The organism is Shewanella woodyi ATCC 51908 (assembly GCF_000019525.1).
In the GTDB taxonomy this organism is placed as follows: Bacteria; Pseudomonadota; Gammaproteobacteria; order Enterobacterales; family Shewanellaceae; genus Shewanella; species Shewanella woodyi.
Genome location: NC_010506.1, coordinates 5,190,437 through 5,305,779 on the forward strand (window position 1 = coordinate 5,190,437; position 115,343 = coordinate 5,305,779).

The window sequence follows — 115,343 nt, forward strand, 5'->3', positions numbered from 1 at the left end:
ATCCCTTCCCTCCATCTAATCTCTCTAATAGGACAGCTTATTGTGTATAGAGAGATATGAAAAGACTTTAAATATCTAACTTACCAAGGAGCCTGGCAATCGATAAACCATCATAAAGATACAGTCTACCTCCTTAATTCGCCCTCTCATCATATTGCCCCTTTGGATTTTAGCTCTAGATAAAATGAGAAAAACTACGATTAATTTACCAATATTTATATTCCAATTGATAAATAAGCACTATTAACAAGCCAAATGTAAATAACTTTAGATATTATAGGTAACATGCTTTAATGTGTTCTGTTACAAAAAAATATTAACATACCAAAATAGGGATAGTCCTTGTCATTACCTGAATTCAAAATGACCCAACTACGCCACTTTATTTGGGTTGCAGAGTTAAAAGGCTTTCATGCTGCAGCAAAGAAAGCATGCCGAACTCAGCCTGCAATTTCATTATCAATTCGAGAACTGGAAAACAAGTTAGACACAGCCCTTTTTGAAAAGGAGAATACCAAGAGTACAATATTAACTCCTTTCGGAAAATATTTTTTACCTAAAGCAAAAGAGCTTATTTTTCATCATGATAATCTAGCTCTTGATATGGAGTTAATGTGTGAGCATAAAACCGGGCATTTGCGCCTTGCTTCTGTTCCCTCTATTTCCAGTCGAATGTTACCCGACTTACTATCAAAATTTATTAATGATGTTCCAGAACTTCAGATAAGTTTGTACGATGATAATTCGGAGGCCGTGTTGAAAAAAATTGAAAAACAGCAAGTCGATATTGGTATATCTAGCTTACCCTATAAAAATGAGCATACTGATATTAGATTTACGCCAATATGGAAAGATCAACTCGGAGTTGTATGCCATAAAAACAATCCCCTTGTAAAAAAAACTGAGCTGCACTGGAGAGAACTGCGTAAGCTACAGTTGATTAGAAATGGAACTTCACGCCTACTAGAAGACACGGAAGCAAAACCTTTACTAAATGACTCACAGTTATTCATCTCTACTATGATCTCATTAATTGCAATGCTAGAAGCTGGACTTGGGATCACCACATTGCCTTGGTTCGCCTTCCCTGAGAATAACAAAAAACTACGATTTATCCCGCTTAAAACTCCTACTGTGATGCGTCAAACTGGGATCGTTCAGCTCAAAAATAAATCCTTATCTCCTGCAGCATCGGCTCTAAAAAACTTCATTATAAAAAACATAAATTAATAATCTTCCTTGCATAAAATTAATACCTTAAAAATACTAACTTATAATAAAGTATAATATATATTTGATAGTATAATTACGTTCTTACGCCAGTTAAAAACCACATTTATTAAATTCAAACCTCATATTACCCACACTGTTTGATGAGTAAAACTTATTCAACAATAAGTTTATCTTCAACCAGTCACTATTTACCATTAATAACAACCACCTATAACAAAAGTATCTTTATTTAAAAATATAACCACTCTATATCAATAAATAAAATAAGAGAGTAGTGTAATTAACAGCAAGCTTGCATCTTCATCATTATATTTATTTAAAACACTGTTTTCCGGTGGGGTTAATTGTCACATATACCCGTTACCACTCGGTAAAATATCCAGTTTACATTTAGAATAAGGGTTTATAGATGTTTATACTTTCAAAAAAAATGAAACTATCTCTGGTAGCCATATCGATATTAAATATTCAGAGTGCTTGGGCAAATTCCTATATGCCTCTTGATAGTAACCTTCAAGAAAGTGACTTGAAAAATATAATTAAAACACTAAACACAAAAGAAGCAGACTCAAACTACAAACTGCTATCCCTTACACAAGATATAGAGTTTAACTTTGGAGAGATCACCGAAGAGGGATATCAGAATGCTAAGGCTATATATCACGATGGAAAAATCACGATAAATCCTAATAGAATTAATGATAAAACAGATCTACGCTCAGTAATCATTCATGAAAGTGTACATGCTTTACATCCTGAGCTAACAGAAAACGAAGTTGATATTTTTGCGACAAACTACGCGTTACAAAATAATACCATTTATCACCATCAATACTCGGTAGATCCCATCACTGGCGATGCATTTCGACCGAGTATTCCAAATCCATTTCAAAATAACTTAATTAGGGGGCTCTGTCGTGCTGGTGCAGGTACAGCATTAAGCGCCGCAGGATCATTTGGCCTCATCGGCTTGGGGCAGGATGTTTATAACCATGTCATTGGAGGTTCATCATTAAGTCAGGAGCTATTTAATGCCGCTCAGGGAACTGCTGTACCATTAGCTTGGGCCTTTTTCGATTACACTTTACAAAGAGCCCAGTGGACTCATGGATTCCCAGGTAGCCATGCTGGTGATGGTCAAAGAATCAACGATGCTCTTCGAGCGATGCCCAGAGTCGGCAACATACTTGCAGATACACTGAACTTAGGCCACTTAACCCAAAGAACCTTAAGAGAAGAGCTAGGCCTATTGATGTTTGTCGGTGCCATTGGCACCAATGCCATGATTCAAAAAGTAGCAGATGCAAATAACGCCTCAGCAGCGGCTTGGCCATTGAAAGTCGCTGATACCGCTATATGGGGTGGACTAAATGGCATGGTCGGTGAATTTGCTCGCTATGCTGACGGCGGCACTTACATCTCACTGCCGACTTCGCATCCAGGCTCTCTTATGCCCTACTTAGGTGGACAAAAATGGGCGTTACTATCTAGCTCTATTAACTGTGGTTTGGGGGCATATTTAGGCAACCAAGCTTATGGTTCCTATGCTAAATGGCATCCAGTACCTGCAAATGCCACGACTTCCGAATACGCGAGCAGTTCATATGGTGCAGCAGCCGCGTATATGGGGACTTGGATAGCAACAGATGGTTTATTCAAATACTTCCAATATGCCACAGCCGCAGGTGTTGCAGGCTTCAAAGATGTCGATTGGAATCAAGTTAGGTTGGACGGTATTGAAAGAATTACCACAGCCTTCAGCAGCCAATACGCAGCAGAAAATATTCCAGAAGATCTCGAGTTAGGTTCAATACCAGAAGTATCAACACATATGCGTCGCCGTAGAGACGCGACTCTCAATGCACGTACCGCAAGAACAAGAAGAATGTTCGATGAACTAAAGATCACCAAAAGCGAAGCTATTGCCGCATGGGAACGGGTGATTCAACCACCACTGACGCTAAACAACTTCCAGAAAGTCGATATGGTAAGGCTTAAGCAAGATACGGCGTTCAAAAAAGATCTAAATGGTTTCAACCCTTCCGTTATCCTAGGGAGCAACCCTACACTCAACACGCTTAAAAATAAGGAGTTGGCTCATATAACAAAAGAAGTTGCAACGATTTCAAATGTGATCACACGTAATGACTACACCGATTGGAGACAGTGGTGGAACTACAGCTCTTGGGCACATGGTTGCATAAAAGATGGTGTCATTGAATACGGCCAGTGGTTATCGGATGGCGGTAATATTGATGCCCGTGATTGTGGCTTCGCTACCTATGGAAACGGTATCAACCAAGCGATACGCTTCAATGATGGTTCTGTAGCAATAGGGATCAATGGTAGAACGATTAACTCACTCGAAAACTGGACCATTGGGGCTGTTGGCGGCACAGATTGGAGTGGATATAACGGTTATGCCTTCTTCGATCCTCAAGGACGACCTGCAGCAATGGCCATTAGTAATACAAATTGGGCCGCTTACGGTGCTGGTTTCAGTTTCATCTACAAAAATGGCAAGTGGGAATCTAGAGCTCAGGACAATTGGATCGGAGAGTTTTCAAATAGTAACTCACTTGATTCAAATGCATTTCGTTTTAGGTTCCCTCAATAACCTTAAGCTGAATACTTAGTAAAACAATTTATAGAGAGGCTCTACGAGCCTCTCTACTTATCTCTCAATGACCTATCATCTCCAAGCTAGAGAGCACAAAAATTCGATTGAACGCGTTGATAACTCCCACCTGCTAACTTACTAGTTACTGTACCCAGTGGATAATCTCGTTAGCACCTTTTACTGCAAACTGCCTTTTAATTAAACTTCCTGATGAATCGAAAAGTAGCAGCTCGGCGGGGCCCGCTCGATGAGTAGCGATCAACTGCTCTCCTTCTGGAGTGCCCACTCGGGCGAGAAGAAGGTGAACATTTTCACCAAGATGCACTCGAGCTTCATTCATCTGCTCTGTCTGAGTATGGCTCACAGCCAGATTAGGATCATAGACAAACACCAAGGCTGGCTTGCCAGTACCTATCTCTTCGTGGGTGGCTTTAAACCCCTTTGGCATCATCATTAGCAGCCCTAAAAAAAGCACCACTATGGATAGGACGACACCAAAAGCGATCCAAGGCTTTTTACGACTCGAGTTTGAACTAAGGTTATCCATGACGACACAGCCCTTTTTACTGTTAAATGACGTAATCTAGCCAGTAATTATAATCAAGATACCTGAGGCTAATATTAAATCCTTCAACATAAAGCAGCCGATACCAATATTAACGAAGAACAAAAGTGTACATTATGCTTTTTTCTCTTTTGTCATAGCTCTTTAGGCTCTGCTTCGCTACTTCTAAAGTCTAAAAATCTGCTAGATGAAGAAAAAGATAATATTCAGCGCAATAAGCAACGCCTATAACGCGAGCTTGGCAAAACAACTAGATTTGCAACATTGATCACACCAGTAGAAGCGCTATACAATGCAGCAAAATTTATGTGTTGCTAATGATTTAAGGTGGTACTCGCTTTGCTTAACCAACGCTTTCAAGATGTCAGTCTTAAAGGGGATATATTTGGTGGTGTCACTACCGCCATTATTTCATTACCACTGGCGCTCGCCTTTGGTGTGGCATCTGGAGCGGGTGCAGAAGCGGGGTTATGGGGCGCCATTTTAGTTGGTTTTTTCGCCTCATTATTTGGCGGTTCTTCGACACTCATTTCAGAACCGACTGGCCCTATGACTGTGATCATGACGGCCATTTTGACCACCATGGTGGCCAAATATCCAGAATCTGGTGTCGCCATCTCATTCACTATTGTGATGATGGCAGGGGCATTCCAATTTTTACTGGGCATGCTCAAATTAGGTAAATACGTCACACTGATGCCCTATAGTGTGGTATCTGGTTTTATGTCAGGCATTGGCATCATTTTAATCATCTTACAGTTGTCACCGCTTTTAGGTCATGCTGCGCCTGCAGGTGGGGTGATGGGCACACTTAGCGCACTACCAGAAACCTTACTCAACCTTGACTTTAAAGAGCTTTTCTTAGGAATATTAACCTTAGTCACCCTGTTTTTATTTCCGCAAAAATACCGCAAATACGTGCCAGCGCAGCTGGTAGCATTAATAAGTGTGACGTTATTGTCAGTCATCATTTTTGAGAGTGACAGCATCCGCCGAATTGGCGAAATTCCAGCAGGCCTCCCCTCTTTAGTTATCCCACATATTAATAGTGAAATTTTCACAACCATGATTATCGACGCCATAGTGCTCGGCACATTGGGTTGTATTGATACCTTGCTTACTGCCGTGATTGGTGACTCATTAACACGTAAAGAGCACGACTCAGATACCGAGCTACGCGGTCAAGGCTTAGCAAACATGTTAGCAGGTTTGTTTGGCGCGCTACCTGGTGCAGGTGCCACCATGGGAACAGTCACTAACATCCAAGTGGGGGCGCGATCGCCAGTCTCAGGCATCACTCGCGCACTCGTACTGGCCTTAGTGGTATTAGTGGCCGGTGGATTAACCGAACCCATTCCAATGGCAGTTCTGGCTGGTATTGCTATGTATGTAGGCTTTAATATTTTGGATTGGAGTTTTATTCAACGCGCTCATAAAGTCAGTGTTGCTGGCATGGCAATCATGTATGGCGTCATGCTGCTTACGGTATTTGTCGACCTGATTGTCGCAGTGGGTTTAGGGGTGTTTATTTCAAACATCATTATTATTGAACGTCTTAGCCGCGAACAAGCTCGTCAAGTCAAAGCCATCAGCGATGCAGACCAAGACACAGTACCACTGACCCAAAGTGAGAGCGATCTACTGGATCAAGCTAAAGGCAAAGTGCTGTTCTTTTACTTGTCTGGCCCCATGATTTTCAGTGTTTCAAAAGCGATATCTCGTCAGCATAATAGCATCAGTGAATATGAGGCGATGATTTTAGATTTAACAGACGTGCCTATGATAGATGTCACGGTGGGCTTAGCATTAGAAAATGCCATCAAAGATGCACAAGACACAAATTGTGAAGTATTTTTATTGTGTCCAAACCAACAAACGCAAAAGCAGTTAAATAAATTCCATGTGATTGACTCGCTACCACAGCAGAACATCTTCTTATTCCGCTATGAAGCATTACAAGCTGCACTTAACCACGTGGGGCCGAGTCAACAACCTCAGTCCTAAGAAAATAATACAGACCAATTTCGCGATTAAAAAAGCCCCGACACCTTGAGATATCGGGGCTTTATACCAATCACTATAAAGGTAAATGCTGACGGTTAAGCCAAAAGTGCGCATTACTCCAGCGATTTTCAAGGTGATAAACATGGCTGCGATTACGTTGATAATCGCCATACTGGCTCTTTACCTGCTGTGAAAACCTTAACTGGCTATTTTCCCTATTTTCAAACCAGCTCAACACCTTTTCACCTGCCTGCAGCCCGTGACTAAGCCCCTTATATATCCCCTGAGCCGCAATCGGATCAAAACTCGCAACCGCATCACCAATCGCCATCCAATTACAGCCCTCTGCTGCTGGTAGAACACCAGAGCGAATACAATAAGTGTGATAAGTGGATTGCTCTAGATCCAGCTTGGCAAGGCTAGGCCCTATGAGCGTGGTGCTTTGCAGTAGATCATTAAATCCCTGAAACTCAGCTTCTCTAAGAGTGGCGAGATGCTTTTTCTCGGTCACGACCATGCTCACCACTTTTTCCGCTGGCAGGAGTGCGTGATAGCACCAGCCGTGCTCAAAGGCCTCTAACTGGATCTGTTTCGAGCCTCTACCATGGGCTAAAGTAGAAAAACGTACGGTGGCAAAAAGCTCATCATCGACAGATTTATTAATATCCAACTTCCCAGCAAAACTGGCAGTTGACCCAGTGGCATCGATAACAAACCTCGCCTGAACATTACACTCTTTATCTTCCGACTTTTTAACTAAACGTAGAATGAATCCTTCCGACTCATCACTATGTTTTTGCGCATCGATAAAGCGCGTAGACCAAGATATTTGAGCACCACATAACTCAGCCCTATCGGCTAACATTTTATCAAAAGCTTGACGATTGAGGCGCCAAGCCGGTCCCTGAGGATTGACAATAAAATCATTATAGCCAGGTGTATCACGCCCCCAAACCGAGGCGTACCCAGGACAAGTCTGATGGCCACCACGATAAAACTCCTTAGCAACCCCTAGCTGTTTTAATAGCAGCACAGTCTCAGGAGGACAGTTTTCACCGACTCTAACTTCCCCTTTATTCTGCCTATCTACCAGCAGGACCGATGCATTAGTCTTAGTTCGAATAGCGATGGCCGCCGCCAAACCAGCGGGGCCACCTCCCAAGATAACCACATCATATTTTGTATTTATCATGAGGCTACCAGCTCTATTTATGTGAACACTTTCGCTTTGCTTTTGGTTGATTAGCATTAAATGGCCATGCTGGTACCGGATCCGTTGCATCACCAGATCTGCTAAGTTGGCTCTGCACTTCAAGGTAGAGCTCAGAAGAGAACTTTTGTGTACCTATCTCCACGTTAGAGCCCTGAATAATGAAGCCTATCTTATGCCAGTCATTAACTGACTGTAATGGATCTTGAAAGGTGGCTGCCGCGGCAGGGTTTATCGCGTAGGTTCCCGGTCCTCGAATAGACCACTGCTGTTTCGGCAGTACATTATTAAACACCTCCTCTGCAACATAGACCGCATCAGGACGCTGTGCAGGCCATGACCAGTACAAGGTCGATTCTGCGCCGTTGCTTTTATTCACCCCATCGGTATTAATTGCTGTGGCGTGAATAGAGCAAGAGTTGTAATCCGTCTGCCAAGGGGTTGCCATGAACTTAGAGATATCACCTGGTTGCAGCCCATCTCTCATGTCGTGCAGAGGGATCCAGCCACTAGTGAGATAGGGGATATCTTTCTGTAGATTGTTATACCCTAATACTGCAGCATCATGTTTGATTCGAAATGGTCCAGAACCTGACTCTTTCCAATCCTGAATATAGATCTCCCTATCCATAATGGTATAGCTCACCTCAATACCCGGCACGTAGCGACCACCAAGACAGTTTGCCATTGACGCCATATCAATTCGCTCACCGGCAGAGAGCTTACTCTCGTCCCCTTTAGTGAACTGGCCTTTACTCCACTGCTCCAACATAAAGTACTGAGTTTTAGTGACCGTCATAAAGGACGTCCCTGCGGCACCTAAAGATAGAGGCATCAATGGGGCACCTATATTTGTTTCATCCTTATTGGGGTTCCTCACAAAATTGAGCGCCGCCATAATGGTTTCATTTGGGTCGTTCTGCTCTGTAATATTCATGACAGCACTGTGAGCATGCAATGCCATAGGTGGCAAGTTAGCAGTCCAACGCTGCAGATCGCAGGCGATAAAAATAGGTTTAATATCTTCGGCAAAGTTTGGCTTGTAACTCTCTTTATAACTGCCTTCTGACTCACCACTTTTTTTGCAGTAGAGGTTATCTTGTAAGCTTAAATCTCTCACAAACATGTCATAAACATCATCCCACACTGAGACAACATTACGTATCTGCGGCGCATAAGCGGGATCCCCACAGACTACCCAGGCACCGAACGCCTCTTCGGTGCTACCATCATCAAAGACAAGCGTGACATTAACGGGACCGTCGGCGGCAGAATCAAACCAGCCAACATTATTAAGATCGCCAGTCATCTGTATCGGCACACCATACTCATCATATTGGCCCACTGCATTACCTGTACTAGGCAAAACCAGCAAACGCCCCTGATCATCGGTGAGCATCTCACCTAAGGTATTTAATGGACCATTAGGCTCATAAAGCTCATCATTATAATCTTCAGGAAAGCGGATCGGATAATTAGGTAGCGGCTCTATCTGGGCACAGCCTTTGACACACGAAGCTTTTGTGCAGCGACTAAAACTGGCCGTTTCATTGCTTGAGGCACGAATAGCCCTTGGTCCGGCATCAATCATCAAGACATTAAGTCGTGAAGGGTCATCTATCTCCCCATGCACTTCAGGGTTACGCAACTGCGGAACTTTGCCATCGGCATAAGCCTTAATTCCCTTGTTATTAACCACGTTATAGACCGCAGCCTTTTTATTGGCTAGGTGACTTGACCAGACTAGGTCTGTCACTGTGCGGCCATCAGGTAACTTGGTACCGATAGTTACCTCAATATCAGCCCCTTTACTGTCTTTAAGGCCGTTGTTATCGGGGTAAGTGGCCTCACTCTGTTTTTCGTAGGCATAGATACGAAAACGGGCAGCTTGCTTCTTTAAGTTACCGTCTTCATCACGCAGATCTTTACTGGTGATAGGCGTGTTATCAGTTCCCTCTTTAATAGGAAGACCACCGGTTACATTGCTCTCCTTTTGAGGCAGTCCAGCACTGGTTTCGGGCGAAAGAATATACTCCTCACTGGTACCAAAGCGAGCAAAATTAACGGTTGGGTGTACCCTAAATACGATATTGTTCATTGCAGCCTCCCTTAAAGTTGATTAGTTTTGCTGTACTTAGGTGTGACCCCATGTTTCCAGCAGTTAGTAATAGCAGCACCTACGCCAGCCATTACAGGGAAGAAGTTTTGCGGATTATCACCATTAAACAGAGCTTGAAGTAGTTTGGTTAATTCACCAAATTGCTGAATAAGGATCTGCTCTAATTTTTTATCCTCCTCTGTATAGTCACAGGGATCTTTAACAGAATAGGTTTCAGGGAGTTTGCCGCTCTCTTTGATCTGCCTAAACTTTTCAAAGTGATCAATCTCAGGCTCTATGTCGTCGGCTGTATTTTGAAATACTACCGGTACCTCTATGCCATCTTTACACTGTCCCTCCCCTTGGTCGGTAATAAGCTCAATTAACAGATCCACTTGATTAATACCTAACTCTCCAGACTCAGTGATCGTCATATTAGGCATGTTGCGATAAAATGCAGAGAAGGCATCCACCTGCCTTACTCCGCCTTTTATGTCACTCTTTAACGCCTTAGCTCCAAAACTCAGCGCTCGATAAAATGCGCCAATACTGCTGTATTGATCAATTATCGTCTCTAGAATCAGCTCCTCATCTGTTACCCCATAATCTGGCAACTCCACTAGGCACATCCCATTAACGCGCTCAACATCAAGTGGCCCAATATCAAAACTATGGTTCATATATGGCTCAGTAATTGATGAAGGGTTAAAGCTCATGTTGAGGTGTGGAATTTTGTTCTTTTCATAAGTTGGAGGTGTAATTTTTGGTGACAACCCATATGCGTTAGCAATATTAGCTGCACTCTGCAGGTGCAACATCTCTTGATTAATAACAGTTCTAATAAGCTGATATGCGTCCGAGCTACGATCTTTAATCGAGTACATGGCTGACATGTAATAGGGGATAGTCCAAAGCTCTAAATCTACAGCACCTTGTAAGTGAGTATTAAAGTGTGCTGTAGCCCAATCTAAGTGTTCTTGTTTCATGAGACTCCATCTCTATATTTAAGGACACTAAAAAAGCACGACTTATCATTTATAATCCAATACCATTTACAACAAGCTTTAATACTTAAATGAGATCTAAGTTCAAACTCTCTCAGCGCCACTGATAGCGGTGTAAAAATACTAGAGCCCCTAGGATCAAAAAAGTATTACATCGCATTACACCCAAGATCTGTTTATGAACAAAACCACACACTTGTTACTCCTAACACTTACCTGTACGACTTGAATTCAGGTTATCCTCCACTAAAAAACCGACACAGACACAGCCGCATCAGAGTTAAAAACTTGTTAACGGCGAGCCTAAAGGTATAATTCGCTACAAAACAGAACTAATTTAGAATTCATTAAAAAATACAACGATAGAAATGAGGTAGCTTTGAAAACAGAAACTAAAAAAAACATCACTCATTTCTCACTGATATTTATGGCATTTATGTTGTTACAACCGATAATGTCATTGCTGTTTCAACTACCTCAATCTCTTTATGTCTTCAAGGCTATTGGTGAAACATTCGAAATTAACAGCTTAGATAGTTACGGCAGAGAGATCGCAATTATTACCAACCTCAGCGCCATAATCCTTATCTATCCCCTTAAAACTCGAAAGCTAGGTCTCAAGTTAGCAGCCATACTCTTTAGTGTCGCTATCATTGGTCATGGCATAATAGGAGTACAACTGCCGACTTATGGGGAAGCGGTCACCAGTTCAATGGGGATGATTCAGACAGGGGATCATTGGAATGCAATAGGTGAAGCAAGAAGGAACGGTTTTTCAAGATTTGAAGTGTTACTAGAACCATCAGGTTACACCCTATTCGTCCCAAAAGGGTACGACAAGGGCTTATCATTTATCCTCTATCTGCTTGCATTGGGACTAACCGCACTACAGCTAAAGTGGCACTCTAAAGTCACTACCCCAAAACGTGAAAAACCTAGTCCCTTTACTGATTCAAAATCGCAGCCAGATTAAGAAAGTAAAAGCAGCCACCCACAATAAATCAATTGTGGGTGGCCTTATTTATTATTGTGGGTGGCCCTATTTATTTCTATTGGAGCCTCCCTTCTACAATCAATCGAGAATTAGACTGGTTGAGGATATGTCGTAAAAGACAGATGAATCAGGAGCAACACCAGAAAGTTCAGATATGAAATCATTCAAGTCATCATTAGTTTTGAAGCACAATTTGATTTTATTCATTTTTATATGAAAGCTAATATCGTACCTACAACGGTCTAAGAATGACTCATAGCCAATATCATTTCCTACGACTAAATATACAATTCGTTTAGCTTTCAGAACATACAACTCTTGTCTTTCACCAAAAACCAAACCAAAATCTGACTTCCAATAATTACAAAGCAATATCTCTCTATACAGCATGCAGCAAAAAAACAGACATATAATCAAACTACGAATATCGTCATAATAAACCGTGAATACAGAAACAATTAATAGCAAAACGAATGAAAACCATAACAAATAGCGCAGAGACAATCTTCTATAATCCGCCTCTTCGCATCTAACTCGATCTTCGTATAGATAATAACTACGTTTCACTGATCCCAGTGCTGTATACCTAAGAGAAACTACTAAAATAACAAACGAAAAAATAATTGGAGGCAATTCGTATACGGAAGGTGTGTCAAACATCATTAAAGAGAAAAGAATGACAAACAAAAAAGGCCCTATAGCTGACTTCCCCCATAACAAGAGCAGCGATTCGCCATTTCTACCACCTAAGTACTCCCAAGTTTTTACTGGTTTAAATTCTAAATTTTTTTTATACATAAAAACCACTATTTAAAGCTCATCAAAAAAATAAGACATCCACTATCCCCTGAAGTTTCGCTCAATAAGACTCTTTAAAATCACGCCGAACATCAGCAATTACATTAAGTTCAAGAGCCCATGCCACTCTCCACATTAGCTTTGACTACGGTCAGACGGCAAAAAAGGAGTTACGGCACAGGCAAGATAAAAGTCAGTGAACAGATAAGGAATTCGCCACCATCCAATTAGGTGCGAGAAATAAAACAGTGTCATCGACAGGTAAGACACTGACATGTCGCGCACGCTGAAAGTAAACAGGCGCTTATTCTTATTGGCCCGAAAATCACGCCACAGCTTATCCCGCTTTTCCTGAAAGTATGCACTGGTGGCAACTGGTTCATAATTGTTTGCGAAGTTATTGTCATCCCCGTTCATATATCTGAGCATCAGCCTCCACTCATCCGCCACAAACATGCTCAACTTGAACTCTGAGGTATAGAAGGTGTGCAGTGTTTGAGATTCACTGTCGTACCATGCAAGGCAAAAAGACATTCCCGGCATATCAATGCGACTGCTCCCTATCACCCCGCGTATTCTTCGAGGTCGTAAGTAAGGTACTACGTCACCCCAATCAATTTCAACAGGCTCGGCTCGGGAAGAAGCCTTAAACACCAGCTTTTGACGTTTGCGATAAAAAGAGACAGTGGTCCGTCGCCGACGCCTGAAAATGTAATAGCACAAACCACCACAGAGCAATAAAAAAGAGGCACTGCTAAATAAGGTCACCGCCTGCCAAATAAACTCCGGCTCATATGGGTCATACGGATCATAGCTCAGCGCAATCATGCTGATCCATGCCAGCGTCATGAAACATACAATACGAACCCACAAACCGATACTATGGTCGATTTCCGAGGAGCCTATATCCATATATTCGACATTCTGACTGAGCACACACTTAAATGGGAAGTTGCGCTCTTCAGGTGTTAAACCCGCCTCGCCCCGGCGAACAAACCCGATCTCAGTCTTGCCCAATATCGCTTTTTCTCCCTCCCTGGGCGCCTCCGCCAACTTATCAGAGGTCAGCATCCAACACCCCGAGCCTTATATTCCACATACCTATAACCTTTACAATTCCTATGTCAAATACAGTCACACAAACTAGCCTATTCCAGTCCTTGAAGCTATTACTCCCTCGGCTAAAAAACCGACTTCATTGTACAATATTCAGGCTCTATAGCCTTCAGCAATTGAAGTAAAAGAATAAATACACCAGCCATAATTTATCACAGCACAGTTAACCGAAAAATATCGAGTAAAATCAAAGTATCGAGTCATAGATTGAGATAGCATAAACGTCATATAAAAACGAAAAAGGGTATCAGCCATGGAAAGGGGCACACTAGTTCGATGGAACGACGAGAAAGGCTTTGGCTTTATTAAGCCTGAAACAGGTAATGGTAAAGATGTATTTATCCATATCTCAGCTCTAAAGCACATGGCAAGAAAGCCCGTGATCGGGGATGGGATCCTGTTTTTAACTGAACAGCAAACTGATGGAAAAATAAAAGCTATCAAGGCCAACATCGAAGGCGTTGCAGTTATCGCCTCAACGTCCAGACACCAAGCCCGCACTACTCATAACAGTAGAAGTCACAACAGTAAGAGTCACAATAGACACAGCCGCCAATCCAAATCATCCAGTGTCATTCTAATACCACTACTTGCCATACTCGCACTCGGTATCTACGGCTATAAAAGATTTGAAGCGCTAACAGCTCAATCAAATACACAAACACATTCCACCAATGAACCTTCACAACAACCTGCAGCGAAAATAGAATGGATTCAGCCTAAAGAGACCTTCCACTGTGAAGCAGGAAAGCTACACTGCAGCCAAATGCGCTCATGCACCGAAGCAAAGTTCTACAACCGAAACTGCCCTGGCACAAAAATGGACGGTGATGGTGACGGCATCCCCTGCGAAATACAACATTGCGGGTATTAGCGATAAACGAGGTCAGGGGAAAACTTCTCTGACCCTGATGAATCCTGCCAATAACCAAAGCTTAGTAGGAGGATGAAAAACGCACAATTTATTGTGCGTGGCCCTATTTATTTTCTATTTATTTTTTTAAGCCTCCCTGCGGCTAAGGGTTATGGATTACGCTCCCAGTAGCTATATGAAACTGGATCGCTTAAATGGTTAATTCTCTCTGTAAAACGCATTATCCGAGGTACCGAGTTTCAGGCTTTGACCTGAGTCGTCTACCTCGTAACTAAGATGACTAATATCCATTGATTTATCCTGTTTAAACACTATTTCTTTTGTACTTTCATTTTGAACTATCACCTGGCCGACCCAATTGTCGAGATACATGACAGAGTCAGTCTCATTGACCGAAGAAATGACCATAAAAGGTTCGTGGTAAATACGATAGTAACCCGATTCAGCCAGGGTTATATCCATATCCCTTTCTACGAAACCCTTATCGGCAATTTGATAATAAATTAACTGACATCCAGACGTGAATTCATAGAAAATCTTTTGGCCTCCACGATTAAATTCTCGGGCCCAGGTACCAACCAGATGTTTTGGGATCTGCGTACCATCAGAACAGGCGTTGACTGATGAATCTGAACTCCCCCCGCCACAGCCAACCAAAATAAGCAAAGACACTAAGATAATTTGGGAAAGAGCGAGCTTCATTTTACATCTCCTTATGACTTAACTGACCAGCAACTACCGCAATCACAAAAGCCTGACTAAAAAATGCTCTACATAGAGCTTCCGCATCATCCAATACGAAATATTCAACCTCATACGCGGAAGCATTCGATAGCTCCTTTGACACTTGGCATTTGAATAGTTTGAGATCACAAGGTAACCCTGGCGTGTAAGCCTGGTCTACCTTGCAGGAATGAAGGGCTGTCACAGCCAATTGTTATGTGGACACTATTTGCGCCCCATGATTCGGAGTATTCTCAAAAACAGGTTAATGATATCCATGTAAAGCGCTGCCGCGCTATCCACTGCGTTGTCCAGTGTCTTGGGTATCTGATTTGCTCGCCCCCAATCATAGCCAATGTAACCACAGAATATGATAACCACCGCCCAGTCTATCCATCCCTGATGAATACCGAGTACGAAGATTTGAAAGAGCTCAACCACTATTACAGCTATCAATGCAATGGTTAATACACCGACGATTTTTTGAAAGAAAGCCGGGAACAGTGTTCCGAGGAACATCATGATGCCTGTAACCAGACCCGTAACCATAATCGCATCCAGAACTAACGATGGGTCATAGTTGGAGACAACGATATTGATAATCAAGCCAAAAGGAACAACAACAAAGTTGTAACCGATAAAACTTACCAATGGGTTTGATGATTTGCTGAATAAGTAAATCCCAAAGAAACAACTCGCAAAATAGCCAATAAAAAACACCCAGGGGTTGATAGATTGAATTGACTCAACGGAAATATACCCAACCATCAGCCAGTTAACCAAAAAGCCCCAACACAGCACTGCACCTATCGTAAAATTGTACAAGCTTGGGCTGATTTCCTGCTCTCCGTTGCTGGTACGTTCAAAGACATTCGATTCCATCATTTTTAATCTCTCCTTTCCCTATTCTTACAAAGCTGACCACAGGTGCATGAGGTCCGCTATAAACCTATGTTAGCTGCGTTCACTGGTACCACTCTAATATGTCAGTGGCACGCTGTTTAATTTTGGCGACATCTTCGATTTGAGATTCTATGCCCAGTCTTTCAATAGACTCAATTCGCTCTAAGGTGTATTGAGCGACGTCAATCATGACTTCTTCAGCCGAGCCCTGATTTGACACCTTACGGTCAATACTATTGAGCAGCTCGTCTAAAACGCTTAATTCTGCCCTTCCCACTGTGACTGATTGTTCTACGGAGAACTCAGCCAAAGTCAAAAGCGCCTCCCTATATTCCTCGCTAGCCTGGGCTATCTGAGCTTGCATATAGATGACTGAAGACAAAAAGCCGGTGAAAATACCCAAAGCGAGAATACTGAAAGTCTTTAAAATTTTCATTTGATGCATCCATGTAAAAAGAGCCAGTGATCATCTTGTTGGAGTTACCAGTAGGATTGAAACACTCGAACGCCTCTCCCCGTATCAGCCATGTTTGTGGTCTCGCGGCAGAAAGGGCGTAACGGCGAGAACTTTAAAGCCACCCATAATAAATCAATAACATAGCGCTAACTGAACAAGCTTTCAACTTAGCCTGCCATTAAAGTTGTCAACTCGTCGATCTCACTGCCACTTAATCTGCTTTCGGCCAGTTAATGTGGTTATTTATCGGAAAAATAATGAATTTCAGGCAGGGCTAGTTAGCTCAACCTATTGAAGAAAATTGAATTAAATGAGGAGTGATGTATGTGGGGGGAAGTTAAGTTACACCTGACGATTAACCATCTTCAAGATACTTGCAACACTTTGCAAAGTGTCGTCGACGCTTTTGAAGGTGCTCACAAAAAGATGTTAATTCTTGCGTGTTCCCAACAGGGCCGTGAAACAGTTCACCAAACTCTGAGGTGAGCTTTATCCAGTTGTCCGATGAAATATTCAACTGCGTCAGTATCTTTGTGCTGTTAGCAGAGATAGAGCCTCGCTTATCATTACGGATTATTCTACCCGTTTCATCTACCAACTCTAAGTAGTCTTTTAGGGCAAAATTGATGCCTTTAGGTTGATTAAGCCGCTCATCCCCAATAAAGGGCAGTAATTGAGTGGATTGCTCACCCTTCAACGCAGCATTTACTCTAAGTTGTATACTCGTGTGGTCTGAACTCTCAAGCGTATCAGCCATTTGAGCTCGAATAGGGTTGAGCTCAACATAAGCCATACAGGCCAGCACCGCCGCTTCATCAAGCAGAGCCTGACTCTTAAACCTTCCCTCCCAGAATCGGCCTGTACACTTGTCCTCCTTATTTGCCATACGAGCAATTGGCTCATTAAGACACCTCATAAACCAAGATATATCACATAAGCGTGAGCGGTAAATGGCAACAAGGTGTTTTAACTTAGCCACTTGATACTCTTCTATCACTTCACCCTTAGCAAACCTTTGAGTCAACTCGGTACCGTTAAACAGTTGATGCCACTGTTCTACTACTTCTCTATCCGTCCAACGATTCGCTAACTCTATATCTATCTGTAATACCAAATGAAGATGATTAGACATCACCGCATAAGCCGCTACATCAATAGCAAAAATATCACCTAATTTGAGTAGCAGAGACTCAACCCAAGCACGTCTATAATCATAATTCTTTCCCGTAAGCTCATCATTTCCAAATAGAAAGGCACGGCGTGCCACTCTTGAGCAACAATGGTACCAAGACGTGTCTTCAATGCTCATTTGTGTTCTTCTGGGGCGGGGCATATTAACCTCCTACTGCTACCAATAACCAAAGCTTAGTAGGCGGATGAAAAACGCACAATTTATTGTGGGTGGCCCTGTTTATTCTTATATTTTTATTAGCGCTCATCTTTTTCATAGTACATTCTTCTACAAGAAATCCTGCTAAATCCTCAAGTTCTTTTTTGTATTTATGAGTATACGCTTCAACCTTGGCCGTATTATTTTCTATATATTCAGATTCAACAGTTGAGGCGCAACCAGTTAGAAGGCTAGTAATAATGAGTATTTTTAGTAAGTTTTGCATAAGTTCCCTTTAAAATATAACGCCGCAATAAAAGGCAGCGGTACGCTGTCCTATTTGATTGCCTTGTTAGCATTTTTTTATGTTTCAATAACTATTGCCTCGGATAGTTCTTTACCTACTGGCGGCTCATAATAGGATTCTGTATGTTCGTACATTGCCAGAGTTACCTCAAGCGAATAAGTTTCACCTTGTACTATGTTTCGATCAAATACTCTTTTTCTTCGTATATCTTCCGGTGCTGTAATGTAATGCAATTGGAAGTTGACGTTATTGTCAGATGCTTTCTTTCGTATCGCATCTCTTTGCGTTTCATTAGCAGCAGCCCCGTCTAATACTATGCTAATGCCGTTATCAAGTAGTTGCTGGCATACAAGCCAAATTTGGCCACGACATCGTTGATACTTCTCGGTTGCCCATTCACCTACGATTTGCATTGGTTGATTAAGCAAACCCTCTGGTGCGTCGGGGACGAATAATTTACTGAGCCAATCATCTTCAGAGAATAGAATGGAACTCTCTTTTATTGAAAGGTCTTTTGCGTATGTTGTTTTACCGGCACCGATTGGACCGGAAACTAAATGGATCATCTATCCTCCTAGATGCTAACGCCCTGTTAACAGGCAATAAAATAGTTGGTTAAAATAGGCGACGAAGGAGCAAAAATCAACTGTTTTTTGTCCTTGTTTAACAGCTTGTTATGCATTTTTTCTTAAATAGAGCCTAGATGCTATATATGACGCAACTAAAGTCTCAACCAAGGCCATAGGTAAAACTATTACCAGATACGACCAACTCGAAAGATTCATATTTGCCATGCCAACCCAAAATAATACAAAGAAAAAGCACCACGACATGACGCCACTAATAACGATTGATTTAGTATTGTTGCCAAATACCTGAGCGCACAGCCAAAATAAAAATACATATAAAGCCGTAAGTAATGTGTCCCACAAGCCCCAAATAGTAAAAATGCCCCAATTCATATCAGCAACATTTGGAACAACAGATAAATAGCTATGCATTTCCGGTCTTACAAACAGGAAGTATCTAAACACTTCAGAAGCGTTAACCCACAGACTTACAATAACTGTAATTATTATGAAATCTTTTACTAGAAGTTCTTTATTCATTTTTCTTGATTACCTAATAGATGCATAACGCCTGCATAACACGTTTGCTACTATGCAGATCAAGCTCAAATTTACCACTTAACACGGTAAACTCAAAGAAACCTAGAATGCCGAATGTAGCAAATCGTGTTGATGCATTTGTTATATGCGTTCTTAAAGTCAGCTAAGTTACTTATATCAAAGCTGACCTGAAAAGCATCATTTACCCAACTATTTAGAATATTCCATCAACTCAACTGGAGCGCCGTTTACTTCAATAAAGGCAACAATTAAGCCTTCACTTGGTGAATTAGGTTCAATTATGACTTTCTTTCCTTTAATTTCAGCCATTAAGTCATCAACTTCAAAAGCCGCGTGAGGAACAGTTTTCACCAATTCAGGATATGGAGCATCAGCCCAAAAACGCTGCCACTGGATCCCATAAGGATTATTCTGATGGTCAGATACTGTCATTTTCAAATGAGGTAAATCTATTTCACCATCGAACCGTTCTATTGTTGGTATACCTAAATGATTGAACTTCATTGAATATCCTTATTATTTCCACTTCAAGCATATAACGCCCGCCTAACACGCAATGTGTTGGCATGGCTTTTTGCGTTGTTTGCCAAAACCATGACAACTAATCATTGTCGGAGTTTAGGCGCTTGTTAGATAACCAATTTTTGCACCAATGTAGAAAAGGAATCAAACCTAAATAGATACTAAGGCAACCTGTGGAAATGATGAAGATGATGCAAAACCAAAACATAAATGGGTCTTCAGTCTTGGAGAATTCAAAAGCTCTAAAACTTGTAGAGTCTTCATTTGCCTGCCATTTGGCATAAGCTATACAAGCACCACCAAATATTAACTGCATAAAGTTTGAAAATTTAAACCAGTACTCATCTACTTCATATTTAAATTCAGTCTTATCTTGCTTAGTCAATGCAACTCATTTCCTTATGGTTATCTAACGCCGTTTTAAGCGGCGAGTAATTGTTTGCTAAAATGTGAAACGAAGTGGAACCGAGCAAACAGTTACGAGTCCGTTCTTCAAAACCTTGTTATGTTTACCTTACCCAATTTTGAATAATTGAGGCAAATAAGATCACACATATACCCAGTAAGATTGAATAGAAGGGCATTTTGTAACGTCTTGCTGTACGACCATCCCCAGCAAGAGTAAACATATTTACCAGTTTAGATTTGATACTAATTTCTTTGTTTTCAAGAGAATTGTTATTAAAAACTTTATGAACTTTCCAGTTAATAAATTTGCCACCGTAGCATTGCGTATCTTCAACTAACTCTTCAAGCGCTTGGGAAATGGAGTTTTCGTCGAATTTCACTAACTTAGTCACCCTAAGATGAAACCTCCCATTATCCAGTTGTTTTATAGACGGTTCATAATGGGAAATACGCTCATAGTGTTTGCGAAATCCGCCCCTTAAAGATGGAAGAGATTGAAACTCAAAAACAAACATTATAGTTTGTTGAGAACCTACTTTAAATTCCAATATCCTTTCCTTCTGAATACGATTAAGGCATACACCCAGCTAGAGGTAAACATAACGCCACATTAAGCGGCTATTTATAGTTGGCTAAAATAGTGAGGCACGAACAAAAGCCAACTGTAAATTGTCCGTTTGAATGCCTTGTTAGGGATATTACTCCAACAAAGCCTCTTTAGTTTCAATGAGTAAGCGAGCAACTTCAAGTGCCTTTTTGCTATTTGCTGACATTCCCATTGAGCCTGACTCTACTTTAACTAAATAAGCTGACACTTCATGGTCTTTAGAATCGTTCATTAACAGTTTAAAAACCTGAGGCAAATAAGATTGGTATTCATCACGAGCCATTGGTATGTCACAAACACCGATAGGATCCCAAAGATAAAATAGGATTTCATCAACTCGGCGACAAAGTTCTTTTTCCGAAGTGCTGAGTTTATTATTCATATATCCCTAACATTTGTATATACGACTTGCGCGTTTTGCCAAGTCCTCTCGGGAAAGCGTGCACGGGCATCAACACTATATACCTCATGAATACAACGTATTGAGACACGCACAGCTAAATTGTATCCAATACACATTCAGATAAAACTTAGTCGCACACTTTGCATTCCTGTTATCTCAGCAATTCAAGGTCGCACATTTTCATCTTACTGAATTTACATACCTTCTGTTAGTAACTCAATAGTAAAGCGTGAATTGATACTGGCAATAGTAACTTGATTTTCTATAATTATGAATAACACTGTTTTTTTATACAGTACTATTGTAAAGATAGTTTAGGAGAAAAAATGAAAGCTTCGAGTCCATTTTTAGAGTCTGTCAGGCAAGATATTCGGTTGCGAGGTTATAGTCTGCGAACGGAGAAAGCCTATCTATATTGGATCAAGCGTTACATTTTATTTCACAATAAAGCCCATCCAGAAACGCTGTCTGCTGACGATGTTAAAAGCTTTTTGACTTGGTTGGCAACTACCCAAAATGTCGCTGTTAATACCCAGAAGGTTGCGCTTAACTCATTAGTTTTTTTATACCATCAATATCTCAAAATTGAGTTAGGAGATTTAGGTTTCACTTTAGCTACAAAACAGCGCACATTACCGACGGTTTTATCGCCAAAAGAGATTGCTCAAATTTTGTCAAATATGAATGGAACTGCAAAATTTGTTATAGAGATGCTTTATGGTAGCGGAATGAGAGTCAATGAGTGTTTAAGATTGAGAGTGCAAGATATCAATATCGAAAACCTCTCATTAACGATTCGAGATGGGAAGGGAAATAAGGACAGGCAGACCCTACTGAGCCGATCATGTTCTCATTTACTTACCGCCTATATTGATAGTGCTATAGAACTACAAAGTAGTGATAATGAAAATGGATTTGGCCCATCACTCCCATACTCGTTAGGAAAAAAGTACCCCAAGGCTTTCCAACAACCTGCTTGGATGTTTGTGTTTCCCTCAAACAACATCAGTGAACACCCTGTGACAAAAATGCCCTGTAGGCACCACCGCCATGACAGTACCATAAGAAAAGCACTTCAAAATGCAGTCGGAATGACCAACATAATGAAGAAAGTTAACTGTCATACATTTAGGCATTCGTTTGCAACACACCTTTTGCAAACAGGGACTGACATAAGAACCGTACAAGAGTTACTCGGGCATAACGATCTGAATACCACCAAGATATATACTCATGTTTTAGGGCAACACTATGCGGGAACAACTAGCCCGATGGATGATCTGTAACTAAATATGGAGGCCAGATCCCGGCCTTCGCCGGGATGACGGCATACAAAAAAGCCCCGATACCGTTAGGTATCGGGACTTTCATCATTCTTTTTCAAGAAGTGGCTTTAGCTTTTAGGCTTCAAACCAACATAATCATCTAACGCAGGAAAAATGGGCTTAGAGCAAGGCTTTTTGCCGCGACGTGTAGTGTTTTTCTACACGAGCTGCAAAGTAACGCAGCTAAAACCCATTTTAACCAGTTAGATTACATCATGCCGCCCATTCCGCCCATACCACCCATTCCACCCATGCCGCCCATATCAGGCGCACCAGCAGCTTCTTGTGGTACTTCACCAACCATTGCTTCGGTAGTGATCATCAAACCTGCAATAGACGCTGCGAACTGTAGCGCGCTACGGGTTACTTTAGTTGGGTCTAGGATACCCATCTCTAGCATGTCACCATATGTGTCGTTACCAGCGTTATAACCGTAGTTACCAGAGCCGTTCTTGACGTTGTTAGCAACAACTGAACTCTCTTCACCTGCGTTGGTTGCGATTTGACGTAGTGGCGCTTCCATCGCGCGCAGTGCGATAACCACACCGTGCTTTTGATCTTCGTTGATAACTTCAACGTCAGCGATTTTGCTTGCTACGCGTACTAGTGCAACACCACCACCAGCAACTACGCCCTCTTCAACAGCAGCGCGTGTCGCGTGTAGTGCATCTTCTACGCGAGCTTTCTTCTCTTTCATTTCAACTTCAGTCGCTGCGCCAACTTTGATCACGGCTACGCCGCCTGCAAGTTTAGCCATACGCTCTTGAAGCTTCTCTTTGTCATAATCAGAGGTTGATTCTTCAGCTTGTACTTTAATCTGTGCAACACGTGCTTGGATCTGATCTTGCTCACCAGTACCGTCGATGATAGTAGTGTCATCTTTAGTGATGATAACGCGCTTAGCTGTACCTAGGTCTTCTAGGGTCGCTTTTTCAAGCTCTAGGCCAATCTCTTCAGCGATAACAGTACCGCCAGTTAAGATAGCGATATCTTGTAGCATCGCTTTGCGACGATCGCCAAAACCAGGAGCTTTAACAGCGGCAACTTTAACGATACCACGCATGTTGTTCACAACCAGTGTTGCTAGTGCTTCGCCTTCAACGTCTTCAGCAACGATAAGCAGTGGCTTACCTGTTTTAGCTAAACCTTCAAGGATTGGTAGCAATTCACGGATGTTTGATACTTTCTTATCAACAAGTAGGATGAATGGGCTTTCTAGCTCAACACTGCCAGTCTCAGGCTTGTTGATGAAGTATGGAGATAGGTAACCACGATCAAACTGCATACCTTCAACGACGTCTAGCTCGTTCTCTAGTGCTTGACCTTCTTCAACTGTGATAACGCCCTCTTTACCCACTTTCTCCATCGCTGTTGCGATGATTTCGCCGATAGTCTCATCTGAGTTAGCTGAGATAGTACCAACCTGAGCGATAGCATTAGTGTCTGCACACTCTTGAGATAGGTTTTTAAGCTCGGCAACAGCAGCAACAACTGCTTTGTCAATACCGCGCTTAAGATCCATTGGGTTCATGCCAGCTGCAACGGCTTTTAAGCCTTCGGTAACGATTGCTTGAGCAAGTACAGTTGCGGTAGTGGTGCCGTCACCAGCAGCATCGTTGGCTTTAGAAGCAACTTCTTTCACCATCTGTGCACCCATGTTCTCGAACTTGTCTTCAAGTTCGATCTCTTTAGCAACAGAAACACCATCTTTAGTGATTAGTGGAGCACCGAAGCTCTTGTCTAGTACTACGTTACGACCTTTTGGGCCTAGAGTTACTTTAACTGCGTTTGCTAGTACGTTAACGCCTGCAAGCATTTTTACGCGAGCGTCATTACCAAATAATACTTCTTTAGCTGCCATCTTTAATTATCCTTTAAATTCTTTTTTAATTACCGCTGGTTTATCTAAACCTGAGGTTAGAAAAATGTCCAAATGAAGTGATTTAGCTCACTACAGCCATAAGGTCAGATTCTGAAAGGATTAGAACCTCTTCACCATCAATTTTTTCTTTCTTCACACCGTAACCTTCATTGAAGATCACCATGTCGCCAACTTTTACGTCTAGTGGCTGTACACTACCATTTTCAAGAATTCGGCCATTGCCTACTGCAAGTACTTCACCGCGAGTTGATTGCTCAGCCGCACTACCAGTAAGTACGATGCCGCCGGCTGACTTTGATTCAACTTCTGAACGCTTAACTATGACACGGTCATGTAATGGACGAATATTCATCTATGGATGCTCCTAATGATTTTTTAGCCCAACAAAGGTTGGCAATATTTAATAAATGCAGCAATAAATTAGGATAATTTTTGCTACTTGATGTTCGATATATGGGGGTCATGGGATTCAGATCCAAGGCCTTTACAAAAAAAAAGCGATTTTTTTTAACTGCGGTTTATAAATGGTGGCGCAATCCTGCTAGAATTGCCCTCCTTCAGTAATAAGGCAAGACTTCCCCATGAGAGACAGACACGGGCTGCTTACCCAGCCAATTGGTCGTGTACTGCTAAATATGAGCCTCCCGAACCTGATTGGTATCTTAACCATTCTGGGGTTCAGTCTCGTCGACACGTTTTTTATCAGCCAGTTAGGGACAGAATCTCTGGCGGCAATAAGCTTTACTTTCCCAGTAACCTTAGTGATATCCAGTATCGCCATCGGCATAGGGGCTGGGGTATCAACCAATTTAGGCCGGCTGATTGGCAGTGGCCAAGCGCCAAAAGCTAAGGTGTTTCTACACGACTCTCTGCTGCTGACCTTCTTCTTGACCGCGTTTATCTCGCTACTTGGAAGTCTCTGTATCGGACCGCTATTTAGCCTGCTCGGCGCTAACAGTGAGAGTCTGCCGCTCATCTATGACTATATGTTTATCTGGTACTTAGGGGCGCCACTACTGGTGCTGCTTATGGTGGGTAATCAGGGGCTTCGCGCCACAGGCGATACCAAGTCGCCTGCTAAAATTATGATGTTAGCCGCACTGATTAACTTAATTCTAGATCCGCTGCTTATCTTCGGCATTGGGCCATTTCCCCGTTTAGAGATTGAAGGAGCGGCTATTGCAACGGTGATCTCTTGGATAGTGGCACTATCACTTTCAAGCTACCTACTTATCTTTAAACGTCATCTGGTGGAGTTTGCCGAGTTCAATATGACAAGGTTCAGATCTAACTGGAGAAAGCTGGCCCATATTGCTCAGCCTGCCGCCTTGATGAATCTAATGAATCCGCTGGCCAATGCCATCATTATGGCCATGTTAGCCCGTATCGATCATGGCGCAGTAGCCGCCTTTGGTGCGGGAACACGTCTCGAGTCTGTGCTGTTAATTGTGGTGATGGCACTGTCATCGAGCTTAGTGCCTTTTATTGCGCAAAACTTAGGGGCGGGTCAAACCGAACGTGCCCGAGACGCCCTACTGTTTTCACTCAAGTTTGTACTAATATTTCAGACCTTACTCTACCTGCCGCTCTACTTCTTTGCGGGCTCTATTGCCCAGCTCTTTAGTAGCGATCCCCAGGTCATTGAGTGGTTAACCTTCTATATCGTTATGCTCCCGGCGGCTTATGGTCCCTTGGGCATAGTGATTTTACTGGCCACCTCACTGAACGCTTATCACAGGCCGATGTGCTCACTGGTACTGAACGTGTGTCGCCTCTTCCTCATTATGCTGCCACTGGCCGCATTAGGCTCATACCTTGGGGGGGTTAAAGGCTTATTGATGGCACTTCCCATCACTAATACCTGTATTGGTATCGCCTGCTATATCTTGGCGACGAAAATCTCTGAGCCACCAAAAACTGAGCCGTCAACAGCCTAATACCAGTCAGTAGAGAGCGCTTTAAACTAAGGAAGCTAGAGATGCAGATCAGTCACAAGGTTTTCACTGAGACTCGTTTTAATGAAGAAGAATATACCCAAGCTACCTCATGATGCTCGTTTCAGAGCTCCCGTAGGATAGCTGAACAAGGCAGTGATTGAGGATAATGGTTATTCCCTTATCGATATCACTAACGTAGTGCAGGGATTCTACGGAAACTCCCGAAGGGCAAGGCGAGAAGCAACATTTTTCTGCGTTATGAAATATTGAATTAGAGTAACTAGTCCTACTATTTCATGCCTTGAACTCTGTCACTTCTCGACATGCTGAATCCTGCACTTTGAAGTAGTTTGGGTATATAAGATACTATTTTCGAGCATTGTGAGTTTTACCGCTGTGACTTTAGTCGTGCAGATCTAAGTGACTCAAGCTTTATTCACTGCCGATTTATCGAACGGGGCGATAATCAAGGGTGTCAGTTTAACTATGCCACACTCACCAGTGCCAGCTTTAAGCTGTGTGATCTAAGCATGGCCAGTTTTACTGGCGCCCGCTGTTTCGGTATTGAGCTGCGAGAGTGTAACTTGCAAGGCGCCGACTTTGGCCGCGCCAGTTTTGCCAATCACATCACCCATAAAACCTTTTTCTGCTCCGCCTACATAACAGGCTGTAATCTGGCCTACGCCAATTTAGAGAGTGCCTTGCTAGAAAAGTGCGAGCTGATGGAAAATCGTTGGCGTGGTGCTAACCTGCTGGGCGCGTCGATGAAAGGCTCAGATCTCAGTGGCGGTGAGTTCTCTCAATCCCAATGGGGCACTTTCGAGCTTGAAGCTTGTAACTTATGCCGGGTGGAGCTGGAGGGACTCGACCCTCGCAATGTCAAACTTGAAGGGGTGATGATAAATCAATGGCAGCTGGAACAACTACTCGCACCATTGGGGATCATTGTCACCCCGGATTAATGATAAATCCATGGCAGCAGGAGCAACTACTCGCACCATTGGGGATCATTGTCACCCCAGATTAAGACAAAACCGCAGCGCTAATCAGGTACTAGCTTCTATCGCTTATGCCGAGCATCTCTTGTAAGTTAACGAAACGGTAACCTTGGCTACGGTAATAATCGATAATCTTTGGTAGTGAATTAACGGTACTTTGCCTATCGCCGCCCGCATCATGCATCAAGTTAATCACTTCTGGATGATGGTTATTAATCATCACGTCGCTGATATTTTTGGAGGTAACAATGGGCGAGTTCCAATCTCGAGTATCTACCGACCACAAGATAACTTTCATCCCCTTCTCATCAAGAAAGGCTATTTGCTCATCGCTTATTTCACCGTATGGAGGGCGATAAAATCGCGGTGTGATCCCAAGTGAGTCTTGAAACAGCTCATTTGTCTTCAAAACCTGCTCTTGCCAAAGCTGCTGATCACTTAACTCACGCCCATGTGGATGATTCCAGCTATGGTTGGCAAGTGTGTGTCCCTCACTCAATGCCCTTTCCATAATCGATTGATTCGTTTGCATGTTCAATCCCATCCAGAAGAAGCTAGCTTTGACCTTTCTCTGGGAGAGAATATCTAATATTTGAGTCGTATAGCTTGATGGCCCATCATCGAAGGTTAATGCGATAAGCTTCTCTTGATTCCACCCCTCTAAAAAATAGCTGCCTAAGAAATCACTGGCCTGCCTTGTCAACTCACTCACACCCACTTGATCAGCTACATCACTAGTTCTGACATATTGCGCAGACTTATGAGAGAGCTTAACGGGTGCAGCTAAGTTGACGCTAAATAGGTCAGCATCAAGTGAGAAAGTATTCGCTGCGCTGCTGCCAGGGTATCGGTTAAAGTGCTGACTTGTCAGGTAGTAAGCTAACTTCAATCCAGTACCGTTATCTATAAAATCATGAGTTACAGGATCAAACCAAGCTTTGAGGTCATCCCCCGACTTGAGCGCCTTTTTAGCGAGGTCTATCGCATCATTAAGTGCTGGTTTCAATATTTGAACATCTTGATAAAGCACTTTGGGTTTAAGCTCTGACTCAACAAAATTCAGTGCTAGACCATGACTGACGAGCTTTTCAAGTAGATCTGCATCAGCTTGATGTGCTCGCCTTAATGCTAAATAGATACCTGCTGCCAGCGGTTGACTCAACTCCTCGTCTGGCAAGCTACCAGCTAATGTGACTATCAACCGGCTTTGGCCTAATTTAGAGGCTGAAGCATCAATGATGATGGCTTGCTCTTGCAAAGGATCCAACTGGATCCCCATCGCAAAAGTTTCAAGGGAGAACTGCTCAGCAAAGATACCTGACAAGCTAGCCAGTTGAGTATTAAGCGCTGACAACATAGGCTCAGTAGGCTCACTTGTCGCTATCCAGTAGGTAGATAAATCAAGCTCATCTAATATGGGCTTATAATCAACACCTGCTATCTCAATATTCGTCCTTAGGTTAACAAGCTCAACGGGTGCCTTGTCTATCGATGCTTGATTTGCTGAGCCACGCCCCCCACAAGCCGATAGCAATAGTACTGCACAGAGCACTAATAACGGCACACTCCAAAACATAACTCGCTCGATATACCTTGATACTTTGCTAAACCCAATTAACGCCATGAGCACTATTCCCTTTCTGTCTCGTTATGTTTTGATGTATGCCATCACAGAAGTTAACAACACCGTCATCACTATAACCACTAAGACAACGCTGTCATTTGTAAGAAAATAGATTAACAAATTAGCGGAGATATAACTTAACTTTATAAAGTTAAGTTATATCCAAGACTTAATAGAGCCACGTAACCTCTCTTCACGACCACAGCCTTTTCCTGCATTACAGCTTTCGAGGGCACTCATCATATGATCGATAAATCGCTGACTGGCTAGGCTGATAAAGCGCCTTGAGGGATAAACTAAGTAGCACTTGCCCACATAGGGCTCTACATCTTCAAACAACATGGTTAACTCACCACGCTCAACGTGATCTCGGGTCAACTCTATGGGAAGAAAGGCGATACCACGTCCAGTTAAACTCGCCTCTAAACAGAGCTGAATGCTGTTGAGGCATAAGTTTCCCTTCACTGCGATTTTCATGTCGTTGCCAAATGGCACCTCATTGAAAATTCGCCCATTAGGATATCGAAACAGAATTGAGTTATGTTTTGCGAGATCTTCAGGTAACACAGGCGTTCCCGCTTTAGCCAGATAATCTGGGCTAGCAACAAAATGCAGCTCTTCAGTTATCATCTCTCGAGCCACCATCTCATTTTCATTAAATGAATCCTCGACCATAAAGGCAAGATCGATATTGTTGCGGATCATATCTTGAGGCTCAGTGCTAACAATCAGTTCCACCGTTAGCTCAGGGTTATGATCCATAAAGTCAAAGATGCCGTTGGCAATATCGAGTAACTCAGGCACTGGAAAGATAAGAATGCGTAGGTGCCCATCGATCTCCGCTTCCGTGTCGGTCAACTCCACAAGGGTCTGCTCAAGATCCCCTAAAATGGACAAGGTTTTATCGTAAAAATGGCTGCCCGACGCCGTTAACGTCATAGAACGACTCTGGCGATGAAATAACTTGATGTTGAGATCGTCCTCTAAGATCTGCAAACGACGACTCACGGTAGATTTGGGTAGATTAAGCAGATCGGCCGCTTCCACTAGACTGCCAGTTTCTACAATACGATGAAACAGGGCGATATCTTCAGTTTTCATAATCTATTCTCACGACTCCAAAAGGCTCAACCGAATAACAAAATACACTATGCTCACGCTTAGTGTTAACAATCAAGCCTAATAGGTTCCACATAATGGAACTCATGATTCCACATCATCCCGTTTTATTCAATAAAAGATGCTGCTATCTTTGCCAACCTTGATTACATTCTGTCACAAATATGGAACTGGGCTATGACACTCCTGCCAAAACTACTCCCTCTTTTTATCACCGCCACCATGCTAGCAGGTTGCAGTACAGAGTCAGTTGAACTCACTCCTGAGACAATAAGACCCGTTAAGCTGCTTGAGATCAGCGATATTAATGCTGCCTCCATGCGCGAGTTCCCGGCTAAAGTGGCTGCGACTAAACAGGCAGATCTCGCTTTTCGAGTCTCAGGTCACTTAGTCGATTTCTCGCTAGTGGAGGGGCAATCGGTGAAAAAGGGAGAGCGACTGGCTCGCTTAGACGACAGGGATGCACGCAACACCTTGCTTAATCGTGAGGCTGAGTATGATCTCGCTGAAGCAGACTACCAACGCAAGGGTGAGCTACTTCGTCGCACCTTAATCTCTCAAGCCGATTATGACCTTGCTAAGGCTCAGTTAAAGTCGGCTAAAGCGGCACTGGCCAATGCACAAGATCAGCTAAGTTACACCGAATTAAAGGCGCCCTATGCTGGTACTGTCGCTAAAATTTCAACCGATAACTATCAGATGGTACAAGCTAACCAAGCCATTCTTCTGCTACAGAAAGATCGTAATATTGATGTGGTGATCCAGGTACCTGAATCTCTGGCAAGTCAAGTGGCTCAGTTAAACAATAAGCAAGGCTCTCAAGCTAAGGTGGTCTTCGCCAATCAACCAGAGAGAAGCTACCCAGCTCTCTTAAAGGAGCATGCGACTCAGGTAACCACAGGCACCCAAAGTTACGAAGTGGTGTTTACTCTGCCTCAACCTGAGGACGTCAAGATCCTTCCAGGCATGAGTGCTGAGCTTAAACTAGATCTCTCCTCCACAGGGGAGCTGAAGACTGGTGCTATCTTGCCAGCCAGCGCTATCATGAAGCGAGATGAAGATGGTAAAAATATCGTCTGGCTTTATCAAGATGACAAAGGAAGCGTTGCTCCATCTGTGGTCACACTAGGCAAGGTCACTACAGAGGGTGTCGAGATCCTTAATGGTGTAGATGCAGGTGATAAGGTTGTGGTTGCTGGCGTGCAGTACCTCTCGGCCGATCAGCTCGTTAAGCCACTTCGCTGGCAGCGTGGAGTCTAATCGATGAATTTTGCCGAATACGCCATAAAACATAAAGTCGTCAGCTGGATGTTTGCCCTACTACTGCTAGTCGGTGGTAGCATCTCATTTCTTGGTTTGGGACAACTTGAGTTTCCTGAATTCACCATTAAACAGGCGCTGGTTGTCACCGCCTACCCCGGAGCCTCACCAGAACAGGTTGAGGAGGAGGTAACCCTTCCCCTTGAGGATGCCCTGCAGCAGCTCGATGCGATAAAACATATCACCTCAGTTAACAGTGCTGGCTTATCTCAGATAGAGATTGAGATTAAAGAGAACTACGATGCCACAGAGCTTCCTCAGGTATGGGATGAAGTGCGCCGTAAGGTCAACGATAAGGTCAGTTCACTACCACCTGGAGTGTTCACTCCCTCGGTTATTGACGATTTTGGCGATGTATATGGCATTTTACTTAACGCTAGCGGTGATGGTTACAGTAATCGTGAACTACAAAACTATGCAGACTTTCTAAGGCGCGAGCTTGTGCTCGTCGACGGTATAAAGAAGGTCACTATCGCCGGTAAAATAGATGAACAGGTGATGGTTGAGATATCTCAGCAAAAACTCAACGCCATGGGACTCGATCAAGACTATATCTATAGCCTAATCAATAGCCAGAATGTAGTTTCAAATGCAGGCAGCATAAGGGTCGGTGACAGCCGGATCCGAATTCATCCCACTGGAGAGTTCACTCAGGTAGAGCAGATGGAGCGCCTGCTTATCAGTAAGCCTGGCAGCACCAAATTGGTTTATTTAGGCGACATCGCCAAAATTTATAAAGCGTTAGATGAAACGCCGGATAATATTTATCACGGTAACGGGCAAGATGCACTTTCAATTGGCATCGCCTTTTCCAGTGGAGTCAACGTGGTTGAAGTCGGTAAAGAGGTCAACGCTAGACTTGCACAGCTCGACAGCGAGCGCCCTATCGGTATCGAATTAACCACAGTGTATGATCAAAGTAAGATGGTTGATCAGACCGTCAGCGGCTTTTTGATCAATCTGGCTGAGTCCATCGCCATTGTGATCGGCGTACTGCTTATCTTTATGGGAGTGCGATCTGGCCTACTGATGGGGTTAGTCTTACTGCTGACCATACTGGGCACATTTATCGTGATGAACATACTCAATATTGAGTTACAGATCATCTCACTCGGTGCCCTTATCATCGCTTTAGGTATGCTGGTCGACAACGCTATTGTCGTTACCGAAGGGATCTTAATCGGGATCAAGCGGGGTCAAACTCGACTAGAGACCGCCAAAGAGGTGATCACTCAAACTCAGTGGCCTTTGCTAGGCGCGACAATAATTGCCATTATCGCCTTTGCACCTATCGGCCTGTCAGATAACGCCACCGGTGAGTTTTGTGCCTCCCTATTTCAGGTGCTGTTGATCTCGCTGTTTATCAGCTGGATAACCGCCATGACCCTCACCCCCTTCTTCTGTAACTTGATGTTTAAAGATGGTGAGGTGAGTGAAGATGAAGATAACGACCCATACAAGGGTTGGTTATTTCAGCTCTACCGTAGCAGCCTCAACTTAGCGATGCGTTTTCGAGTGATCACCCTGTTACTTGTAATTGGTGCGCTTATCGGCTCTATGGCGGGAGCGGGTAACCTGAAAAATGTCTTCTTTCCAGCTTCGAACACACCTATGTTTTTTGTCGATGTGTGGATGCCAGAGGGCACAGATATTAAGGCGACAAAACAACTTTTCAGCCGAATTGAGAAAGATCTTTTACAGCAACAGGCCGAGCAAGATATTGGCTTGGTCAACCTCACTAGCGTAATAGGTCAAGGCGCGCAAAGATTCGTGCTCTCCTACGTCCCTGAAAAAGGCTATAACGCCTATGGTCAGCTATTGATAGAGATGACAGATCTTGTGACCTTAAACCGCTATATGCGGATCTTAGAAAGTGAGCTTAGCCACAAATATCCAGAGGCAGAGTATCGCTTTAAGTATATGGAAAACGGCCCAAGTCCAGCAGCCAAGATTGAAGCCCGTTTCTTTGGTGAAAACCCAGCAGTATTAAGAGCACTGGCCTCACAGGCTGAAGCCATCTTAAAGGCTGAGCCAACCGCCGTTGGTGTTAGGCATAACTGGCGTAATCAAGTCACCCTTATCCGCCCTCAACTAGCACTGGCACAAGCTCGTGAAACAGGGATAAGTAAACAAGATCTCGATGACTCATTGCTAGTGAATTTTAGCGGTAAACAGGTGGGCGTATATCGCGAAAATAGCCATATAATGCCGATAATTGCCCGAGCTCCCGACAGTGAACGACTCGATGCTGACAGCATGTGGAAACTGCAGATCTGGAGCGCCGATAACAACGTCTTCGTGCCTGCAACTCAAGTGGTGTCAGAGTTTTCCACTGAGTGGGAAAACCCCATCATCATGAGACGAGATCGTAAACGTGTACTTGCAGTACTGGCCGATCCGATCAACGGCAGCGATGAGACCGCTGACTCAGTATTTAGAAAAGTCCGCAGTGATATCGAAGCGATCCCTCTACCAGCTGGCTATGAGTTGGAGTGGGGTGGAGAGTATGAGACAACTATCGAAGCACAAGCTTCGGTCTTTAGCTCAATCCCCATGGGGTATCTGGCGATGTTTATTATCACTGTTCTACTGTTTAACTCTGTCAGACAGCCGCTAGTGATCTGGTTTACCGTGCCGCTCTCAGTCATAGGAGTGGTATCTGGTCTACTGATTTTTGATGCGCCATTTAGCTTTATGGCACTACTGGGCCTACTGAGTTTAACTGGCATGATAGTGAAAAACGGCATTGTTTTGGTTGACCAGATAAATCTGGAATTAAGCAGCGGGAAAGATCCCTACTGGGCAGTGGTTGACTCCTCTGTGAGTCGTGTACGCCCAGTACTAATGGCAGCTATCACGACAATGCTCGGCATGGTTCCCCTGCTATCCGATGCCTTTTTTGGTTCAATGGCGATCACCATTATCTTCGGGTTAGGCTTCGCATCAGTATTAACCTTAATCGTACTGCCAGTGACCTACACCTTAGTGTTCCGTATTCCTTATTTAGGAGATAGGAAACTTGTGAAATAGGAGGCCTGCAGACAACAAACCCATACTAGAAAATACCCAATAACTGCTTCCCGGCAGACCCGATCCAGAGATGGATCGGGATCTTTCATTAAAAACACAGCATTGTCTTCGTTAGCTTGATATGGTTACCGACTAGAGTCTTAGCTCTCAAACTGGAAACCCAATGAACCAAGCAACTAAAGCCGCCCTTATCTCCGCTTTCATCTGTCCAGGCGGAGGGCATTTTTACCTGAAACGCTATAACACGGGAACTTTGCTCAGTGTGGTTACCTTAGCAGCCCTGATCTACCTGCTAAATCAAGCCATCGCCCGCGCTCAAGATATTTCACAGCAGATAATCAACGGCCAACTGCCTTTAGATCTCAGTGTGATCTATCCTCTTATCACCCAGCCACCCGCTGCAGAGCAAGCGCTCTACAGCAATATTGCTTTAGTCGCCTTTGCCACCTCCTGGTTCATTGGCGTTATCGATGCTTATCGGTTAGGCGCTATTGCAGATAAAGCTGAGTAAACATATTTCAGAACAAGACACACATTTCAGGACAAGACAGTAAAATAAAAAACGGCCAAACAGATATCTGTTTGGCCGTTTTGTTAGCTTAAACGATTAACCCTATTTCAGCATCCCTGTTTGAGTGAGGATGTCTTAGAAAAATCATGCTGAGTCGAGGGAAGACTAACTTTGTAGAGCTTAGCAGGCGTATTTTTTGAGAACTGATACTCACTGCTTGCCGCAGCCGTCTTAGAAAAATCATGTCGAGTAGAGGATTTCATCAACTGATTTCCAGTAGCGGGCTTATTTTTAGAAAAATCATAGCTGGCTTGTGCCGCGGTTGTTTTCGAGAAATCAGGCTTCTCTGCCAAGACAGATGTAGAAGCAAAGACAAATACCGCAGATAAGGTCACGCTGGTTAACAACTTCATAGAGAACTCCAATCTTATTGACCACAAATAGTTAACACCATTTTAATGTAATTAGATTCAATGGTGAACAAATGAGTCACATTTTATGCAAAATGATACATTTAAAAATAATAGAAATAGCAATATAAACAGCTAGTTAATAGAAAGCTTAAAAACTAATAAGCCATTTAAATTGTATATTTAGCTAAGTTTGCTATTGGAGGGAGATCTATCTTAGTTGGATCTGTGGTTTGTTCTGACCAAAGCAGAGCCCTGTTTTGCGCACTTTTGCCTGAAGTGAGCGGAACAATTGAGGGCGGAGTGGCAATTCCCACTAATGAGATACAGTGACTAACGCAGTGACCTCCGGCGAGTACAACGCAGGATATGTCACAAAGCAGCTTAGGTTGATTAAGCTTACTCGTGCTTGAACTCGCCTCTGTCGAATGCTCCACAGAGTGCAAAAGGTTTGGCATCGCCATCGCCGGAGACAAGAGATATTGCCCCAGTAAAGAGATAAATAGCAAAAGAGTAAAACAGAACTTTGCCATTATTTACACAGTTCCTCAGCAATGGGTGAAGTGACTTAAGTATTGACAATATCGGCGGAAGTTAGTTGCACTTAGACTGGAATATTTGAGGCAATTTTCCATATAAAGAAGAAATTGAACCTAAAAAAATACCCCGTCTAATAAACGAGGCATTATATTCATTTTGTAGCTCTATGCGTCTACAAATAGGAGCGACTTATAGTGAGCAAGTCTTCTCTTCTAGAATGAGGTTTGCTTCAACAGCATCGATCGCTTTCTGATCGTGATCGTTAGCTGGACAGCCACAAGCGTGCTCACTTGTTGCGTGAAGACGAGCTTGTTCGATGTGCCACTGTGCTACTTTAAGGTGCTGATCTACGTTCATTTTTAAACTCCAAATAGTGTTGATATATAAAATCCGCGCTAAAATATCATCACAAATTAGGTTTACACAAGGCTAATACAGGTTAAAAAACCAAATTACTGTCAATATGTTTTAATATTGGAATTTTCAGTTCAACTGTGTTGATATATTGGTTAGTCATTACGAGTAAGAATCATTAACAGAGGAAAGTAGGATGGCGAACCCCATCAATGAAGGTATCAAACGGCTTCGGGCTCAACATAAACTGACTCAAATAGAGTTAGCTGAGATGGCGGGGATCCCCAGAGCGACTTTGGCGAATATGGAGAGTAGTAATAGTAACCCAAGTATCAGTGTGGTGATGAAAGTTGCGCAAGCATTAGGCGTAACAGTGGACGACCTCATTACTCAGCGCCAATCAGTGCATGTAACCAAAGTTGAGCGTAAGGATATGCCCGTCTCCCATCAAGATGAGGGCAAATTTATCAGTACTCGCACTAGCCCTATCAGCACGCAAAATTTACAGATTAGCGACGTGATCATGATGCCGGGATGTAACACTAAGGGCGTACCACATCCAGAGGGTAGCCATGAACTGTTTCTCTGTTTGGATGGCACGGCCACATTGGAGGTTCAGGGAGAGCTATTTGAGATAGAGGCCGGAAACCTCACCTACTTTAAAGGTCACCTTCCTCACCAATATGGCAATGCCAGCCTCAAACCAGTCCATGCGATCGTGGTGGTATTTATGCAAAAATAATCCAATAAAAAGCTAAGAAAACTCAGAGTCCTCTTAGGCTTTTTTCATCTTTATAGCGCTTGCTATAACGGCTAAATCGGTGATCCTGGCGGCATCTTTATCGGCTCAGGGATCAATTTCACTTTAGGATCTTCCATACCCGCTTCGAGCCCTTTGGCTAACCAAGCAAAATGGGCAGCTTCATAGGCACTAGCACGTTTAACCTTACGGTTTAGCTGTTTGAGAGTGGTTTTCAGCCTTGCAGCCAGCTGCGCCTTAACTTCAGGACGAGTTTGCTTATTGTGATAAGCCGCTAATAACTCATCAATCATAACGCTATTGACCCGCATCCAGACGCCAAGCTCTCCCCCTGTCGGGATATCATTGTACAGGGTGAAGCCCAGTAACTTATCCACTAAAGCTGGAATTGACAGCTGCTCTTTATCATTCAAATATGCCTGATTTACACGGTTTAAACGCTCAGGTGCAAACAGTTGCGACAGGGTATGCCTACTTAACACTTCAGCCATTCCTAAGGGATCATTAATCACTCCAAGGCCAGAATCGAAACTCTCGCGACTGGTTTGGTAATTCCCCGACTTAGGAACTAACGCCTCTTGTAGAGATGTTGAGATAACTAACTGCTCAGGAGATAGCGTTTGCATTAAGGCCTCAAGCGCATTGAGCTGAAGTTGGGGCGCTAGATAGTGCCAAGATTCACCATCGACACTGTCAGCATAACTGTAATCTGTTCCACCGATAAATTTAGCAGCAGCGGCGATCTGGTAGCGGGTCAGCAGATAGATAGGAACAAAACTATCACTTAGCTCACCCGATGGCTGCCCCTTAAGAAGAGCTGATTGGGAAAACTCCTCTATCGCCTTGGCTCTGACTTTGCCTAAGCGAACCAGCTCAGCAACTGGGTCACTACCGTTATCCCATAAACTGGCATAGGCGTTACTGGCAGCCTTAGCACGAGAGTCTGCCTCACCGATATAACGTAAACCATCACGCTGCACCTTTTTCATTAAGGCAGTGAGCTCAGCCTGCTCCTGTGCAACGTCGGCATATTCACCATAACCATACTCAACGATATATTTGTCCCATGCACCGACGCCCACATCATAGGGAGCTGAGATATCTATGTTGCCGTCAACTAATCCAATTTTAGGGTGCGGGTAATCCATCACAGAGGCATTACCATTGGTAGAGGCCGCAAAATTATGATCAAAACCTAAGGTATGGCCTATCTCATGGGCCGACAACTGGCGAATACGAGCGAGTGAGAGTGACATTGCAGCCTCCTGAGCTGCCTCTCTATCTTCCCAACCTGCGGTCAAACCGCGAGCTATCAGATGATCTTGACGCACACGTTGACTACCCAGCGTAACATGACCCTTGATGATCTCCCCTGTTCTAGGGTCGGTCACCGCACTGCCATATGACCAGCCACGCGTTGCACGGTGCACCCACTGGATCATGTTATAACGAACATCTTGGGGGTCAGCATCTTCAGGTAGCAGCTCAACCTTAAAGCCATTGATAAATCCAGCCTGGGTAAAGGCCTCCTCCCACCAGCTTGCTCCCTCGAGCAATGCGCTGCGAATAGGCTCAGGCACACCAGGATCAAGGTAATAGGTGATAGGTTTAACCACTTCACTCGGCGCAGATCCTGGCACGACTTTTTGCAAGCGATGACGTAGCAGGTGACGCTGACGAATATCTTGATCTACCAAAGTACCGTAATCTAAATACTCATCGGAGAGATAACCACTCATTGGATGGTAGGCTCGCGGTGTGTAACCCTCATCGGGTAACTGAATAAATGAGTAGCGCATGCGAACCGACAAATGGTTTGCATCGGGCGTCACCTGAGCAACATAGTCGCCTGCTTTTTTGCTATTAAATGAGAGCAGTACATCCACATCACTGTTACGCTCAAATGACTTAACCCCCTCAGGAATAATCAAAGAGCGCTCTGGATCTAACTGATAACTTCCCTGCTTTGTCGCCTCAAGTCTCGATGAGATCCCATGGAGATCATTAATCACCAGATCGTTAATCGCCACCAAAGAGCGCTTACCATCTAAAATTTTACCGCGCCATAATACCGATTCAGCAAACGCCTCTTTGACTGCACGCAGCTCAGCACTATTGTCGCTGCTCGCTCTATACTGGGTATTTAACTGTTTTAATATCAGATAAGGGCCATGTCGCTCAAACTGTACCAAACGGGTGTAACCTAACTGCCCACGATCTAGCCCGATATCGTTTGAGCCAACTCCATGGGGCAAGCTGGTCAGCAGCAAGAAAGGTTGGTCGAGCTTATTAACCTCAAGGTAAAGATCCCCAGAGTTTTTAGCATAGAAAAGATTGGTAAACCCTGTGGCAGCCTGACTCTTCTTAATCAGTGTGGCAGTATTTTCTGATGCGGCAGTGGCGGTAACGACTGGCGCAGATAGAAGTACGGCAGCCAGCACGAGGTTAGAGGGTTTCATTTTATCTCCTTGAATTGGTCGCACAGCTTGATTATTTTTTATCGTTTTCAGCTGTATTCATAGATAGTTCCTACCTACATAATGGCGGGTTGCATTAGGCAGGTCTGTATTTTGTATCCACCATGGTAACAGCAATCACCTTAGTCTCAAGTGGTATTATTTTCATGTCGGCCTAAAACAACAAAGGGGAGATACTCCTAAGAATACTCCCCTTTTTGATCTGCTCTAGAGTGAACATTTAGCTGACTGTTATACCTATCCCACTAATAATGTTATCTTTCAGCAGGAGTTCAAAAACCAGTATGCAAGGCAAAGGCTTGAAGCTAATAGTAGCTCTATATCAAAAACCTATAACGTAGCATAAAGGGTTTTGAAACCTGCACTACGTGAGCCTCTCAGGCATTCCACTTCTGCTTTGCATTGACTCAAAAGGGAATAACCATTTCTTCATCAATGCGCCTTGAATTGAAAAGCCTGAATGGCTCTGAATTACTCACCTATTTAGTAGGATTGGTATTTATCCAATAACTTAAGGTATCAAACAGCTCATTCAACACAATAGGCTTGGTGATATGGGCATTCATTCCCGCATCTAAACTCTTCTCTCTATCACCTGACATTGCGTGGGCGGTCATGGCTATCACAGGTAGCTCTGACTGATTGTAGTGTTTACGCAGCTCTCTGGTCGCTGTTAAGCCGTCCATCACTGGCATCTGAATATCCATCAATACCGCTTCATAGTCATTATCTGCAATCATATCTAAAGCAATTTGACCATTATCAGCCACATCAACCTCATAACCTGCACTTTTTAACAGTTCAGTCGCCACTTGTTGGTTAATAAAGTTATCTTCAACTAAGAGGATTCGACCAGAAACTTCATTCACTTTCTCTTCGGTCAACTCCTTAACTGGATTGAGTTTAGGCGCATCGACAAAGGCTGAGATAATCTCATCAAAGAGTGCAGAGGCTTTGAAGGGCTTTTGCAACATGGCGTAGATATTCGATTTATCCGCATCCTCTTTTAACGGCTCTGCCGCGTAGGCTGTCATCATGATGATAATAGGGCGACTATCCAAGCGACCGTCAGCCACCATACGGTCTAGTTCTTCAATCACAGCGATGCCATCCATCTCCGGCATCATCCAGTCGAGCAGTAATAGATCAACCGAAGACTTACCCAGTTTGTAGATAGCTTCTGAGCCACTCGCCGCGGTATCAACGTCAAACTTGAAATCCTGCATGATGGTCGAGTAGATCTGCAGCGCAGTAGGATTATCATCCACCACTAAAGCTTTAAGGTTAGCTAGCTTTGCTGGCACTATCATAGGCTTAACTTCAGCCTCTTCGGCGATCTCGAAGCTAATGGTGAAGCTAAAGGTACTGCCCACTCCCATCTCACTCTGCACCTGCATAGTGCCGCCCATCATAGAGACTAAATGTTTACTGATTGAAAGCCCTAGACCTGTACCGCCATACTTACGGGTTGTCGAACCATCGGCTTGAGCGAAAGCATCAAACAGGCTCTCCTGCTGCTCTTTACTGATGCCAATTCCGGTATCACGCACCCAAAACTTAAGCGTAATACGATGATCTCGCTCACCCACATCTTCACAACCCAGCTCAATCTCACCACTTTGGGTAAACTTAACTGCGTTTGAGAGCATGTTGATCAAAACCTGCCCCAGACGCAGAGGATCGCCTTCTAGAATTAGACCTGCGGTAACAGGTGCATAAAGCAGTAACTCAACCCCCTTCTCCTGTGCTTTTAAGGCATTGAGGTCTAAGGCATGATCTAGCACCTTATCAAGTGGAAATGAGACCCGCTCCAACTCCAATTTACCCGCTTCAATCTTAGAGAAATCGAGAATATCGTTGATAATCCGCAGCAGTGATTGAGCTGAGAAGCCTGCTTTATCAAGATAATCCTCCTGCTGAGGAGTCAGCGACGTACGCTGTGCTAGCTGAAGCATACCGATAATGGCGTTCATCGGCGTACGGATCTCATGGCTCATATTTGCCAAGAACTCACTCTTATACAGGTTGGCTGATTCTGCATCCTGCTTAGCCTCTAACATCACCACTTCGTTACTCTTATGACGAGTAATATCCTTATGGGTTCCCACCATACGCTTAGGCTGATTATCTGTGGTGAACTCAACCACACGACCACGGGAGAGTAGCCAGTGGTATTCGCCACTCTTGCCCTTCATCCTAAATTCGATATCGAAAGCACCAATAGGATCGGACAAATATTCATCACGATACTCTTCGACACGAATGCGATCGTCGGGATGAATCAATGCATCTATGGTTGAGACCAGAGCCGGAAACTCATTAGTTTTGTAGCCTAACATTGAGTAGTAAGCTGGATTACAGATAATCTGCTCAGAGTCGAGATACCAATCCCACAGACCATCTTCTACCGCATCCATGGCCAGATGGTAACGCTCCTCAGATAGCCTTAACTGCTCCGCAGACTCATATTCACGGGTCACGTCACGCCATACGGCAATCAGACCCAACAGCTCACCGCGTCGGTTATAAAAAGGCAGCTTAAGAGTATCTAAGAGTACTGGCTTACCCGCCAGCTCTACTTTCTCCTGATAACGCAGAGGCGTTCGCTCAGACAGAACCCGCCCGTCTTCCGCTTTTATCCGTACCGATTGCTCCTCAGAGGTGAGTTTGATGCTCTCTTGGCCAATCATCTCACTCTCGGTATAACCAAGCATACGTTCAGCGGACTTATTACAACCTAGGTATTTGCCCTCTTTATCTTTAAATACAATCGCCTCAGGAATAGAGTCGAGCAGTGAACGAAGCAGTGCGTATTCACGCTCACGACGCTCAGTGGTCTCTTTAAGTCGCTCGGTTCGGCGGGCAACCAGTTTATCCAGACGACGATTTTGTTCGGCCAAGTGCCTTGTATATTGCTGGTTCTCTTCAAAAATACGACTCACCAGCTGGAACCATGGCTCCCAGCCTATTGTCATTCTCTCCGGTGGTTTTCTTGGCTCTTGCGAGCACCCCTCAAGATGAGTCAGTAGCTGAGAAGCAGGATTAACGAAAGAGCGGCGGGTCTGCCAATGCACTATGGTCACCAGCACAGAGAGCGCCAGTACCACCAAGATAAAGGTCAGCTCTAGTTTCTCCCAAGAATCTTTAAATAGCTCGGTCTCCTCTTGTAGGTAGAGCAGCCGCCACGGAGCATTTTGCAGAGCAACCGAGTGAATATAATAGCCGTTACGTATCAAGCCTTCGTGGGCATCGAACAGTTCAGACTCTGGAATAGAGTGAAGCTCAGAGGGGATTTTCTGACTAATATGGTACACCCGACTCATATCGGTACTGTCATCACCACTATGGGAGAGAATATTGTTCTTCTGGTCTAATAAGATCACTGTGCCCGGCATCTTAAAGTAGAGACGGATCTGCCTCGCAAGTGACGACAGTGTCATATCTAGATTGATAGAGCCGATAAACTCATCCTGCAAGTAGATAGGAACACCTAAGGTAGTCAGCAACTCTTTTTTATTGGGATCCACATAGGCTGGACTCCAAAATACAGTGCGCTGGGGGTTCATCGCTGGCGTGGCTAGCTGAAACTGGTTTTTATTAAGCAGCTCCTCTCTAAATCTCTGTTCATCGGCAGGCCAAGGAAAGTAGGACATAATCCTACGTTTTGAGATGTAGTAGATGGAAGAGGCTTTTGGGGCAGCTTCAGTTGCAACCGGAAAAGAGAGAGACAATTCAAACAACATCTCCAGCTCTTGATAGAACTTATCGCTACGGCCGTTGAGCGAGCCAGATCCTGTAATACGTCCCATGTTAGTAAAGGGTTCACCGCTCTGGGCATAACTCGGCTCTAAGGTAAAATATTGACCACTCTCATTAAACTTTTCATATTGAGGCAGTCTATCTGTACGCACCAGCTCACCGAGTCTCAAGTGATCGATAGCAACATTACGAAGACTCTTGACCGCCCGGATACTGGACTCAAGCAGCAGATCAACTTGGAGAACGTGGCGTTCTACCTGTTGCTCTCTTAAATCCATTAACTGAGTTTTTTGACGCTCGAAGAAAAACCAGGCCGTGATCAAGGCCATGATGATCACACCAATATAGGTATAGAAAACAGCGCGGTTATAGTTTTTCTGTATCGGTGACTTCAGTTGAAGATCCGGCTCAGTCGGTTTCATGCTTGGCCCTTGAGTAACACGAACTGACTCAGGCATATCCCTGCCTGAGTTATAAAATTCAATACAGGTATAGTATCAGGAAGATAGCTGATTGGAACACACTATCTGTGATAAAACAGCAAGGGGTAAACAGGGGAAGTACAGAATGTTTAACCACCTCTCACTCTTTTACCTGTTCATTACAAACCAACCAAAAACAATACACCTGTAATACCAATCATTAAATAATCTATTGCTTTGAATTAAAAAGGCCTCCGCTAATTTAAATAGCCAGAGACCCAGTAAGTTAAGTTTGACAATGAGAGTTACAAGTTCTCCTCGGCAAACTCAGCAAGACGAGAACGAACCACGCCATTAAGGTAGATATTGGCGCTACCTTCGAAGTTTTTAAAACGCTCAACAATGTAGGTTAAGCCCGATGTGACTGCGGTAAGATAGTTAGTATCTATCTGAGCTAAGTTACCACTACAGATAAGCTTAGTCCCCTCTCCCATACGAGTGATCATGGTCTTGATCTGAGAGGCAGTTAGGTTTTGACACTCATCAAGAATAACCACAGAGTTCTGAATTGAGCGTCCGCGCATAAAGTTAATCGATTTAAACTGAATATTAGCCTTGTCCATGATGTAGTTCATGCTACCACTTGGGTTTACATCATTCTTATGCAGCACCTCTAAAGTATCTGTGATGGCCGCAAGCCAAGGTGCCATTTTCTCCTCTTCTGTACCTGGTAAGAAACCGATGGACTCAGCAATCTCTGGCGTATTACGTGTCACTATTACCTTGTCATAAAGGCCGCGCTCTACCACCATTTCAAGGGCTGCCGCTATTGCTAGTAACGTTTTACCACAACCTGCGGGGCCGGTTAGAATCACCAGATCGATATCAGGATCCAGCAAGGCCTGCATCGCCATTCCCTGATAGATATTCTTTGGACGGATCCCCCAAGCATCGAGATTAAGTAACCTGTCTTTGCCCAGGTCCAACAGGTGAAGATCGGTATCATTTTTTTCAATTACCCGACCACAAAAGTTGGAGTCTTTATCCATCAGGTACTGGTTAATATAGAAATTTTCATCACCGACCTCGGCAACAGGCACTGTATGTACCGTGTGTCGTCCTTGGGTCTCTGTAGTGACATGCTCCTTTCTCTCCCAAAAATCACCATCGAATTGATGGAAGCCTTTAGTTAAGAAGCGTATATCGTCAATTAGCTGATCCGTGCGATAATCTTCAACCAATAATATGCCTGCACCTTTGGCTTTCAGGCGCATATTAATATCTTTAGTGACTAAGACAACGGTACGGGGTTCGTGAATTTTTTGCAGGTGTAGCGCAGTATTGATGATGCGATTATCGTTATTGTCCCCTGGAAGGGACGCTTGTGTCATCTCAAGTTGATGATCAGGAAAGATCGCTAGTGAGCCAGATGCGTCACCGTGATCTTCACGTCTTGGGAGCTTAACGCCCTGAACTATCTCCTCCGGGGTGGTGGTTCCTCCGAGAATATCCTCTAATGCTCTGATAGCCACTCGAGCATCCCGGCTTACATCTCGTTTTCTGTCCTTTATCTGATCCAGTTCTTCCAGAACGGTCATCGGGACAACTACATCGTGTTCTTTAAATGAATAAATGGCTAAAGGTTCATGTAGTAATACATTGGTATCCAGTACAAACAACTTTCTGTCGTCTTGTTCCATGGCGCCTCCATAATTTCCATTAAACTTTCGTTGAAATCTTGGTCGATGCTCCCCTTTAAAAGTGTGAGTTTAAGATTTTATTTCATCACCTGAGAGAGCAACTAAACAACACTCAACAAGCAGTGAAACAATTTAATCTCGTTAAAAATTAAATAAATGATAAAAATGCATATCACTTAAATCCATACTGACACTATTACAGTATAGCTTCAATAACTTAGTTGTGACTTTCTTCTTCTAAACTTTACGAACTGATATGACGATTCAATGACAAATTGCTTCCTGATATCTCACCTGTATAATTAACCATCAACTATTGGGTCGCTAGCGGCTCTAATCTCCGAGATTAGCGATCGACATAAATGCGCTTAATGTTATAACATACGCGCCCTTCGTGATTTACCCTGTAGATGAGAATATAAGTAATGCCCTTTTCCTTAGGTCAACGCTGGATAAGTGACACAGAATCTGAACTCGGTTTAGGTACTGTCGTGGCTGTGGAAGGCCGTATGGTCACCGTGATGTTTCCAGCAACAGATGAGAACCGTATGTTCTCTCGAGCCGATGCGCCGTTAACACGTGTTATTTTTAATCCGGGCGATAAAGCTGAAAGCCATGAAGGCTGGAGTTTGACCGTTAGTGAAGTTGAAGAGAAAGATAATCTAATTATCTATCATGGCATTCATGATGAAACTGGTGAGCAGGTCAGCTTAAGAGAGACCCTGTTAAACCACAATATTCGTTTCAATAAGCCACAAGACAGATTGTTTGCTGGCCAGATCGATCGCCTCGAGCGATTTGGTATTCGTTACCAGTGCCAGCAACTAAGACACAAACTAGCCACCTCAGACATGCTAGGCCTACAAGGCCCTAGAGTCGGCCTGATCCCTCACCAGCAGTGGATCGCCCATGAGGTGGGTCGCCGCTTTGCGCCAAGAGTATTACTCGCCGATGAGGTGGGTTTAGGTAAGACAATCGAAGCGGGCCTGATCATCCATCAGCAGCTACTGACCGGTCGCGCCGAGCGTATCTTAGTAATAGTACCTGACACACTTCGCCATCAGTGGTTGGTTGAGATGCTTCGCCGCTTCAACCTTAAGTTTTCTGTTTTTGATGAAGACAGATGTGTCGAAGCTTACGCCGATAGCGACAACCCTTTCTACACTGAGCAGCTGGTAATCTGCTCATTAGAGCTGCTGCGAAAGAAACGACGCTTAGATCAAGCACTCGCTGCTGACTGGGATCTTATGGTTGTCGACGAAGCCCATCATTTAGAGTGGACGGAAGATGCACCAAGTCGCGCCTACCGTATAGTCGAAGCGCTCAGTGAAGAGATCCCTGGCGTACTGCTACTGACAGCAACGCCGGATCAACTCGGTCACCAGAGTCATTTTGCTCGCCTACGCCTGCTCGATCCTGATCGCTTCTACGATTATGAAGCTTTCCTCAAAGAGGAAACCAACTACGCAGATATCGCCAGCACCGCAGATGCACTAGCAGGCAATGAGCCGCTTTCACAGGAGATAATTGATAATCTCAAGACGCAACTAGCTGAAAAAGATATCACAGCGGCAACCGACATTATTCAAGCGACTGACGCAGATGTTGACCAGCAGCAAGCTGCCCGTGATGCACTACTGCAAGACTTGTTAGACAGACACGGAACTGGGCGCGTGCTCTATCGTAACAGTCGCGCCTCAGTAAAAGGCTTCCCAACGCGTATCTTCAATCAATATCCACAGAAGATGCCGGCACAATATGTCACCGCTGCACGTGTGGGCGCCATGATGAATGGCCATCTAGATACGGCAGGGAAAGTTAAACAAGCACTAAGCCCTGAGAAAATATACCAAGAATTTGAGAGCTCAAGTGCAAGTTGGTGGAAGTTTGATCCTCGCGTTGACTGGCTTATCGATTTCCTAAAAGAGAACCGCAGAGAGAAGGTGCTTATTATCGCCAGTCAGGCGGAAACAGCCCTAAGCTTGGAAGAGGCACTACGTACCCGTGAAGGTATACAGGCGACAGTGTTCCATGAAGGGATGTCGATTATCGAACGTGATAAGGCCGGCGCTTACTTTGCTCAAGAAACAGGTGGAGCTCAAGCCCTTATCTGTTCAGAGATCGGCTCAGAAGGACGTAACTTCCAGTTTGCTAGCCAGTTGATCTTGTTCGATCTACCGTTAAACCCAGATCTACTTGAGCAGCGTATCGGCCGCTTAGATCGTATCGGTCAGAACAATGATGTCTCGATCCATGTGCCATACCTTGAAGATACAGCGCAAGAGTCTCTCATGCAGTGGTATCACAAAGGATTGAATGCCTTTGAGCAGACCTGTCCAAGTGGTCATATCCTGTTTAATGAGTTTTCAGAGTCACTGCTCAATGTCTTAATAAGCCAAGATAAAGAGGTACTAGAGCAGGTTTTAAGTGACACCCAAACCCGCTATGCAGAGCTAAAGTCTGTGATGGAGCAGGGTCGCGATAAGTTGCTTGAGATAAACTCTCACGGTGGTGAGCGAGCTAATAAGCTAGTCAATGCCTTAGCAGAGCGCGATGAAGATACCAACCTTATCGGTTCGGTGATCCGTCTGTGGGATATTATCGGTGTTGAGCAGGAAGATAGCGGCGAGAATGCCATTGTGCTTCGCCCGAGCGAGCATATGATGTTCCCAACTTATCCTGGCCTACCGGAAGATGGCATTACCGTCACTTTCGACAGAGAGATGGCGCTTTCTCGTGATGATATCGCGCTTATCACTCAGGAGCACCCGCTGGTGCAAACGGGCTTAGATCTGATCACGTCATCGGAAACCGGCACCACAAGCGTCGCTGTGTTGAAAAACAAGTCTCTGCCTGCTGGCACGATATTTCTTGAGTTGATCTACATGGCTGATGCTTCTGCGCCTAAGTCGAGCCAACTATACCGTTATCTGCCACCTACACCGGTGCGTGTCCTGCTGGATAAAAATGGCAATAACTTGGCCGATAACGTCAATTACGAGAGTTTTAATAAGCAGCTAAGCGCCGTAAACCGCCATATTGCCAGCAAGCTGGTCAATGCATCACAAGCAGTACTGCACCCTCTGTTTGCCAAAGGTGAAGAGTTTGCATCTAGCGAATTGACCTTATTGACTGAGAGCTCGCGGGCTAAAATGACCACGCAACTTAACGGTGAGCTGGAGCGTTTAGAGGCATTAAAAGCGGTCAACCCGAATATTCGTGATGAGGAGCTAGCACACCTACGCGAGCAGATGGTAGAGCTTAACGGCTACCTAGACGGAGCAGTACTACAGCTCGATGCTATACGTTTAGTGCTGGTTAGCCACGCATAATTAGTTTTACCTTGCTGTCTAAAGCCCCATAACTAAATAGTTTTGGGGCTTTTTTATTGCCTATTCGATACTCTATACTTAATCTACTCCCACAGTTGACCCATGTAAGAAGCTTTTCGATGAATCTAAGCCACGCCCTCAGTCTCCTCTTTAGGTATGTTTTATCTATAGGCGCTCTTACCTTTGCAGTAAGCAGCACAGGCTTGGCTGCTGAACCTAACTCAAGCAACTCAAAGTACAGCTACCTTCCAAGTGAGGAGGTGATCTCTATCGATGTGGGTCAACAGAAATCAGAGGTTTTGGTACGCAGTTGGATGGGGAAAAAGAAGCTAGGTGCTGCCATCATCTTCTCCAACCCTGGAATGACAGCCGATTCAGCGGGATTACAGGCTTTCTTAAGACGTGAGCTCCCCCATACAGGCTGGGCCAGTATCGCTATTACGCCACCCAACAAGGTATCCACACCTAACTTTGCCACCTCTCCTGAAGAGGTATCAAAAGCGGGTGAGGGAAACAATGACAAGGATGGTAGTGAGCGGGTACCTCAATACTCGAAGGAGCAGTGGGTCAAGATCAGAGAAAAGCAGGAGGAGTTTATTGTCAATACAATGAATAAGCTCGATGAGATAGGCTCCCCCTACCAAGGTAAGCGAATTCTTATCACCACAGATCAAGGAGCCGGATTTGTTATCTCAATGCTGAGTAAGAGTAAGCTGCCTAAACCTGACATATTAGTGCTCATCAATCCCTTTATGAGCACTAAAACAGAAAATATGGCGCTACCTAAACAGCTGGCTGAACTGGATATTCCAATACTGGATATTCAGTCTTCAGATGGTCATTATGCGTCTCAAGAGACCGTGACTGAGCGCCGGTTACTCTCCCCTCACAATGAGCCCTATCGCTATAGTCAACAACTGATGCAGCTTAACCTGAATCAGGCTGGCGCCTGGCAAACCTGTTTAGATCTAATAGAGGCCTTCGCCCACCGTATCAATAAAGCTTACCCATAATCTCAACCAACTACTACGATTACTTTTTATCTTTAGTGAGCATCAAGGCTAAAGCCACAAGCACGATAATCACTCCCATATAGAGAAGTTCTAGCATGCTTTGGGGCTTCATCTCGATAAAATAGGAGAACAGTTTGATGATCAGCATCATCAAGATCACTTTACCGAGTTTACTCTTAAGAGAATCGATACTGCTGATAACCAAGATCTTCCCGGCAGCCTTGCTCTTCTCTGCAACTTCTAAATTGTTGATAAAAAGTTCATAGAGGCCAAAGGCAAAAATCAATAATACCGCTCCAAGTAGGAAGGTATCTAAGATCTCAACCACCACCATAATCAGATCGTTTCTTACCTCATGGCTACCAGTTAGAATATAACTCCAGATAAGATCCAGCATATGAATCACATCTTTTAAGCCCATGATAAAGATGACAAATGCAGCGACAATACAGGCTAACACGCCTAGCATAACTGAGAGTCGGCTGCTCCATAGCACGCGCTCAAAAAGGTTTCTCATAAGTAAAACAATCCATGACAGAGTAAAATTGAGCCGATCTTAATCACTATTATCTCTTTGACCATAATCAAACAAAAAGAGTGTGATCTAGCTCACTACCAAAGCGGTGTTAATTCAGTTAGGTAATGAATATTCACCAGCCAGATTGGCGAATTAGGTACTCAGACTTAGGTTCAACTCCCTTTGCATCTTGGCTGTTTCGCTTAGCAGCAATGACTCTATTTTTCCCCATAAGCAGCCGAATCTGACTGATTGACTCCCGAGACAAAAGCCGCCTGACACTGGCAGTCCAGCTCTTGTTAATACTCATCTTAATGGCGGCATTGGCATCGGGAGAGGTACAAATAATCTCTTCGGCTAACTCTTTGGCTCTTGCCATAGGCGATTGAGCAACCTCTGTCACTAAGCCGACTTCAAGGGATTCCTGCGCTGACAGGACCTTAGCCGTCATGGTCAGTAACATAGCTCTGTCTTTACCTACTAACTCCCTCAGTGATATTAATCCCGCCATATCAGGAACCAGCCCCCATTTGGCTTCCATAATCGAAAGTTTAGCCTCGGGAGACACAAGCCTGATATCTGCACCAAGTGCAATCTGCATCCCACCACCAAAGCAGCAGCCCTCAATAACAGCAATCACAGGTATTGGCAACGCCCGCCAACCACAAGAGACCCTTTGAGCAAGATTGGCATTACCTGGTAACCACTTAAAGAGTAACCCAACAGCTTGTAAGGGGGAGTTCATTACGCTTTTTACATCAAGTCCCGAACTGAAGTTACCCTCGGCGCCTGATAAAATGACTAACTTAACCGTACGATCTTTTTTCAGCTCAGAGATAACACCGTCTATCTCTTTAAACATCTGATAATTAATTGCATTATATTTGTCAGGGCGAGTCAAGGTAACGTACGCAACTCCCTGCTCTCTGACTATTTTTACAAACTCCCGGCTCATCACACTCTCCCTATTAACACTGGTCAGTCCAGAAGCAAGATTAACATATTTGGCATATTTAACTAATAGAGATAACATACAAAGAAAGTTTGACTATCGTCAAAAAAATGACATTATAATTAAGCCTTTCCGGTCATGGTGATAGACAATAGTGAGATCGAAAATGACAAAATACTTGTCTTTTCAAATTTTTTGTCCATAAAAATAAAATAACAGCGACGTTAATGAGAAGAGATTTATAAGATTTCACTTAGATTGAACTCTAAAAACAAAAACAAAAACTGCAATATTTTTCATCGATTGAACGGGCGAGTTCACTAATAAGTGTTATCTTTGAATATATGGGCAGATTAGGATGTTAATAGAAAAATGCCAATCCCAGTACTCATATGTGATGATTCAGCGCTTGCCAGAAAGCAGATGGCCAGAACACTCCCTAAAGAGTGGGAGGTCGATATTACCTTTGCTAACAATGGTGCAGAGGGGATCGAAGCAATTAAAGCCGGTAAAGGCGAAGTGGTCTTTCTCGATCTCAACATGCCTGTTATGGATGGCTATGAAGTTTTAGAGATCATTCAAAGAGAAGATCTCCCAGCCCTCGTTATCGTTGTCTCTGGCGACATTCAGATCAAGGCACATGAAAGAGTTAAAGCACTAGGTGCTTTAGACTTTATTCAAAAACCTGTCAGTGCCGATGCCATCAGTAATATTCTTCAAGAGTATGGGATCTTAACCATAGCCCTAGGTGAAGGCGTTGCTGATAGTCCAATGATCAAGGTTGATCTACGTGATGCCTGCCAAGAGATCGCTAATGTGGCGATGGGACGCGCTGCCGATCTGCTCGCCAAACTACTTGATGTTTTCGTTCTACTCCCCATCCCCAATGTGAATGTTCTCGAAGTGAGCGAGCTCACTATGACGCTAAAAGCCACAGAGGAGCACAGTAAAGTCTCTGCTCTGTGTCAGGGCTTTATTGGTGCAGGCATCGCGGGAGAAGCACTGCTGCTATTCCATGACTCCTCATTTAAAGACATGGCAAAGCTCATGGGACTGGCGAACCCAGAAGATACAAACACTGAGATGGAGGTGATGATAGATACAGGCAATGTATTGATCGGCGCTTTCCTCAACGGCATCTCTGAACAGCTGCATATGAAGTTCAGTCAGAGTCACCCTGTTGTACTAGGTCGTCACTGCACCGTAAACGATCTTATCCATGATAATTCAGAAAAGTGGTCTAGAACATTGGCGATGGAGATAAACTATCGAATTGAAGATCATGATATTCAGTGCGATCTTCTCCTACTGTTTACTGAAGACTCACTACCGACGCTTAATTTTAAGCTCGGCTACCTGTTAGAATAAGTTGGATTAGTTTATGTCACATGACCAAAGCGCAATGAACGAACTCCACTGGCTGATCGATATGGTTCAGACCATTGAGGTCGGCTTAGTCGTCCTTGATAAGAACTTTAATATCCAGCTTTGGAACGGATTTATGGAGAACCACAGCGGCGTCTCTCCTAACTCCATTAAAGATAAAAACCTGTTCGAACAGTTCGACGATCTCCCATCCACTTGGCTAAAACAGAAGATGGAATCGGTATTTCTTCTTAAAAACCGAGCCTTTATTAGCTGGGAGCAGCGTCCATACATCTTTAAGTTTAAGAACTACCGCCCTATCACAGGCCGAGCAGACTTCATGTACCAAAATGTCACCCTGCTCCCACTCTCATCACTGACGGGTCAGATCACCCATATCAGTATGATCGTCTATGATGTTACCGATGTGGCTATCAATAGATTGCAGCTCAAGGGCGCCAATGAGCGTTTAGAGTACTTAAGTCAGACCGATGGACTCACCCAGCTGCATAATCGTCGTCATTGGCAACAGTGCATGCAGAGAGAGTTTGACAGGCATGCTCGATACGGCGATGAAACCAGCTTAGTTATGTTTGATATCGATGACTTTAAGAAAGTAAATGACAACTATGGCCATACTATTGGCGATAAAGTGATTCAACATATCTCTCATCTCCTAAAGCAATCTTTACGAGAAACCGATTGTGCTGGCCGTTACGGTGGTGAAGAGTTCTCTGTGGTACTTGCTAAAACTTCAGCAACAGATGCACTTCAATTTGCAGAACGACTGAGGAAGAAGATAGAGGAGACCGCGCTCGTCTATGAAGATCAAACCATTAATGTCACGGTCAGCATCGGAATATGCGATATTCAAGATGAGTTAGAGAACAGCGGCCAGTGGCTTAATTGTGCCGATGAAGCCCTCTATACCGCCAAGGATACAGGCCGAAATAAATGCGTTATCTATAAGCAGAAATAACTTTATCTACCATTGACTCCCAATAAAAATGCCCATCAAGATGGGCATTTTTATTTATAATTCAATCTGTTTTAGTGAAGAGGTCTTTTGACCTGTTCTTCGAAGCCATCATCATCGTCTTCAAAGTCATCTTCACGGATCTCCATCCCATCTTCATCGATAAAATAGGTACCCCATCCGTCATAATCCACCTTCTGCTTAGCGGCAAGTAACAACAATGACTCACATGCCTTATCCAGAAGTTCAACATCTAACAGATGATTAGCGATAGCATCGAAACAGTAGATAACTGAGCCATCTTCAAGTTCCATCTCTTCAGCATCACTCACTTCAAACCCTGCCTTAAATGCATCGACAGCCGCTTTTTCTAAGCGATCAAAGTTGTTCGATGAGAAGTGATGTTCAATTGTGTACTCAGCATCAGGGTGAGAACCATCACCTAAGATAGCGCTTACTATCTCCTGATTTTCCTGCTTCTGCGCCTTAAGTAAACGATCAATTGACATAGATAACTCCCAATAAAAAAATCTGCAGGGATTATACACCCAAGATAAACCACTTCAAGCTTGCATTAGCAAGTACAGACACAAAAAAGCCCCCATAAAATGGAGGCTTTATCACTAAACTGAACTGGACTACTTAGCCATTAAGGCGGAGGCTTCCTGATCCAGCTGAGTTAACCGAGTCGACATCATTGAATGGATACGCTTGGATAACTCTTTCACCTGAGATTTAGCTAACCCCTTTGTTTCAATGGGCTCCATCATCTCAATAATCACCACGCCATTATTCCAGCGATTTAGCTTAATATGACCTTGATTAGATGCCAATACAGGCACCATAGCCACACCAGCTTCTATAGCAGTGTGAAAAGCCCCTGACTTGAATGGCAGCAGACCTTTACCACGAGAGCGAGTGCCTTCGGGGAAGATCCAGATAGAGAGACACTTGTCTTTAATCTTTTTGGCGGTTTGCGCCATAGTTTCAAAGGCTCTACTACGGTTCTTTCTGTCAATAAGGATATTACCTGACAACCAGTAGATTTGACCAAAAAATGGAACCCAAGCCAAACTCTTCTTGCCTAAACTCACAGTTCCTTTAGGCACTGCTGCTGTGTGGGTAAACATATCAAAATTATTTTGATGGTTTGCCAAAAACACACAAGGCTCAGTTGTCGCTACGTTTGCTTTACGTACAATAACCTTAATGCCTAACACAGGTGCGGCGTAGGAGAAAATTTTAGCGAACATGTGTACATTGTCACGATGTCTTGGCCTAATTAAACAAAAAAGACCACCAAAAACAAATGCTAGCAGTAACATAACTGCTAAAACTAACGATCTAAGGATTAAAAGCACAACTCACTCCCTCGGTACCAATGGCGACAGTATAGCCAGCAAGATGATACGACTCAATAAAATGTTTTTACACTTGTAGCCTGAACGTTTATTACCCATCAGCATGGTCAAGCACTAGGGAGTGTAGTCGATCAATATTAACCTTGGTTTAATTCCGGATTAATTTTTCTTGGTCTCTTTTCTGTGGCTGCGCTTTCCTACCCAAAACGAGTCTAAACAGAATCGTACTTATCGCCAAAGTGGCAACAATTGCCGCCCCACTGGGAAGATCGAAACTCGCAGACAGCACTAAACCTGAGATATAGCCAACAAGTCCGACAGCATAAGCGGCAGGTAACTTGAATCTAGCGTGGTATTTATTCACTGCCAAAGCTGGCAAAATCAAAGTACTAAAGACTAAATAGACCCCGACTAACTCAACAGAAAGAGTGATCACTAAAGCAAACATGATATAGAAACCACGCCCATCTAGCAGAGCAGGTTTAATGGAGATAAGCAGTAAAATACAGGCAGAAACACTCGCTGGCAGTATAAGTTGAGACCAGTTAACCCAGAGGATCTGACCCGACATCAGTTGCTTCAACATCTCCGCTCCATGGGGATCATTTGAGAGCAATAACATCGCACCCACAGCCGCTAACACATAGAAACAGCCAATAATTGCTTCTAACTCATCAGCCATTCGCTTCGACAACCAAGCGATAAATCCAGCGCCAGCAAGGGCAAATAGTGCAGGCATCCACACGTGAGAATAGGGCAAATGTTCAATATCGTGGTTAAGGTGAGCCACAATTGCACCTAAAGCTGCAACTTGAGCGATAGCCAGATCGATAAAGATAATGCCACGTTTCAACACTTGCTGACCAAGCACCACATGGGTAGACAAAACCAAAATCCCCGCAACAAAGGCGGGGAATAGGATTGAGAGTAAGTCAGTATCAAACATAATAAATACTCATAAAGTAAGTAGAGTCAATCTCGGCCCTAGATAGCGCCGAGATCTACGCTAAGGGCTTACTGTTTTAAATTTAACAGCAGATCAATGACACTGTCATATAGACTGAACAGGTCTTGACTCTGGCTGTTGCCACCAACTGACATAGGTAAAACAACCACAGGTAGATTAGCACGCTCCCCCAGCCACTCTGCGCCTCGCTCGCTCTGATAAGAGGCAACAATAATCGCCATCACATCACCAACTTCGGTACGTTTAAGTAAGCTTGCAAGGTGACTACTGCTAGGTGGTAAGCCAGGCTTAGGCTCCAGATCTCCAACTTGCTCGATACCAATCCAGTTAAATAGATATCGAAAGTTAGAGTGGTAAGCGATAACTTTCTTACCCTTTAATCGTGCAGCTTTCGCTTCCCATTGAGGGATAGCTTGATTCCATTTAGCGCTAAACTCACGTAAAGCGGATTGATATTGTGCTTTGGAGTCAGGGTCGAGGGAGATAAGCTTCTGACTCAAGGCTTCAGCGACCTTTAAAACTCTCAGTGGAGAGAAGTGAAGATGCGGGTTTCCCTGGGCATGAACATCTCCCATGCTGCGATCTACTGATGCCAATTTATCTAAAGCATCGATATGATCAGCGGCAAAAAATAACCCTTGATCCGTCGATCTCACCTTGGCATTAGATGACTTCATCTGCAACATGGGCAACCAACCAACCTCCAGATCTGCACCGGCACAGATAGCAAGATCGGCCTGTCGCATCTTAGCAATTAAACTCGGTCTTGCCTGAACCTGATGGGGATCTTGCATCGCCGTCGTGGCCGAATAGATCTTAGCATCCGGTGCTAACTCTTTCGCCAAAGCAGCATATTCAGGTTCACAGGCAAAAATATTCAGCTCGGCACTCGCTAGACTCGTATAGCCTAAGGTGAGCGCAAGCGCAGCTACTTTAGCTAGATTAGAATTGATGCGCACCGTGAGCCCCCAGAGTCATAACATATTGAAGAGTGATGACGTTATCATCTTCGATTCCGTCAAAGTTAGTGCCTTTCTGGTTAGTATACTGCAGACGAACTGTAGAGAAGTGGCTGTGATGCCAAGCTAAGCTAGCTTCAGTCTCTTTCAGCTTTTGAGCATGAAAGTGATCACCATGCATCTCTTGAGTTTCCACTTCACCATAACGTAGACCCGCAGACCAATTAGGTGAGAACTGGTATACCCCACTTAAATACCAACCTTGTTGATCATCAACACCTTGCCCCACTTCATGCTCGTGATCGGGCTCATCGTGGCCATGCTCCTCCAGTGGCGTAAAATCAGTGACCTTAAAATACTCACCACTTAGCGTAAGGTGTTGATATTTATAGTTACCATTAGGTGCCCATTTATAAACAAAATCAGCTATATAGGTATTTTCACCTGTATACTGGGCGCTATGGCTATGTTCATGACCATGGTCATGTTCACTCTCTTCCTCTTCATGACCATCATGCTCCTCGGCTGCAGTCATGCGTCCATTTTCATTACGCATATAACTCAATCCAGCCTGCCAAGAACCATTGGCCCCAATATCACCACCGAACTTAGTATAAGCAGTGTAAACACCTAGCTCCTCATACTCACGCTCGTTATGTTCATCGGCGGCGCGCATGCTATCACCTTTAAATGCCTCGACTCCCATCGCCCAATAGAGATCTGTCGGTGCAACATAATTAAAACGAACACCATCATCAAAATAGTGGCTGCCTAAGAAGGCGCGATACGCCGCGGGTCTGTCAGAAAATGCATCTGTGTGTACGTGCTGATTGTTCAGATAACCCACATCGGAAAGGAAACGACCTGCACGAATGGAGAATCCACCAGGCATAGCCAGAGTTTGAATAAAGGCTTCTTCAATTCCTAGCTCAGTTTCACCTTCATGTATCTCAACAACGGCGGTTAACTTACCGTAAAACATATCATCGACATTGGCGCTCAGGGCTAACTCGGTATGCCCTAAACCAAAACCTTCAACACGCTCTGCCATAGGGCGCTCGGTATTTTGATAGTAACCGTCAAGTACGGCACTAATCGCTGGGTTTGTCAGTGTCGGATTTTCAGCAAAAGCTGAAGTAGAAATTAGTGCACAGGCAGCAGCCACGTGTGATACGCGAAAATTAGTAACTCTCATTTGTTTCTCCAAAATACAGCCATTCTCTGTTCTCTTTGGAACAGTGAATAAGATCAAAAACTTAAAATAGTTAATCGATAGTTCTAAATCATGTAATTGATATCAATCTGGCCAGAGAATATTAGATACGCCCAGCTAGCACTCCAGATAATAGGATTGCCGAGCACAGTCACTCATCTACAGAATGACTCTCTTTTCTAAGTCAGCCATAGGCAAACAGAAATAGAGCAGATCTAAATTCACTGAAAATTGATATTAAGCTGGTACTGGAGGCGCGCGGCTGTTGAAAAAGCTGGTATGTTGAGAAGGCTTTTCATCGAAATTAACTAGGCTCACTTCAAAGGTTTGAAGACTCACAGCCAGGCCAAAATGGTGAGTAGGGAGTAGTTTGTTTAGCTGATGTTTATGAAAACAGAGCGTACAGTGATTCTGTGCGCCACCATCATTGATATGTTCAACACTATGAGCAGAAGCGGCAAACGACAGGCAGATCAATAGGGCTGAAAGCCATATTGCTATACCTCGTCTAACACTACTTTTGACCATAAAAAACACCATCAACACTAAAACTAAACAAAAACGCGTTCAATTTGATACAAACGCTAACCTAAGTCAAGTTACACCTATAATAAAAATAGTTCGCATTTACCATTAAATTTAGCTGATAACCCTGATATAAACAGGACTAAGGTCACTTTATTTCTCTTTTAAATTAATACTGACTTAAGGACAGATGACTAAAATTAACACATAGCGTCCACCAATTCATACCTATGGTTTAACCACTCAACCTAGATGGAGTAATGTAAAATGTTAGAGTTCCTACGTGAAAACGGCAAAATGATCATTTGGACAACGCTTTTCTTCATCGCGATTGGCGGTGGGATCTACTACGTAGATATGGCACTTGAAGCGCAAGTTCAGGTTATCGAATAAGCGATAAGATACTTTTCAGATAGTCAGGTCAGAGAGCGCCGATATTGAGCTTAATATTACATAATATAAATGTCATTAAGCTAGGCGCTTTCAGTTAAGTCGCTGGGCTACCAAGGTAGACCATTGAGATTGATTTAAATTCGCTAAAGATAAATGCACTCATCTCCTTCAATAGTTTAGAGGCATAACCCTTGCTCCTATGCTAACGATATTTTTGCCTATGCTCACTATCATCAATATCAAGTTTCTCAGGTGCTTCGACCACTTTTAAATGATCCATCATATGGCTAACCAATAAGACCATCACAGCTAAAATTGCTATCGGCGTGGTTAAATTACGCATCTCAGGCGTAAAATAGCCATAGCCCAGTGCCACAACGGCAAGATAAAAACCTAACATCTTAAACCGAGACAGCAGAGGGCTCTTACCTAGCCAAGCATCACAATGGGGACATTGGAGTTGTGCACCAAAGCCTTTACCACGCTGATTTTTAACAGCATTCACACCAAAAAATTGACTACAATGGGCACACAACACAGCTTGACTCTCTTTAGGAACTTGCGGAATAAGCGTGAAGTTTAACAGAATATTCAAAAGAAAAATTATTTATACATTTTGCTAATAACCCCTATTGAATAAGGGAATTTACACTAAGCTGAAGTGGGGATAAAATAGCGAAAATTTTTGTTTTAGGAATTTATTTATGCATCGCATAATCGCCTTGATAATGCTTGCTATCGTAGGGCTTAGTAGCTTACCGGCTCAAGCAGATACATCCAGTGAACTGACATCGCTACAAACCTCTATTCAGCATGATGTCGCACTACTCAGCAAAACACACGGTGAACTCACCAACTTTACTGAGTATAAAATTAAGCAGAACACCGAACTGCTTCATGAAAAGCTTAAAGAGCTGATGGCAGAGCCTGATCTTAATAAAGAGATGCTTAGCCCAATCATTAAGAGTCACCTTATCTTTATCGGTAAGGTCGACAACTACTTCAAGACTAAGATTGCGACTCTTCAAGGGCAACTTGGTAAGGGCGATGATAACAAGATCATGATGCAACTTTCGATGTTGGAAGCTGAGCGTGATCAACAGTTACAAGCTTACCTAGACGTACTTGGCTGGGCGAAGACTTTAGGCCTAAATACTGGTGACCAAACAGCGCAACTGACCAAGAACCTTATCGCTCGAGCAGACGGCTTCAATAGCTTTGTTCAATATACCCAAGATAAGCTAAAGCAAGCTGTTAAAGAGGTCAGTTTAGCTGGTAAAGATGTGACTGCAGAGCAAACACTCAACGTCACAGAGCTCAAAGAGCGCTTATCTTACGCTAGCTCAAGCTTAGGTGTTGCTATCCATCTTCTCGATATCTTAGGCCAAGATACAGCGGACATGAAGGAGACCCTATTTAAGAGTTCAGGAGATATTACTCAAGATGTGCTTAATATCGATGTTGCCAGTAGCTTATTCGAGCAGTGGCTTACATCAGCACAAAACTACTTAATAGAAAATGGTCCAGGGATCGTTTTTAAGTTGTTTATTTTTGTTCTGATCTTAGTGGCAGCCTCTTTGATAGGTAAAGCCGTTCAGAAGTTAGTCAGAAAAGCTGTTAGCAACTCAAAGCTTAAGTTTAGCGTGCTGCTTCAAGAGTTCTTTATCTCACTCTCAGGCAAGGCAACCTTCACTTTAGGTGTCTTAATCGCCCTGTCTCAATTGGGAATCGAATTAGCACCCCTGCTAGCAGGTTTCGGTGTGGCCGGTGTGATTATCGGTTTTGCACTGCAAGATACCCTGTCTAACTTTGCATCTGGCATGATGATCTTGGTTTACCGTCCTTATGATGTTGGCGATCTGATCAATGCAGCAGGTGTTACAGGTAAAGTCAGCCATATGAGCCTAGTGTCTACCACGATTAAGACACTGGATAACCAGAGACTGATCATTCCAAATAACAAGATTTGGGGTGATACCATCAACAACATCACAGTCGAGCATCAAAGACGTGTGGATATGACCTTTGGTATTGGCTATAGCGATGATATCGAGAAGACAGAGAAAGTACTGAAAGAGATCATCATGGCACATCCTAAGGTTCTTAAAACACCAGAGCCTACGATTAAGCTACATACTCTAGGTGAGTCTTCTGTTGATTTCGTTGTTCGCCCATGGGCTAAGCCAGAAGATTACTGGGATGTTTACTGGGATATCACACGCACAGTGAAGATGCGTTTCGATGCCGAGAATATCAGTATTCCATTCCCTCAGCGCGATATTCATATCTATCAAGAGAGCGTATAAGTCTAGCGACTTAAGCTAACTGATACCAATCAGTATAAAAAGGGGCCGGATCTGATATCCGGCCCCTTTTTTAAACGGTAAATTTCAAACGCTGTTAAGCTAAGCCGACAATCTCGTCCTGCTCATTAATGTCGATGTTAAGATAACCAGGTTTAACCCCTAAGCCAGGCATCGTCATCACCTTACCAACTAAAGCGGTAATGAACCCCGCACCTGCATTTATCTTTAACTGGGCAATAGGCAGCTCAAACCCTTGAGGCACACCTTTTAGCAGTGGGTCATGGCTAATTGAAAGTGGCGTCTTAGCAATACACACCGCCAGATTATCAAGCCCCATGGCTTTTATCTGTTCCAGCTGCGCTTTAGCTTCATCGGATAAAACGACTCCCCTCGCACCATATCCAGACTCAGCAATAGTAAGCAGTTTTGCTTCAATACTTGCATCACTTGAGTAGAGCAGGCGGAAATCAGAATCTTGCTCGGTTGCTTCAACAACTTTATGAGCCAAAGCTTCGGCTCCGTTAGCGCCTAAACTAAAGGCATCACTAATCTCACAACCAAAAGCACCAGCTAACATCACCTCCCTCTTCAGCCACTCAAGCTCCTCTTGGGTGTCACTAGGAAAACGATTAAGCGCAACCACGACAGGAACCCCATATTGACTGACATTATCCATGTGCCATTTAAGATTAAGGAATCCAGCTTCTAAACGAGCTTGATCAGGCAAGTTAATATCCTGCTTAGACTCAAGGCCCGAGTTTGCTTTTAATGCTTTTAAAGTCACAACTAAAACCGCTGCATCTGGCGCCTTTCCTGACTCTCTCACTTTGATATTACAGAACTTCTCAAAGCCCATATCTGAGCCAAAGCCTCCCTCTGTCACCACAAAGTCTGCAAATTTGAGCGCAATTCGGTCTGCAATAATCGATGAATTACCATGAGCGATATTGGCAAAGGGCCCAGCATGAATTAAGCAGGGATCCCCTGTCAAAGTTTGCATTAAAGTTGGCTCGATGGCATTGCTCATAATCACCGTCATGGCACCTGCAACCCCTATCATCTCTGCTGTGATAGGCTGAGCATGTTTATCTAGCGCTAACACTAAACGGCCAATACGTTTACGCATATCCTTTAAGTCATGACTGAGCGCCAAAATAGCCATTAACTCAGATGCAGCGGTAATATCAAAACCAGAGGCATGAACGGGACCATTGATATCACCAAGGCCAACAGTAATGTTACGTAAACTACGTTCATTATGATCAACTACCCGACGCCAAAGGATCTGCTCAGGGTCAATATTTAAAGGGGCGCTTCCCGACTGCAGGGTATACTCATCAGCCGACAACCTTGATTCATGAAACAGTCTTGCATCAACAGCCGCGGCCGCTAAATTATGTGCACTGCTAACGGCATGAATATCTCCAGTGAGGTGGAGGTTCATCTCTTCCATTGGGATAACTTGAGAGTAACCGCCTCCGGCAGCACCACCTTTGATGCCAAAAACAGGCCCCATACTGGGCTGACGTATACAAGCACAGGTTTTTCTACCAATGGCATTTAGCCCTTGGGTCAAACCTATACTCGTGACAGTTTTACCTTCACCAAATGGAGTTGGCGTTACGGCAGTGACTATCACTAACTTCCCCTCTACATTGTCCTTAACACGGTCCAATATAGAGATCTTTACTTTAGCTTTAGCATCACCAAACTGAGATAACTCATCCTTTTTAATACCAAATTTCTTGGCAATATCACTAATAGGTTGAGGTGTAGCTTGACGAGAAATTTCAATATCCGTGAGCATTCTTTGGCTCCTTTAAATAGAGAAGAGTAGGGAATTATATTTTTAATTGCGTCGAATATTAGGCGATCCTAAGGAGAAGAAGAATAGCTAAAATCCATTTATGATGCTTAATTAGACTTTTATAAATCTAAATCAAAAAAATGTGATCTAATACGAATCAATATATTATCAATATCCTATCAAACTCACAGGAATCACGGGCAGGAGTAATAATGAGTAACCAATTTCAGATGTCAGACTTTATCGCAGGTTTTTGGAGATTAGCGAGTTGGGATTACTCTATACAACAAAGATTGGCATTAATTGAGCAATACTTGGAGCTGGGTGTTACGACCATGGATCATGCAGACATCTACGGCCAGATGCAGTGTGAGGCTCTTTTTGGTGAAGCTCTATCGCTCAAACCTAGCTTACGCTCAAAACTACAGCTAATCAGTAAATGTGGCATTAAGCCTGCGTTTGACTCGACACCCGAACGTTATGTTAACCACTATGATACCAGCAGAGAGCACCTTTTAAATTCAGTGGAAAATTCACTAACTAGACTCAATACGGATCACTTAGATCTTCTGTTAATTCACCGCCCCGACCCCTTAATGAATGCAGATGATGTTGCCCACGCTTTCAAGCACCTGCAACAGTCAGGTAAGGTACTGAATTTTGGTGTATCTAACTTTAGCACAGCACAATTCGAGCTGTTGCAATCTAGGTTAACTCCACTAGGTATTCAGCTCGTAACCAATCAAGTTGAAATATCGCCAGCGAATATGGCAAGTCTACATGACGGAACTTTAGATCAATGTCAGCAATATAAGATCGCACCTATGGCCTGGTCCTGTTTGGGGGGAGGAGAGATAATTACAGGTCAAAATGCTCAGGCTGTCAGGTTAAGAGAAATACTCCACCGTGTTGCTGATAATCATCAAACTCAAGATATCAGTCAGATCATCTACGCTTGGGTAGCTGCGCTCCCCTCTAAACCTAAACCTATTATCGGAAGTGGTAAACTACAACGGATACAGAGTGCAGTAAAATCGAAACAGATCAAACTAGATAAGCAGGAGTGGTTCAGTATTTGGGAAGCATCAACTGGCCATAGCGTGCCCTAATACTGATTAATACAAATGAAAAAGGGCGCCATCGGCGCCCTCTCAATTACACTAGCGATTATCTGTTCTTTATAGAAAGCTTATCTGGCCAGAAAGGTGCGGCCTGCGACCACGAGCATCACGCAGCTCAAACACTAATTGATCTTCGCTATTTTCTACTGCAAAGCTAACATCAGCAGGCATAAATAATGGCAACTTAAAAGCCACATCAACCTTGCAGGGACGTTCACCAATTTGTGGCATCATCTGGGCAATACAACGCGCCTTAGACCACATGCCGTGGGCCAGCACACGTTCAAAACCAAATCGCTTAGATAGAAATGGATGCAGATGGATCAAATTGTAATCACCAGATGCTTTAGCGTATTTACGCCCAAGGTCGTCAGCTAAAGACCAAGACTCTGGCGACTCCCACGCCATGGCATTCGCTTTAGGTGGACGCACACGGCGTGTCGTACTCTCAACACGATACAGATACGTAGAAAGCGACTCCCAGACTAGCTCACCATCAACTCTAGCTCTGGAGACCAATTCAAACTCAAGCCCTGCATCGGTAAGCTGACTGCCAATCAAAGCGCACTCAAGATCGAATATTTCATCGACATTTAGCTGTCTATGTTGAGTAATACTGTTTTTGAGATGGATCATTCCTAATAGGGGGAAGGTGATCGCTTTATGGGTAAATATAACCGCATGAAGGCGAAATGCCATCACATACAGGTAGGTCAATGGTAGTGACTTGCCATCAAATTGAAACCCACACACCGAGGCATAATCACTCACTTTTTTAGCAGATAATGTCACGCCTTGAGTATTAACTTGGATCTGTGGCAGGGCTTGATTGTCCCAACCAGGCTTACGATCAAAAAAGATCTTTCTATATAGGGAAAACAGAGAAGGCATCGCCTTCAGTTCAACCAAATATTCTCTTTCTGCACTCACCGACGCGTTCAAATTTCAACTCACCTACCTGATATTAAGCCGGCGATTATACCCAAAATGATTAACTTTGTCCCAAATTTGAACTAACCGATATATATCAAAAAGATAAAATCAAAAAATACTCAAGGAATGAAAAAAATAGGACTAACGACACCTGCACGTAGATAGTTTTAATCAAAAAGCTCAACCTTGCTCTCGGTTTGCTCCTTAACGATATCTTTAAGGTATACTCTCTCCTCCCTCTCCATCTCAACAATACCACTGACAGGAAGACGCTTAAGTAGCACTTTTCCGCTATTGGGGTGAAAGAGCACTTTTCTTGGCCAACCTCCACCTAAGTCTTCGCTCTCTACCTCAATCCCCTCCATGTGCAGGTAATTTTTCACAAAATCAATATTGGAGCGTCCCACATTCAGTACGGTCTCTTTACCCATCTGAGCGCCACCAAAAACTTTAGCCCTTAATCTTTGCTTCTGACCCCCAAGTGCCAGTATACCGTTGATCAACTGCTCCATGGCAAAGTTGCCATATCGACAGGAGAAACTCATCAGCTCATGCCAGTCCTCATTTAGCTCCCTTTCAGGCAAAAGAAAATGATTTAACCCACCAATACCAAGTAATGGGTCCCAAATACAAGCAGCAACACATGAACCAAGACGAGTGAATACATACTCATCATGGGCTGTTATATAAAATGCACCAGGATCGACGCGAGCAACAATTTTGTTGTGTTTGTTGTCCCATTTCCTTGGGATCTCTTCAAAACCTTTGGTGGATGTGGGGATAACCAATGCCGTCATTCAGCCTCCTTGCTGGTGAGCTAAGAAATGTATCGGATATTAAATAAAATATAGAGACCTGCACTTGAAAGTATAGACAAAATAATGCCTGTTACCCCAATCAAACGTAAGAAAGTGTCCAAACCCATATTTTTTATGAGGTAATTTAAGTCGATATAGGAGAAGAGGAGCCTCTTCCCCCCTAAACGATGTTCAATCTTAGCCTCATTTGAACACAGCTCAGTATCAGAACATGATCCACTCAAAGGTTTTTACCAAGAATGGAAATTTTGATTAAGCAGTTAGTTATTGATTATGAGCAGCTAAGCTCCCAGCAATTCTTAACCTTTGCTCCCCTCTTTAATAGCTCCTTCACAATGCTCTTAGGGCCAACCACATGGCCAGCTCCCACTAAAATAAACAGAGGTTGAATGGTTTGTTTATCTTGCATTAACTCACCAATTTTTTCCGCCATCCCCACATTACGATGCCAGAGTATCTTCTCGACCATCTCAACATCACCGTTATCGATCATGCTTCCCTCCATCAAGGCATTGAGCTCCTTGGCATCACCACTTCGCCACGCATCAACTAAAGCCAACATCTCGTCATCAGGTGCTTCTATTGTCTCTTTAACCATCTTCCACTGAGTTGTGTCATCAAAAGATGACATCAAGCTAAATTGAAACTCAGTACTTTCAAGCTCCAAAAGTGGTCTGTCACGATTTTTAGAGATAAACCTCTGCTCAACACCGTAGTTTGCGGTGTAACCTAAAGCTTCAAATCTAACCACACCAAACTGCATCGATTGCAACCAGGGCGCAAACCCACTCATCGCCTGACACATTCGCTCCATAGGGCGACAATAACTCTCTAATGCGGCTTGAGTTTTGATATCTGCAGGCACAGATTTAATACCATATTTATTGATCAATGCATTGATATCAGCATTAGTGGTATCAGCCTCAACAACCAGAGATCCCGCAGACTCAAACAGTGATTCTATTTGAGGCGCCATTGGGTAAAAGTCTGCTTTTCCTATATGAATTGAGCCAAGCAGGTATGAGGTTTCTCCTTTATAATCAATTTTATAAAAAGGCGGTCTATCCTCGGGTGACGCCTCTACAGAGAAACTAATCCCTACGCAAGCGCCCCACACTACTGCAAGTATTAACTTCAACTGACTTGTTGCTATCATCTTCGCCCCTTATAATCGCGACAATTAATTTTTATGGAATGAGAGGCTGTTATGCCACACACACGTGTTCTTGAACAACTGAAAGAGAATTTACAAACAGCCTATCGCAAATCGATTGATGCCGATGGCAAGCTTGACGAGCTAAAAAAAGCAGGTCATGCAAAGTTCAACACCATCTTTACACAAGATGAAGGTTTTTCAACACGAAGTAATCGATTCAAGCCTTATGTTGAAGAGTTAGCCAGCGAACTTGAAAAAATGCCAACAGATCCAGAACTACTTCCTGCAGCGCTAGAGCAATTTGTCAGAAAACTGGGTGTATTACTCCAAACTTTACAAGCTTTTAAAGATCAAGCTAAGTAAGCCCGACAGCAGATAATACGCTGAACAACTTAAAATAAGCTTGTCATCTTACTGTCATCCAAGTGTCATATGCTCCCCTCTGTTTTAAACAAAGGAGGTGAGCATGTCTGCTATCGATCTAGGGAAAGAGCTAAATAAGGTTATAGAGAAGAAACAGATTACTGCTCTATTTCAGCCCATTTTCAATATCAATAATCATAGCTTACATGGTTATGAGGCCTTAAGCAGAGGGCCTGCACACAGCCCTTTATACTCTCCAGTGCCTCTATTTCAAACCGCTGAAAATCAAGGCAAGCTTTCCGAATTAGAAGGCTTATGTCGTAGCATCTCTATCAACCAATTTAAAACAAAGAGATTAGCTGGCAAGCTATTTATCAATATCTCACCTAAAGCCTTACTGGAACCAAACCACGCAAAAGGGATGACATTAAGTCTAGTACAGGAACTCGGGCTTTCACCGTCACAGGTAGTCATAGAGCTTTCAGAGCAGTATCCCGCCGATGATATCGACATGCTAAAGTCATGTTTAAACCACTATCGTAATCAGGGCTTTCTTACCGCCATCGACGATCTAGGGACTGGATACTCCGGACTACGTCTATGGTCTGAGCTAGCACCAGACTATGTAAAAATAGACCGCCACTTTATCAATCAAATAGATCAATCCACTGTGAAGCAGGAGTTTGTCCGCTCCATTATCGAGCTTTGCCAAAATCTAACTTGTCAGGTTATTGCCGAAGGGATAGAGACACAGGAGGAGTTGGCGATATTGAAGCAACTTGGGATAGTATATTGCCAAGGTTATCTACTTGGTATGCCAGATAAAAACCCGAACGGTAAAATAGAAGCTCATATTCATCAAGACCCAGTAAAAAAGCAGATACGCTACGCAGAATCTGCAGAAAGTCTCTGTAATCAAGCTGAAACAGCATCATCTGAAACCAAATTGAAACAGTTAAGCGATATTTTTATCGCTCAACCCAGCCTACAGAGTATTGTCATATTGGTGCAGTCTAAGCCGCAAGGCTTAGTCAGCCGCGCCCAACTCTTGGAGCTATTCAGTACTCCCTATGGTCGCGCTCTTCATGAAAACAGAATCGCAATTGAGGTGATGAATACCCAAGTTGTCACGGTCGATGCTGCCTCCCCAATCTCTCTAGTAAGCCAGTCTTTAACCGCTCAAAACAGCAGCTTTATGGCGCAAGAGTTTATTATTATGCGTCACGGGAAACTACTAGGAATAGGTCATACCAAAGATCTTTTGCAGTTGTTAACCGAGCAGAGAATTAAACTGGCTCGTCACGCTAACCCCCTTTCAGGGCTTCCTGGTAATATTCCTATTCAGGAGGAGATCAAGCGACTTAAGCAACAGAAAAAGCCATTTTATCTTGCCTACTTCGATCTCAACAACTTCAAGCCTTACAATGATATCTATGGATTTTGTCGTGGCGATGAGGTCATTTTAGAGGTGTCAGGAATACTCGAGTCACACCACAACAGTGATAATTTTATCGGCCATGTAGGTGGAGATGACTTTGTCATCATCAGCACAAGTCAAAATATACAATCTGTTTGTCAGCAAGTGCTTATCGATTTTGATCAAAAAAAGCGGTTATTCTATTCCAATGAACATTGGCAGGCTAGGAAGATGCAAGCCGAAGATCGTTTAGGACAAGCATGTGAGTTCGACTTAATTGGTCTCTGTGTGGGGCTACTCTCACCCGCTATTACCTCAGGGGCAAATGCCCATGAACTTTCTATCTATAGTGCGGATGCAAAAAAACAGGCTAAAAAAGCGGTGAGCTCCTTTAGCCTGTTATGATATCAATCAGTATAAAATAGCCGAGTATGCTATTAAAGTTGCGGCGCGACAGTCTTTTTCATCCAATCAGCCAGCAATTTAGACTCATAGCGAGTAGGCTTTTCATTCATACGACCAATTGAGTGCATAAATCCTAGGTCAGTCAGCTTCTCGTCGCCAGCCATCACAGTTTTACCATCTTGAGTAACCGTATAAGTAAAGGTGATACGTGGTGGGTAGATATCTTTAATGACACGAATATCTGACGTAGTGGCTCCAAAAGTGGGTCTCACATCACCAGCAAGATCAAGGTCGGTCACCTGCATCTCAAGCTTTTGATTAGGCTTTAAGATCTTGCTTGCCTCTTTGTTTAAGTTTTTGGTCAGCGTTTCAAATGTACGCATCTCATAGCGTGACTGAATATCGCTTGCCGCTTTCACATCCCGAAAACTTTTAGGATCTTTCCATTCGATCTTCACCACCCCTTTCTCGGTGACTGGGTTTTCTACCGCCTCATCTGCGGCAACAACAGCACCAGAAGCCATCGCTCCCGCTAATAATAAATACGTTAACTTCATATGAACCTCCAAAAGGTTATCGGTTACTAGCTTATGCATCAGAGTGTACAATTAATAACCTGAACATTAGCTTAATGCAAAGCAATTAGTGACTAGCCAACTGTATACAACACCATACATGCAAGACGGCAACAGATTAAAAACAGACTAGCTCATCTAGATAAAAAATGTATCCCCATGTATTAAGGAGACATAGAATAGTGGGCTAAGTTCACTCTAGATTATGAAACCCATAAAATGAAAACTGCGCAAATGTCACTGCTAACCTTAGTCATATTTCTAGTTTTGGGAATTACCCTCTACCTAATCAGTCCAGCAAACCAAAAAGAGCAGCCCGAGAGCTGGTCATCATTTGTCTATACCCAAGGTTATGAATCAGGCAGGTATAAGAAACTTGATGACTTTAACGATTATGCCTCCTGTCGAGCATACTCAATTGAAACCTCAGAAAAATTCGAGCAAGCACCTTGGGAGTGTGGCCTCAGATGCCGCTTTGACTCAAGCCGACAAGGCTTTCAATGCGAGGCCATGAAAAACAAGTAAGCCACTGAATATTAAGCAAATATTCAACCCCTATTAAACTCAGCCTCAATTCTCCCGTTAAACTCACTTATATAGGAGCGAAATAATGAAACGAATCCTAAAATCCACTCTAGTTCTCAGTCTGCTAGTCTCTCCTTTTATAGTAAATGCTAGCGAAATTGATCAGGCTAAAGACCTATCCTCTGCCGAAGAGATACTTTCCCAGTATGAAAAAATTTATCAACAGGACTCTGCTGAGCAGCAGATAGAGAGATATACCAATTAGTATAAGAAGTTGATCTACTCAGAGTGTCTTTTGGCAAACTAATCCAAGGTGAATGGATGATAGAATGGTTATTCCCTTGTAAATTCATTTAACGCAGAAGTAGGCAGCCAAAAACACTCCTTACAGGCGAGTTTTAGCGATTCTGATGCTGTGACTTTTTATAAACAAAGAGGGAGCTTAACCCTAGTTTAACTATGCTTTTCACTCGTTGCAAACCACATGGATGTGGTGAATGTCATTAATGCAGGAGCAATTAAAGACCTTACCTCAGAACCGCTAAACTCTCGCTGAGCGATCAAATCTTTATACTGATTGGTATTCATCAGCTGGATGATGAAGAGCTGGAGATGCTGCAAAGTGAATGTGAAGAGTATCATTTAGATCTCAACAAAAGGCTATGTGGAAACTAACCTCAGAGCAGCTCACACTTACGCTTAGGACTGCTCACTTTTCATTCAGCATAGGTTCAAGGTTTACCCGCTAGCATACGCATTAAATTAGTAAGTAGATTTAATCATGACTAGGGGTAACTTATGAGTCACTCAATTTCAAAAACCAAGATCCACTTTTCAGGAAAATTTGCAATTATAGCGGCCTTGCTAGTCGGATTTGCCTTTACGAACCAAGCCTCTGCAGATGCGTTTACTCAAACGCAGCAAGCAGCTGTTGATCAGCACTTCGATATTTTGGCCAGACAACAAGATAAGTCAGATAACAAGATTCTTAATAATCAGCAGCAGAATTTTGATGACGAGCTTGAGATGGCTGAAGATAAGTTTATGACTCAGATATGTGATGAACATGGCCGAGTGTACGACAACAAGTCACAGACCTGCTACGAGCAATAATACCAATCAGTATAACATCCATTTAAGCACATAAAAGCGAGGCTAGACCCCGCTTTTATTGAGCTGTGGAGTGAACTAAAAAGGAAAACGTTCACTCAACTGTGGATAGTTACTCTTCAACAGTTTCTTTTTAGTTGAGAACTTTTTCCCTTGAGGGGTCGCCATCCCCGAAGGAACAAAAGGCAACTCCTCTCCAGTTCTATCCTCAAATATCTGCCCAGCAATGAGGTCATATTCATCTAAAAAAGGGTAAGCATAGCCATCCTTTTCGGGCCATTGATCCAAAGTCCCCAATAGATCGGGGCTTTCGATAACCTTGTCATACCACTCTTTTCCTAATGAGATCAGGAAACAGCGAAACTCAGCAAAGGCATACTCAGAATCACAACCGGTGATAATATAGGCAGCGCCCCACATGGACCAAAAATAGGAGCGACGCATCTGTTGGCCAAAAAATTTATCAAATTCGACTAATTCACCATCTGTTAATGGTTCAAGTTTGGCTTTTAAGTTATCAGCTAGGCTACTCTGATCTTGCTCAGGTGAACTTCTGGTCACCAGTTGCCAAAATTCTGCTTCGGTCATATCTTTCTCATCAGTATAATCTCAGCTCTATTCTAAACAATTCAACGCGCCAGAGCAGTAAAATTCCCTCGACCTTTTTCGAATAACTAGCTTTGACTCTGTCAGTTGATTTTTTTACACTCCATCGAATATTTAGCTTAATGAGTTATGTAATGAAAAAACCAACACTGGCCCTAAGTATTATTATGTTTTTGTACGCTGTACTCGCAGCGGTAGCCACATGGCGAGCTATTAATATTCAAGTGATCGATCTGTTCTCATTTGGGGTGATTCCAGTTCTTATCGGCTTAGCTTTAAGGACCAGTTGGGCAGGTATCGCTTTCAAGGTCTATCTCGCTATTCAAACTTTAGGCCTCACTGCCCTTGCAGGTACGGCAATTATCGCTTATCAAGTTTCACCAGAAGATGTCAAAGTCGTATTCAACAATCATGAGATACCTGTGCCATTAATCGCTATCACGGCAGGTTTATTGCTCGCCTTTCAGTTTTGGGTCGCTTTTTCAACGTCAACCAAAGGATACCTTGAAGGTCACCCTTCAGCTGAGAAGAAATAAAATATTTTCATATAAGACAATGATAATTAAAGCTTAACAATCGTTCATTGTGTTTAGGCTAATTTTGTTCCATATTTAATATCAATCAGTATAAGAAAGTGAATTGTTAAGCGAACACGCTTTTATACAGACAGGTATTCATCTCCACCTATTGAGCATTAAGACTATGAGCACACTGTTACCTAGTGAACTTTCGATACTGCTTTTAGAAGCGTCAGATACACAAAGAAAGATTATCAGTAGTAAGCTGTCAGAAGAGGGCTTCAGTAATATTCAAACTGCGACAACTATTACTGATGCACTCACTATCATTAGCCGCTACCAGCCAGATCTCATCACCAGCGCCATGCATTTCGAAGATGGGACTGCACTTGATCTCCTAAAACAGGTTAGAGAGAACTCCCAATATGAAGATATACAGTTTATGTTGGTTTCATCTGAGTGCCGCCGTGAACATTTAGAGGTATATAGACAAGCTGGAGTTGTCGCCATTTTGCCAAAGCCTTTCGCATCAGAGCACCTACTGAAGGCCTTAAACTCAACGTTAGATCTATTAAGTGATGATGAGCTAGAACTCAGCCACTTCGATGTGCATGATCTAAAAGTCTTAGTCGTCGATGATAGTAAGATGGCAAGAAATATTATTAAACGTACCATCTCAAACTTAGGACTTAGATTAATAACCGAAGCCGTTGATGGCGCCCAAGCAATAGAGATCATGCAAGATAACCTGTTTGATCTAGTCATTACCGATTACAACATGCCAAGTGTCGATGGACTGGCATTAACTCAGTTTATTCGTAATGACAGCCAGCAGTGTCACGTGCCGATACTGATGGTCTCCTCTGAAGCAAATGATGCTCACCTAACCAATGTGGCTCAAGCTGGCGTGAATGCGCTTTGTGATAAACCCTTTGAGCCTAAGTTAGTTAAGCAGTTGCTCTATCAACTGCTAGATGATTAATTGTTTTACTCTCCTCTCAGTTATCTTATGCCAACTTTCAACACACCTTCAGACTGAGGGTGGCTTTATGTAAGAATGTCACAGCACTCTTGAAACAACACAAAACCCACAATGCGTTAACACATGCATTTTAATGAAAACAGATAAAACCACGTCAAAGTTGGCTATTAGTCACGCTCTTTCTCTTTAATTTCATTATAAACAGTATGAAAAACTATCACTTTATCGTCATCCATACGGATTAATTGATGTAAAACTCTCTCGTAAACACCCGTAAGTAGACAGAAAAATAGCTGAACAATCATTCAATAAAGACCCAAAGATGTTTTTTTACACAGTTTTTGACCTGAAAGGGGTTTTCTAGGGCTTAAAGCCCTTTCCATATTGAATATCTTATGGCATGTTAGTGACAGCAATTACTACGAATACTGTGTGATTGGTATTATTAAATCTACGGAAAGAAGAGACTATTCAAATGAATAAGACTGAACTTGTTGCAAAAATGGCTGAACATGCAGAACTGACTAAAGCAGAAGCTGCACGTGCACTAAAATCTTTTGAAGAGACTGTTACAGAAGCAATGAAAAACGGTGATAAAATTTCTATCGTTGGATTTGGTTCTTTCGAAACTTCTAGTCGCGCCGCACGTACTGGCCGTAATCCACAAACTGGTAAAGAGATTCAAATCCCTGCAGCCACAGTACCTAAGTTTAAAGCGGGTAAGACTCTAAAAGATAGCGTTAACTAAAAACGCCTTTCTCCGTTTTAATAAAAACCTCCTAATGGAGGTTTTTTTGTGCCTGCCCCTCTCTATCTCTGCACTAGATAAGTGCGCCACTACAACGTAAATTCACCAGTCCAGTGCAAAAAAACAGCTTTAGATAATTAACTAGTTGATATTTAACTATAAAAATATTGGCATATAACTCGCTTTCCCATACTTGACTAAAAATAATGACTAAGTAATGGGGAAGAAAGATGAAATTAGCACTAAGCAGCACACTATTGGCTTCAAGTTTACTAACCAGCCTCTATGCAGATGCCAGCGTAACCGCAAACATAGGCGCAACCTCTAACTACCTTTGGCGAGGTGTAAGCCAAACACAAGACGCGGTTGCCGTGCAGGGAGGCGTCGACTATGAGCATGAAAGTGGCCTCTATCTTGGCACTTGGGCATCAAATGTCGATTTTGATGATGAAACCAGCTATGAGCTGGACTTCTACGCTGGTTATGCAGGAACAATAGGTGAAGAGTTTGGTTATGATGTCAGTTACCTCTACTACGCTTACCCAGACAGTGATTCAGATATCGACTTTGGTGAGCTCAAAGCAGCAATAAGCTGGAGATGGTTCAGTTTAAGCTACTCCCATGTTACCAATGCAGGTAGCGATGTTGCTACTGCGCCTTGGGACAATGAAGATATGGGTTATTTAGATGCAGGAGTGAGTATTCCGCTTTCTGATAGTCTCTCTATATCTGCTCATTATGGTTACTCAACAGGGGATGTAGTGACCGCTTGGTTCGATACTGACAGCTACTCGGACTATTCGCTTTCTCTCAATAAAGAAACAGAAATAGGCGCAGTATCATTCACCGTCAGCGATACAGATCTTAACGGTGACGATGCAAAAATTGTTATCGGTTATAGCTATAGCTTCGAGCTATAACTAAAGCTAGCTCTCAAGAGCACCAAGATCTAAAATTGTGATATAAAACAAGATGAGCGCCTACTAAACAAGCAGGTACTCATCTTGTAAAAATACAATAAAATACTGAATAATATAGACTTAACCACCTTTCAAAGTGAATTAAAACTCAATTTTACAATTTTTTTGCCTTCTACAGAAATTGCTAGATAGATCTCACTTTTTCTCAGCATAGCCTGATATCTTCCTCATCAGCGCTTACTAATATTAAAGTTTAAATTTCCGTTACCATTTAAGTAAACACTTTAAGCTTTTAGCGTTACTAAACAACCAGTTCCGACTGGATTTCAGATGTCATTTTTACCTGTTAGCAAACACAAAATGCCAAAGGTATTTAACAAGTAAGGAGTTCGTTATGGCTCAAATGATTGACCTTGTGCCCGACGATTTAGAGATAGAAGCGATCGCTCAACCATCAAACAGAAAAGAGATGGATGACTTAATGCGTAGACGTAACGTTAAGAAGCGTCTAGAAGATGTTTTAGCCGAAGCTGAGCTACAACGTGCCATGGGTGGAGACTTTTACTAAGCCACCTTTTGATGACTGAATCTAGGCGAAGACCTAGATTCAGACATAATATTCCTAGCCCCAATAATCTTATACTTGATCACAAAGCTGAAAGTGAAGACAAAACTTAGTATTCTGAATACTCCTCACTCACTTTAGTTAGCCTGACACCATCGACTGTCATCTTCCAGCTCCCATCAACTTCATGTGGTGGCTCAGAGACATCAAATGTCGTGGTCATAAATAGAACACCTACAACAAAGTCATCACCAATAAACTCTTGCAACGGCCCATTAATGGAAGTGGAACCACCTCCTTTTAGTCGTTTATACGCAACCGTTCCATCATCAAGAATTAACAACCCCATCTCACTGCTTTGCCACTCACCAACATAATCGAGTTTATCTTCGGGCAGAGGCTTAGCACACCCAGACAAGAGCAAAATAAGCATAAAAAATGACAAGAGTTTATTCATGATACTTCCCTTTAATGTAACGTTAGATACCCAATATCTCACAAAAGCACATAGATGATTAATAAAAGGTAACTTCGACTTTCACAGCGATTAATTAAATACTCTCAATCAATACCCACAAAGCTAAAACTTACAATAAAAATACATTCCGATCATTCAATCGGACTCTATTCTGGGTAACCCGTAATATCCCTAATCTTGCTATAAAAAGGCTGTAACTTCTTGTAGATATTAAGATAGATCTCTCGGTAAAGCCTTTGGTACATCACATAATGCTCCCTATCCGGTTCGAAACGCTCACCTTCGTGAACCATGGCCTGAATGGCTGTTTCAAAATTTGGGTAGAGTCCAAGTCCAACTGCCGCATCGATAGCAGCCCCCAAACCGGATGTTTCTATGGTGTGAGCCCTTACCGTTGGCAAGCCAAAGATATCGGCGGCGATCTGCATGGCAGCATCACTTTGAGCGCCACCGCCCGAGACTCTTAACTCTTTCACTTTACAGCCACTCTTTTTCTCAATCGCTTCCAGCCCCTCCTTGAGGCCAAAAGCTAGTCCCTCTAAAATAGCGCGATAGAGATGGGCTCTAGTATGTAGATCGCCAAAACCTATCACAGCACCTTTAGCCTCAGGACCTGGCTGCTTTACTCCCGGCCCCCAGTACGGTTGCAACATCAGCCCCATCGACCCTGGCGGCACACTGTTCACCAGCTCATCAAACAGGGCTTCAGCTTCCACTCCAGCTTCTTCGGCTTTCGTCTGCTCAATATGAGCAAACTGCTCCTTAAACCAGCTCACCATCCAGAAACCACGATAGAGCATCACTTCACTGCAAAAAGCACCTGTGATCGCAGACGGATATGCAGGCAGAAAACGCACCGCTTCGGTATAACGATTCATGGTGACATTGATGGTGGCGGTGGTACCGAAACTTAGGCAACCCACATCGGCACTTTGTCCTCCAGAACCAAGTACTTCACAGGCTTTATCTGCAGCTGCAGCGACAACTGTTAATCCTTGGGGGATACCTGTTTGCTCACTTGCTAGTTGAGTTATTTCGCCAATTTTATCGCCAGGCTTTACCAGCGGCAGTAGCTGATCTGACCTGACATTCAGTGCCCGCCACTTCCAATCCCATTTAGGTGCCCATCTGTGCTTCTTATAATCGAAGGGCAGGTAGCCCACCTGAGATCCTATCGAGTCCGCCCACTCACCTGTCAACTTGTGATGAAAAAAGCCAGATAGAAAGGCAAATTTATAGGTTTGATCCCACAGCTCCCGCTTCTCGATATAGAGCCAATTTGGCTGAGCACGACTTCTGAAATTGGCGATCGTTTCACTTAATCCCATCAGCTTAAACAGGGGATCCCAGATCCCACCTAAACGTGGAAGTGGTTCAGCTTTACGTTGATCTAACCAGAGTATGGCAGGATGCAGTGGCGTTCCTTGACTGTCTAGCGGCAGCATAGTGCCACGCTGTGTGGTCACCGACACTCCCTTAATTTTGCGTTTATCGATGCCTTGCTGCCAAAGTGCCTGACAAGCATCACACACATTCTGCCAATAGTAGTCCCCGTTTTGTTCACACCAGCCAGATTGAGGTGACTCATAGGGGATCAACTTTATCTGTGACTTGGCGATCAATTGCCCCCGGAGGTCGAAAATAAGTGCACGAACACTCTGAGTACCGTTATCGATCGTTAAGATCCAGTCAGCTTCTGACCCATACTCATCTTGCTGTTTACTCTTATCCATCACAGATATCTTCCCTCACTTGGCGGCTGGGTAATTGGTAGCTTGAATTAAATATCTGCTCAAAGCGGTTCCACTCCTTATCCGCCTCATCACTCGACCAACCTAAGTGACGACAACACAGCTGCAAAATCACTTCTCGGTAACGAATAACTTCGGCCCCAAGTTGTAATCCTAATCGTGTACGACGTAGCAGTAGATCATCCAAATGGGTAACCCCCTCGCTCATCACTGACCACTCAAGCTCTCGCCACTGACAACGACTAACTCCTATGGTATCTGAATTAACCATAGCGAAGATCTGCGGTGCAAAATAGCCAAAATATCCACTGAGGTGCTTATCAGCATAACCCTGATCGGTTTGACTAAACTTAGCTCTTTTTAACTCATCAAAGAGCTCAGGGAGCTGCTCACTAACCTTCTCGAGCGTCTGTTTTGCCATTAGGTGGTAGCTAGTTAACTTACCTCCAGTGACTGAAATAAGCCCAGGCTTAGACCAGATAATATGCTCACGGGACTCTTTCGATGGTGCTTTATCGTTAGATTCACTGAAGATTGGACGTATGCCGCTCCAACTGCTTATCACATCCCTCTCCACTATTTTTTGGCTCGGGAAATAGTGCCTGGCTAACCCTAATAGATAATCCACCTCCTTCTGAGCTATTCCTGGTTCACAATCTAGATCCCCGTGATGATCCAGATCTGTCGTACCAATCACACTGCAAGCCTGCCAAGGATAGATATACACAGGACGACCATCTAGAGGGTGGTAAAAAGTGATACAGGCTGAAACAGGCAAACGCTCAAAGGGCAATACCAGATGACTGCCTCTAAGCGGCCTTAATCCCCCATGCTCTAATGGGTGCAACTTATCAGCCCAGCAACCAGCAGCATTGATGACACACTTGGCCTTAACCTTATGTCTCAGCCCTTCGTTTACGCTAACCTCGACACCAGAGATCCCATTTGCTCCCTCAATAAAACCGCTGACCTTGGCATAGTTCAGCGCTAGACCACCAGCTAATACGCCATCTTGCAAAGATCGCAGCACTAAACGTGCATCGTCAGTCACGCCATCAGCAAACAAGCTCACACCACTTATCTCATCGAATGCCACCTCAGATAACCAGCTACGAGCCCTCTCGATACTAAGTGGTTTATGATGTTGACTCCCCGCCAACTTATCGTAGACAGAGAGCACTCGATGAAAAATAGCCGCAGAGGGAAAATCTCCCCGTTTATGCAGCATCAGATAGGGCATCAGTTCAACCAGCCCCGGCAGTTCAGCCAGTAGAGACTCCCGCTCTCTGGCGGCATCTCGCGTCATCTTCCATTGACCACTAGCAAGATAGCGCAACCCCCCATGCACCATTTTGGAAGATCGACTTGAGGTGCCCCAGGCAAAATCTTGCTGCTCTAATAGCAATACTTTAGCACCTTGACTGGCTGCAAGATGAAAGATCCCAGCCCCCGTGATCCCGCCTCCTATTATGATCAGATCATATTCTGCATCTCCGTGCTCAATAGCGGTGCTTGCCTCTCTGGCCGCCTGAGTCAGGGTTTTCATTGATCTTGCTTCCCATGACTTTGAAGAGATTTAGCTGGGATCCCTTTAAACAATTTCCCCGGATTTAACTGGCCCTTGGGATCGAAAGCGTTAAAGTAGTTTTGCAATGAATCGACTACTCGCTCGCCCTTCTCTCTCACTAAATAGGCAGCATGATCGCCACCAACGCCATGCTGATGGCTGATGGTTCCACTACTTTCAACGATTAACTTTGAGGTGGTGGATTTTAACCTCTGCCATCGAGCATAGGTCTCTTCATAGGTGCCGGAGACTGGAAATAGATAAGTGGTATAGATACTGGCGCCATCACTATACAGGTGAGATAGGTGGGAGAATACGTGGACTTTACTCTGCGGTGCATCAGGCGATTCAGAGCTGTCAGCCAGCCCCTCCCTAAGACTCTGCTCAATTTTCTCTGTAAGCGGGGCAATATTGGACCAGTTAGTCGCGGTCTCTAAGGTATCAATGGCATAGCCCATCTGCCATAACGTCTCCCTCAAGTAGGGGAAAGCGAAGCGCTTATGAGCCCATTTTTTACCTAGGCTTTGACCCGTATTGACTCCATTAAACTGAGAGATAACTGCTTTCAGTCGCTTATAACTCTGCTTATTACTCTTTTTATCGCCCGTGATCCCGTAGACCAACATACATTTATCATCACCCACCCCTTTCAGTGAAAGCAGCTTTGCCAGCCAGTGACGTTGAGTCTGATTTGCCGATAGATAGAGCTGGGTATGAGTTTCAATGCTATTACTCACTCTTAGCATGGAAAGAGGCAAACCCAGTTGTACCGCCTCTCTGGCGCAAGCTATTCCCTGCTGCCAATTAGGCATAAAGCCCACACCAAAAAACTCCTCTTCAGGTAAGCGACTCACCCTCACTTTTGCCTCGGTTAAGATCCCTAAATGCCCTTCCGATCCCAGCACCAATTGACGCCAATCCGGCCCTGCAGATGATGCTGGTAGTGTGGGGATTTCCACCTTACCCTCAAAGGTCTCTATCTCACCTCCAGCAAACAGGTTTTCAATCCGTCCATAACCTAAAGACTGCTGACCACTAGAGCGGGTAACCACCCAACCTCCTAAGGTCGAGAGTTCAAAAGATTGAGGGAAGTGACCTAAAGTAAAACCCTGAGCTTGCAGTTGAGACTCAAGAAATGGCCCCTTAACGCCGGCGCCAAATGTAGCGATTTGATCCACCCTATCGAGATCAAGCAAGCGGTTCATTTTACCCATGGAGATGGTTAGCACTGGCTTATCTGAAACAGTGGGGGTGATATGCCCCACCACAGAAGTGCCGCCGCCATAGGGGATAAGCTGCCACCCTTGCTCTTTGGCTTCTGCCATTAAAATACGGATATCTTCACTGCTTCTAGGAAAAGCCACCCCGTCTGGAAAGAGGTTAAACTCACCGCTCTTCATCGCCAACCAATCCGGTAAGCTTTGACCACGAGCGTGACGCACTCGCACCTCGGCATCACAGGTATAAAGTTCACTCTTATCGAGACGAGACCTAGGTACTTTCGCCAACACCTCATCCAAAGTTGCAACGGGCAAAGGAGTCGCTAGACCTAATGTCTCAGTGATAAAACTCGCACCATCAGCAGTGAGTGCTAGGCTTTTCTCCCTATCACCCCACCCATTCCACTGACGATTATCCTGTTGTGACTTACCCATAATGATTGACCCATTTGCATAACGATAAATTTATCCTACAATATCGCAACATTTTGTCAGTGACATATATGGACAAGATGAACATTAAACAAGCGATGGAGACACAGCCTATGCCAGTGATAAAAGCCCCCTCTTCTCCGTCACTAGGCACCACCTCTATGCCGCCTGTACAACAGTTTTTGCAGGCAGCTAGGCATTGCAAGGTTGATATTTCTGCAGCGCTTGCTTTGGTTGGTATAGATAAAGCCACACTCTATGACGCAGATGCCCGCATCGATGGCGAACAGTTTCAGCGGCTACTTCACCACCTCATTGAGCACTCAGAACACCCACTTTTTGGTCTCTACAGCGCTCGATTTATTCAGCCAGACCGCTTCACTATTTTGGGACAGATAGGCTTAAACTCAGATAACTTCGCCCAAGCCCTTAAGCAAGCGATGCCGCTTGAGAAGCTTGTAGGAGACATGGGGAGCACAGAGTTAAGGGAACATCCTCAAGGCTTAAAAATGGTGTGGCACTGCCAATATAGTCACCCATTGGTTATCCCTCACCTTATCGATAACGTGTTGGCCTCTTGGGTCAACTTTGCTCGTTTTCTGATGGAGGATAACCGCGCGACAGCCGTTGAGGTTAAGCTACAGAGATCTCAGCCTAGCTTGCAGGAGGTCAAGGATTACCAAACCCTTTTCGCCTGTCCGGTTCTATTTGAACAGAGTGAAAATGCCATCCTTATCGACAAAGCGATGCTGACTCGCCCACTTCCCAGCGGCGATAACCGTCGCCTGCCACAATTGATGGCTAACGCGCAGCAAAGGCTCAAACATATGGGCAGCGACGATCAACTACAATTGGCTACCGCTCGGGTTATCCGCCAACTTCTGCCACAGGGTACAATAAGCCGAGACTTGGTTGCCAACCAGCTTCACCTCACGGGGAGAACCCTGCAGCGCAAGCTGTTAAAGCAAGGGGTAAGTTACCAAACATTAGTGGATAATATTCGCCACGAGATGGCCGACTATTGGCTTGCTTGTAGTGAGTTATCAGCCAGTGAGATAGCGGTCGAACTTGGCTTTAGTGATGTCAGAGTGTTTTTCCGTGCCTACAAGAACTGGAGCGGACACTCTCCAGGAGTTAAGCGATTAAGATAACAATAAGCGTGATCGCTACTGTTTATTTACTCTGCAATACCTGTCATAACTAGATTGGTATAAACATAAGTTTGCCTAAAGCAAGGAGCTTGAGATGAAACCATTATTCTTCATGTTGTTACCTCTTATCCTGACAGCCTGTCAGGGAGAGGTGAGTAACCAAGCTTTAGGCACCTTAGAGCGTGATCGGGTGCTACTCAGAGCCACTGTCAGCGAAATCATCACGGCCCTGCCTCAAAAAGAGGGAAACCGAGTAGAAAAAGGTGAACTCTTAGTTCAGTTCGATACCCGTAAGCAACTGGCAAGAGTCGCCTTTGCCAAAGCCGAGGTGAGTAAGGCTGAATCTTACCTGCTAAGGCTAACTAATGGTGAAAGACCAGAAGATATCGCCAGCGCACAGGCCAATGTTGCCCGTACTCAAGCTGCGCTAGTCGAAGCTAATCAAAGCTATCAACGTAGCTCAAGTCTACTCAAGCAAAAACTCACCAGTCAAGCCACTCAAGACGCAGCAAAAGCCAACAAAGACAAGGCTCAAGCCGAACTTGTGGTTGCCAAAGAGAACCTAAGTAAACTCATAGCTGGAGTACGTGTAGAAGATATCAATCAGGCTAAAGCCGCACTGGATGCCAGTATCGCTAACCTCTCATTAGAGGAGCAGACCTTAGATGATTTAAGTGTTATCGCAACACGAAGTGGTCGACTGGACAGCCTGCCTTTTAACTTAGGCGAACGTGTCCCCTCCGGTGCGGTCATTGTTGCCATTCAAGCCGATAACGCTCCCTATGCTCGCGTCTATGTCCCTGAGCCCTACATGGCAAAACTCACCATAGGTCAAAAGATGAGAGTACGAGTCGATGGCATAGAGACCCCTTTTATCGGCACCCTGCGTCGACTCAGCCAAGAATCGGCATTCACCCCCTACTACGCTCTGAATCAGCAAGACAGATCGCGACTTGTATTTCTAGCAGAAGTCGATCTCGGCAGCGATGCCGACGCACTGCCAACTGGGATCCCTTCACAAGTGGAGCTGCCATAATGAGCAGCTTAAGTCGCTCCTCCGAACTCGCTATCGATGCTAAGGGGCTCACTAAGAAGTTCGGTCAACTGGCTGCCGTATCTGATCTAAACCTGCAAGTGCCTAAGGGGCATATTTACGGCTTTCTTGGACCTAATGGCTGTGGTAAATCCACCAGCATACGTATGTTAACTGGCTTGCTAACACCCACTGAGGGCTCCATTCAAGTATTAGGCATGTCGATACCCAAACAAGCCGAAGCACTCAGGTTACGAATAGGCTATATGACCCAGAAGTTCTCCCTCTATGAGGATCTTACCGTCAAGGAAAACCTAGAGTTTATCGCCCAGATCTACTGCCTGAGTCCCAATGACAGTCATAGCAAAATATCTAAGTTGATCAGCACCTATAACTTGCTCAAACAGCAACATCAGTTTGCAGGCACCTTAAGCGGAGGACAAAAACAGCGACTATCACTGGCCTGTGCCTGCCTTAACGATCCTGAACTACTGTTTCTCGATGAGCCCACCTCGGCTGTTGATCCACAAAACCGGCGGGATTTTTGGGAGCAGCTGTTCGATCTATCTGAAACTGGTACCAGTATCTTGGTCACCACCCACTATATGGATGAAGCGGAGCGTTGCCATGGTCTTGCGATTATGGAGCAAGGTTTTATCCGCGCCGATGGCAGCCCCAATGATTTAATGCAGCAGATGGGCGCAAATGTGCTCGAAGTGAGTCACTCTAACCTAAGGGAGCTTAAAAACTCCCTGACCACCTTTAAAGAGATCAAATCCGCAGCCCAGCTCGGCTCTCGCTTACGGGTTTTAGTCGACAATAGAGTCACCGATCCCGCTACTTGGCTAAGGCAGACAATGCCAACTCTACATCAAGCTGAGATAAGACTCGCCCCACCTAACCTTGAAGATGTGTTTGTGACAGTCACTGGCCAACAGCCTTCCTCCTCACTAACCTCGGCGGAGGTGTAATATGTCATTTATCAACAGCATCCGCAGAATAAAAGCCATCACAGTCAAAGAGATCCGACAACTAAAACGAGATCGTATTACTTTTGGAATGGTGGTGATGATCCCCCTGATCCAACTGCTGCTTTTTGGCTACGCCATCAACACAGATGTTCGCAATGTGCCCGTTGCCATCGTCGATCAAAGTGACTCGGCGGCAGGTCGCTGGATAGTTGAAGCGATTAAAGTGACTCAGGTTGTCTCCGTCGAAGCCTTTTATAAAACAAGCACAGAGGCGGAGGCTGCTATCACTCGCGGTGAGATACGAGCCGCACTTATCTTACCCCCTAATCTCACCGAAAAACTCGCCAACAATGAAACCTTAGGCCAGTGGATAGTCGATGGCTCAGATACCATGATCGCCGGTGCTATGAAGCAGCTGAGAAACATGCCGCTGGATCAGATAACTGGCATCAATACTCAAAAGCCTGCCACCTTTGAGGTTGCCCTCTTCTACAACCCTGAGCAGCGATCTGCAGTTAATATCGTGCCAGGGCTAATCGCGGTTATCCTCACCATGACCATGATCCTGTTCACCTCGGCAGCCATAGTTCGCGAGCGTGAAAAGGGGAATTTGGAGCTATTGATCACCACCCCAATCAAGCCACTGGAACTGATGCTGGGTAAGATTCTGCCCTACATTATTGTGGGTTTGATCCAGATGACTATTATTTTAGGGCTGGGGCATTTTATCTTCGATGTACCAATAAATGGCTCTCTAGCACAACTGCTTATGGGCACCTTGCTCTTTATCGCCGCCAGTTTAACCTTAGGGCTAATTATCTCGACCATAGCTCGAACTCAATTACAGGCGATGCAGATGACCATCTTTATCATACTGCCCACCATCTTACTGTCAGGCTTTATGTTTCCTTTTGAAGCCATGCCAAAACCCGCCCAATGGATTGCAGAGATCTTACCTGCGACTCACTTTATGAGGATCATTCGCGCCGTAGTACTTAGAGGGGGAGAGATAGGCGATATGCCCTTCGATACACTCTGGTTAGTGGGCTTTACTGTAATTGGAATTATTATCGCCTCACTGCGATTCAATAAGCGTTTGGATTAGCTATAAAAAAGCGCCTTTCGGCGCTTTATTTTCAAGTATCACTTAGCGAGTTAAACACCAGCCTTGGCTTTCTCGTCTTCCTCGCGCTTTTTGATAAAAAACTCACGGGTTAGAGTGAATACCACTGGACTTAACAGCGCTAAAGCTATCAAGTTAGGTATCGCCATCATGGCATTAAGGGTATCGGCCAACAGCCAGATGAAGTCCAGTGAACTAATTGCCCCTAGAGGTACCACGAGAATCCATAACACTCTAAACGGCTTCACCGCTTTTACACCAAGCAGATACTGAACACACTTTTCACTGTAAACGCTCCAACCCAGAATGGTTGTAAAAGCGAAAACAGACAGGGCAATAGCAACAATATAATTACCCATGGGAATAGCCGACGAGAAGGCTAATGAGGTTAACGCCGCACCATTCTCACCTGAGGTCCAACTGCCTGTAACAATAATCGCTAGACCTGTGATGCTACAAACGATCAAGGTATCGATAAAGGTACCTAACATGGCCACTAAACCTTGCGCCACTGGATTGTTGGTTTGTGCCGAAGCATGGGCAATGGGCGCACTACCTAAACCAGCCTCATTTGAAAACACACCACGTGCCACACCAAAACGAATCGCAGCCCAAACCGCTGCACCAGCAAAGCCACCTTGTGCTGCAACAGGGTTAAATGCGCTGTGCACAATCAAGGCTATCGCATCGGGGATCTCTGAAGCATTGACTATCAGTACCGCAATACCCGCACCGATATAAAATACGCTCATCAGGGGAACCAGCTTACCTGCCACGTCGGCAATGCGCTTAATTCCACCCATCAATACAGCACCAACCAGCAGCATTAGTACGACCCCAGTAATCCAAGTGGGTACGCCAAAGTTACTGCTTAACGCATCAGCCACCGAGTTCGACTGAACCGTATTACCAATTCCGAAACCAGCAAATGAGCCAAATAGGGCAAAGGCAGTACCTAACCAAGCCCACTTACTACCTAAGCCGTTTTTGATGTAATACATGGGACCACCAATGTGCTCACCTTTATCATCAACTTCACGGAATTTAACCGCTAATACCGCCTCAGAGAACTTAGTTGCCATACCCACCAGCGCGGTACACCACATCCAAAATAGTGCTCCAGGACCACCAATAAAGATAGCGGTAGCCACACCAGCGATATTACCGGTACCAATTGTGGCCGACAGTGAAGTCATCAAGGCATTAAAGGGGCTAATCTCCCCCTTCATATTTTTATCTTTATCCGGGATCCGGCCGGACCATAACAGTTTAAAGCCTGTACCTAGTTTCAAAATCGGCATGAGTTTTAACCCTACCGAGAGAAATAAGCCAACACCTAAGATCATGACAAGCATAGGGGTACCCCATACAAAGCCATTGATCATGTTGACAAAATCAGTAATTCTTTCCATTCAAACCTCGTCGATGCTTATCATTATTATTTTGTTGATTGAATTCCAGAGTACAACGAAAAGAGTACAAAATGAAAGCAGCGACTGATGAACTTACTTGATAATCAATTTTAAGTATTTTCTGGTGGGGTTATTTAGTATTTAAGACCAAATCCTACAGAGAACAAAGCAGTGCTGTCAGTATTGAGTGTTTTAAGCTGTTTAGGCCAAGTAAATGAGAGCTTACCGCTAAAGTTATCATCACCAAATATTAGATCGCTAACACCCTGCCCCTCTGAGCCAGGCAGCCAAGCAGCAATAAAGGCATTAGAGGAATTAAGCTCCGGATTAATAATCAGTGGTCTGCCAGAAACAAGCACTGTTACTACGGAAATACCTTGCGCCTCAAACCTGCGAATAAGTTCACCATCTTCAGGGTGTAGCTTGGCAAGCTCAAGACTTTTTCCATAGGGCTGCAGTAGGTTAATCTGGCCATCTATCTGAGAGCCCATCTCAACAATAATCTCATCACTCTCCCTTATATCGCCCACTCCTTCGGCATAAGGTTGCTCACCTATAACCAGTATCGCAACCTCATATTTATCTAAGTCTTGCTCCTGAGTATCATTTAACTCGTCCAATGAAGAGATAAGTGTTGCGTTAGGTGCAACCGCTTTAATACCATCCCAAATAGAGCTGCCGCCTTCGATGGCGCTGTTACCTGTTCTGCCTTGCCAGTCGAGCGTAAAGCCGCCACATTGATTTCCTCTGTTATGGGCATTTTTACCAGCAACCAAGATACGAGAACTCTTATTTAAAGGCAGCATATTGGCATCATTTTTAAGTAATACCATGGACTTTCTAACAGCTTCCCTTGCTACTTCTCTGTGTGCAAAACTGCCAAAATTACCACTGTTAGCACCAACTCGCAGGCTTGGTTGAACTTTCTCAAACACACCAGCTTTCACTTTAACTGAGAGTATTCTGCGCACCGCATCATCGATGCGCGACATTGGCACTCGGCCCAACTCCACATGACTTTTCAGGTGTTCGATAAACATCTGCCAATGATTCGTTAACATAAACATATCGATACCTGCATTTACCGCTGTTTCAACACAGGTATAATAATCATCAGAGAGATAATCTATGCCATCCATATCAGAGAGAATAAAGCCCTGGAATTGCATCTCCCCTTTCAACATATCGGTTAACAGGGCTCGGTTGCCATGGCATTTATTGCCATTCCAACTGCTAAATGAGGCCATCACGGTTAATGCTCCCGCCTCGAGAGCGGCGTAATAGGGCTGCATATGGATGTTTTTTAGATCGGCAAAATCAAGCAATGTATTACCATGATCAATACCGTGACTTGTCCCGCCATCTCCAACCCAATGCTTCACACAGGTTAATACGCCAATCTCGTTAAACCCTTTATGAAAACCATTGATGATCCGCTCTGCGTATTTCACGGCAATTTGAGGAGACTCTGAAAAACTTTCATAGGTTCGACCCCAATGGGGATCTTGTGCAACAGCCAAGTTGGGAGCAAATACCCAGTCGACACCAGTGGCCAGCACCTCTATTGATGTCACTGCCGCAATATGACCCACAAGACTGGGATCATCAGCAGCACCTAAGCCGATGTTATGTGGGAAAATCGTCGCTCCTTTGACATTGTTATGGCCATGTATGGCATCAACGCCATAGAGAATCGGCACACCTAAGTGCTGCTCATCCTTTTCGGTGGAGGCAAGCCAGTATTGGTCCAACATCTCAGTCCATCCTTTGGGAGAGTTATCATCGGGAGCTGAGCCCGCACCACTGAAAACAGAACCCAAATGGTAATGTTTAACCTCATCAGGCGTACAAGATAAGCGTTCAACTTGGATCATCTGGCCAATCTTTTGCTCTAACGTCATCTGAGCCAACAGTTTATCGACCTTGGCTTTAATCTTGGGATCTCGCAGTAATCTCTTCATTCACATATCATCTCCCTTGATACTAAATTGACTACGCAGCCGAGTGTCTGAATCTCCACCTATCCAGACATCAAACAGTCCAGGCTCTGCTTTCAACACCATGTTTCTGTCATAAAAGGCAACATCATCAGTGTGAAGAGAAAAGCTGACCACTTGACTCTCACCAGCCATTAACGAGATGCGCTGAAACCCTTTTAACTCTTTAACTGGACGCGTCACATTAGCCACTAGATCACGAACATAGAGCTGGACCACCTCTTCGCATTCTCGTTTACCCACATTCGAGACTTGAGCTGTGATCGTAACCGTACCACCCATAGCGATAGCGGTATGACTGACCTCGATATCTCTATAGTGACATTCACTATACGAGAGGCCGAATCCAAAAGGAAATAAAGGGGTGAAATGGGTATCGAGGTGAGTTGCTGCCATACCGAGTGAGGTTTGCTGAGCTCGCTGAGGAATATCCTTCATATGCACAAAACTCTCATCTGTGGCGGGTTTACCTGTGTGCTTTTGTGAGTAATAGAGGGGGATCTGCCCAACAACACGAGGAAAACTGATAGGAAGCTTGCCCGAAGGGGCTTTGATACCAAACAGTAACTCGGTAATCGCTGGCCCTCCCATCGTTCCCGGATGCCAGGCATAAAGAACGGCATCAACTTTATCAATCACATTCGTCAGTGTCAGCGGCCTTCCTGCCATTACCACCAAAACAATAGACTTCCCAGTAGCAGCGACGGCCTCAATCAGCTGCTCTTGAGCACCAGGAAGATTGATGTTTGAACGGCAGTGAGCCTCCCCTGATAAAATCGACTCCTCCCCCAAAAACATCAACACCAGATCAGACTCATGGGCAAGGTTAACAGCTTCATCAAATCCAGCTTGCTGCTCACTACGTGAAGTCTCCAGCCCTTGAGCAAATTTAATCTCTACCTCTGAACCTACATAATCTTTTAACGCAGCTAAGCAGCTAGTGCTATGCTCAGCTTCACCATCAAAAATCCAAGTTCCTAACTGTTCATAACCATCATCGGCCAAAGGGCCTATCACTGCGATGGATTGAAGCTGATGTTTATCTAAAGGTAACTTGTTCTCGCTATTTTTTAACAGCACACAAGATTTGATCGCAGCCTCTTTTGCAGCTAATAGATGTGAGGGGTTAAGCAAAGTGGGCAGTGTTTTAGGATCGGTAAACGGGTTATCAAACAGGCCTAACTCATACTTCAAGGTGAGGATACGTCTCACCATAATATCAATCTGGGCTAACTCAAGCTTGCCCTCATCTATCAAAGCTTCAAGATGCTGCTGATAACTTCTGCTTACCATCTCCATATCAATACCAGCATTAATGGCCTCAAATGCCGCCATCTTTTCATCTTCACAGAAACCATGAATAGTTAACTGCTTAATCGACTCCCAGTCGCTAACCACAAACCCGTCGTAACCCCACTCTTCACGAAGCACTTGCTTCATCAGCCACTCATTACCTGAAGCTGGAATCCCATTAAGTTCATTAAAAGCAGACATAAAAGTGGCAACCCCTGCTTGAGCGGCTGCCTTAAAAGGGGGCAGATATACATTTCTCAGCTCATGTTCTGAAAGGTTAACTGTGTTGTAGTCTCGGCCACTTTCCGCTGCGCCATATCCAGCAAAATGTTTAGCGCATGCCGCAATAGCGCCGGGCGCAGATAAAGAGTCGCCTTGAAAACCAGTAATCATCGCCTTGCCTAGCTCTGAACATAGATAGGGATCTTCCCCTAAACTTTCAGCAACCCGCCCCCAACGAGGATCGCGGCTGATATCAATCATAGGTGCAAAGGTCCAATTAACACCGACAGATGCCGACTCCATTGCACTTATCTTTGCTCCAAGCTTAACCACTTCTGGAGACCAACTAGCCGCTTGTCCTAAGGGGATTGGGAATATGGTTTTAAAGCCGTGGATCACATCCCGGCCAATCAACAGAGGTATACCTAGTCGACTCTCTTCAACCGCAATGCGTTGCATCTCGTTGACCACATCAAGGTTCACCTCATTGATAACAGAGCCTACCTTGCCACCTTGAATATCCTCCACCAGCTCATTTGGCAAAAAGCCGCCCACCCCTGAACACTGGCTCATCTGGCCTACTTTCTCACTCAATGTCATCTGCAACAGTAAATCGTCGATATAAGAATCAACTTCACTTAGCTGCTCACTACTAAACTGTGAATGATCTTGTTCTGACATAGACTCCGCTCTTAAAAAGCGCTCAGCAAAAAATGACTATCATTAATCATATGCTGACTTAAGTCCCAAACAACTCAAAACCGCTCAAGCGGACTCTATTTGAGATAGAAAGGTAAAACAGGCCCGTGAATCGAGAAACCCTAAAACAGATCACTGATGACCATTTCAACGTCTTAAACGACCGACTCACCGTTTCAGTATTGTTTACCTTAACTATCTAGGTAGCTTGGCAAGTAATCTTTAGGTTGGGAACCTTCAATATGCACTCAAAAGAGATCAACAAAATAGCCGCTGAAGATAGAGTCCCCCCCATTCAAAAATTTATTTATGGGTTAGGCGCCTTCGTCAATAATCTATTGGGTGCTGCTATCGGCGGCATGCTGATCGTATTGAATTTAGGCTTAGGAATGAATCCAGCACTTGTTGGATTATTGGGAGCACTACCTCGATTAACCGACGCCTTAACCGACCCTCTTATGGGGTATATCTCAGATCACAGCAAGACGAAATGGGGACGTCGTCGCCCCTTTATCTTTTTTGGAGCCATTGCCGCAGGCTTAATTTTTGCCATGTTATGGCAAGTGCCGAGAGAGCAGAGCGAATCTTTCTACTTCTGGTTTTTCCTCATAGGCTCAGTGCTTTTTTACCTTGCCTATACCGTGTTCGCCACCCCCTGGGTTGCGCTCGGTTACGAATTAACACCTGATTACCATGAACGTACCAGCTTAATGGCTGTACAAAATTTTATGGGACAAATAGCCTGGTTAACCGCACCATGGTTTCTCTGGTTTATGCAGTCCGACCTGCTATTTGACGATATGATTGAGGGAGCTGGATGGCTGGCAATCATCATAGGTGGCTTTACTATCTGTGTGGGGATTTTACCGGCTATTTTTCTTAAAGAACCTTCAAAAAAACCAGCTAAGCATACTCAGATAACTGCTGATACAGACGAGGCCAACACCAATAGTGTCGATAAAAAGGAGGCTAACGTTGAGGAGTTTCCTGCTGGCGTCGGTGATTTCTTCAAGGGCTTTTTAGCCACCATCAAATTTAAACCATTTTTGAGTCTGTGTGGCGCCACTTTTCTAGTTTTCAACGGCTTTATGATGGTCTCTTCATTCCAAACTTATGTCATCATTTACTACGTCTTCGGCGGTGATCAAGCATTAGGCGCTGAATATGCAGGTTGGTCAGGTACCGTCTCAGCCATCTCCACCTTCTGCGTCATCTTTATCGTTACTAAACTCTCCGCCAGCTTAGGTAAACGTCGTGCTTTTTATGCTGTCACAGGAATTTCAATATTTGGCTACGCTCTCAAATGGATCTGCTACAACCCAGAACATCCACTGCTGCTATTAATTCCCCCAGTATTCATCGCCTTTGGTTTAGGTGGACTGTTCACATTAATGGGATCGATGATCGCCGATGTATGCGATTTCGATGAACTAAAAACCCGCGAGCGCCGTGAAGGCATGTTCGGCTCTATCTATTGGTGGGTGGTTAAACTGGGAATGGCTGTCGCACTCGCCGCGGGTGGTGTACTCCTTAATGTCACCGGATTCGATGTGGCACTAGGTAGTGCACAAACCGACGATACCATCTTTTTAATGAGACTATTTGATGTACTCATTCCGATTATTACATCTGCCATCGCGATCTGGTTGATCATGGGCTATCCCATTACAGAAGCAAAAGCCAATGAGGTACGCCAAGAGCTAGAGGCAAGAAAAGCCAAGTAAAGAGGAGCAGGCTATGAAGTGCCACCAATCACAATCAAGGCATTAATAACTGACAAATTTAAAATTAGCAGCTAGTAACACCAAGAAATAGCAATAAAACGGAGTTAAAAAAACAAAAAAAGAGCAAAAAGTAGACAATGTAGTTCAATTTATATATATTGCAATGTAAGCGCTATCAAAAGTTACAATAAAAACAAAGGAATGTAATTTATGTATAACAATATATATAAAATAAAAAATCTTTATGTTTTTCTTATAAGCCAGATATTCATTTTCAATATCGTTACGGTCAAAGCAAGTACTGATCAAGCTGTATTCATTCCTATAGCGGTAGGTGATATCACAAGTTTTATCCCAATTATATCAACTACAGCCAGTGGTAGTATCACAAGTATGTCTGCAGATAATAGTTTTAGACTAACTTGGTCTGCAGTAAGCAACGCAAGTTATTATCAAATTATTATTACAGAGGAAAATGGAGAAAAGAGGGTTATTATTGTAACTGAAAATAGTTTCTTATTGAGTAACTTATCGACAGGCAGTCATAGAGTTGAAATCCAAGCTTGTAATGACAGTAATCAATGTGGGCTAAAATATCTAGCAGGAACTGTAGCCGTAACCGAAATGGTTGAAACACAATATCAATATGATGCATTAGGCAGAGTCACTTGCACCACTGACGATCTAAATGGTGACCGCTTATATTCTTACGATGATGCAGGAAATCGTGAAAACGTCACTATTGGCAATTGTCCATAATTTTTATCTCCCCCTTAAAATCATATTTCAAAATGACTAATTATTTTTAAGCCTAATGAAAATGGAGAGTTTCAATGTTTAAATGTAATTCATGGGTAAATACTGTTTTCGTATTTAAACTAGGCCTATTTTTCAGTGCAATTGCTCTTTCTGCTAATGCAGCAGATGATGGACCAGAAGTAGGCGAACCAATATACCAGCTAGTAGATAGTAACTATATAAATTTAGCCGGTGGGCAAATTAACTACTCTTTAAACGATTTGAGTATAGGTCATGGCGCACTTGCACTTACCCATCATATTAGTATAAATGCGAGTGATGCCTTAAATTGGGATGCTGTATTTCCTGGATATAAAGAGAAATATCAAGGAGCCATTCGAAGAACCGAATACAGCAGAGAAACTGTACCAGACTGGCCTTGGGGCTTAAGAGAGAATTATGAAGTTACCACAGTTACAGATGATATAGGAACAACACAATTCGAAGTAAATGACAGTGGTCAATTTGAAGCAATGAAGAACAAAAATGTTACTTTGAAAATTGTAGGAAGTAACTTTGAATTAACCAGAGAAGACGGCACAGTAGTGATATTTAAGCGCACTAGCCCTAATCCTAGCGTATTAACGCCAGAGTATAATGCTAGAGGCTATATGACCCAAATTAAATACACCAATGGGCATACGATAACAATTCATCGAGAAGCTGGGGCAGATTCAATAGGGTCAATAGGGTCTACGCCTATCAAAAGCGTGACCAGTAATAATGGCCTTCAACTTAAATACATCTACGATAGACATTCACGCCCCCTGGAGGCAAGTAAACGCAGCTCGACAAATCGACCTTCAATGCCTGCTGATTCAAACAATTGGTCCTATTACCATCCAAGCAAAATTATTGCTCTAAATAATGCAGTAGAAACATGCCCGATATTAGGTAACACCTGTGAAACGCAACACGAATGGCCAGAGGTTAACTACCACTGGCCCGATGGAATGCCCCGCGCCTTTTATATTGGAAGCAGCTTATTCTCAGTCACTGATGCTACAGGCAGAGTCACTGAGTTTCATCACAAAGCATTGTCCCCAAATGGCGATATTGAAGATGTTACTGATGGTGAAGCGACCTTCCCTAGAATTGTACGAATAAAAAGTAATACGGGGGAAGAGGTCGGTTATAAATACAAAAACACTTTCGCATTAATCCCTAGCGGCATGTCTGTTTGGTACGCACCAACCGAACAAGGTGTCATTATAAAAGCTCTAAAAAACGGTCGTTCAACTAGTTATAATGTCGGAACTCTTATGCATCTCTATGGCCGCCCAGGCACTGGAGATATGCAAGCATTTGGTGGTGCTTATAAAAGTATTAATAGTGTCCGCACAAAAACAACATCTACATCCCCTTTTGGTAAAAAATTTACCGTACCTTACCTAATTGAATCATGGAATAAAAAGGTCCATTTATCACAAGATATAATAAATAAAGTTGAGCGTATTGAGGACAAACTCAACCAAACGACAACAGAGTATCATTATGATACCTATGGTCGACTTGTTGGTGTCGATGGGGTTAATTCTCAAACAATTGCTTACCAGTATAGATACAACGGACAGTGTTCAAGCTACAAAACATGCAATAAACCAACAGCAATTTCCGACCGATATGGCTATGGCTCAACAGGTAGATATACGTTCTACACCTATCACAACCAATCAGGCCAAGTACAATCAATAAAAAATCCGAAAAACAGGTCAGGATTGATTGCAGAGATCAAAAATATATATCAACAATATTATGCAACATATATCAACTCAGCGGGCGTACTAGCTAATGCTAATGAACCAATTTGGTTATTGTCATCATCAAGTACATGTAAAAATAGCAATATGCTCAATGGTAATTGCAGTAGTAATGATAAAGTCACTACCACTTACGAATATGGCACAGGAGGAGCTGGCAATAATCTTTTCTTATTAGGAACAACCCTCACAACACAAGGTGAGCCTACAGTTCGACGAACCTGCTTTAAATATGACAAATACGGAAATCAAATAGAAATTAGTCAACCTAAATCAAATATTAGTAGCTGTAATATTGGCAGGGAGTATGAATAATGGAATATTCTAAACATTTTAATGAAAGCACAATAGTCTTAGTCATTATTGTTTTTGCTTCTTTACTATCAAATTTCAGTTATGCAGCACAAAATGCTAAACCCTATACAACCGCTTATCGCTATAACTTAAGTGGACAAGTCACCGGTGTCATCTCACCCGATCCTGATAACTCAGGCCCTCTTAAGTATATAGCAACACGTAACACGTACAACAGCAGAGGCTTACTCACAAAAGTAGAGACAGGTGAATTAGCATATTGGCAAAATGAAAATGTAAAACCAAAAAACTGGTATGGATTTCATCGCTTAACCGAACAAACCACGACTTATAATAACAATGGTTTACCAGTATCTATAGCAACTAGTGGTCGTAACTCAACCAATCAATTTGTCACAAGTCAATTTAAACAAACAAGCTATGACCAATATAACAGGGTGGTATGTGAGGCAACACGTTTAACACCCAACAGCTTTAATAACACATCTATCAGTGCCTGTTCTGCCAATCACTCAAGTGAATTTGGCTATGACCGTATTACCAAATATGAGTATGATAACATTGGTCAAATACTCAGAGTTTATAAAGCTTATGGCACACCGTTGCAACAAATTTACAGAGCTAATGAATATGATAATGAAAAAATTGGACAATTAAAAAGTATAACTGATGCAAATAATAATAAAACAAGACTAACATATGACTCAAGAGGTCGTCTTGAATATCGTTATTATCCTGATAACTCATACAATCATTACGCTTACAATGTAAATAATGACCTAATTCAAGAAACCAAACGTAACGGTAAAATATTCAAATACTATTACGATAACAATCATAGATTAACATCCAAAAAGCCTCCTTCTGGATTATCAACATCTTATACTTATGACTTAAGAGGATTAACGCTATCAAGTAAGTTCTCTCATCCTTATTACGGCCAGTATTCACGAGGAGTCACTAACACTTATGATGGCGCAGGTAATCTAACCTCAACAACTATCGCAATGGGAGGGAATGATAATAGTCCTCCCACCTTTGTGAAAACATTGCGTTTCGGATATGACAAAAATAATAACCGCAGCTATATTAATCACTCTGATTATAAATCATTTTACTATCAATTCGATGGTCTTGATAGGATATCAAACATACTTTTCCCATCATACTCAAACCTAATACGCTTTGCCTATGACAGATCAGGAGGCCGCTCAATTATCACCCGAGCCAGTGCCACTGGAGCGTCCACAAGTTATGGCTACGATAATATCAATCGTCTAAAGAGTTTTAACCAGAATTTTCCTTCAACTGATAAAGATTTAACGAATACCTTCACCTATAACCCTGTAAATCAGATCACCAGTATTAACAGAAGCAATTCTATTTATCAGTATATAGGTAATGAGAACTTAGTCGGCAGCTACCAAGTCAACAACTTGAATCAATACACAAATATTAACGGTAAAACATTAACCTACGATAACAATGGTAATTTAAAGTCAGACGGAACAAATTACTATTCATATGATGATGAAAATAGACTGTTGACAGTAACTGGCAATACTAATGCCACCTTTGTTTACGACCCATTAGGGCGTTTACATGAAACGACAATCAATGGTGTGAACACAAAGTTTGAGTTCGATGGTGACGCACTCATCGCAGAGTACAATAGCAGTGGCAATATAATTAATCGATACGTTCACGGAGACAAGGTCGATGAACCATTGCTACAATTTAATGGAAATAGCGTTGTTAGTACCAATAATATTCGTTATTTGCACAGTGATCATCAAGGCAGTATTATTGCTCATAGTAATAAAAGCGGATACGTAACTCAAACACTCGCTTATGACACTTATGGGATCCCCAAACCAAGTAATGACAGCCGTTTTGCTTATACTGGTCAACTTCACTTTAAAGACCTCGGTATATATTACTATAAAGCCCGTTTTTATCATCCAAAGCTAGGCCGTTTCCTGCAAACAGATCCTGTTTTCTATGAAGACCAGATGAACATCTATGCTTATGTAGGCAATGATCCGGTTAATATGGTTGATCCAAGTGGGGCCAAATCATTTTTAGTTAGTCGTCGCTTGAAATTGCCAGTCAAAGCAAATCATAATTTCATTGTTCACCATGCAAAATATTTAGGCGATCCAAATGCAATTATTAGATCCTATGGTGATGTTGGCAATGACACCATGGGAGAGGTTTACAATGATACGAAAGGTTTCTCGGAAGGAACTTTACAAAATGATACTGCCGCTTGGCTAAGCTTAAGTACAGAAGGAAGTTCAGTAACTTATAGAAACATTAACGCATCTGATGCAGCTGTAAGAAAATTAGCAGACTCCTTAATTGGAGGGCTAGAGTACAGTGCTTTGCCTGAACTCCAAGGGGGAGTAAATAGTAATACGGCTGCCGGAGCGATAGCAGAAAAGGCAGATGATGGCTACCCTTTCGTAAATAATGCTGTTTCACAACCAGGAAGCACAGTAACAAACAGGGTTAATTTTGAAAGTAATTATGAGCCGTATAAACAAGGTTTGGGTGGTAAAATATGCGTTGTAAGTGGTGCAGGTATGAATAGATGTCCGAGTAATTAATAATTTTAAGAGAAAAATAATGCTAACTAAATTAAACACATGTGTTATAGCCTGCTTGATATTTAGCTATCCACTCTATTTGTGGTCCACATATATTGATAAAACTATATTAAAGGGAAGTGCTTTTGAGTTTATTATTGGAAGTTCAAAATCAGAGGTATATGAAAATTTACCTTTGGCACTATCTAAATTGAAAGGTGAATCAGATAAGGTATTTATTCAAGTGAAATCAAATGAAGAGCTTGCTGGATATTTAGCAAGCTCTCCAGATTTCAATGTTTGGGTTAATCCATATTTCCACCCTATAGGTTATGCTCAATTTGCTAGTAAAGATGAATGGGATTTTTACATAAACGCATCATTTACAAATGTCTTAAAGCTAAAGTTTTGTGAAGGAAGACTTTGTGAAATCTATAGGCATAGACAATATTTTGAACTACCTTAATTAAGGAGATACTAGACATATATAAGCAATAACGAGATAAAGGGGTCAGAGCCCATTAGCTTTTAGCTCTTTAGGTTTGTTAGGGTGCCCAGGTGTTAGCTTGCCAAATCTGACGTTTATATGAGCACTGGGATTTTTAGGAACATGGATATGTTAAATAAACTACCGACAGCCAGTAAGGTGAAGTTGAAAATTAAAAATGTAGACAGGCATAGTTAATTGCGTAAGTTGCACACCTCCTACTAAGCTTTAGCTATCGGTAGCCAGTAGGAGTTAACCATGCCTCGTCCCAGAAGAACCCAGATCAGTGTTGAAGACACTCCCTATTACCATGCATGGAGTAGAACAGTTCGTCGTGCCTCCCTAACGGGATTTGATGGACTCTCGTAGTAAATAGCGTGGGAAACCTGACGAACATAGACGTGAATGGATAGAAAAACAGATACTCAGCCTTGCTGATATTTTTGCTATCGATGTAGCAGCCTACGCGGTGATGAGTAACCATTTGCATCTGGTATTGAGGATTGATATTGAGCCAGCGAACAATTGGAGTGACAGAGAGGTTGTTGAGCAGTGGCATCGATGCTTTAACGGCACAGGGTTGAGCCAGAAGTTTGCAAAAGGCGAAGTGATAGAAGAGTACCAAGTGACTAAATTAAAACACCTTATTGCCACTTACCGCTCTCGCTTGTGTGATATTAGTTGGTTTATGCGCTGTCTTAATGAGCCGACAGCAATAAAAGCCAATATCGAAGATAATTGCACAGGCCATTTTTATTCGCAGCCATCCGTGGCGCTCCCCCTTCGGGCCAGCTAAAGCTATTCCAATTCATTCCCGATGAATTGGTGGGAAGGTCGCTTTAAAAGCCAAGCTCTGCTTGATGAAGCAGCTGTATTAGCTTGCATGACTTATGTCGAACTCAATCCTATTCGAGCTAAAATGGTTGAAACGCTTGAAAACTCAGACCACACCAGTATACAGCTTAGAGTGAGTGCTGCGTTGAAAGGTGAACAACCCACTAGTTTACTCCCTTTTATTGGAGATGAGCAGCTCAATCAGCCCAATGGTAAGCGAAGACATCCATAATTAATTTTGAGTAAATAGTTATGGATTTTTTGTTGTTTGTAAGAGAAAAATAAACCTTAATTCAGTAAAAGATCAAAGCTAGGCACCTATACCTTGCGACATCATGCTTGAAACCACAATTGAGACAACTAGCATAAAGATATAATAGACTTCAAACAAACCTACTTTTCTAACAAATTTCAACTCCATTGAATGTTCATTTGCATAAACATTCAATTTTTTCAAAAAATAATACCCTCCAAATACATGAAGTAAAAAAGCCTTTAAAAAGTTAAGCGATGTTCTTAAATATCCTTCTCCTAAATTTGAATAGATATGGCAAAGAAGTAGGGAGACAATAAAACAAGAAATCGCATTAGTGATCAGGAAAAAACTGAAAATATAGAGAAGAAGTAATTTGTTTCAGACTCATATGCTGGAACTGCTACCGATATCACAAGACAAGCAATAACAGATACTGGTAATAACCATAAATAAACCCTTACAGATAAGGGGATGTTTAAACTTTCAACCATGTCGCAATGCCTCAAATTCATCCAAATTGAATTATACACCGTATTAAACTAGTACAATAATGCATCACCATGATTTCTTCCCCGAAGAAACGATCATCCTATAAACAACAAAGAATATCGAAAACAAAAAAGGATTGACGAGTGACTCGTCAATCCTTTGCTGGTAATGGCAGAAAGCTACAATCACATTAGATAACTCCCTTCTATCACCAAACCTTTTGACCCAATGACTTAATTACCAAACGTAATGTTATCGAAGTAAACTGTTGCATCACTTTCTCTCGATTCAGTCTCAGGGAAATTGTCAGGGAACACTGCAATAGCAGTTATCGCGCCGTTTTCAGGTAAACCGATATCTGCGGTAAAGTCGATGGTGAGCTCCTCCCACTGATTAATTAGCGTATTAGTGGCTGTTCTCACGCCATGGGAACCTTGAGTAGCATTCTCAAACTTAACGCCAACTGGGCTAATTCGATCCTTGTAAACCCAAATTTTGACGACGGCATTACTCGCGCTCAATGCAAATGGCGTCACAGAGTCAACTATCGCCCCCCCCCACATACTGCCAGATGCCATCAGATTGAGTTTAGCAACAGTAGCTGACGTGTTCCCCACTGGATCGGGGTTACTCACAAACTCAAGCGCTGGAGACGGATCGCCATTTTCAAACGCTATCCAACTCGCTTGCTGACTTTCATCACCTTCAAAATCGATGCCTGTAGCTACATCAATTATTGCACTGCCACCGGAGTTTGAGCTCACATTACCTGTAGTAAGTAGCTTAAGGTTATCGATGCGATAAACGGCACCGGCATTATCAGCCCAATTAGGGAACACCATAATATTATTTATGGCAGAAAGATCGCCTAAGGTACTTAAATTAAATGAGTAGTGAGTCCAAACATCCAACACTGGAGTTTGAGGTAGATCAACTTCTACCGCACCAGTTCCCTCAACCTTAAGTTTCCACACGGTTGTTGCAGGCTCTGCTGTCATTTTCAGGTCAAACTCAAGTGTTCCCGTTGAAGCGAAACTACTGGCATCAAAGGTGACACCTGTTCCGCCTAAATCTTCACGATTTGAAAAACCAGCAACGGTTTGACCTGCAGTGCCAAACTCAACAGTAGCGCCATAAGCCACATCAGCATCTGTAACTAACTCTGCAGTGGCATCGCCATCACTCCACTGACTCCAGTTGGTATCAACAACATCTGAAAATATCGTCAGTGCCGATGATGGAGCTGGTTGTGGTTCTGGCTCTGGTTCCGGTTCTGGCTCAGGAGTCGTTGCGGCATCATTATAAAACTCTACATTATCAACACTGAATATAGCCCCGTCACCTGTACCCCATGCAGGAAACATCATAATAAGATCAACTTCACTCAAACCTGAATCAGACAAATCAAAGGTGTAGTGCATCCAAGTATCCAGAACAGGCGCAAGCCCCTCTGCACTGGTATTCAGATTAACTTCAAAAGCCACCCCAGCACCCTCTAACTTTAACATCCAGTTGGTATCACCCGCACTTGGCATGGTATTCACTTTAAGGTCGAACTCTAAAATGGTGCCATTAGGTGTATCAAATGCGACACCATCGACCGCATCTCTTGCGTTAAAACCAACCACAGTGTCACCCACAATAGTAAATTGCGTCACACTTCCAAACGCAGCATCAGCGTCAGTAACAATGGCAGGCGTTGTGCCACCGCAGCAATCCCAAGCTGGCCAAAGTGAATTTGCAGCATCTTCATAAACCACTAACTGCGGCACTCTAGGCGCACTGGTCACAGCAATACTAAATGTTTGAGTGACTGCATCTGAGCCATCCTCAACCGTTAAGGTGATCTCTACGCTCCCCTCATCTTCCATAGCAGGAGTACCAGATAGAACACCAGAGCTTGGGTCGAACATAAGCCAATCAGGTAATGTTGATGCAGACATAGTTAAGGCATCATTGTCAGCGTCTGTCGCCACCAAGGTATAACTATAGGCGGTTCCTACTGTTGCACTAGTGACACCAACACTGGTGATAACAGGCAGTGTGTTAGCAGGTGCTGCCACTACAAGGGTAAATGTTTGCATGGTCTCTACCGTGTCATCGCTGACCACGATTGTCACTTGATGGCTACCGACATTCTCAACCGTCGGGGTACCAGATAACACACCAGTAGCAATATCAAAGTTAAGCCAGCTAGGTAGTGTTTGCGCCGACATAGTGAGCGTATCAACACTATCTTCATCAGTTGCAGTCACCGTATAGCTGTACTCTTCATTAGCCATAGCAGTTAAGAGTGCAGTACTTGTGATAACAGGAGGATAGTTAGTAATAACCTCCACTCCCTCACTGGTGTTTGAATCGGAACCGCAACCTGACATCGCCATAGCGATGCTAGTTACTAACGCAAGGCGCTTGCACTGAATCTTCATATTACTTCCTTATTATTTATTGTTTTAACTCACGCACTTTGTGCCCCTGTACCGATTGTTATGGCAAAGTATGCTTGTTATCTACACTGATAAAACGGCTAACATCGAAGTTATAGGGGTATAAAAATTAAACAATAAGGAAGCGGTGAAGAGGCATAAAACGTGCGGTGAAGTGGAGTATTCCCATAGAAGTTTAATCATTTTTATTATCGACATAAGCCGAACATCTATCGATGTACAAGCTAATGATTAAAAAAATGGGGGCAAAGCTTACGCCTTGCCCCCATTTATTACTGATTTAGCCTTAAAAGCTCACACGCCCACCTAGCATATAACGAGAACCATATTGTCTAGCAAATAGAAACTGCTCTTCAAAGCGGCCGTAACCCTCTTCAGTCTCATTATTGATATTAATGCCTTCAAGGAATATGGTGATATTTTCATTGATATCATAGTTGATACTGGCATCCAACTGACCATACTCTTTAGCAAACTGAGGTGGCGCATCAGCCGAACCTTGGGATTGACCGACACCAATTAGGTAACTGTCACGCCAAGCGTAGGTAAACTTCACCGACAGCTCATCATTCTCATAAAATGCCTGGAAGTTCGCAGAATCTCCCAACCCTTCCAACGGCTGCTGCTGTGCAAGACTGTAGGAGTCAAACTTCACATCGCCACTGACAAAGGTGGCGTTAGCACCAAATCCAAAACCACTCTCACCAAAGATATGCTGTACAGCCAGCTCAATACCTTCGACTGATTTTTTATCACTATTGACTGGTGATGTTACATCCCAAACAATTAGCGGATCTGAACTTAACGCCTCTATTTGCCCTGATGCGTTTCCATGACCATTGGCGATCATCTGATCAAAGATACTGTTTTCTGTCACAGAGGTGCCCGCAGCTTCTAGCTGACTTACCGCCTCTAAGTATCTTGGGCTGTTATAAACATCATGCAGGCCATCAATCGTGATCTGATTAGTACTACGAGAGACAAAGTTACTCACATCTTTACTAAATAGACCGATAGAAGCGTAACTGGCATCACCGTAGTAATACTCGAATGATACATCGAAATTGACCGATTCAAGTGGCAACAACCCAGGATTACCTATCCCACCAGTTCGAGAGCCAACCTTAGGGCTACCACTTAAACTGCGACCTGCAACCATGTCACCAAGTAGTGGACGACCTAAGGTTTTGCTGGCCGATACACGTACGAGTAGATCTTCATACACCTCTGCACTGATATCTACCATAGGTAGCCAGACATCATATTCACCGGTTTGAGTGAAAAAGTTATCATCTCCACCTGCTTCATACAGGGTTACCCACTCCGTAGCACTCGCCCAAACGACTTGCTGCTCAACCTTCTGCTTAACGGTACTGGATACTTCAGTTTTCTCATACCTTAAGCCAAGATTGACATCAACCGTAATATCAGCGATATCAAACTCCCACGCTGAAGTGATATAGAGTGAAGAGGTCTCCTCTTCGATCAGATTCGAGCTATCGATACCATCAAAGTAAGGGTCAGCAGAGTAATAGTTCTCCCCAGCCACATCTTGGTTAATAAAAGCTAATTGCCTTGCCACAGCTTCATCGAAATCAAAACTATAGAAATAACTTGGCAACAACCCAGCCCCACCACCAGCCAGCTCATCTAGCAAACCTGCGGTACTCTGTAAGTGGAACATAGAGTCAGGAAAGATCTCTGTGTAGGAAGGGTTAAAACCTGGCCCGCCTCTCAATCCACTCCAAGCCGTAGTGCCTGAGAGTGTTTGCTTGGTATAAGAGCCACCAAAATCAACTTTCGTTAAGTTATCGAGAAAATCTGGGTACCAGTTGGCATTGAGCTGAGCTTGTTGGATCTCAGACTCCCCTGGTGAGTGGATAAACTGGCTGAAGTTTGAATCGATAGCACCTGGATCTAGTTGAGTACTGCCATTATTCCAATTAATCGTCGCATGAGGCACATCACCACCACGGTAGTCATAGATTTTGGAGGTCAGCTGATCTGAGCCCAAAATAACTTGCCCAGCACCACCAAGTCCCTTGTCAGCGCCGTTATCTATCTCATTGGAGGAATCATGGTAATCCAGACTTAGCGTCCATTCATCATTTAACGTCCAATCGATATTTAACCCAACAGACTGTGCATTCACCTCTGTCGTACTTCGATTGGCAGTAAAAGAGCCATCACCACCACGAATATCTGAGTAGAGGGCGGTACCATTCTCATCCAATTCATAAGCAACGACAGGTGCACCACTGGTTGAGGAGTTCCAGATCCCCCAACCAAACCCGTTAATGCCAGTCAACGCTCGAGTAACCACATAATCTGCAGTCAGCACCAGATCTTCGGTTGGTGCATATTGTAGCGTGGCCATAGCATTGGTTCGTTCGCGCTGTACGTCATTGACGCTATAGTTCATATCCCGCGGGAAAAAAGAGGGGGCAACGGGAACTCCATCTTCATCAGTAAAATGAGACAGTATATTCCCTGCTTCATTTCTTATTCGACCATCAATGAATGTTGAGCCATCAGCTTTAGCGAGTGTTTTATTATCAGTTTGTGCTATCCAGCCTTGGCTGTTGGCCACCTGCTGCTGAAAATCTCGCTCTTGATGAGAGGCGCTAATAACAAAACCTAAACTGTCATCTAAGAATGTCTGATTGTAAATCCCCGAGATCTCAGGGGTCACATCATCACCTTCGACATTAGACTCATCATAGATACCTTTAGCGGAGAAGCTAAATGATTGACCAGGATCGTTCAGAGGCTTACGAGTCACAATATTGACCGTGGCGCCTAAACCACCTGTTGGCATATCCGCTTTGGCCGTCTTTATCACCTCAAGGGACTTTACCGCCTCAGAAGAAAGGTTTTCTAAGCTGTAGGAGCGGCTATAACCGGTACCTGGCATCTGTCTGCCATTAAGTGTGATCAAGTTATATTGCGGACCAAAACCCCTGACCGTTATTTGGCTGCCTTCACCATTGGCACGGCTCACCGTTACACCAGTAATTCTCTGTAGTGATTCTGCTAAGTTAGTATCAGGAAACTTACCTAACTCCTCGGCAGAGATAGCATCAACAACACCCGATGATCCTCGCTTTAAATCCATAGAGCGATAGAGGCTTCCCTGAATACCTTTAACCTCAATAACTTCAATATTGGTCTCTTTTTCGGACTCGTTACTCTCTTCAGCCATGGCGAAAGGAGCACTTCCAGACCCCAGCACGACAGCTAGAGCGACTGACAAACGACTCTTCTTAAATTGCTTCAATAACATATCTGCCTCTTATATTTGTTTGCAGAAGGTTGAACTGGATAGATGCACTATCTTCATAGAAATATTCATTAGGGACTTCTTAAGGTGCACCTATCACTGCGTTATCAATTCGGTAAACCGCTCCCTCTCCCTTGCCCCAATCAGGGAAGATCATGACAACATCAATTGCACTGATATCGAGCCCAGCATCAAAAAGTGATTGCAGAGTGAAAGTATAGGTCTGCCACGTTCCCGTAACTGGAGATACGCCCTCATTACTGTCCGCTAAACCAACTGTTACGGCACTTCCTTCCGCTCCATTTTCAACCCCACCTGCAGCCTCTATCTTAAAGTTCCACTCCGCACTACTATCACTTGGGGCTGTTACAACCTTCATATCAAACTTAATCACACCCGTTGCAAGCAGAGCGCTCGCATCAAAAGGTGCCCCTCCACCTATCCCACTTCTTGCATTAAAGCCCATTACCGTTGGTTCAGACCCAATTGAAAACTCAGCAGTACTGCCATGATCTGCATCATCGTTCTCCTGTGTCGGTATAGATCCACCACAGCAGTCCCACAACACCCAATCTGTAGCTGTGGTATCTTGGTAGAGTTTGAGTTCAGAGGATGGCGCAGGATTAGACGTCCCATTTGGATCGTGAATTTTTACATTATCAACACGATAAACGGCGCCATTACCTTTACCCCATTCAGGAAAGATCATTAGCGTATCAATATCACTGACATCTAGCCCCGCATCAAAAAGAGATTGCAGTGTAAAGCTGTAGCTTCTCCATTCACCAACTGTCGGTGCCATACCGGCGCTGCCAGTAGCCAGATCAAGCTCCAAAGCTGAACCAGAATTGCCATCACTAGTACCACCAGATGCTTCAACTTTAAACTTCCATACTGCACTTGCATCTGAAGGAGCTGTTACGATCTTGACATCAAAAGAAATAACACCTTCTTCCAAAATAGCCGAGCCATTAAATGGCATGCCACTCCCCATATACCCATCTCGAGTTGAGAATCCCAATACTGTAGGTTCTGCAGTATCGCCAATAGTGAACTCTGCCGTAATACCGTGCTCGGCATCATCGCTCTCTTCTGTAGGTGTTGAACCAGCACAGCAGTCAAACATTGGCCAATCAGGGTTGTAGTTATTTTCAAAAATGGTCAACTCAGGAGAATCACCTAGAGTACCAATCATGACGTTATCCAGGCGATAAACAGCGCCTTCCCCTTTGCCCCAATCAGGAAATACCATCAGTACATCGATGTCACTAAGATCTAAGCCAGCATCAAATAAAGCTTGTAGCGAGAAGGTATAGGTTTGCCACTGACCAGTTACTGGGGCAGCACCTTCATTGCTATCAGTTAAAGCAAGAGTAACCGCTGTACCACTATTCTCTGGCCCACCCGATGATTCAACTTTAAAATTCCATGCAGCACTTCCATCAGCGGGAACCGAAGTCACCTTCATATCAAAGCTGATAACACCGTCATCTTTAATACCTGAAGCATTATAGGGAGAATCATCTCCTCCACCACTCCTTCTGGTAATAAACCCCATCACTGTGGGTTGCGCCCCGATAGTAAACTCTGCGGTCGCACCATGGTCAGCATCATCGGTTTCAACAGTCGGTGTAGAACCACCACAACAATCCCACATAGGCCAAGATGGATTCTCTGCATCCTCAAAAACAGTTAAGTTTGCTGTTTCAGTCGGAATGGGAAGGGGAGGGTTAGGGGCTTTCCCCTCTACCAGCGCATCATCGAGACTGTCATAGCCAGGTCTAACGGTCTCACAACCTTTACCTGTATCAGGGTTCGACGCACACTCATATACACGTACGTAATCGATAGCAAAGGTCTGCCCATCGGCGAAAACCTCAGCATCAATGCCAGTGTCATTCACTGACGATGGCCAGTTACCGCCGACAGCAAAGTTTAAGATAAGGTGAAATTTTTCATCATAAGGTGCACTACTCCACTGAGTTTCAAGCTCACCTGTGACGATATTGAAGTTTTCAGAAAACCACCCCCTGTGAGACAGCCCTATCGCTTCGCCTTCTGCGTTATATCTTAATTCAGAGCTTCGTTGAGTTGCATACAGGTAGTCATCGACATACCAGCGGATCTCCCCCTCCTGCCACTCAATAGCATAGGTGTGGAAATCATCAGCGGGGTTAATCTCATCGGGAAGAAGATAGGGTTGGCCAGAGGAGCTGTTATCAGGCCATACCTTGCCATAGTGAAGCGTGCCATACACGTGAGCTTCTGACCCACCATCTGTGGTGCCCGCCTTTAGGTTAACAGACTCGATAATGTCTATCTCACCTGAGCGGGGCCAACCGCCATACACTTCATCGGTTGGCAGCATCCAAAAAGCTGGCCATGAGCCTTGACCAGAGGGAAGTTTGGCACGCATCTCAAATCGGCCATATTTCCAGTCCATATGCTCTTTAGTGTTTAACCTTGCCGATGTGTAAGGCTTTGCTGAACCTTCTGGCGCCGTTTTAGCAACAATATTCAGCATTCCATCAGCAACAAAAGAGTTTTCAGCAGAGTCGGTATAACACTGTTGCTCTTGGTTTCCGCCGCCGTTGCAATCCACCTCATGGGTCCACTTACTGGAGTCTATACTGGCACCATCAAACTCATCACTCCACACCATGACCCAATCTTCAACGGGCTGCTGTGGATCAATGGCATCGATATTAGTGTCAGTATTAGTATCGCTACCACACCCTGCCAATCCCACAAGAATAGCAGCTCCTAAAGAGAGCTTTCCCATTCTTAATCTTGTGCTTTTACAACCATCTATTGTTTTCATCTATGTCCCCTAGATTTACCCTCTTCCCGCTGTAGACAAAATAGATCGCTCAACTAGGAAGCTCTGATTTATTCACAAATAACACACAAAATTAACAGGGCAATCTAAATGCGTTGAAGCGGGAGGATATAAAGGTGGAACGGACAAAATTCGACCAAGGAATATTATTTAGATTTGAATGCACACTAGGTAAAAGGCTTTGCTGTAATGGTTAATCAGCAGATAAGTCGCCATTCTTAAAAGCAGTTTACACTCTTACGACTTTGCTTAATCTGCCCCTTAGTCGCAGCTCTAGTCCACTTGAGCTTATTTGAATTGCGTTAAACCTTAGCTTCCTTATTGTTAATGTTTTGGTGAAATTCACCTACTCATCATCTTATTTTTGGATTTTTAGGTTTAAGCCCAATGGACAGAAATCAGAAATATCTAACTATATTGAAGCTCACTTTTTGCTTATCTTTGCTAAGTGGATGCTCGGAATATACCCACAAAAACCAATCAACCACGGTACCTAGCAAACAGGACAGTTACCACTCGTCTCCTCAAATATTAAAGGGTCATCATGATACCAGCGCCACAGTCTGGGCCCTAAACCTAGGGGGACCTGAATACCAAGGTATAGATGGAGTTCGCTACCAAGCGGATTCACTATCTCCTCCAGATGAAATTCGTCGCATGAACAAGGTTTTTGGTACTCAGTATCAGCACCTTTATCAAACCTATCGTGTGGGGGATATTAAGATCCGTCGACCTATGACAAACGGACTTTATGACATCACATTTAAGTTTGCAGAACCCGAAGACATTCCCATCGGAGCTCGGGTTTTTGATGTTTTAGCACAAGGTAAGCCTGTCATTGAAAACTTAGATGTCAGGCAAGCAAGAGATGGAAAACATTCTTCCGCCTTATCAAGAACAGTGACAGATGTAGAGATCACTTCTGGCCAGTTAGATATTCAGCTTGTTTCCACCCAAGGGCAACCCATTTTAAATGCCATTCTTGTCAGCAAAAAACAGCCAAAATCAAACAAGTGGAAGTTTGTTTGGGGCGATGAGTTTAACTATAAAGGACGACCTGATAACACCAAATGGAATTTGGATATTTGGCCAGCGAGAAAGGTCAACGATGAAGACCAAGCTTATACCGCCCGACCTGAAAACATAGAGGTAAATGGAGGTAATTTAGTTATTACAGCCCGTAAAGAGAATTACGCTAACGCCGAGTACACCTCAGCCAGAATACACGCTAAGGGGAAAGGTGATTTTCTTTATGGGCGTGCTGAGATACGCGCAAAAATTCCTGCAGGACAAGGCACTTGGTCTGCTATCTGGATGTTACCAAGCGACCCTTACAAGTACGCCAGTAGTTGCAAAAAAGATGAAGAGTGGCAGGGAAGTTCAAGCTGTGATGCTTGGCCCAATTCCGGTGAGATAGACATTATGGAACATGTAGGTTTTGATATGCAAAACGTACATGGCACAGTACACAACAGAGCTTATTATTGGGTAAATTGGCAGCAGCGAAAAGGCAGTATTGAAGCCAAAAATGTTGAGCAAGAGTTCCACGTATATGCCATGGAATGGACCCCAGAAAAGATCACCATATTTTTTGATGACACCCCCTATTTTACCTATTCAAACGAGTTAACAGGTTGGGAGGCTTGGCCCTTCGACCACCCATATCACATCATCTTAAACTTAGCGGTTGGCGGCATGTGGGGAAGAGCTGGTGGCCCAATAGATGACTCAATATTTCCAGTAAAAATGGAAGTGGATTACGTCAGAGTGTATCAACAATTGAATGATACCCCGTAATCACTCGATGCACACTGACCATGATTTACCAATACAAATTTCTATGTCTAACAACTAAATGCCTATTTATCAGGTGGTAAAAATGAATTTCAACCTACATGAACAGAGCCAGACCTCTGGTGAGTTTATTAATATCGACGATGAGCGATTTTACGTTATACGCAATACAGATCTGATGGCTCCCTTTTTCGTGAGTGTTATCTCAAATAGCGATCACTGGTTATTTGTCTCCTCAACAGGGGGATTAACCGCGGGCAGAGTTTCACCAGAAACAGCTCTTTTTCCTTATATTACAGTAGATAAAATTCATGAGAGTAACCTGCACACAGGTAGCAAAACCTTAATTAAACTGACCAGTGATGACAATACTCATCATTGGGAGCCCTTTAATAAAGAACATGACCATAGATACCGGTTGACCCGTAATATCTATAAAAATGTATTAGGCAATAAACTCTGTTTTGAAGAGGTAAATCATGATCTGCAGTTGCAGTTCAGATACACCTGGCTTACCAGTGAAAAGTATGGCTTTGTACGTAAATGTGAGCTAGTGAATCTTTCCAATACCACGGTCTGCCTAGAGCTTATTGATGGACTGCAGAATATTCTCCCAGCGGGCACACCTAGGTTTACCCAGACCAATTCAAGTAATCTTGTTGATGCGTATAAATGGAGTGAACTCGATAAACAAACACAACTGGCCTACTTTGCCCTTTACTCAGGGATCACCGACAGAGCTGAACCCTGTGAATCCCTTAAAGCAAATACGGTTTTTTGCCTTGGATTAGATCACTATCAGGTGCTGCTTTCAAACGAGCAACTCAGTGAATTTCGCAGCGGTAAATCGATACGTCAGGAAACACATAAACGTGGGATTAGAGGCGCCTATCTAATCAGTACTCGTATGGTGATATCGGCCTTAGGCTCCCAGCAATGGCAACTAATTTCTAATATAGAGCAGAGCCAAAGCCAGATAGTTAACCTGCGCAATCAACTTAGCAAACCCGATAAAATTGAATCAGACATTGCCGGCAATATTCACTCAGGATCTGATCAACTCGCCCGTATTATGGGCGCTGCTGATGCCTTTCAGCACACAGCACAAGAGGATGTGACTGTTCATCACTACGCCAATGTAGTCTTCAACATATTACGTGGTGGCGCATTTGATGACCAATACCAAATTTCATTAAGCGACTTCATCACAACCATAAGTCTTTTTAATCGCGACGTGTTTTTACGCCATCAAGCTCAGCTCAACACTCTGCAAGAGCCACTGGATTTCACCACCTTACTCTCCTATATCAAACAGCTTAACGATCCTCAACTTGAGCGCCTTTGCTACGAATACCTACCAATCTCATTTGGTCGGCGACACGGTGATCCAAGCCGCCCATGGAACCAGTTCGCCATCAAACTGATTGATGAAAACAATAATAAGTTACTGACCTACCAAGGGAACTGGCGCGATATTTTCCAAAACTGGGAAGCCTTAAGCTTTAGCTACCCTGAGTTTATCGAAAATGTGATCGCAAAATTTGTCAACGCATCCACTATGGACGGTTACAACCCTTACCGCATCACCAAAGAGGGAATAGACTGGGAAGTCGAGGAACCAGATGACCCTTGGAGCTACATAGGTTATTGGGGAGATCATCAAATAATCTACCTACAGAAGATGCTTGAGCTTTCTAATCAGTTTCATCCAAAAAGATTAAGCGCACTTCTCTACCGGGATATCTTTAGCTATGCCAATGTGCCCTACCGCATAGGAGCATTTGAAGCATTAGCTAAGGATGCAAAAAGTACCGTCACCTATGACGATGAACTGGCGGCGCTTATCGAGCATAGAGTCGAAAGCATGGGCGCAGATGGTAAATTGGTACTCGATAGAGATAATCAGGTCTACCAAGTTAATCTACTTGAAAAACTCTTAGTACCTCTGCTCTGTAAGCTAGGAAATCTGGTTATTGATGGCGGTCTTTGGCTTAACACCCAAAGGCCTGAATGGAATGACGCTAACAATGCCCTTGTCGGTCAGGGACTATCAATTGTCACTCTTTGCTATCTCCGCCGTTATGTAAGCTTCTTACTGAACTTACTGGCAAAAGAGACAAAAGCCGTATCGCTCTCAACAGAGGTCTGTGACTGGCTCAATGAAACCGCGACAGCTTTAAGCAAGGTTCGCCCTCTTTTAAATGGGACAGAGCTAACACCTCAGCAAAGATACCAATCCCTTGCTGAACTAGGCAGAGCTGCAAGTGATTACCGTCAATCAGTTTATCAAGAGCACCCTTTTTCAGGGAAGAAAGAGAGTGATATCAGTACAATTACTCAACTACTTGAAGATGCACGCCTAGCCATAGATCACACTATCAATACCAATAGAACAGAGATAGGTCTCTATAACGCCTATAACTTGCTCGACCTGCAGTCTGATGTTGTGAATATCGGCTCTTTGTACCCCATGTTAGAGGGGCAAGTCGCAGCATTGAGTTCCGGAGTTTTACCCTCAAGTGAAGCTATTAACCTTCTAGAAACGCTATTTGAAAGTGATATTTATCGCGCCGATCAGCAGAGCTTTATGCTCTATCCAGATAGAGAACTCCCCAGCTTTTTGGAAAAAAATATCATCCCTAAGCACTCAGTTATCGCTTCACCTCTATTAAAAGATATGGTCGAAAAAAGGGATGAGCGCATCATAGTACAAGACAGTGAAGGTGTTTTTCGATTCAACGCAGAACTAAGCAATGCCAACGACTTAATACAACAACTAGAGATTATCTCTACAGAACCAGATTGCCCAATTAACGCTAACAAAGAGAGCATACTTGAACTCTATGAATCTGTTTTTAATCATAAAGCATTTACCGGACGTTCTGGCGGGATGTTTGGCTTTGAGGGGCTAGGTTGCATCTATTGGCATATGGTCTCCAAACTGCTGCTCGCCACAATGGAAAACTTCTTTACTGCATTGCAGCAAGACGACAAAGAGAGCACACAGGCGCTAGGCCAACTTTATTACCGTATCAGAGCTGGAATTGGCTTTAATAAAAGTCCAGAGGAGTACGGGGCGTTCCCCACAGATCCCTATTCCCACACGCCTAAAACAGCAGGCGCTCAACAGCCAGGTATGACAGGTCAAGTTAAAGAGGAGATTCTAACTCGGTTTGGTGAGCTAGGTATTCGTGTTAGCCAGGGTGAAGTGCACTTCCAACCCAACCTACTTCGCGCAGCTGAATTTACTTCGCAAGCGGCAGAATTTACCTATTTAGATGTGAGCAACCAGTGGCAAAAGATTGCGGTTCCCTCATCTAGCTTAAGTTTTACTTGGTGTCAGGTACCAATTATCTATGTACTCAATGATGAACTCGCTCCACAGATGTCGATTCTATGGTCCGACGGTAGAGAGAAAACAATCCCCCACACCACTCTCTCTTCGGATCTGTGTTACGAACTCTTTATGCGCAACGGTCATATTCGTCAAATCAAGCTGACACTTAACAGCACGCAGCTATTTAATTAGAGCATTACTTTTAAAGCATTAACCTGAAGTGGAGTTAAATGTGTCCAAGAACTACAACAAATATATGTCGTTAGCTGGCGTTAATTTTGCCAACTTAACCACAGATGCACTACGCACTCTGGCGGTCGATATCCTTTCAGAGAAGATACATGGTATCTCCTTTAGTCCCTATACAGAGGGACAAAAACCAGGGAATGATATTACCGAGGCGCAGATTAAAGATAGATTGGATATTATCAAGCCAAATGTTAACTGGGTTCGCTCTTTCTCCAGTACAGAAGGTAATCAACATACCCCGAAAGTGGCTAAAGAAAATGGCCTGAATACCTTAGTAGGAGTCTGGCTTGATGGCGATTTAGAAAACAACGAGAAAGAGCTCGCCAATGCCATTGAAGTTGCTCGTGCTGGCCACGTCGATATTCTCGCAGTTGGCAACGAGGTCCTGCTCCGAGGTGAGCTGTCTGAAGATGCGTTAATCGCCTATATCAAACGGGCGAAACAAGCATTACCCGATATTGAAGTTGGCTATGTTGATGCCTACTTCAAGTTTGAAGACTACCCCAAAATAACTGAAGCTTGCGATGTGATTTTGGCCAACTGCTACCCTTTTTGGGAAGGCTGCCCCGCAGATTATTCACTTCTTTACATGAAAGATATGTATCGCCGCGCTGTAAAAGCCGGTAGAGGAAAGCGAGTTATCATCACCGAAACAGGCTGGCCTAATCAGGGAACAGCTGAGAGAGGGGCCATACCGTCATTTGATAATGCTTTAAAGTACTTCATAAATACCTACCTCTGGGCTGAGGAGGAGTCTATTGAGGTGTTCTATTTCTCCTCTTTCGATGAAACTTGGAAGATAGAGGATGAGGGTGATGTTGGCGCGTATTGGGGACTTTGGAATAAGGATGGAAAACTGAAATATGTTTAACACT

The 115,343-nt window shown here is 43.6% G+C and carries 95 protein-coding genes and 1 pseudogene (2 of these 96 running past the window's edge); 43 read left to right on the forward strand and 53 right to left on the reverse strand.

Annotated features, from left to right (window positions below; translation table 11 throughout):
* Nucleotides 1-2, reverse strand: a 2-nt sliver of a protein-coding gene (locus tag SWOO_RS21975) for a zinc-ribbon domain-containing protein (RefSeq protein ID WP_012326866.1). The gene continues 322 nt to the left of window position 1, outside the view; a 2-nt sliver of its 324-nt coding sequence is all that appears in the window; the start codon is cut by the window's left edge — 2 of its three bases fall inside, at nt 1-2; its stop codon lies off the left edge, out of view.
* Nucleotides 3-342: 340 nt separating this feature from the next.
* Here SWOO_RS21975 and SWOO_RS21980 point away from each other — a divergent pair, with 340 nt between their 5' ends.
* Complete coding sequence (locus SWOO_RS21980; RefSeq protein WP_012326867.1) at nt 343-1,230, forward strand: LysR family transcriptional regulator; 888 nt, start codon at nt 343-345, stop codon at nt 1,228-1,230.
* A gap of 529 nt (nt 1,231-1,759) precedes the next feature.
* Nucleotides 1,760-3,850 carry a hypothetical protein gene (locus tag SWOO_RS21985; RefSeq protein ID WP_220388002.1) on the forward strand — a complete coding sequence of 697 codons (2,091 nt, stop codon included), beginning with the start codon at nt 1,760-1,762 and terminating at the stop codon, nt 3,848-3,850.
* A 145-nt stretch (nt 3,851-3,995) separates the two neighbouring features.
* Here SWOO_RS21985 and SWOO_RS21990 read toward each other — a convergent pair whose 3' ends face one another.
* Nucleotides 3,996-4,400: a hypothetical protein gene (locus tag SWOO_RS21990; RefSeq protein ID WP_012326869.1), complete on the reverse strand. Its 405-nt coding sequence runs from the start codon at nt 4,398-4,400 to the stop codon at nt 3,996-3,998.
* Nucleotides 4,401-4,757: 357 nt separating this feature from the next.
* On the opposite strand from SWOO_RS21990, the gene SWOO_RS21995 reads away from it, so the two are divergent.
* Nucleotides 4,758-6,422, forward strand: a complete 1,665-nt coding sequence (locus tag SWOO_RS21995; protein ID WP_012326870.1) for a SulP family inorganic anion transporter — start codon at nt 4,758-4,760, stop codon at nt 6,420-6,422.
* Nucleotides 6,423-6,495: 73 nt separating this feature from the next.
* On the opposite strand, the gene SWOO_RS22000 is transcribed toward SWOO_RS21995, so the two are convergent.
* The 3 genes from SWOO_RS22000 to SWOO_RS22010 are packed head-to-tail and all read right to left on the reverse strand — an operon-like array spanning nt 6,496 to nt 10,716.
* Nucleotides 6,496-7,614: an NAD(P)/FAD-dependent oxidoreductase gene (locus SWOO_RS22000; RefSeq protein WP_012326871.1), complete on the reverse strand. Its 1,119-nt coding sequence runs from the start codon at nt 7,612-7,614 to the stop codon at nt 6,496-6,498.
* A 13-nt stretch (nt 7,615-7,627) separates the two neighbouring features.
* Nucleotides 7,628-9,730 carry a LodA/GoxA family CTQ-dependent oxidase gene (locus tag SWOO_RS22005; RefSeq protein ID WP_012326872.1) on the reverse strand — a complete coding sequence of 701 codons (2,103 nt, stop codon included), beginning with the start codon at nt 9,728-9,730 and terminating at the stop codon, nt 7,628-7,630.
* 11 nt (nt 9,731-9,741) lie between these two features.
* Complete coding sequence (locus SWOO_RS22010; protein WP_012326873.1) at nt 9,742-10,716, reverse strand: ferritin-like domain-containing protein; 975 nt, start codon at nt 10,714-10,716, stop codon at nt 9,742-9,744.
* Between the two features lie 397 nt (nt 10,717-11,113).
* Between SWOO_RS22010 and SWOO_RS22015 the strand changes: the two genes are divergently transcribed.
* Entirely contained in the window at nt 11,114-11,707 is a 594-nt protein-coding gene (locus tag SWOO_RS22015) for a hypothetical protein (protein WP_041417829.1), read from the forward strand.
* Between the two features lie 99 nt (nt 11,708-11,806).
* Here SWOO_RS22015 and SWOO_RS22020 read toward each other — a convergent pair whose 3' ends face one another.
* Together SWOO_RS22020 and SWOO_RS22025 are read right to left on the reverse strand one after the other, a co-directional pair.
* Nucleotides 11,807-12,526 (reverse strand): hypothetical protein, encoded by a 720-nt coding sequence (locus SWOO_RS22020; RefSeq protein WP_012326875.1) that lies wholly within the window; start codon nt 12,524-12,526, stop codon nt 11,807-11,809.
* Nucleotides 12,527-12,661: 135 nt separating this feature from the next.
* Nucleotides 12,662-13,597 (reverse strand): hypothetical protein, encoded by a 936-nt coding sequence (locus SWOO_RS22025; RefSeq protein ID WP_012326876.1) that lies wholly within the window; start codon nt 13,595-13,597, stop codon nt 12,662-12,664.
* A gap of 298 nt (nt 13,598-13,895) precedes the next feature.
* Here SWOO_RS22025 and SWOO_RS22030 point away from each other — a divergent pair, with 298 nt between their 5' ends.
* A complete protein-coding gene (locus tag SWOO_RS22030; RefSeq protein WP_012326877.1) occupies nt 13,896-14,516 on the forward strand; it encodes an excalibur calcium-binding domain-containing protein in 621 nt (206 codons plus the stop codon).
* 198 nt (nt 14,517-14,714) lie between these two features.
* Here SWOO_RS22030 and SWOO_RS22035 read toward each other — a convergent pair whose 3' ends face one another.
* The 11 genes from SWOO_RS22035 to SWOO_RS22090 form a co-directional block, all read right to left on the reverse strand.
* Complete coding sequence (locus SWOO_RS22035) at nt 14,715-15,218, reverse strand: hypothetical protein (protein WP_012326878.1); 504 nt, start codon at nt 15,216-15,218, stop codon at nt 14,715-14,717.
* 246 nt (nt 15,219-15,464) lie between these two features.
* A complete protein-coding gene (locus tag SWOO_RS22045; protein WP_012326879.1) occupies nt 15,465-16,124 on the reverse strand; it encodes a Bax inhibitor-1 family protein in 660 nt (219 codons plus the stop codon).
* A gap of 79 nt (nt 16,125-16,203) precedes the next feature.
* Complete coding sequence (locus tag SWOO_RS22050; protein WP_012326880.1) at nt 16,204-16,578, reverse strand: hypothetical protein; 375 nt, start codon at nt 16,576-16,578, stop codon at nt 16,204-16,206.
* A gap of 376 nt (nt 16,579-16,954) precedes the next feature.
* The gene (locus SWOO_RS22055; protein ID WP_012326881.1) at nt 16,955-17,932 is read right to left on the reverse strand and encodes a transposase; all 978 of its coding nucleotides are present in this window, start codon (nt 17,930-17,932) and stop codon (nt 16,955-16,957) included.
* Between the two features lies 1 nt (nt 17,933).
* Entirely contained in the window at nt 17,934-18,215 is a 282-nt protein-coding gene (locus SWOO_RS22060; protein WP_041417831.1) for a hypothetical protein, read from the reverse strand.
* A 77-nt stretch (nt 18,216-18,292) separates the two neighbouring features.
* Nucleotides 18,293-18,802, reverse strand: a complete 510-nt coding sequence (locus SWOO_RS22065) for an AAA family ATPase (protein WP_012326882.1) — start codon at nt 18,800-18,802, stop codon at nt 18,293-18,295.
* A gap of 108 nt (nt 18,803-18,910) precedes the next feature.
* Nucleotides 18,911-19,345, reverse strand: a complete 435-nt coding sequence (locus SWOO_RS22070; protein WP_012326883.1) for a hypothetical protein — start codon at nt 19,343-19,345, stop codon at nt 18,911-18,913.
* Between the two features lie 210 nt (nt 19,346-19,555).
* Entirely contained in the window at nt 19,556-19,870 is a 315-nt protein-coding gene (locus SWOO_RS22075) for a hypothetical protein (RefSeq protein ID WP_012326884.1), read from the reverse strand.
* A gap of 97 nt (nt 19,871-19,967) precedes the next feature.
* Nucleotides 19,968-20,273 carry a hypothetical protein gene (locus tag SWOO_RS22080; protein ID WP_012326885.1) on the reverse strand — a complete coding sequence of 102 codons (306 nt, stop codon included), beginning with the start codon at nt 20,271-20,273 and terminating at the stop codon, nt 19,968-19,970.
* A 124-nt stretch (nt 20,274-20,397) separates the two neighbouring features.
* Nucleotides 20,398-20,844, reverse strand: a complete 447-nt coding sequence (locus tag SWOO_RS22085) for a hypothetical protein (protein WP_012326886.1) — start codon at nt 20,842-20,844, stop codon at nt 20,398-20,400.
* Between the two features lie 150 nt (nt 20,845-20,994).
* On the reverse strand, nt 20,995-21,285 hold the full coding sequence (locus tag SWOO_RS22090) for a hypothetical protein (protein WP_012326887.1): 291 nt from the start codon (nt 21,283-21,285) through the stop codon (nt 20,995-20,997).
* Between the two features lie 347 nt (nt 21,286-21,632).
* On the opposite strand from SWOO_RS22090, the gene SWOO_RS22095 reads away from it, so the two are divergent.
* A complete protein-coding gene (locus tag SWOO_RS22095) occupies nt 21,633-22,592 on the forward strand; it encodes an integron integrase (protein WP_012326888.1) in 960 nt (319 codons plus the stop codon).
* Between the two features lie 247 nt (nt 22,593-22,839).
* Here SWOO_RS22095 and groL read toward each other — a convergent pair whose 3' ends face one another.
* Complete coding sequence (groL, locus tag SWOO_RS22100; protein ID WP_012326889.1) at nt 22,840-24,492, reverse strand: chaperonin GroEL; 1,653 nt, start codon at nt 24,490-24,492, stop codon at nt 22,840-22,842.
* Nucleotides 24,493-24,574: 82 nt separating this feature from the next.
* The gene (locus tag SWOO_RS22105) at nt 24,575-24,865 is read right to left on the reverse strand and encodes a co-chaperone GroES (RefSeq protein WP_012326890.1); all 291 of its coding nucleotides are present in this window, start codon (nt 24,863-24,865) and stop codon (nt 24,575-24,577) included.
* A 229-nt stretch (nt 24,866-25,094) separates the two neighbouring features.
* On the opposite strand from SWOO_RS22105, the gene SWOO_RS22110 reads away from it, so the two are divergent.
* Nucleotides 25,095-26,450: an MATE family efflux transporter gene (locus SWOO_RS22110; protein ID WP_012326891.1), complete on the forward strand. Its 1,356-nt coding sequence runs from the start codon at nt 25,095-25,097 to the stop codon at nt 26,448-26,450.
* Nucleotides 26,451-26,818: 368 nt separating this feature from the next.
* The gene (locus SWOO_RS22115) at nt 26,819-27,412 is read left to right on the forward strand and encodes a Qnr family pentapeptide repeat protein (RefSeq protein WP_195743006.1); all 594 of its coding nucleotides are present in this window, start codon (nt 26,819-26,821) and stop codon (nt 27,410-27,412) included.
* A 91-nt stretch (nt 27,413-27,503) separates the two neighbouring features.
* Here SWOO_RS22115 and SWOO_RS25650 read toward each other — a convergent pair whose 3' ends face one another.
* Nucleotides 27,504-29,072 carry a polysaccharide deacetylase family protein gene (locus SWOO_RS25650; RefSeq protein WP_012326892.1) on the reverse strand — a complete coding sequence of 523 codons (1,569 nt, stop codon included), beginning with the start codon at nt 29,070-29,072 and terminating at the stop codon, nt 27,504-27,506.
* A 156-nt stretch (nt 29,073-29,228) separates the two neighbouring features.
* Entirely contained in the window at nt 29,229-30,173 is a 945-nt protein-coding gene (locus SWOO_RS22125) for a LysR family transcriptional regulator (RefSeq protein WP_012326893.1), read from the reverse strand.
* A gap of 195 nt (nt 30,174-30,368) precedes the next feature.
* On the opposite strand from SWOO_RS22125, the gene SWOO_RS22130 reads away from it, so the two are divergent.
* From SWOO_RS22130 to SWOO_RS22140, 3 genes are all read left to right on the forward strand, one after another.
* Nucleotides 30,369-31,451, forward strand: a complete 1,083-nt coding sequence (locus tag SWOO_RS22130; protein ID WP_012326894.1) for an efflux RND transporter periplasmic adaptor subunit — start codon at nt 30,369-30,371, stop codon at nt 31,449-31,451.
* Nucleotides 31,452-31,454: 3 nt separating this feature from the next.
* Nucleotides 31,455-34,541 carry an efflux RND transporter permease subunit gene (locus SWOO_RS22135; RefSeq protein WP_012326895.1) on the forward strand — a complete coding sequence of 1,029 codons (3,087 nt, stop codon included), beginning with the start codon at nt 31,455-31,457 and terminating at the stop codon, nt 34,539-34,541.
* 163 nt (nt 34,542-34,704) lie between these two features.
* Nucleotides 34,705-35,052 (forward strand): DUF6677 family protein, encoded by a 348-nt coding sequence (locus SWOO_RS22140; protein ID WP_012326896.1) that lies wholly within the window; start codon nt 34,705-34,707, stop codon nt 35,050-35,052.
* A 107-nt stretch (nt 35,053-35,159) separates the two neighbouring features.
* On the opposite strand, the gene SWOO_RS22145 is transcribed toward SWOO_RS22140, so the two are convergent.
* The 3 genes from SWOO_RS22145 to SWOO_RS26140 form a co-directional block, all read right to left on the reverse strand.
* Nucleotides 35,160-35,465, reverse strand: a complete 306-nt coding sequence (locus SWOO_RS22145) for a hypothetical protein (RefSeq protein WP_012326897.1) — start codon at nt 35,463-35,465, stop codon at nt 35,160-35,162.
* A 167-nt stretch (nt 35,466-35,632) separates the two neighbouring features.
* On the reverse strand, nt 35,633-35,995 hold the full coding sequence (locus SWOO_RS26135) for a hypothetical protein (protein WP_012326898.1): 363 nt from the start codon (nt 35,993-35,995) through the stop codon (nt 35,633-35,635).
* A 196-nt stretch (nt 35,996-36,191) separates the two neighbouring features.
* Complete coding sequence (locus SWOO_RS26140) at nt 36,192-36,359, reverse strand: hypothetical protein (RefSeq protein WP_012140982.1); 168 nt, start codon at nt 36,357-36,359, stop codon at nt 36,192-36,194.
* A gap of 193 nt (nt 36,360-36,552) precedes the next feature.
* Here SWOO_RS26140 and SWOO_RS22150 point away from each other — a divergent pair, with 193 nt between their 5' ends.
* Nucleotides 36,553-37,098 carry a helix-turn-helix domain-containing protein gene (locus tag SWOO_RS22150; RefSeq protein ID WP_012326899.1) on the forward strand — a complete coding sequence of 182 codons (546 nt, stop codon included), beginning with the start codon at nt 36,553-36,555 and terminating at the stop codon, nt 37,096-37,098.
* A 71-nt stretch (nt 37,099-37,169) separates the two neighbouring features.
* Here SWOO_RS22150 and SWOO_RS22155 read toward each other — a convergent pair whose 3' ends face one another.
* The 3 genes from SWOO_RS22155 to SWOO_RS22165 all read right to left on the reverse strand — a co-directional run bounded on the left by SWOO_RS22155 (nt 37,170) and on the right by SWOO_RS22165 (nt 45,474).
* Nucleotides 37,170-39,575, reverse strand: coding sequence for a zinc-dependent metalloprotease (locus tag SWOO_RS22155; RefSeq protein WP_012326900.1), 2,406 nt, complete (start codon nt 39,573-39,575; stop codon nt 37,170-37,172).
* 497 nt (nt 39,576-40,072) lie between these two features.
* A complete protein-coding gene (locus SWOO_RS22160) occupies nt 40,073-43,774 on the reverse strand; it encodes a response regulator (protein WP_041418357.1) in 3,702 nt (1,233 codons plus the stop codon).
* Between the two features lie 305 nt (nt 43,775-44,079).
* A complete protein-coding gene (locus SWOO_RS22165; protein ID WP_012326902.1) occupies nt 44,080-45,474 on the reverse strand; it encodes a PhoH family protein in 1,395 nt (464 codons plus the stop codon).
* Nucleotides 45,475-45,899: 425 nt separating this feature from the next.
* On the opposite strand from SWOO_RS22165, the gene rapA reads away from it, so the two are divergent.
* Together rapA and SWOO_RS22175 are read left to right on the forward strand one after the other, a co-directional pair.
* The gene (gene rapA / locus SWOO_RS22170; protein ID WP_012326903.1) at nt 45,900-48,806 is read left to right on the forward strand and encodes an RNA polymerase-associated protein RapA; all 2,907 of its coding nucleotides are present in this window, start codon (nt 45,900-45,902) and stop codon (nt 48,804-48,806) included.
* Nucleotides 48,807-48,925: 119 nt separating this feature from the next.
* Nucleotides 48,926-49,819 (forward strand): DUF3530 family protein, encoded by an 894-nt coding sequence (locus SWOO_RS22175; protein WP_012326904.1) that lies wholly within the window; start codon nt 48,926-48,928, stop codon nt 49,817-49,819.
* Between the two features lie 19 nt (nt 49,820-49,838).
* Here the strand turns inward: SWOO_RS22175 and SWOO_RS22180 are convergent, their stop codons facing one another.
* Both SWOO_RS22180 and SWOO_RS22185 read right to left on the reverse strand, forming a co-directional pair.
* Complete coding sequence (locus SWOO_RS22180; RefSeq protein WP_012326905.1) at nt 49,839-50,336, reverse strand: YqhA family protein; 498 nt, start codon at nt 50,334-50,336, stop codon at nt 49,839-49,841.
* Between the two features lie 133 nt (nt 50,337-50,469).
* Nucleotides 50,470-51,291: a crotonase/enoyl-CoA hydratase family protein gene (locus SWOO_RS22185; RefSeq protein WP_041417832.1), complete on the reverse strand. Its 822-nt coding sequence runs from the start codon at nt 51,289-51,291 to the stop codon at nt 50,470-50,472.
* 369 nt (nt 51,292-51,660) lie between these two features.
* Between SWOO_RS22185 and SWOO_RS22190 the strand changes: the two genes are divergently transcribed.
* Both SWOO_RS22190 and SWOO_RS22195 read left to right on the forward strand, forming a co-directional pair.
* On the forward strand, nt 51,661-52,656 hold the full coding sequence (locus tag SWOO_RS22190; RefSeq protein ID WP_012326907.1) for a response regulator: 996 nt from the start codon (nt 51,661-51,663) through the stop codon (nt 52,654-52,656).
* Nucleotides 52,657-52,669: 13 nt separating this feature from the next.
* Nucleotides 52,670-53,632: a sensor domain-containing diguanylate cyclase gene (locus SWOO_RS22195; RefSeq protein WP_012326908.1), complete on the forward strand. Its 963-nt coding sequence runs from the start codon at nt 52,670-52,672 to the stop codon at nt 53,630-53,632.
* Nucleotides 53,633-53,703: 71 nt separating this feature from the next.
* Here the strand turns inward: SWOO_RS22195 and rraB are convergent, their stop codons facing one another.
* The 6 genes from rraB to SWOO_RS22225 form a co-directional block, all read right to left on the reverse strand.
* Nucleotides 53,704-54,138, reverse strand: a complete 435-nt coding sequence (gene rraB / locus SWOO_RS22200) for a ribonuclease E inhibitor RraB (protein WP_012326909.1) — start codon at nt 54,136-54,138, stop codon at nt 53,704-53,706.
* Between the two features lie 129 nt (nt 54,139-54,267).
* The gene (locus SWOO_RS22205; RefSeq protein WP_012326910.1) at nt 54,268-54,990 is read right to left on the reverse strand and encodes a 1-acylglycerol-3-phosphate O-acyltransferase; all 723 of its coding nucleotides are present in this window, start codon (nt 54,988-54,990) and stop codon (nt 54,268-54,270) included.
* A 148-nt stretch (nt 54,991-55,138) separates the two neighbouring features.
* Complete coding sequence (locus SWOO_RS22210) at nt 55,139-55,936, reverse strand: metal ABC transporter permease (protein ID WP_012326911.1); 798 nt, start codon at nt 55,934-55,936, stop codon at nt 55,139-55,141.
* A 68-nt stretch (nt 55,937-56,004) separates the two neighbouring features.
* Nucleotides 56,005-56,916 (reverse strand): metal ABC transporter solute-binding protein, Zn/Mn family, encoded by a 912-nt coding sequence (locus tag SWOO_RS22215; RefSeq protein ID WP_012326912.1) that lies wholly within the window; start codon nt 56,914-56,916, stop codon nt 56,005-56,007.
* Nucleotides 56,900-58,111, reverse strand: coding sequence for a hypothetical protein (locus tag SWOO_RS22220; RefSeq protein WP_012326913.1), 1,212 nt, complete (start codon nt 58,109-58,111; stop codon nt 56,900-56,902). Before SWOO_RS22220 ends, SWOO_RS22215 begins: the two co-directional genes overlap by 17 nt.
* Nucleotides 58,112-58,366: 255 nt before the next feature.
* On the reverse strand, nt 58,367-58,657 hold the full coding sequence (locus SWOO_RS22225) for a hypothetical protein (RefSeq protein WP_012326914.1): 291 nt from the start codon (nt 58,655-58,657) through the stop codon (nt 58,367-58,369).
* A 264-nt stretch (nt 58,658-58,921) separates the two neighbouring features.
* Here SWOO_RS22225 and SWOO_RS26410 point away from each other — a divergent pair, with 264 nt between their 5' ends.
* The gene (locus SWOO_RS26410) at nt 58,922-59,047 is read left to right on the forward strand and encodes a hypothetical protein (protein WP_012326915.1); all 126 of its coding nucleotides are present in this window, start codon (nt 58,922-58,924) and stop codon (nt 59,045-59,047) included.
* Between the two features lie 202 nt (nt 59,048-59,249).
* Here SWOO_RS26410 and SWOO_RS22230 read toward each other — a convergent pair whose 3' ends face one another.
* Nucleotides 59,250-59,585 carry a hypothetical protein gene (locus SWOO_RS22230; RefSeq protein WP_041418358.1) on the reverse strand — a complete coding sequence of 112 codons (336 nt, stop codon included), beginning with the start codon at nt 59,583-59,585 and terminating at the stop codon, nt 59,250-59,252.
* Between the two features lie 166 nt (nt 59,586-59,751).
* Between SWOO_RS22230 and SWOO_RS22235 the strand changes: the two genes are divergently transcribed.
* Entirely contained in the window at nt 59,752-61,353 is a 1,602-nt protein-coding gene (locus tag SWOO_RS22235; RefSeq protein ID WP_012326917.1) for a mechanosensitive ion channel family protein, read from the forward strand.
* A gap of 94 nt (nt 61,354-61,447) precedes the next feature.
* Here the strand turns inward: SWOO_RS22235 and SWOO_RS22240 are convergent, their stop codons facing one another.
* Nucleotides 61,448-63,160 carry a formate--tetrahydrofolate ligase gene (locus SWOO_RS22240; protein ID WP_012326918.1) on the reverse strand — a complete coding sequence of 571 codons (1,713 nt, stop codon included), beginning with the start codon at nt 63,158-63,160 and terminating at the stop codon, nt 61,448-61,450.
* A gap of 212 nt (nt 63,161-63,372) precedes the next feature.
* Between SWOO_RS22240 and SWOO_RS22245 the strand changes: the two genes are divergently transcribed.
* Nucleotides 63,373-64,269 (forward strand): aldo/keto reductase, encoded by an 897-nt coding sequence (locus SWOO_RS22245; RefSeq protein ID WP_012326919.1) that lies wholly within the window; start codon nt 63,373-63,375, stop codon nt 64,267-64,269.
* Nucleotides 64,270-64,338: 69 nt separating this feature from the next.
* Here the strand turns inward: SWOO_RS22245 and SWOO_RS22250 are convergent, their stop codons facing one another.
* From SWOO_RS22250 to SWOO_RS22260, 3 genes are all read right to left on the reverse strand, one after another.
* Nucleotides 64,339-65,172, reverse strand: coding sequence for a MaoC/PaaZ C-terminal domain-containing protein (locus SWOO_RS22250; RefSeq protein ID WP_041418359.1), 834 nt, complete (start codon nt 65,170-65,172; stop codon nt 64,339-64,341).
* Nucleotides 65,173-65,381: 209 nt separating this feature from the next.
* Complete coding sequence (locus SWOO_RS22255) at nt 65,382-66,011, reverse strand: hypothetical protein (protein WP_012326921.1); 630 nt, start codon at nt 66,009-66,011, stop codon at nt 65,382-65,384.
* A 292-nt stretch (nt 66,012-66,303) separates the two neighbouring features.
* Entirely contained in the window at nt 66,304-67,188 is an 885-nt protein-coding gene (locus tag SWOO_RS22260) for a TraB/GumN family protein (protein ID WP_012326922.1), read from the reverse strand.
* A 51-nt stretch (nt 67,189-67,239) separates the two neighbouring features.
* Between SWOO_RS22260 and SWOO_RS22265 the strand changes: the two genes are divergently transcribed.
* Both SWOO_RS22265 and SWOO_RS22270 read left to right on the forward strand, forming a co-directional pair.
* Entirely contained in the window at nt 67,240-67,551 is a 312-nt protein-coding gene (locus SWOO_RS22265; protein ID WP_012326923.1) for a hypothetical protein, read from the forward strand.
* Between the two features lie 103 nt (nt 67,552-67,654).
* Nucleotides 67,655-69,373: a GGDEF domain-containing protein gene (locus tag SWOO_RS22270; RefSeq protein ID WP_012326924.1), complete on the forward strand. Its 1,719-nt coding sequence runs from the start codon at nt 67,655-67,657 to the stop codon at nt 69,371-69,373.
* A 32-nt stretch (nt 69,374-69,405) separates the two neighbouring features.
* Here the strand turns inward: SWOO_RS22270 and SWOO_RS22275 are convergent, their stop codons facing one another.
* A complete protein-coding gene (locus tag SWOO_RS22275; protein ID WP_012326925.1) occupies nt 69,406-69,930 on the reverse strand; it encodes a DUF3016 domain-containing protein in 525 nt (174 codons plus the stop codon).
* Between the two features lie 237 nt (nt 69,931-70,167).
* On the opposite strand from SWOO_RS22275, the gene SWOO_RS22280 reads away from it, so the two are divergent.
* The 3 genes from SWOO_RS22280 (at nt 70,168) to SWOO_RS22295 (ending at nt 71,586) form a co-directional block, all read left to right on the forward strand.
* The gene (locus SWOO_RS22280) at nt 70,168-70,473 is read left to right on the forward strand and encodes a hypothetical protein (protein WP_012326926.1); all 306 of its coding nucleotides are present in this window, start codon (nt 70,168-70,170) and stop codon (nt 70,471-70,473) included.
* A gap of 85 nt (nt 70,474-70,558) precedes the next feature.
* Entirely contained in the window at nt 70,559-70,738 is a 180-nt protein-coding gene (locus SWOO_RS22285) for a hypothetical protein (protein ID WP_012326927.1), read from the forward strand.
* A 533-nt stretch (nt 70,739-71,271) separates the two neighbouring features.
* Entirely contained in the window at nt 71,272-71,586 is a 315-nt protein-coding gene (locus SWOO_RS22295; protein ID WP_012326928.1) for a hypothetical protein, read from the forward strand.
* Between the two features lie 75 nt (nt 71,587-71,661).
* Here SWOO_RS22295 and SWOO_RS22300 read toward each other — a convergent pair whose 3' ends face one another.
* Complete coding sequence (locus SWOO_RS22300; RefSeq protein ID WP_012326929.1) at nt 71,662-72,171, reverse strand: DUF4240 domain-containing protein; 510 nt, start codon at nt 72,169-72,171, stop codon at nt 71,662-71,664.
* 152 nt (nt 72,172-72,323) lie between these two features.
* Here SWOO_RS22300 and SWOO_RS22305 point away from each other — a divergent pair, with 152 nt between their 5' ends.
* From SWOO_RS22305 to SWOO_RS26145, 5 genes are all read left to right on the forward strand, one after another.
* A complete protein-coding gene (locus tag SWOO_RS22305) occupies nt 72,324-72,725 on the forward strand; it encodes a hypothetical protein (protein WP_012326930.1) in 402 nt (133 codons plus the stop codon).
* 166 nt (nt 72,726-72,891) lie between these two features.
* On the forward strand, nt 72,892-73,689 hold the full coding sequence (locus SWOO_RS22310; RefSeq protein WP_012326931.1) for a response regulator: 798 nt from the start codon (nt 72,892-72,894) through the stop codon (nt 73,687-73,689).
* 475 nt (nt 73,690-74,164) lie between these two features.
* Nucleotides 74,165-74,437, forward strand: a complete 273-nt coding sequence (locus SWOO_RS22315) for an HU family DNA-binding protein (RefSeq protein ID WP_012326932.1) — start codon at nt 74,165-74,167, stop codon at nt 74,435-74,437.
* A 230-nt stretch (nt 74,438-74,667) separates the two neighbouring features.
* On the forward strand, nt 74,668-75,357 hold the full coding sequence (locus SWOO_RS22320) for a TorF family putative porin (RefSeq protein WP_012326933.1): 690 nt from the start codon (nt 74,668-74,670) through the stop codon (nt 75,355-75,357).
* A 394-nt stretch (nt 75,358-75,751) separates the two neighbouring features.
* Entirely contained in the window at nt 75,752-75,925 is a 174-nt protein-coding gene (locus tag SWOO_RS26145) for a hypothetical protein (protein ID WP_012326934.1), read from the forward strand.
* Nucleotides 75,926-76,031: 106 nt separating this feature from the next.
* Here the strand turns inward: SWOO_RS26145 and SWOO_RS22325 are convergent, their stop codons facing one another.
* From SWOO_RS22325 to SWOO_RS22340, 4 genes are all read right to left on the reverse strand, one after another.
* Nucleotides 76,032-76,379 carry a hypothetical protein gene (locus SWOO_RS22325; RefSeq protein WP_012326935.1) on the reverse strand — a complete coding sequence of 116 codons (348 nt, stop codon included), beginning with the start codon at nt 76,377-76,379 and terminating at the stop codon, nt 76,032-76,034.
* A 167-nt stretch (nt 76,380-76,546) separates the two neighbouring features.
* Nucleotides 76,547-78,133: an FGGY-family carbohydrate kinase gene (locus SWOO_RS22330; RefSeq protein WP_012326936.1), complete on the reverse strand. Its 1,587-nt coding sequence runs from the start codon at nt 78,131-78,133 to the stop codon at nt 76,547-76,549.
* Nucleotides 78,126-79,697: a glycerol-3-phosphate dehydrogenase/oxidase gene (locus SWOO_RS22335; RefSeq protein WP_012326937.1), complete on the reverse strand. Its 1,572-nt coding sequence runs from the start codon at nt 79,695-79,697 to the stop codon at nt 78,126-78,128. The genes SWOO_RS22330 and SWOO_RS22335 overlap by 8 nt, the downstream gene beginning before the upstream one ends.
* The gene (locus tag SWOO_RS22340) at nt 79,694-81,373 is read right to left on the reverse strand and encodes an FAD-binding oxidoreductase (RefSeq protein ID WP_012326938.1); all 1,680 of its coding nucleotides are present in this window, start codon (nt 81,371-81,373) and stop codon (nt 79,694-79,696) included. The genes SWOO_RS22335 and SWOO_RS22340 overlap by 4 nt, the downstream gene beginning before the upstream one ends.
* A gap of 77 nt (nt 81,374-81,450) precedes the next feature.
* On the opposite strand from SWOO_RS22340, the gene SWOO_RS22345 reads away from it, so the two are divergent.
* The 4 genes from SWOO_RS22345 (at nt 81,451) to SWOO_RS22360 (ending at nt 85,630) form a co-directional block, all read left to right on the forward strand.
* Nucleotides 81,451-82,521, forward strand: a complete 1,071-nt coding sequence (locus SWOO_RS22345; protein ID WP_229377262.1) for an AraC family transcriptional regulator — start codon at nt 81,451-81,453, stop codon at nt 82,519-82,521.
* Between the two features lie 94 nt (nt 82,522-82,615).
* On the forward strand, nt 82,616-83,557 hold the full coding sequence (locus SWOO_RS22350) for an HlyD family secretion protein (RefSeq protein WP_012326940.1): 942 nt from the start codon (nt 82,616-82,618) through the stop codon (nt 83,555-83,557).
* On the forward strand, nt 83,557-84,525 hold the full coding sequence (locus SWOO_RS22355; RefSeq protein ID WP_012326941.1) for an ABC transporter ATP-binding protein: 969 nt from the start codon (nt 83,557-83,559) through the stop codon (nt 84,523-84,525). Before SWOO_RS22350 ends, SWOO_RS22355 begins: the two co-directional genes overlap by 1 nt.
* A 1-nt stretch (nt 84,526) precedes the next feature.
* Entirely contained in the window at nt 84,527-85,630 is a 1,104-nt protein-coding gene (locus SWOO_RS22360) for an ABC transporter permease (protein WP_012326942.1), read from the forward strand.
* A 50-nt stretch (nt 85,631-85,680) separates the two neighbouring features.
* Here SWOO_RS22360 and SWOO_RS22365 read toward each other — a convergent pair whose 3' ends face one another.
* The 3 genes from SWOO_RS22365 to bglX all read right to left on the reverse strand — a co-directional run bounded on the left by SWOO_RS22365 (nt 85,681) and on the right by bglX (nt 91,253).
* Complete coding sequence (locus tag SWOO_RS22365; RefSeq protein ID WP_012326943.1) at nt 85,681-87,060, reverse strand: alanine/glycine:cation symporter family protein; 1,380 nt, start codon at nt 87,058-87,060, stop codon at nt 85,681-85,683.
* Nucleotides 87,061-87,194: 134 nt separating this feature from the next.
* A complete protein-coding gene (locus tag SWOO_RS22370) occupies nt 87,195-89,021 on the reverse strand; it encodes a glycoside hydrolase family 3 protein (protein ID WP_012326944.1) in 1,827 nt (608 codons plus the stop codon).
* Nucleotides 89,022-91,253 (reverse strand): beta-glucosidase BglX, encoded by a 2,232-nt coding sequence (gene bglX / locus SWOO_RS22375; RefSeq protein WP_012326945.1) that lies wholly within the window; start codon nt 91,251-91,253, stop codon nt 89,022-89,024.
* A 260-nt stretch (nt 91,254-91,513) separates the two neighbouring features.
* Between bglX and SWOO_RS22380 the strand changes: the two genes are divergently transcribed.
* From SWOO_RS22380 to SWOO_RS26150, 6 genes and pseudogenes are all read left to right on the forward strand, one after another.
* Nucleotides 91,514-92,995, forward strand: coding sequence for an MFS transporter (locus tag SWOO_RS22380; RefSeq protein WP_012326946.1), 1,482 nt, complete (start codon nt 91,514-91,516; stop codon nt 92,993-92,995).
* A gap of 210 nt (nt 92,996-93,205) precedes the next feature.
* A complete protein-coding gene (locus tag SWOO_RS22385; protein WP_012326947.1) occupies nt 93,206-93,754 on the forward strand; it encodes an RHS repeat protein in 549 nt (182 codons plus the stop codon).
* Nucleotides 93,755-93,828: 74 nt separating this feature from the next.
* Nucleotides 93,829-95,868, forward strand: a complete 2,040-nt coding sequence (locus SWOO_RS22390) for a hypothetical protein (RefSeq protein ID WP_012326948.1) — start codon at nt 93,829-93,831, stop codon at nt 95,866-95,868.
* Nucleotides 95,868-98,477 carry an RHS repeat domain-containing protein gene (locus SWOO_RS22395; RefSeq protein WP_012326949.1) on the forward strand — a complete coding sequence of 870 codons (2,610 nt, stop codon included), beginning with the start codon at nt 95,868-95,870 and terminating at the stop codon, nt 98,475-98,477. Before SWOO_RS22390 ends, SWOO_RS22395 begins: the two co-directional genes overlap by 1 nt.
* Nucleotides 98,478-98,496: 19 nt before the next feature.
* On the forward strand, nt 98,497-98,922 hold the full coding sequence (locus SWOO_RS22400) for a hypothetical protein (RefSeq protein ID WP_012326950.1): 426 nt from the start codon (nt 98,497-98,499) through the stop codon (nt 98,920-98,922).
* Between the two features lie 279 nt (nt 98,923-99,201).
* Nucleotides 99,202-99,991 (forward strand): annotated as a pseudogene (locus SWOO_RS26150) (hypothetical protein); the annotation flags it as partial.
* Nucleotides 99,992-100,755: 764 nt separating this feature from the next.
* On the opposite strand, the gene SWOO_RS25665 reads toward SWOO_RS26150, so the two are convergent.
* The 3 genes from SWOO_RS25665 to SWOO_RS22420 form a co-directional block, all read right to left on the reverse strand.
* On the reverse strand, nt 100,756-102,951 hold the full coding sequence (locus SWOO_RS25665) for a putative Ig domain-containing protein (protein WP_012326952.1): 2,196 nt from the start codon (nt 102,949-102,951) through the stop codon (nt 100,756-100,758).
* Nucleotides 102,952-103,255: 304 nt separating this feature from the next.
* The gene (locus SWOO_RS22415) at nt 103,256-106,252 is read right to left on the reverse strand and encodes a TonB-dependent receptor (RefSeq protein WP_012326953.1); all 2,997 of its coding nucleotides are present in this window, start codon (nt 106,250-106,252) and stop codon (nt 103,256-103,258) included.
* Nucleotides 106,253-106,331: 79 nt separating this feature from the next.
* The gene (locus SWOO_RS22420; protein WP_012326954.1) at nt 106,332-109,070 is read right to left on the reverse strand and encodes a glycoside hydrolase family 16 protein; all 2,739 of its coding nucleotides are present in this window, start codon (nt 109,068-109,070) and stop codon (nt 106,332-106,334) included.
* 405 nt (nt 109,071-109,475) lie between these two features.
* Here SWOO_RS22420 and SWOO_RS25670 point away from each other — a divergent pair, with 405 nt between their 5' ends.
* The 4 genes from SWOO_RS25670 to SWOO_RS22440 all read left to right on the forward strand — a co-directional run.
* Entirely contained in the window at nt 109,476-110,885 is a 1,410-nt protein-coding gene (locus tag SWOO_RS25670; protein ID WP_012326955.1) for a family 16 glycosylhydrolase, read from the forward strand.
* Nucleotides 110,886-110,967: 82 nt separating this feature from the next.
* Complete coding sequence (locus SWOO_RS22430) at nt 110,968-114,411, forward strand: hypothetical protein (RefSeq protein WP_012326956.1); 3,444 nt, start codon at nt 110,968-110,970, stop codon at nt 114,409-114,411.
* 40 nt (nt 114,412-114,451) lie between these two features.
* Nucleotides 114,452-115,339 carry a glycoside hydrolase family 17 protein gene (locus SWOO_RS22435; protein WP_012326957.1) on the forward strand — a complete coding sequence of 296 codons (888 nt, stop codon included), beginning with the start codon at nt 114,452-114,454 and terminating at the stop codon, nt 115,337-115,339.
* On the forward strand, nt 115,332-115,343 hold the 5' portion of the coding sequence (locus tag SWOO_RS22440; protein ID WP_229377263.1) for a glycoside hydrolase family 17 protein. The gene runs 993 nt beyond the window's last position; only the first 12 of its 1,005 coding nucleotides appear in the window; the start codon lies at nt 115,332-115,334; its stop codon lies off the right edge, out of view. The genes SWOO_RS22435 and SWOO_RS22440 overlap by 8 nt, the downstream gene beginning before the upstream one ends.

What these genes read in the sequence shown, in the direction of transcription:
- SWOO_RS21990 (WP_012326869.1), bottom strand. Translation starts at nt 4,400, where the DNA reads ATGGATAACCTTAGTTCAAACTCGAGTCGTAAAAAGCCTTGGATCGCT.
- SWOO_RS22000 (WP_012326871.1), bottom strand. Translation starts at nt 7,614, where the DNA reads ATGATAAATACAAAATATGATGTGGTTATCTTGGGAGGTGGCCCCGCT.
- SWOO_RS22005 (WP_012326872.1), bottom strand. Translation starts at nt 9,730, where the DNA reads ATGAACAATATCGTATTTAGGGTACACCCAACCGTTAATTTTGCTCGC.
- SWOO_RS22010 (WP_012326873.1), bottom strand. Translation starts at nt 10,716, where the DNA reads ATGAAACAAGAACACTTAGATTGGGCTACAGCACACTTTAATACTCAC.
- SWOO_RS22020 (WP_012326875.1), bottom strand. Translation starts at nt 12,526, where the DNA reads ATGTATAAAAAAAATTTAGAATTTAAACCAGTAAAAACTTGGGAGTAC.
- SWOO_RS22025 (WP_012326876.1), bottom strand. Translation starts at nt 13,597, where the DNA reads ATGCTGACCTCTGATAAGTTGGCGGAGGCGCCCAGGGAGGGAGAAAAA.
- SWOO_RS22030 (WP_012326877.1), top strand. Translation starts at nt 13,896, where the DNA reads ATGGAAAGGGGCACACTAGTTCGATGGAACGACGAGAAAGGCTTTGGC.
- SWOO_RS22035 (WP_012326878.1), bottom strand. Translation starts at nt 15,218, where the DNA reads ATGAAGCTCGCTCTTTCCCAAATTATCTTAGTGTCTTTGCTTATTTTG.
- SWOO_RS22045 (WP_012326879.1), bottom strand. Translation starts at nt 16,124, where the DNA reads ATGATGGAATCGAATGTCTTTGAACGTACCAGCAACGGAGAGCAGGAA.
- SWOO_RS22050 (WP_012326880.1), bottom strand. Translation starts at nt 16,578, where the DNA reads ATGAAAATTTTAAAGACTTTCAGTATTCTCGCTTTGGGTATTTTCACC.
- SWOO_RS22055 (WP_012326881.1), bottom strand. Translation starts at nt 17,932, where the DNA reads ATGCCCCGCCCCAGAAGAACACAAATGAGCATTGAAGACACGTCTTGG.
- SWOO_RS22060 (WP_041417831.1), bottom strand. Translation starts at nt 18,215, where the DNA reads ATGCAAAACTTACTAAAAATACTCATTATTACTAGCCTTCTAACTGGT.
- SWOO_RS22065 (WP_012326882.1), bottom strand. Translation starts at nt 18,802, where the DNA reads ATGATCCATTTAGTTTCCGGTCCAATCGGTGCCGGTAAAACAACATAC.
- SWOO_RS22070 (WP_012326883.1), bottom strand. Translation starts at nt 19,345, where the DNA reads ATGAATAAAGAACTTCTAGTAAAAGATTTCATAATAATTACAGTTATT.
- SWOO_RS22075 (WP_012326884.1), bottom strand. Translation starts at nt 19,870, where the DNA reads ATGAAGTTCAATCATTTAGGTATACCAACAATAGAACGGTTCGATGGT.
- SWOO_RS22090 (WP_012326887.1), bottom strand. Translation starts at nt 21,285, where the DNA reads ATGAATAATAAACTCAGCACTTCGGAAAAAGAACTTTGTCGCCGAGTT.
- SWOO_RS22095 (WP_012326888.1), top strand. Translation starts at nt 21,633, where the DNA reads ATGAAAGCTTCGAGTCCATTTTTAGAGTCTGTCAGGCAAGATATTCGG.
- groL (WP_012326889.1), bottom strand. Translation starts at nt 24,492, where the DNA reads ATGGCAGCTAAAGAAGTATTATTTGGTAATGACGCTCGCGTAAAAATG.
- SWOO_RS22105 (WP_012326890.1), bottom strand. Translation starts at nt 24,865, where the DNA reads ATGAATATTCGTCCATTACATGACCGTGTCATAGTTAAGCGTTCAGAA.
- SWOO_RS22110 (WP_012326891.1), top strand. Translation starts at nt 25,095, where the DNA reads ATGAGAGACAGACACGGGCTGCTTACCCAGCCAATTGGTCGTGTACTG.
- SWOO_RS25650 (WP_012326892.1), bottom strand. Translation starts at nt 29,072, where the DNA reads ATGGCGTTAATTGGGTTTAGCAAAGTATCAAGGTATATCGAGCGAGTT.
- SWOO_RS22125 (WP_012326893.1), bottom strand. Translation starts at nt 30,173, where the DNA reads ATGAAAACTGAAGATATCGCCCTGTTTCATCGTATTGTAGAAACTGGC.
- SWOO_RS22130 (WP_012326894.1), top strand. Translation starts at nt 30,369, where the DNA reads ATGACACTCCTGCCAAAACTACTCCCTCTTTTTATCACCGCCACCATG.
- SWOO_RS22135 (WP_012326895.1), top strand. Translation starts at nt 31,455, where the DNA reads ATGAATTTTGCCGAATACGCCATAAAACATAAAGTCGTCAGCTGGATG.
- SWOO_RS22140 (WP_012326896.1), top strand. Translation starts at nt 34,705, where the DNA reads ATGAACCAAGCAACTAAAGCCGCCCTTATCTCCGCTTTCATCTGTCCA.
- SWOO_RS22145 (WP_012326897.1), bottom strand. Translation starts at nt 35,465, where the DNA reads ATGAAGTTGTTAACCAGCGTGACCTTATCTGCGGTATTTGTCTTTGCT.
- SWOO_RS26135 (WP_012326898.1), bottom strand. Translation starts at nt 35,995, where the DNA reads ATGGCAAAGTTCTGTTTTACTCTTTTGCTATTTATCTCTTTACTGGGG.
- SWOO_RS26140 (WP_012140982.1), bottom strand. Translation starts at nt 36,359, where the DNA reads ATGAACGTAGATCAGCACCTTAAAGTAGCACAGTGGCACATCGAACAA.
- SWOO_RS22150 (WP_012326899.1), top strand. Translation starts at nt 36,553, where the DNA reads ATGGCGAACCCCATCAATGAAGGTATCAAACGGCTTCGGGCTCAACAT.
- SWOO_RS22155 (WP_012326900.1), bottom strand. Translation starts at nt 39,575, where the DNA reads ATGAAACCCTCTAACCTCGTGCTGGCTGCCGTACTTCTATCTGCGCCA.
- SWOO_RS22160 (WP_041418357.1), bottom strand. Translation starts at nt 43,774, where the DNA reads ATGAAACCGACTGAGCCGGATCTTCAACTGAAGTCACCGATACAGAAA.
- SWOO_RS22165 (WP_012326902.1), bottom strand. Translation starts at nt 45,474, where the DNA reads ATGGAACAAGACGACAGAAAGTTGTTTGTACTGGATACCAATGTATTA.
- rapA (WP_012326903.1), top strand. Translation starts at nt 45,900, where the DNA reads ATGCCCTTTTCCTTAGGTCAACGCTGGATAAGTGACACAGAATCTGAA.
- SWOO_RS22175 (WP_012326904.1), top strand. Translation starts at nt 48,926, where the DNA reads ATGAATCTAAGCCACGCCCTCAGTCTCCTCTTTAGGTATGTTTTATCT.
- SWOO_RS22180 (WP_012326905.1), bottom strand. Translation starts at nt 50,336, where the DNA reads ATGAGAAACCTTTTTGAGCGCGTGCTATGGAGCAGCCGACTCTCAGTT.
- SWOO_RS22185 (WP_041417832.1), bottom strand. Translation starts at nt 51,291, where the DNA reads ATGAGCCGGGAGTTTGTAAAAATAGTCAGAGAGCAGGGAGTTGCGTAC.
- SWOO_RS22190 (WP_012326907.1), top strand. Translation starts at nt 51,661, where the DNA reads ATGCCAATCCCAGTACTCATATGTGATGATTCAGCGCTTGCCAGAAAG.
- SWOO_RS22195 (WP_012326908.1), top strand. Translation starts at nt 52,670, where the DNA reads ATGTCACATGACCAAAGCGCAATGAACGAACTCCACTGGCTGATCGAT.
- rraB (WP_012326909.1), bottom strand. Translation starts at nt 54,138, where the DNA reads ATGTCAATTGATCGTTTACTTAAGGCGCAGAAGCAGGAAAATCAGGAG.
- SWOO_RS22210 (WP_012326911.1), bottom strand. Translation starts at nt 55,936, where the DNA reads ATGTTTGATACTGACTTACTCTCAATCCTATTCCCCGCCTTTGTTGCG.
- SWOO_RS22220 (WP_012326913.1), bottom strand. Translation starts at nt 58,111, where the DNA reads ATGAGAGTTACTAATTTTCGCGTATCACACGTGGCTGCTGCCTGTGCA.
- SWOO_RS22225 (WP_012326914.1), bottom strand. Translation starts at nt 58,657, where the DNA reads ATGGTCAAAAGTAGTGTTAGACGAGGTATAGCAATATGGCTTTCAGCC.
- SWOO_RS26410 (WP_012326915.1), top strand. Translation starts at nt 58,922, where the DNA reads ATGTTAGAGTTCCTACGTGAAAACGGCAAAATGATCATTTGGACAACG.
- SWOO_RS22235 (WP_012326917.1), top strand. Translation starts at nt 59,752, where the DNA reads ATGCATCGCATAATCGCCTTGATAATGCTTGCTATCGTAGGGCTTAGT.
- SWOO_RS22240 (WP_012326918.1), bottom strand. Translation starts at nt 63,160, where the DNA reads ATGCTCACGGATATTGAAATTTCTCGTCAAGCTACACCTCAACCTATT.
- SWOO_RS22245 (WP_012326919.1), top strand. Translation starts at nt 63,373, where the DNA reads ATGAGTAACCAATTTCAGATGTCAGACTTTATCGCAGGTTTTTGGAGA.
- SWOO_RS22250 (WP_041418359.1), bottom strand. Translation starts at nt 65,172, where the DNA reads ATGCCTTCTCTGTTTTCCCTATATAGAAAGATCTTTTTTGATCGTAAG.
- SWOO_RS22255 (WP_012326921.1), bottom strand. Translation starts at nt 66,011, where the DNA reads ATGACGGCATTGGTTATCCCCACATCCACCAAAGGTTTTGAAGAGATC.
- SWOO_RS22260 (WP_012326922.1), bottom strand. Translation starts at nt 67,188, where the DNA reads ATGATAGCAACAAGTCAGTTGAAGTTAATACTTGCAGTAGTGTGGGGC.
- SWOO_RS22265 (WP_012326923.1), top strand. Translation starts at nt 67,240, where the DNA reads ATGCCACACACACGTGTTCTTGAACAACTGAAAGAGAATTTACAAACA.
- SWOO_RS22270 (WP_012326924.1), top strand. Translation starts at nt 67,655, where the DNA reads ATGTCTGCTATCGATCTAGGGAAAGAGCTAAATAAGGTTATAGAGAAG.
- SWOO_RS22275 (WP_012326925.1), bottom strand. Translation starts at nt 69,930, where the DNA reads ATGAAGTTAACGTATTTATTATTAGCGGGAGCGATGGCTTCTGGTGCT.
- SWOO_RS22280 (WP_012326926.1), top strand. Translation starts at nt 70,168, where the DNA reads ATGAAAACTGCGCAAATGTCACTGCTAACCTTAGTCATATTTCTAGTT.
- SWOO_RS22285 (WP_012326927.1), top strand. Translation starts at nt 70,559, where the DNA reads ATGAAACGAATCCTAAAATCCACTCTAGTTCTCAGTCTGCTAGTCTCT.
- SWOO_RS22295 (WP_012326928.1), top strand. Translation starts at nt 71,272, where the DNA reads ATGAGTCACTCAATTTCAAAAACCAAGATCCACTTTTCAGGAAAATTT.
- SWOO_RS22300 (WP_012326929.1), bottom strand. Translation starts at nt 72,171, where the DNA reads ATGACCGAAGCAGAATTTTGGCAACTGGTGACCAGAAGTTCACCTGAG.
- SWOO_RS22305 (WP_012326930.1), top strand. Translation starts at nt 72,324, where the DNA reads ATGAAAAAACCAACACTGGCCCTAAGTATTATTATGTTTTTGTACGCT.
- SWOO_RS22310 (WP_012326931.1), top strand. Translation starts at nt 72,892, where the DNA reads ATGAGCACACTGTTACCTAGTGAACTTTCGATACTGCTTTTAGAAGCG.
- SWOO_RS22315 (WP_012326932.1), top strand. Translation starts at nt 74,165, where the DNA reads ATGAATAAGACTGAACTTGTTGCAAAAATGGCTGAACATGCAGAACTG.
- SWOO_RS22320 (WP_012326933.1), top strand. Translation starts at nt 74,668, where the DNA reads ATGAAATTAGCACTAAGCAGCACACTATTGGCTTCAAGTTTACTAACC.
- SWOO_RS26145 (WP_012326934.1), top strand. Translation starts at nt 75,752, where the DNA reads ATGGCTCAAATGATTGACCTTGTGCCCGACGATTTAGAGATAGAAGCG.
- SWOO_RS22325 (WP_012326935.1), bottom strand. Translation starts at nt 76,379, where the DNA reads ATGAATAAACTCTTGTCATTTTTTATGCTTATTTTGCTCTTGTCTGGG.
- SWOO_RS22330 (WP_012326936.1), bottom strand. Translation starts at nt 78,133, where the DNA reads ATGGATAAGAGTAAACAGCAAGATGAGTATGGGTCAGAAGCTGACTGG.
- SWOO_RS22335 (WP_012326937.1), bottom strand. Translation starts at nt 79,697, where the DNA reads ATGAAAACCCTGACTCAGGCGGCCAGAGAGGCAAGCACCGCTATTGAG.
- SWOO_RS22340 (WP_012326938.1), bottom strand. Translation starts at nt 81,373, where the DNA reads ATGGGTAAGTCACAACAGGATAATCGTCAGTGGAATGGGTGGGGTGAT.
- SWOO_RS22345 (WP_229377262.1), top strand. Translation starts at nt 81,451, where the DNA reads ATGAACATTAAACAAGCGATGGAGACACAGCCTATGCCAGTGATAAAA.
- SWOO_RS22350 (WP_012326940.1), top strand. Translation starts at nt 82,616, where the DNA reads ATGAAACCATTATTCTTCATGTTGTTACCTCTTATCCTGACAGCCTGT.
- SWOO_RS22355 (WP_012326941.1), top strand. Translation starts at nt 83,557, where the DNA reads ATGAGCAGCTTAAGTCGCTCCTCCGAACTCGCTATCGATGCTAAGGGG.
- SWOO_RS22360 (WP_012326942.1), top strand. Translation starts at nt 84,527, where the DNA reads ATGTCATTTATCAACAGCATCCGCAGAATAAAAGCCATCACAGTCAAA.
- SWOO_RS22365 (WP_012326943.1), bottom strand. Translation starts at nt 87,060, where the DNA reads ATGGAAAGAATTACTGATTTTGTCAACATGATCAATGGCTTTGTATGG.
- SWOO_RS22370 (WP_012326944.1), bottom strand. Translation starts at nt 89,021, where the DNA reads ATGAAGAGATTACTGCGAGATCCCAAGATTAAAGCCAAGGTCGATAAA.
- bglX (WP_012326945.1), bottom strand. Translation starts at nt 91,253, where the DNA reads ATGTCAGAACAAGATCATTCACAGTTTAGTAGTGAGCAGCTAAGTGAA.
- SWOO_RS22380 (WP_012326946.1), top strand. Translation starts at nt 91,514, where the DNA reads ATGCACTCAAAAGAGATCAACAAAATAGCCGCTGAAGATAGAGTCCCC.
- SWOO_RS22385 (WP_012326947.1), top strand. Translation starts at nt 93,206, where the DNA reads ATGTATAACAATATATATAAAATAAAAAATCTTTATGTTTTTCTTATA.
- SWOO_RS22390 (WP_012326948.1), top strand. Translation starts at nt 93,829, where the DNA reads ATGTTTAAATGTAATTCATGGGTAAATACTGTTTTCGTATTTAAACTA.
- SWOO_RS22395 (WP_012326949.1), top strand. Translation starts at nt 95,868, where the DNA reads ATGGAATATTCTAAACATTTTAATGAAAGCACAATAGTCTTAGTCATT.
- SWOO_RS22400 (WP_012326950.1), top strand. Translation starts at nt 98,497, where the DNA reads ATGCTAACTAAATTAAACACATGTGTTATAGCCTGCTTGATATTTAGC.
- SWOO_RS25665 (WP_012326952.1), bottom strand. Translation starts at nt 102,951, where the DNA reads ATGAAGATTCAGTGCAAGCGCCTTGCGTTAGTAACTAGCATCGCTATG.
- SWOO_RS22415 (WP_012326953.1), bottom strand. Translation starts at nt 106,252, where the DNA reads ATGTTATTGAAGCAATTTAAGAAGAGTCGTTTGTCAGTCGCTCTAGCT.
- SWOO_RS22420 (WP_012326954.1), bottom strand. Translation starts at nt 109,070, where the DNA reads ATGAAAACAATAGATGGTTGTAAAAGCACAAGATTAAGAATGGGAAAG.
- SWOO_RS25670 (WP_012326955.1), top strand. Translation starts at nt 109,476, where the DNA reads ATGGACAGAAATCAGAAATATCTAACTATATTGAAGCTCACTTTTTGC.
- SWOO_RS22430 (WP_012326956.1), top strand. Translation starts at nt 110,968, where the DNA reads ATGAATTTCAACCTACATGAACAGAGCCAGACCTCTGGTGAGTTTATT.